Source organism: Streptomyces sp. NPDC016459, assembly GCF_040632845.1.
Taxonomy (GTDB): domain Bacteria; phylum Actinomycetota; class Actinomycetes; order Streptomycetales; family Streptomycetaceae; genus Streptomyces.
The window spans coordinates 1-115,343 of sequence record NZ_JBEYCR010000002.1 but is presented as its reverse complement, the minus strand read 5'-3'; the positions used below and the strand labels follow the sequence as shown (position 1 = coordinate 115,343).

Here is a 115,343-nt window from a genome sequence, read left to right as displayed (position 1 = left end):
CCGGCGAGGAGCTTCTGGACGGCCGGGTCGGTGAGGCCGAGGAGGACGGCGGGCCAGAGTCCGGCGAGGACGGTGAGGGCGACGAGCGGGGTCCAGGCGGCGAACTCGTACCCCTGGATGTCGGCGATCGGCGTCTCCCCGGCGGGTCGGGGGCCGCCCATGCAGACGCGGCGGACGACGAGGAGGAGGTACGCGGCGGTGAGGAGGGTGCCGAAGGCGCCGATCGCCATGAAGGTGAGGAAGGCGGGGCGGCTGAGACCCTCGGCCGGCTCGAAGGCGCCGAACAGGGCCAGCATCTCGCCCCAGAAGCCGGCCAGGCCCGGCAGGCCGAGGGAGGCGACGGCGGCGAAGGCGAGGAACGCGCCGAGGCGGGGGGCGCGGCCGTAGAGGGCGGCGCCCGTGGCGCCCGCGAGGGTGTCGAGGTCGGCGGTGCCGTACCGGTCCTTGACCGCGCCGACCAGGAAGAAGAGCAGGCCGGTGACGAGACCGTGGGCGACGTTGGCGAAGAGGGCGCCGTTGACCCCGGTGGGGGTCATGGTGGCGATGCCGAGGAGGACGAAGCCCATGTGGCCGACGGAGGAGTACGCGATGAGGCGCTTGAGGTCGCCCTTGTTGCCGGGCCTGGCGAGGGCGAGGCAGGCGAGCGATCCGTAGATGATCCCGGCGACGGCGAAGGCGCCGAGGTACGGGGCGAAGGTCCGCATCCCGTCGGGGGCGATCGGCAGCAGGATCCGGACGAAGCCGTAGGTGCCCATCTTGAGCAGGACACCGGCGAGGAGGACCGAGCCGACGGTCGGGGCGGCGGTGTGGGCGTCCGGGAGCCAACTGTGGAGCGGCCACATCGGGGTCTTCACCGCGAGTCCGATCCCGATCGCGAGAACGGCGATGACCTGCACGGACGTGGTCAGTCCCCGGCCGTTGTCAGTGGCGAGTGCCACCATGTCGAACGTGCCCGCCTTCACACCGATGAGGAGCAGGCCGAGCAGCATGACGACGGAGCCGAGCAGCGTGTAGAGGATGAACTTCCAGGCGGCGGCCTGCCTGCCCTCGCCGCCCCAGCGGGCGATGAGGAAGTACATCGGGATGAGGACCATCTCGAAGGCCAGGAAGAACAGGACGAGGTCGAGGACGGCGAAGGTGGCGAGGGTGCCGGACTCCAGCACGAGGAGGAGCGCGACGAAGCCCTTGGGGGACGTGCCCGGAGCCCGCGGCGTCAGCCGCTGATGTTGCTGCGTGAAGTAGCTGTACAGCGCGCAGAGGAAGCTCAGGAGCGCGGTCAGGACGAGGAGGGGGAGGGAAATGCCGTCGACACCGAGGTGGATGCGCACGTCGAGTGCCCTGATCCAGCTGATGTCCGTCGTGGCCTGCATCCTCGACGGCTGGTCGTGGTCGAACCCGAGGGTGAGGACGATCGCGGCGATGAGGATCACGCCGGTCACGGTCACGCCGTGGCGGAGCACGGCCTGGTCCGGGGACCTCCCCTTCAGCCCGGGCGGGGCCGGGAGGAGCGCGGCGGCCGCGCCGAGAAGCGGCCCGGCCACGATGAACGCGAGAAGGAACTGCATCACGGATTCGCTGATATCGATCACGGCTCACGCTCCGGCGGCGGCGTTGGCGAGGGCGACTGCGGCGATCACCAGGACGACGGAGCCGGCGAGCAGGGCGCTCAGATAGGTCTGGACGTTGCCGGTCTGGGCGCGGCGGACGAGCCAGCCGAGACCCTTGGCGGAGTCGCCCGCGGCCCGGACGTAGGTGTCGACGACCTCGCGGTCCAGGAAGCGGACCAGGGAGGCGGCGGCGAGGACGGGCCGGACGAACGCCGTCCGGTAGACGGCGTCCAGGTGGAAGCCGTCACCGGCGGGACCGTGCAACGGCCCGAGGAGTGCGCGGCCGGGGTCGGCCGGGTCCTCCGCCGGGTGCGGCAGGCGCAGCGCCTCGGACTCCACCAGGCCCGCGTCGGCGTCCGGGTGGGCGACGTGGGGCGCGGGGGCGGCGACCGGGGTCCTGGCGGCGAGGGTGCGCCAGACGGCGTAGGTGACGGCCGCTCCGGCGACGGCGAGGCCCGTGCCCACGACGGCGGTGGTGACGGTCGGGGTGAGGGCGTGGCCGTCGAACCAGTCGTCGAGGTACGTGACGGTCAGACCGAAGCCGAGGGAGGGGATCGCGAGGACCCACAGGACGGTGGTCATGGCGAGCGGCTGGCGGCCGTGGTCCGGGGCTTGGGCGCCCCGGCCGCGGAAGGTCCGCAGCCAGAGGCGGAGCGCGTACGCGGCGGTGAGCAGCGCGGTCAGCAGGCCCGCGACGAGGACGGTCCAGCCGGCCCCCGCGGGGGCGACGGTCCGGTCCCCCAGCGCGGTGTGCTCGGCGGCCACGAGGACGGCCTCCTTGGAGAAGAAGCCGGCGAAGGGCGGGATAGCGGCGAGCGCGAGGAGGGCGACGGTCATCGTCCAGTACGCGTCGGGGATGCGCTTGGCCAGGCCGCTCATGCGGGACATGGCGGTCAGCGAGTTCGTACCGGCGGCGTGGATGACGGCGCCGGCGGCGAGGAAGAGCAGCGCCTTGAACGCGGCGTGCGAGAGGAGGTGGAAGACGGCGGCCCCCCGGTCGCCGACGGCGAGGGCACCGGCCATGTAGCCGAGTTGGCCGATCGTCGAGTAGGCGAGGACCCGTTTGATGTCGTCCTGGGCGAGCGCGGCGAGCGCCGAGCCGACCATCGTGACCGCGGCCATCACGGCGAGCACGGTCATCGCGGCGGCGGAGGCGGCGAAGACGGGCAGCAGCCGGGCCGTGAAGTAGATACCGGCGGCGACCATCGTCGCCGCGTGGATGAGCGCGGAGACGGGGGTGGGGCCGGCCATGGCGTCGGGGAGCCAGGTGTGCAGGGGGAACTGCGCCGACTTGCCCGCCACACCGGCGAGCAGCAGCAGCGCGATGAGGGTGGGGTGGTCGAGGCCGCCGCTCGCGACGGCGCCGAGGACACCCGTGATCCGGAAGGTGCCCGCGTCGGCGGCGAGGGCGAAGAGACCGATGAGGAAGGGGACGTCACCGAGCTTGGTGACGAGGAAGGCCTTCAGGGAGGCGGCCCGCGCCTCGGGGGTCTCCCAGTAGTGACCGACGAGGAAGTACGAGCAGATGCCCATGATCTCCCAGCCGACCAGGAGCACCATCAGGTCGCCGGAGTAGACGACGAGCAGCATCGCGGAGGTGAAGAGGGAGACGAGCGCGGCGTACGAGGGGTAGCGGGGGTCCTCGCGGAGGTAGCCGGTCGAGTAGATCTGCACGCAGGTCGCGACGACGCCGACGAGGACGGCGACGAGGGCCGCGAAGCCGTCGATGTGCAGGGCCAGGTCGATGGGGACCGAGCCGGTGGGGGTGAGCTGGGTGGCGGCGTCGATCGCCTTGCCTCCGCCCTGCCGGGCGGCGACCCACACGGCCAGGACGGCGGCGGCGAGCGTCGGCAGCACGGCGAGCGGGCGGACGAGCCCGGGCGCGGTGCGGCCGATGAGGAGTCCGGCGACGGAGCCGAGGAACGGCAGGAGGGGGACGAGGACGGCGAGGGTCGTGGTGGTCACGCGGTGGCCTCGGCCTTCTCGCCGGCGGGCGTGTCGTCGGCGGACGTGTCCTCTGCGGGCATGTCTTCGGCGGACGGGACTTCCGCGGTGTCACGGAGGCGGTCGACGTCCGCGGTGCCCTTGTTGCGGTGGACCATCAGGACGATGGCGAGACCGATGCCGATCTCCGCCGCGGCGATCGCGATGGTGAAGAGGGTGAGGGCCTGGCCGGCGTGGAGGGTGTCGCGGAGCCAGACGTCGAACGCGACCAGGTTGAGGTTGACGGCGTTGAGCATCAGCTCGACGGACATCAGGACCAGGATCGCGTTGCGGCGGGCGAGGACGCCGTACACGCCGATGGCGAAGAGGAGGGCGGCGAGGACGGCCGGGTAGACGAGATGCATCAGCGCTCCTCCTCCTTTTTCTTCCGGGAGAGCACGATGGCGCCGACCAGGGCGGCCAGGAGGAGGACGGACAGCGCTTCGAACGGCAGCACCCAGTGCCGGAACAGGATCGCGCCGGTCACCTCGGTGGAGCCCTGCACGGCTCCGTCCAGGTCGATCCAGGTCGTACGGAACGCGTCGACGACGACCCAGACGAGCGCGGCCGCGGCGGATAGGGCGACCGCGAGGGCGACGGGCCGATTGCGGGAGTCGGCGTCCGGGGAGCGGCCGATGGGGGCCTTGGTGAGCATGAGGCCGAAGAGGAGGAGGACGACGACGGAGCCCACGTAGATCAGGACCTGGACCCAGGCGATGAACTCGGCGGTCAGGAGCAGGTACTCCACGGCGAGGCCGCCGAGCGCCACGACCAGCCAGAGCGCGGCGTGGACGAGCTGGCGGGTGGTGACCGTGACGAGGGCCGCGCCGAGGGTGACGAGGCCGACGAGGACGAAGGCGATCTCGACGCCGGTCGGGGAGAGGAAGCCGTGGGTCTGCTGTGCTGCGGCGGCGAGGGTCACTGCTGCTCCTCCTCGGCCTCGGCCTGGGCGGCTGCGGTGGCGGCGGCCTGGGCTTCGGCCTCGGCCTGGGCGGCCGCTGCTGCGGCTGCGGCCTTCTCGGCGGCCTTGCGGGCCGCCGCGATCTCCTTCGGTTCCTCGGCCGCCGGGTCGAGCGCGGGCGGTTCCGGGACCGTCCACATCCACTCGCGGAGCTTGTCGCGCTCGTGGGTGAGCTCGTGGATGTCGGTCTCCGCGTACTCGAACTCGGGCGACCAGAACAGCGCGTCGAACGGGCAGACCTCGATGCAGATGCCGCAGTACATGCAGAGCGAGAAGTCGATGGCGAAGCGGTCGAGGACGTTCCGGCTGCGCTCGCGGCCGCCGGGGGCGGCGGCCGGCACCGTCTCCTTGTGGGAGTCGATGTAGATGCACCAGTCGGGGCACTCGCGGGCGCAGAGCATGCAGACCGTGCAGTTCTCCTCGAACAGCCCGATGACCCCGCGGGTGCGGGGCGGCAGCTCGGGCTGGACGTCCGGGTACTGCGCGGTGACGGTCCTCTTCGTCATCGTGCGGAGGGTGACGGCGAGGCCCTTGGCGAGGCCGGAGCCGGGGATCGGAGCCATTTAGTTGATCGCCACCTTCACGATGCCGGTCAGCGCGATCTGCGCGAGGGCGAGCGGGACGAGCGTCGTCCAGGCCAGCTTCTGGAGCTGGTCCTCCCGCAGGCGCGGGTAGCTCACCCGCAGCCAGATCACGACGAACGCCAGGACGGCGGTCTTCAGGAGCGTCCAGACCCAGCCGAGACCGTCCGCGCCGAGGGGGCCGTGCCATCCGCCGAGGAACAGGACGGTGGTGAGACCGCAGAGCACGACGATGCCGGCGTACTCGGCGAGCAGGAAGAGGGCGAAGCGGAGGCCGGTGTACTCGGTGTACGCGCCGAAGATGATCTCCGAGTCGGCGACCGGCATGTCGAACGGGGGCCGCTGGAGCTCCGCGAGGCCCGCCACGAAGAAGACGAGGGCGCCGACGATCTGCCAGGGCACCCACCACCACGCGAAGGCGTCGAGGATGCCGGGGAGGGAGACGGTGCCGGCGGCCATGGCGACGGAGGCGGCGGCGAGGAGCATCGGGAGTTCGTACGCGAGGAGCTGCGCGGCGGTACGGAGGCCGCCGAGCAGCGAGAACTTGTTCGCGGACGCCCAGCCGGCCATCAGGCTGCCGAGGACGCCGACGCCCATCACGGCCAGCACGAAGAAGATGCCCGCGTCGACGACCTGGCCGACGGCCCCCTCGCTCGGGCCGATCGGGATCGCGACGAGGACGAGGAGGTACGGGAGGAGGGCGACGGCCGGCGCGAGCTGGAAGACCCGGCGGTCGGCGTCCTTCGGGACCACGTCCTCCTTCTGCGCGAACTTCACGCCGTCGGCGACGAGCTGGGCCCAGCCGTGGAAACCGCCGGCGTACATGGGGCCGAGGCGGCCCTGCATGTGGGCCATGACCTTGTGCTCGGTCTGACCGACGACGAGGGGCAGCACGAGGAAGACGGCGAAGACGACGAGCAGCCGGAGGGCGACGTCGAGTACGTCGTTCACGCGGGATCGCCTCCGGCGGGGGTGGTGGGGTCGGTGTCGTCGCCCCGCGGGGCGGGGCCGTGCGGGGCGGGGCCCTGCGGGGCGGGCGGGTCGTCGGACTTGGCGGGCTCGGCGGGCTCGGCGGGCTCGGCGGGCTCGGCGGGCTCGGGTGCCGGTTCCTTGGCCCGCGGGGCGGGGCCGGACTCGGACGGGGCCTCCGGGGTCGCCCGGGTATCCGGCTCGGCCGGGGCCTCCGGGGTCGGCCCAGCCGGGGTCTCCGGCGTCGGCGCGGCCGTCGGCTCCGGCGTCTGCTCCGGCGTCGGCGCGGCCGTCGGCTCCGGCGTCGGCCCCGGCGTCGTCGGCTCCTCGTCGAAAGCCGGCCGGGCGTGGTGCCAGGGGGCGTCCGAGCTGCGGGTACGCGAAGGGGCCGGACCGGCGGACGGCTCCGTAGCCGCGTCGGCAGCGGAGGGCGACTGGCTCGCCGATCCGTCGGACGCCGAGCGCGAGCGGCGGGGCCCGGGCGCCGGGGCCTCGGCGCCCGTCGTGCCCGCTTCCGCCGCCACATCGGCAGCGGCGGGCGGCGGGGACGCCAGGGCTTCAGCGCCCGTCGCGCCCCGCTCGGGGGCCGGTCGGCTCGTCGGGGCCCCGGCGCCCGGCGTGCCCGGTTCCGGGGCCGCCTCGGTGGTGGGCGGCTGGGTCGCCGAGCCCTCCGATACCGAGCGGGTGCGGCGGGTCGTCGGGGGTTCGGTGGGGGCGTCCGGTGCGGGGGGCACGGCGGGGGTCTGGCTCGCCGAGCCCTCTCCCACCGAGCGGGCACGGCGGACCGGGCGGTCGCCTGTCGCCGCTCGGGCCGGGCGGTCTCCCGTCGCTCGGGCCGGTCGGGCCGGGGCCGGGGGGAGCTGGCCCTTCAGGGGGCCCCACTCGTTGGGATCCGGGACGCCCGGGGGGAGCATCTGGCGGCGCTTCGGGCCGCCGCCGTCGTGCGACTCGCCCGGTTCCTTCGCGCCCGGCCACGCCTTGGCGACCCGGGCCGCCAGGACGAAGTCCTTGCGGAGCGGGTGGCCCTCGAAGTTCTCCGGGAGGAGGAGGGGGACGAGGTGCGGGTGGCCCGTGAAGTCCACGCCGAACATCTCGTGGGTCTCGCGCTCGTGCCACCCCGCGCCCGCGTACACCCCGATCGCCGTGGGGAGGGCGGGGGCGGAGTGCGGCACCGTCGTACGGAGGAGGAGGCGGCGCGGGCGGCCCTCCGTGAGCGACACGACGTGCGCGCAGACCCGGAAGCCCGTGCCCGGCTCGTCGACCGCGCTCAGCCAGTCGAAGTACGTGCAGCCCAGTGCGTCGCGGGCCGTCGTGAGCGCCGCGATCCAGGACGTCGGCGGGACGTCGACGGTCAGCAGGTCGTACGCCCGCTCGGCCGTCGCCTCCTCGCCGAAGACCTCCGTGACGGAGTCGGGGAGCGTGTCGTAGGCGGTCATGCCGTGCCCTCCGGCCGCGGGACCAGGGGGCTGGTCAGCTGGGAGACCGAGGCGGCCGTCGCGTACCGGTCCGCCAGGCTCTCCCGCGCGATCTTCTCCTGGAGCTTGAGGATGCCCTGGAGGAGCGCCTCGGGGCGGGGCGGGCAGCCCGGGACGTAGACGTCGACCGGGATGATCTGGTCGACGCCCTTGGTCACCGCGTACGAGTCCCAGTAGGGGCCGCCGCAGTTCGAGCAGGCGCCGAAGGAGATGACGTACTTCGGTTCCGGCATCTGCTCGTACAGGCGCTTCACCGCCGGCGCCATCTTGTCCGTCACCGTGCCCGAGACGATCATCAGGTCGGCCTGGCGGGGGCCCGGCGCGAAGGGGATGACGCCGAGGCGGATGAAGTCGTGCCGGGCCATCGACGCGGCGATGAACTCGATCGCGCAGCAGGCGAGCCCGAAGTTGAAGACCCAGAGGCTGTAGCGGCGGCCCCAGTTCAGGACCACCTTCATCGGCTCGGGGGCCAGGCGGGCGAGCGGCCCCAGCGTGGGAGCGGGCAGGGGTGTCACATCCATGCCAGGACGCCCTTCTTGTACGCGTAGAGCAGCCCCACGGCCAGGAAGCCGAGGAAGACGAACATCTCGACCAGGGTCGTGGCGCCGTAGCCGGGCGCCGCGAAGACCGTCGCCCAGGGGAAGAGGAAGATCGAGTCGACGGCGAAGACGACGTAGAGGAAGGCGTACACGTAGTAGCGGACCTGGGTGTGCGCCCAGCCCTCCCCCACGGGGTCGACGCCGCACTCGTACGTGAGGAGTTTCTCGGGCGTCGGCACGACGGGCCGCAGCAGCCGGCCCGCGCCGAACGCCACGGCGACGAAGAGCACGCCCACGACGGCGAGCAGGCCGACGACGGAGTACGTCTGGAAGTAGTCCGCCGCGTCGGCCGCGACAACGGTCGGTTCCCGCACGTCCGCCCCTCGGTCTCGGTGTCTCATGAGTCACTTCTGTACGGACGCGAGTCTAGGCCCTGCTAAAGGGACCGTAAGCAGTCGCGTGGGCGCTGCCGGTGGGGATATCCCCCCTGCCGCTCACCCACCTCCCCCATGGCGTCGCGCGGTGCCCGACCGGCAGTCTGGGGAGCATGACCGCTGATCTTGACTCCGCCGGTGCCTCCGGCTCCACCGTCGCCCCGCATCCGCCCCGGCGTACCGCCTACGGCAAGGAGACCTGGAAGGAGATCGCCTTCCTCCTCTCCAACCTGTTCACGGCCGTGGTCGGCTTCGTCTACGCGGTGGTGAGCGTGCTCCTCGGCGTGGGGCTCTCGGTCACCGTGATCGGTCTTCCGCTGCTCGCCCTCGGCCTCGGCGGCGCCCGCCTGATCGGCCGGTCGGAGCGGGCGCGGGCGCGCGGGCTGCTCGGGGTGGAGGTCGCGGAGCCGTCCCCGCTGCCGTCGCGGGGCGGCTTCTTCGGCTGGCTGTGGTCCAGGCTGAAGGACCCGGTGGCGTGGCGGACGCAGTTGTACGGGCTGATCCGGCTGCCCTGGGGGATCGTGACCTTCACGGTCGGCCTGGTCTCGCTGGTCCTCCTCTGGCCCGTTCTGCCCTTCATCTCCCGGCACCTGGCCGGCGCCGACCGGGGCATGGTGCGGGGCCTCCTGTCGCCCTCCGACGAGCTGGAGCGGCGGATCGCCGAGCTGGAGTCGGACCGGGGCGTGGTCGTGGACACCGCCGCGGCGGACCTGCGGCGCATCGAGCGGGACCTGCACGACGGGGCGCAGGCCCGGCTCGTCGCCCTGGCGATGGGGCTCGGCCTGGCGAAGGAGAAGCTCCTCGACGACCCGGACGCGGCCGCGGTCATGGTCGACGAGGCGCACGGCGAGGTGAAGCTCGCGCTCCAGGAGCTGCGGGACCTCGCGCGGGGCATCCATCCGGCGGTCCTCACCGACCGGGGGCTGAGTGCCGCGCTGTCCTCCGTCTCGGCGCGGTGCACGGTGCCGGTGAAGGTGACGGTGGACCTGACGGAGCGGCCGGCGGAGGCCATCGAGGGCATCGCGTACTTCACGGTGTCGGAGCTGCTCCAGAACGTCTCCAAGCACGCGCGTGCCCGGTCAGCTTCCGTGGAGGTGTGGCGGGCGAAGGACCGGCTGCTGCTCCAGGTACGGGACGACGGGGCGGGCGGGGCGCGCTTCGACGGCGGTACGGGGCTCGCGGGGCTCGCGGAGCGGCTCGGCTCGGTGGACGGGCTCCTCGTCCTGGACTCGCCGGAGGGCGGCCCGACGACGGTCACGGCGGAACTGCCGTGGCGGTCGCGACCGGAGCGGTGACGGCCGGGACGGTGCCCCCGTCGGCGCCGGTAGGGAAAACCCCCGGGCGTAGACGCCCACCCGCCTCATGGTCCGGCCGGTCCCGGAACGGAACCCTGGAACACGTACGCACCTCACTTACCGAAGGACCCCCGCCATGGCCTCCGCCCGACTTCCCGCCGCGATCCGCGCGCCGTTCGAGGCCCGCACCTGGCGCGCCCTCCTCCACGTGCTGGTCGGGCTGCCGCTGAGCGTCTGCTGGTTCGCGCTCTCCGTGGCCTTCGTCTCGGCCGGGGCCGGGCTGCTCATCACGTTCCTCGGCGTGCCGATCCTGGCCGGGGCGCTGGCGATGTGCCGGGGCTTCGGCGCGGTGGAGCGGGCGCGGGCGCGCGCGCTGCTCGATCTCGACGTGCGGACCCCCGAGCCGGTGCGGGGCAGGACCGGCGGGGCGTTCTCGTGGATGGGGGCCATGCTGAAGAGCGGGGCGTCGTGGCGGCACCTGCTGTACGCGGTGGTGCACATGCCGTGGGCGGTGTTCTCGTTCTCGGTAACGGTGGCGTTCTGGTCGTGGGGCTGGGGCCTCTTCACGTATCCGCTGTGGCGGTGGGTGTTCCCCGCGTACCTGGGGCAGGACGGGATCCAGCTGTACGGGGACGGTTCCCGCGACCTGTACCTCGACTCCCCCTTCGAGGTCGCCGTGACCAGCCTGGTCGGGCTGCTGTTCGTGCTGGTCGGGCCGTGGCTGCTGCGCGGGTTCGTCGCCGTCGACCGGCTCCTGGTCTCCGGGCTCCTCGGCCCCTCGCGGCTCGCGACCCGGGTGACGGAGCTGGAGTCGGACCGGGGCCTGGTCGTCGACACCGCCGCGGCCGACCTGCGGCGCATCGAGCGGGACCTGCACGACGGGGCGCAGGCGCGGCTGGCCGCGCTCGCCATGGACCTGGGTCTCGCGAAGGAGAAGCTGGCGGAGGACCCGCAGGCGGCGGCGGTGCTCGTCGGCGAGGCCCACGGCGAGGTGAAGCTCGCGCTGCAGGAGCTGCGGGACCTGGCCCGGGGCATCCACCCGGCGGTCCTCACCGACCGGGGGCTCGACGCGGCGCTCTCGGCGGTCGCCTCCCGGTGCGCGGTGCCGGTGTCGGTGGACGTGGACCTGCCGGCCAGGCCGGTCCCGGCGATCGAGGGCATCGCGTACTTCACGGTCTCGGAGCTGCTGCGGAACGTGACGGCGCACGCGAGGGCGCGGCGGGCGTGGGTGGACGTGTGGCGGACGGGCGACCGGCTGATGCTCCAGGTGCGGGACGACGGGGTGGGCGGGGCGGAGTCGGTGGCGGGGCGGAGTCTGGCGGGGCTCGCGGAGCGGGTGGGGGCGGTGGACGGGGTGCTCGCGGTGGACTCGCCGTCGGGGGGGCCGACGACGGTGACGGCGGAGCTGCCCTGGCGCTCGTGACGCACGGGTGGGAAGCGGAGGGGGACGTCCCGGTCGGGGCGTCCCCTCCGCGTGTCCCGGTCGGGGCGTCCCCTCCGGGCGTCCCGGTCGGGGCGTCCCCCTCCGGGCGTCCCGCCGGGGCGACCCACTCCGCGCGTCCCCGGTGGGAGCACTGCTCACCAGGCGTCCCGTCGGGGCATTGCTCACCGGTGGGGGCCGCGCAGTGCCATGCTGGGGGCCGCATTCGGCGATACGAAACATGGGGGCTGTGCGGCGTGGGTGGGCGAGACGGTGCGGTGCGGGTGGTCATCGCAGAGGATTCGGTGCTGCTCAGGGAGGGCCTGACCCGGCTCCTGACCGATCTGGGGCATGAGGTCGTCGCCGGGGTCGGGGACGGGGAGGCGCTCGTCAAGACGGTGGCGGAGCTGGCGGACGAGGGCGCGCTGCCGGACGTCGTCGTGGCGGACGTGCGGATGCCGCCGACGCACACGGACGAGGGCGTGCGCGCGGCGGTGCGGCTGCGCAAGGAGTATCCGGGGCTGGGGGTCCTGGTCCTCTCGCAGTACGTGGAGGAGCAGTACGCCACCGAACTCCTCGCCGGTTCGAGCCGGGGTGTGGGGTATCTGCTGAAGGACCGGGTCGCGGAGGTCCGCGAGTTCGTGGACGCGGTCGTGCGGGTCGCCGGGGGCGGTACGGCCCTGGATCCGGAGGTCGTGCAGCAGCTGCTGGGCCGGAGCCGTCAGCAGGACGTGCTGGCGAACCTGACGCCGCGCGAGCGGGAGGTCCTCGGTCTGATGGCGGAGGGCCGGACGAATTCGGCGATCGCGAAGGCGCTGGTGGTGAGCGACGGCGCGGTGGAGAAGCACATCAGCAACATTTTCCTGAAGCTGGGTCTTTCACCGAGTGACGGCGATCATCGACGGGTACTCGCAGTGTTGACGTATCTGCGATCCTGATGATCTGACACTCTGTCAGGTAACACTGTCCGGTACCACCGCCGGGTACCGCTCGAAGCCCCAGGCCCACGGGATGGGGCGGAATCCGACATTCCGGAACCTTCGAGTGGCGACAGAATGTGACGATCCAGGGCAAGAGGGCATCTCAAAAAGAGGTCCAGGATGCGAGAAGTCCCGGGAGGGCCCGCCCTGCCGTCGTAGGGTGGGCCACGGGGACGGGCGGTGATCGGCCGACCGTGCCCCGAGCTCTCTCCCGCCTCCGGCGGAGAGTCCCCTTGCCGCGAGGGAGGTCCAGTTCCGTGACCAGTCAGGTCGACAGCGAGGCCGGTGAGGCCCTGCTCGGGGAGCAGCGCAGCGCCCCGGCGAAGCCGCACCAGGGCGCCGAGAAGGAAGTGCGCCGTCTCGACCGTGTGATCATCCGTTTCGCGGGTGACTCCGGTGACGGTATGCAGCTGACGGGTGACCGCTTCACCTCGGAGACGGCGTCCTTCGGGAACGACCTCTCCACGCTGCCGAACTTCCCGGCCGAGATCCGGGCGCCCGCCGGCACCCTGCCGGGTGTCTCGTCCTTCCAGCTCCACTTCGCCGACCACGACATCCTGACCCCGGGCGACGCCCCGAACGTGCTGGTCGCGATGAACCCGGCCGCCCTCAAGGCCAACCTCGGGGACGTGCCGCGCGGCGGCGAGATCATCGTCAACACCGACGAGTTCGCGCCCCGGGCGATGAAGAAGATCGGCTGGGACGTCTCCCCCCTCGAAGACGGCTCCCTCGACGGCTACCGGGTCCATCCGGTGCCGCTGACCACCCTGACGGTGGAGGCCCTCAAGGAGTTCGGTCTCTCCCGGAAGGAGGCCGAGCGCTCCAAGAACATGTTCGCGCTCGGACTGCTGTCCTGGATGTACCACCGGCCGACCGAGGGCACCGAGGCCTTCCTGCGGACCAAGTTCGCGAAGAAGCCGCAGATCGCCGAGGCCAACGTGGCCGCCTTCCGGGCCGGCTGGAACTTCGGCGAGACCACCGAGGACTTCGCCGTCTCCTACGAGATCGCCCCCGCGACCACGGCCTTCCCCACCGGCACCTACCGGAACATCTCGGGGAACCTGGCCCTGTCGTACGGGCTGATCGCGGCGGGCCGCCAGGCGGACCTGCCGCTCTACCTGGGCTCGTACCCGATCACCCCCGCGTCGGACATCCTGCACGAGCTGAGCCGGCACAAGAACTTCGGTGTGCGCACCTTCCAGGCCGAGGACGAGATCGCGGGCATCGGCGCGGTGCTCGGCGCGGCCTTCGGCGGGGCGCTGGCGGTGACCACCACCTCCGGGCCCGGTGTGGCGCTCAAGTCCGAGACGATCGGGCTCGCGGTCTCCCTTGAGCTGCCGCTGCTGATCGTCGACATCCAGCGCGGCGGCCCGTCGACGGGTCTGCCGACCAAGACCGAGCAGGCCGACCTCCTGCAGGCCATGTACGGCCGCAACGGCGAGGCGCCGGTGCCGGTCGTCGCGCCGAGGACGCCCGCCGACTGTTTCGACGCGGCGATCGAGGCGGCCCGGATCGCGCTCACCTACCGCACGCCGGTCTTCCTGCTCTCCGACGGCTACCTCGCCAACGGCTCCGAGCCCTGGCGCGTCCCGCAGGTCGAGGAGCTGCCCGACCTGCGGACCCTGTTCGCCACCGGGCCGAACCACACGCTCGACGACGGCACCGAGGTCTTCTGGCCGTACAAGCGCGACCCGGAGACCCTCGCCCGCCCGTGGGCCGTGCCCGGCACGCCCGGTCTCGAGCACCGCATCGGCGGCATCGAGAAGCAGGACGGCACCGGCAACATCTCGTACGACCCCGCCAACCACGAGTTCATGGTCCGCACCCGGCAGGCCAAGATCGACGGCATCGACGTCCCCGACATCGAGGTCGACGACCCGGACGGCGACGCGAACACCCTGGTCCTCGGCTGGGGCTCCACCTACGGGCCGATCACGGCGGCCGTCCGCCGCATCCGCAGGGCGGGCGGTCACATCGCCCAGGCCCATCTGCGGCACCTCAACCCCTTCCCGAAGAACCTCGGCGAGGTCCTGGGGCGGTACGGGAAGGTCATCGTCCCCGAGATGAACCTCGGGCAGCTCTCCACCCTCGTCCGGGCGAAGTACCTCGTCGACGCCCGCAGCCACACCCAGGTCAACGGCATGCCGTTCAAGGCCGAGCAGCTCGCCGCCGTCCTCAAGGAGGCCATCGATGCCTGAGCACACGGAGACCCTGCTGAGCCTGGTGCCGAAGGCCGAGGGCCGGCAGTCCATGAAGGACTTCAAGTCCGACCAGGAGGTCCGCTGGTGTCCGGGCTGCGGTGACTACGCGGTCCTCGCCGCCGTCCAGGGCTTCATGCCCGACCTGGGCCTGGCGAAGGAGAACATCGTCTTCGTCTCCGGCATCGGCTGCTCCTCCCGCTTCCCGTACTACATGAACACCTACGGGATGCACTCCATCCACGGCCGCGCCCCGGCCATCGCCACCGGTCTCGCCACCTCCCGCCGCGACCTGTCGGTGTGGGTCGTCACGGGTGACGGCGACGCGCTCTCCATCGGCGGCAACCACCTCATCCACGCCCTGCGCCGGAACGTCAACCTGAAGATCCTGCTCTTCAACAACCGGATCTACGGGCTGACCAAGGGGCAGTACTCGCCCACCTCCGAGGTCGGCAAGATCACCAAGTCGACGCCGATGGGCTCGCTCGACGCGCCCTTCAACCCGGTGTCGCTGGCGCTCGGGGCGGAGGCCTCGTTCGTGGCCCGTACGGTCGACTCCGACCGCAAGCACCTCACCGAGGTACTGCGGCAGGCCGCCGACCACGACGGCACGGCGCTCGTCGAGATCTACCAGAACTGCAACATCTTCAACGACGGCGCCTTCGAGGTCCTCAAGGACAAGGACCAGGCCAAGGAGGCGGTCATCCGCCTCACGCACGGGCAGCCGATCCGCTTCGGCGCCGAGGACGAGAAGGGCGTCGTCCGCGACCCGGTGACCGGCGACCTCCAGGTCGTCACGGTCACCCCGGAGAACGCGTCGCGGATCCTCGTCCACGACGCCCACGCGGCCACCCCGACCACCGCCTTCGCGCTCTCCCGGCTCGCCGACCCGGACACCCTCCACCAGACCCCCATCGGGGTGTTCCGTTCGGTGGAGCGGCCGGTGTACGACACGCTGATGGCGGACCAGCTGGAGACGGCTGTCGAGCGGTACGGCAAGGGCGACCTCGGCCAGCTCCTCGCGGGGAACGACACCTGGACGGTCGTCGGCTGACGGCCGGACGGAAGGGGCCCGGTCCGCGCACCTCGGCGGACCGGGCCCCTTCCTCATGTCCCGGCGGCCGCCGCCTTGTCGAACTCACCCAGGAACCGGGGCACTCCGCCCTTCACCTGCCAGAGGAAGAGCCCGATGATCGCCGCGACGCTGCTGTCCCGGCTGGCGGCCGAGTACTGGCGGACGAGCCCCTGGTACGGGGTCTGGCGCAGGCTGTTCGCCACCCCGGCCGCCAGCGACTCCGCGTTGTTCGCGACCGCCGTGCCGAGGGCCTGGACCGTCCAGCCGACCGCGTCGTACACCTCCGTGGCGTACGGCTCCACCGGCGTCGTCCGGGCGAGCCCCCAGCGCTTCCGGTACGCGGCGGTGAAGTCCTTCGCGGCGGGGACGCCGTCGGGGTCGGCGAAGGCCGTGCCGAAGTACCAGCCCTCGGCCGCGGGCCCCGCGAGCCGGAGGAACTCCGGGTGGAGCGCGGCCTCGGTGCCGCCCCGGGGCCCCCCGTACCCCTGGTCGCGCAGCGCCTCGGCACAGAGCGCGGCCCGGCGCGGTGAGGTCCCCACGTACATCACGCCCTGCGGGTCGGTGGCGAGCGCGGCCCGTACGGCCGGACCGAAGTCCTCGCTGTCGGCCTCGACGGGATGGGAGGTCGCGACCCCGCCGAGGCTCCGCGCGGGCGGGGAGGCCTTGATGCTCCTGACCGCGAACCAGGTGTCCCGGCCGCCGTCGCGGTCCTCCACGAGCGCGGTCCTGACGGCCTCGTGCTCGGAGAGGTAGCGCATGAAGGGCACGATCAGGGAGTCGGGCGAGGCACGCGGTTCGAAGTAGGTGCGTCTCATGGTCTGCCCCGGCACCGTGGTGCCGGTCGGCACCGAGGCGAGGACGCTGATCAACGGGACCGAGCGGTCGACGAGTTCGGCCACGGCGGCGATGACGCTCTTCTCCGTCGTCGGGCCGAGGACACCGATCAGGTTCTCGTCCTTCAGCAGGGTGCGGGTGGCGGCCGTGGCACGGGCCGCGTCCCCGCCGTCGTCCGCGACGCGCAGGACGAGGTCGAAGGAACGGTCCCGGCGGGCGTTGTGCGTCTCCACCGCCACCCTGGCCCCCCGTTCCTGAGCCCGGCCGTAGACCTTCAGGGGGCCGCTGAGGTCGGTGAGCAGCCCGAGCGTGTACGCGGGGAGCGGCGCCCCCGTCCCGCCACCGGTCCCGCCGGGCGTGCCCACGCCCGTGCCCCCGGCCGTCCGGCTCATGAGCCAGGCGGTCAGGCCGCCCGCGCCGACCAGGGCGGCCGCAGAGCCGCCCACCAGGAACCCGCGCCGCGAGAGGTTCTTCGCCGGCGCGGGACGTACGAGCAGCGTCGGTTCGGGGACCGGCAGGTCGAGGACCCGTGCCGAGCGCTGGGCGATGAGCGCGGGCAGGCCCGACGGCAGCCAGTCGCCCGCCGGGGCGTCGGCCTCCCCCAGCGCGGCCCGCACCTGCGCCGCCGTGGGCCGGGCCGCGGGATCCTTCGCCAGACAGGCCCTGACCAGGGGCAGGATCGTGTCCGGTACCTCGGCGAGGTCGGGTTCCTCGTGGACGGTCCGGTAGACGACGGCGGCCACCCCGCCCGTACCGAAGGGGCGTTCCCCCGTGAGCGCGTACGCGAGGACGCAGCCGAGCGAGAACACGTCGCTGGCGGGGCCGACCTCGCCCGCCCCCGTGGCCCGCGCCTGCTCGGGGGCGAGGAAGCCGGGGGTGCCGATCATGGCGTCGGTGGCGGTCAGCGCGGTCGCCCCGGCGGAGCGGGCGATGCCGAAGTCGATGAGCCGGGGACCGTCGAGGGCGAGCAGGACGTTGCCGGGCTTGACGTCCCGGTGGACGAGCCCGGCCTCGTGCATGCCGGCGAGCGCGGACGCGAGCCGGGCGCCCAGGGCCCGGACGGTCGGCTCGGGCAGGGCTCCGTGCAGGGCGACGGCCTCGGCGAGGGAGGGCCCCGGCACGTACTCGGTCGCCAGCCACGGTTCCCGGGCCTCCGGGTCGGCGCCCAGGACACGGACGACCCAGCGGCCGGTGATCCGCTCGGCGGCGCGGGCCTCGCGGCGGAACCGCTCCCGGAATCCCGGGTCGGCCGCGTGCTCGACGCGGATGAGCTTCAGCGCGGCGAGGGCCCCGCCGCCGGACCGGGCGAGGTACACCACGCCCATGCCGCCGGCGCCGAGGCGGCCGAGGAGCCGGTAGCCCGCGATCGAGGAGGGGTCGCCCCTGCGCAGTGGCTGCACGTCGGGCCTACTGCTTCGTCTTGTTCGCGGGCAGGACGGGCGCGGGGCCGATCAGCCGGTAGGCGCCGTTCTGCACGGCGTGCACGAAGGTGCCGCCGTTGGTGAGGTCTCCGTTCTCGTCGAAGATGTACCCGCCCATGACTCCGGTGTACTTCTGCTTGCGCAGCGCCGCCCAGAGCCCCTTGCGGGCGGGTGGGCGGCCCGCTTTCGCGTTCCGCGCGAGCTGCTCCATGGCCATGGTGACGACGTCGTACGACTCCCCCGTGTAGTACGCGGGGGCCGCCCCGAACCGCTTGCGGTACGCGGCGACGAAGCCGGCGGCCTCCTTGCGGGCGACGGAGTCGAGGACGGGGGCACCGAAGAACCAGCCCTCCGCGTCGGCGCCCGCCTCCTTCAGGAACGCGGGCCCGAAGGCGTGCTGACCGGCGAACCGGGGCCCGGTGAAGCGGAGTTCGTTGAGGGCGCGGGCGGCGAGGACGGCGGTCTCGCGGACTCCGCAGTGGACGTAGGCGTCCATGCCTGCGTCGATCATCTCGCCGAGGACCGTGCGGTAGTCCCGCGCGGCCGCCGGGACGACCCGGTAGTGGGGTGTGAGCCCGGCCTGCCCGAAGGCGAACTGGGCGCCCCGGACGAGCAGCCAGCCGTACTGGTCGTCGGTGCGGTCCTGGAGGACCCCGGGTCTGCGGACGGCCGACAGGAGCGTGACGGCGTAGGCGAGGTGCATCCCGGCGTAGGGGTGGTGCGGGATAGCCCGCAGGACGGTCGTGTTCGGGGCGCTTCCCTCGTCCCGGACGGTGAGGAGGTTGAACCCGGCGGACACCGTGATCAGGGGGAGGCCGGACTCCTCGAAGGCGGGGAGGGCGGCCTGTGCGACGCCGTCGGACGTGGGGCCGAGGACGGCGAGGACACCGGGGTCGGTCGTGAGCCTGCGGGCCGACGCGAGGGCCGTCGCGCGGTCGCCTCGGTCGTCGGAGACCTTCAGTTCGAGCGTGTACGGCTTGTCCTTGCGGGCGTTGAACCGCTCGACGGCGAGGCGCGCGCCCCGCTCCTGGGCGAGGCCGATCTCCTTGTCGGGTCCCGAGAGGTCGGCGAGGACGCCGATCTTCCAGGTGGTGCGGGGCGGAACGGGCTTCTTGCCGTCGGTGCCGGTGCCGGTGTCGTCGTCCCCGAACCCCGCCCACGCGGCGACGGATCCGCCGCCGACGGCGAGGGCGGCGGCGCCGGAGGCCAGCAGCAGGAAGCCCCGGCGGCTGCGCTTCGGCTCCTCCGCCGTTCCCCCGCCCGCCCGGGTGGCGTCGATCTCGGGGAGGGCGAGCATCCGGGCGGAACGTTCGGCGATGGTACGGACGACGGGGTCGGGCAGCCAGTCGGCGGCGGTGGCGGGGGTGTCCTCGGTGAGCCGGACGCCGATCTCCGCGGCGGTGGGCCGGGCGGCCGGGTCCTTGGCGAGACAGCCGCGGACGAGGTCCAGGAGCCCCGCCGGTACGCCCGCCAGGTCGGGTTCGTCGTGGACGGTCCGGTACATCAGGGCGTCCACGGCGCCGGTGCCGAACGGCGGGCGGCCGGTCGCCGCGTACGCGAGGAGGCAGCCCAGCGAGAAGACGTCGGCGGGCGGGCCGATGGCGTCGGTGCGGGCCTCCGCCTGCTCGGGGGCCAGGAAGCCGGGGGTGCCGACGACCATGTCGGTGGCCGTGAGGGCGGTCTCACCGGTGACGCGGGCGATGCCGAAGTCGATGAGGCGGGGGCCGTCGACGGCGAGGAGGACGTTCCCGGGCTTGACGTCCCGGTGCACGAGTCCGGCCGCGTGGACGGCGGCGAGGGCGCGGGCGACGGCCCGGCCGATGAGGCGGACGCTCCGCTCGGGCAGCGGGCCGTGGGCGGCGACGGCCTCGCCGAGGGAGGGGCCGGGGACGAAGGCGGTGGCCATCCACGGTTCGGGGGCGTCGGGGTCGGCGCCGGTGACGGGGACGGCCCAGGGGCTGGACACCCGGCGGGCGGCCTCGACCTCACGGCGGAACCGGGCCCGGAAGTCGGGCTGGTCGGCCTGGTCGGCGTGGGTGACCTTGACGGCGGCGAGCTCGCCGTTCTCCGTACGGCCCAGGTAGACGACGCCCATCCCGCCGGCCCCGAGCCGCCCGAGCAACCGGTAGCCGGCGAGGGAGGACGGGTCGGAGGGCAGCAGCGCCTGGAGGTCACCGGGCCGGGCGGGGGGCCGGGGGTCGGGGTGGGGCCTGGGGTCGGGGTGGGACCCGGGGCCGGACGCGGGCGCGGAGGGCGCCGGCTCGGACGGGCGGCGGGGGTCGGAGTGGGGCTGGGAGCCGGGCTCGTGGTCCGGGCGGGGCGGCGTCGGCTCGCTCATGACTGGGCCTCCAGCTGGTCCTTGGCGCGTTCGATCATCGTGACGAGGGCCTGCACCTGGCCGGTGACCGTACTCACCGTGGTGCTGGTCTGCTCCTCGCTGTAGCCCGGTGCGCCCTTGACGACGGTGGCGACGGTGACCTGGCCGATCCGGGACTGGTACCAGCCGTAGAACTGATCCCCCTTCATGGCGTCGTTGTGGTAGATCCCGCGCTCACCGAGCGAGTCCGTGGCCGTGAAGTTGCCGCCGACACCGAAGGGGTTGCCGAGGGAGATGAGGCTGGAGATGCGTTCCCCGTCGCGGAGCTTCTGGTCGGGGCAGCGGAGCGCCTCCTCCAGGGTTCCGGCCATCTCCCAGTCCGCGTCCGCCTCGGTGCGGTGCACGGTGACGGTGGCGGCGACCCGGAGGTTGCCGCGGGCGCCGTCGGCGGGGATCTCGCTGTAGGCGGTGACGCTGTAGAGGACGGTGGAGGGTCTGGTGCCCGTGCCCCAGGAGCAGTCGGCGCCGAGGACGGGCCAGTAGGCGGGGTCGCTGAGGTGCGGGGTGCGCTTGACGTAGTCCGGGCCCCAGGCGTCGGGCCCCGCGACGACCGCGAGGGCGATGCGCTCGGCGTCGGCCTCGGTCTTCGGCGCACGCTTCGGGTCGGGGACGAAGTCGAGGGAGGTCGGCGCGGCGGTCGGGGTGGGGGCCGTCGTGGGCGGGGCGCCGGCCGAGGCGCTCGTACTCCCCTTGCCGCGGGGGCTCTTCCCGTCGTCGTCCCCGCCCGCGCATCCGGTTGTGATCAGCCCGCCCACCAGTACGGCGCAGCAGGCGCGCAGCAGTCTTCGGTCCCCGTACGCCACAGTTCCCCCACGGTCCCTCGCGGCCCCCGAACAGTGAGCAGATCGTACGGCTCGGCGCCGACAACTCGCCCCGGTTACCGCATCATTGGGACCGATCCGTGGCACGCTCGCGACGTTCGCCGTCGTACCGTGCGCGGGCCTCCTCCACCGCCCCGACCTGGCGCTCCGTCCAGCGGGCCAGCTCCCAGACCTGGCGGGCGGCCTCCACGCCCAGGCCGGTGAGGGTGTAGTCGACGCGGGGCGGGATGACGGGCTTGGCGTCGCGGTGGACGAAGCCGTCGCGCTCCAGGGTCCGGAGGGTCTGGGCGAGCATCTTCTCGCTGACGCCGCCGATGTGACGGCGGAGCTCGCTGAAGCGGTACGGGCGCTCCAGGAGGGCCGCGAGGATCAGGACGCCCCAGCGGCTGGTGACGTGCTCCAGGACGAGCCGTGAGGGGCACATCGGTTCGTTGACGTCGGCTTTCGCGGACTGCTCACTTACCTCCATGCCAGTACCTTACTTCAAAGTGGGTACTTTCGAAAGGTTAGCGCCTGTCGTACGGTGAGTGCCGGCGAGCCCCTCACCCACCGCACCGCCCGCCGCACCCCACGGAAGGAAGCACCATGAGCATCGTCGTCACCGGAGCCACCGGAGCGCTCGGCCGTCTCGTCATCGACGCCCTCCTCACCGGCACCCCCGCCGGCCCCGTCCCCGCCGAGTCCGTCGTCGCCGTCGTCCGGGACAAGCAGAAGGCCGCCGACCTCGCGGAGCGCGGTGTCGAGCTGCGGATCGCCGACTACAGCCGTCCCGAGACCCTCGCGGGCGCCTTCGAGGCCGGTGACCGGGTGCTCCTGATCTCGGGCAGCGAGGTCGGGCGGCGCGTCGCCCAGCATGCCGCCGTGATCGACGCGGCAAAGGCGGCGGGCGTGGCCCAGCTCGCGTACACCGGGGTCCTCGGCGGCGACGAGGCGGACTTCGACCTGGCCGCCGAGCACAAGGAGACCGAGCGGCTGATCCTCGCCTCCGGCCTGCCGTACACCCTCCTGCGCAACGGCTGGTACTCCGAGAACTACACCGCCAACCTCGCCCCCGTCCTGGCCCACGGCGCCGTCGTCTCCAACGCGGGCGGGGGCAGGGTCGCCTCCGCCGCCCGCGCCGACTACGCCGCCGCCGCGGCCGCCGTCCTGACCGGCCCGGCGGAGGAGCACCTGGGCAGGACGTACGAGCTGAGCGGCGACACGGCCTGGTCGTTCGCCGAGTACGCGGCCGAGGTCGCCGCGCGGTCCGGCCGGGAGGTCGCGTACGACAGCGTCCCCGCCGAGACCCACCTCGCGATCCTCACCGGCGCCGGGGTCCCGCGGCCCTTCGCCGAGATCCTGGTCGACGTCGACCGGGCCGTCGAGCGCGGCGCCCTCGCCCGGCGGACCGGCGACCTGGCCCGGCTGATCGGCCGCCCGACCACCCCGATCGGCGCCTCGATCGAGGAGGCCCTGGCCTCCACCTGAGCCGTCATGACCGTATTGCGGTACGGGCATGACAACCCGCCCCGTGCGGCGCTACCGTCGACGGGACAGCGCGGCGCGGGGCAGGAGGTCCGGTGAAGACCGAGAGCACGGAAAGCACGGAACGAGCAGGATTGCTCTACGGGATCGGCGCCTACGGCATGTGGGGGCTGGTTCCGCTCTTCTGGCCGCTCCTCAAGCCCGCCGGGGCGATCGAGATCCTCGCCCACCGGATGGTGTGGTCCCTGGCCTTCGTCGGCCTCGCCCTGCTCGCCCTGCGCCGCTGGGGCTGGATGCGCGAGCTCGTCCGCAGCCCGCGCAAACTCGGACTGATCACCCTCGCCGCCACCGTCATCACCGTGAACTGGGGCCTCTACATCTGGTCCGTCAACACCGGGCACGTCGTCGAGGCCTCCCTCGGCTACTTCATCAACCCGCTCGTCACCATCGCCCTCGGCGTCCTCGTCCTCCAGGAACGGCTGCGCCCCGCGCAGTGGACGGCGGTCGGCATCGGCTTCGCCGCCGTCCTCGTCCTCGCGATCGGGTACGGGCAGCCGCCCTGGATCTCCCTCACCCTCGCCTTCTCCTTCGCCCTCTACGGCCTCGTGAAGAAGAAGGTCAACATCGGCGGCCTCGAATCGCTCGCCGCCGAGACCGCCGTCCAATTCCTGCCCGCCCTCGCCTACCTCGTCTGGCTCGGCTCCCAGGACACCCTCGCCTTCGGCGGCCACGGCGTCGGCCACACGGCCCTGCTCGCCGCCACCGGCATCGTCACGGCGGTCCCTCTCGTCTGCTTCGGAGCGGCGGCGATCCGCGTACCCCTGTCGACGCTCGGCCTGCTCCAGTACCTGGCGCCGACCTTCCAGTTCCTGCTCGGGATCCTCTACTTCCACGAGGAGATGCCGCCCGAGCGGTGGGCCGGCTTCTCCCTCGTCTGGCTGGCCCTGACCCTCCTCACCTGGGACGCCCTGCGCTCGGCCCACCGCAGCCGGGCGGCGGTCGAGGCGGCGAAGGCGTCGGCCGAGGCGGGCGCGCCCGTCCCGCCCGTGGCCGGGCACGCCGACGGGGACACCGGGACCACCCCGCTTTCCACCCCTTCGGCGCAGTCGGGGCGCTGACCAGGAGCGGGCAGGGCCGGGCCGTAGTTACGTCGGGAGTCCAGGCCCCTCGCACGGACGGGGCCCTCCCGAGCGGAGTGATGGCTCCATGTCACAGCCCCTCGCCCTCTCGGTCGACTTCGGCAAGGGATTCACGGACGCCTGGTCCGCCGTCGCCGAGTTCGTACCGAAGTTCATCGGTTTCCTCGCGATCCTGCTCATCGGCTGGTTCGTCGCCAAGATGATCGCCAAGGTCGCCGACCGGCTGCTGCGCCGCGTCGGCTTCGAGCGCATGGCCGAGCGCAGCGGCGTCGCGAACGCCCTCAAGGGATCGAAGTACGACGCCACCGGCATCATCGCCAAGATCCTCTACTACGCGGTCCTGCTGATCGCCCTCCAGCTGGCCTTCGGGGTCTTCGGCCCGAACCCGGTCAGCGTCATGATCAACGGCATCGTCGCCTGGCTGCCGAAGGCGATCGTCGCCTGTGTCATCGTCGTCGTCGCCATGGCGATCGCCCGGGCGGTGCGGGACATCGTGGGCGGCGCGCTGAGCCAGACGTCCTACGGCAAGGTCCTCGCCACGGCGGCCTGGGCCTTCATCGTCGGCCTCGGCGTGATCGCCGCGCTGAGCCAGGCGGGCATCGCGACCTCGGTGACCGGGCCGGTGCTCACGGCCGTCCTCGCGACGATCGCGGGTGTCGTGATCGTCGGCGTCGGCGGCGGCCTCGTCACCCCGATGCGGGGGCGCTGGGAGCGCTGGCTCTCGGCGGCCGAGGAGGAGACCGGGCGGGCGAAGGACCAGGTCGCGGCCTACCAGAGGGGCCGCGAGGACGCCCGCGGCGGGATGCCTGCGGCGCAGGAGCGGATGGCGCGGGGCGAGGGCCGGCAGCGCATGCGGCGGGACGAGGGCCAGGAGCGCCGCCCGGGCCAGGAACCTCCGATGGACCCGATGTAGTCCGGTGCGGCCACGGGGCTCCGAGGGCCCCGACGCGGTCGCGGGCGGTCCGTGCCTCCGTTGGGCCCGACGCGGTCCGGTGCTCACACGCCCAGGAGGTCGTGTTCCCGGATCAGCCAGCAGACGGCTGTCAGGCGCAGGGTCGCGAAGTCGTGGCCGACGGGTTCGGTCCAGTCGACCTCGGTCAGCCAGTCGGTGAACCCGAGGACGTAGTCGGCGAGTTCCTCCCGCCGGACGGTCCGGCCCTCCGGTCCCCGCTGGGCGGGGATCAGCACGTCGCACACGGCGGCCGCGTGCTGGTCGACGGCGGCCACGAGCCCCGGCTCGAAGGTGAACTCCGAGAGCCGGGGCATGTACGTGGCCACCACATCGATCAGCGGGCAGCCGGGCGAAAAGTTCATCCCTCCACATTAGGGGCGGGCGCGGGCGTTCAGACCGTGACCTTCGTCGCAGCCCCGGGGGCGATCGGGACGCCCTCGACGGGGTCCTTCCGGCCCGGCGCCTGCGGTGATCCGCCGACCCCCTTCCGTACCCCCGTCGCCGTGATCACGGCTCCGAGGGCGACCATGACCAGCGGGACCACGAGCGCCGCCCGAAAGCCGTCGAGACCGCCGCCGGCGAGCCCGTACACCGCGGTCACCGCCGCGATGCCGACCGCCGAGCCGAACTGGGTGGCCGTCGTGAGCAGTCCGCCGGCGAGCCCCTGCTCCTCCTCCGCGACTCCGTCCGTACCGGCGATGGTGAGTGGCCCGTACGCCAGGGCGAACGCGAGGCCGGTCAGGAACAGCGTCGGGAGCATGGCCGCGTAGGACCAGTCCGGGCCGACCGGAAGGAACAGCGCGTACGAGACGACGGCGAGGACGAAGCCGCCGAGGATGACCTTGACGTTGCCGTACCGGGCCACGAGCCGTGGCGTCAGGGTCGGCGCGAGGACCGCGTCGATGCCCACGACCAGCAGGGCGAGCGCCGTCTGGAGGGACGACCAGCCGCGCAGCTCCTGGAGGTGGAGCGTGGCCATGAACTGGAAGCCGAAGAAGGAGCCGACGAAGAGCAGGGCCCCGAGGTCGGCGCGGACGAGCGCGGCCTGCCGGAGGATGCCGAGGCGGACGAGCGGGGTGGCGGCCCGGCGCTCGACGGCCACGAAGACGCCGGCGAGGAGGAGGCCGACGGCGAGCGCGGCGACCGTGAGCCGCCAGCCGTCGAAGCCGTGCTCCAGGCGCACGATGCCATACGCGAGGAGGAGCATCGCCCCGGCGGCGGTGAGTGCTCCGCCCAGGTCGAAGCCGCCCTTGACGCGGCCCGGGCGGGGCTCCTTCGGGATCAGGACGATCGCAGCGGCCAGGATCGCGGCGGCGAGTAGGACCGGGGCGAAGAAGACCCAGCGCCAGCCGAGTTGGGTGAGCAGCCCGCCGATGACGAGGCCGAGCGAGAAGCCGCCGGCGGCGGTGCCGGCGAAGACGAGGAGGGCCTTGTTGCGCTGAGGGCCCTCCTCGTAGGACGTGGTGATGATCGACAGGGCGGCCGGGGTCATGAAGGCGGCGGCGACGCCCGTCACGAAGCGGGCCAGGACGAGGGTCCAGCCCTGGTCGGCGAGGCCGCCGAGGCCGGAGAAGAGGAGGAAGACGGTGAGCCAGGTGAGGAGCATCCGGCGGCGTCCGAGGAGGTCGGCGGCGCGGCCGCCGAGGAGGGTGAAGCCGGCGTAGCCGAGGACGTACGCGGACATGACCCAGGCGGCGGTGCCGGTGCCGAGGCCGAGGTCGGCGCGGAGGGTGGGGACGGCGACGGCGAGCATGGCGACGTCGATGCCTTCGAGGAAGATCGTCCCGGAGAGGACGAGGAGCAGACTCCAGGCGCGTAGGGACACAACTGTCTCCAGGGCAGGGTGGGTTGGGGTGGCCGGTTACCGAGCCGGTTACCGAGCCGGGGGTCGGTTCCCTCTTGTAACCACCTGCATCCTGCGGGAGGATCGGGTGCCATGGAAGAAGGCACTTCGAAGGAACCGAGTCACTGCGCGGGAACCCATGGAACCGACGGGGACCCCGACCCCTTCCAGTGGGACACCCGGGAGGACTGCGAGGTGCGCCAGATCCTCGACCGGGTCGCCGACAAGTGGTCCCTCCTCGTCATCGCCCTCCTCGACCGCCGGGTCCTGCGCTTCACGGAGCTCAAGCGCGAGATCGACGGCGTCAGCCAGCGCATGCTGACCGTGACCCTGCGCCAGCTGGAGCGCGACGGCCTGGTGAAGCGCACGGTCCATCCGACGGTCCCGCCGCGCGTGGACTACGAACTCACGCCTCTGGGCGGCACCCTGCACACCACGATCCGTTCCCTGGTCACCTGGACCGAGCAGCACCAGAACGAGATCGCGGCGGCTCGGGAGACGTACGACGCGAAGGAGTCGGCGGCGCTCGCCTGACGTCCGCGATAACCGGTGGTCCTCGCCGGGGACTTCGCCCACCCTGGGGTCCATGGAAGAACCGAAGTACCGGATCCGTGCGCTCCACACCGCGCGCACGGTCACCGTCTACCAGGCGTACCCGCCCGCGATCGGTCTGCCCGCGGCGCGCGAGGGCCGCTTTCCGGCCGCCTGGAAGCGGGACCGGATGACCTGGATCAAGCCGTCGTTCCTCTGGATGATGTACCGCTCCGGCTGGGGGACGAAGGAGGGCCAGGAGACCGTCCTCGCCGTGGAGATCACCCGCGAGGGCTTCGAGTGGGCCCTGCGGAACGCCTGCCTCTCGCACTACGTCCGCGGCTTCCACGCCGACCGGGCGGCGTGGAAGAGGGAGTTGGGGCGGGCTCCCGCGCGCGTGCAGTGGGACCCGGAGCGGGATCCGGGGCTTCGGGCGCTCCCGTACCGCTCGCTCCAGCTCGGGCTCGCGGGCGAGGCGGCGCGGCGGTACGCGGACGAGTGGACCGTGTCCGTCAGCGACGTCACCCCGCTCGCGCACCGCGTCCGCGACCTCGTCCGGGCCGAGGGGCCGGAGGCCGCCCGCCGGCTGCTGCCCCGCGAGGAGCCGTACCCGGAGCCGGCCGGGCTCCTGGACCACCTGCGCGAGCGGACAGGACCGGCGTCGTCAGAACCGGACGGAAGCAGTCCCGAAAGCACTCGTCCGATGAGCGAACACACCTGACCGGTTTCCGCTCTTGACGTGAAGTCAAACTTGCATTGAACATTCAGCACGCACAACAGAACACCTGAACAACTGAACACCGCACACGCACTCGTACAGCTCCAGCGCCTCGTGGCACCCACGCCCGAGGCGTCTCGCACGTTCCGTCCCATCCCCGTTCGGAATCCGGAGCCCCCACAGATGAACATCTCCGTACCCAGACGCGTCACCGCGGCCGCCGCCCTCGCGGCGCTCGCCCTCGGCGGACTCACCGGCACCAGCGCCTCGGCGAGCCCGACCGCTGCCGCCGCCGCGCCCGACATCCCGCTCGCCAACGTCAAGCAGCACTTGACGGACCTCCAGTCGATCGCCACCGCCAACGGCGGCAACCGCGCCCACGGCCGTACCGGCTACAAGGCGTCCATCGACTTCGTGAAGGCCAAGCTGGACGCCGCCGGCTACACCACCACGCTCCAACAGTTCACCTCCAACAGCGCCGTCGGCTACAACCTGATAGCCGACTGGCCCGGCGGTGACCCGAACCAGGTCCTGATGGCCGGCGCGCACCTCGACTCGGTCTCCTCCGGCGCCGGCATCAACGACAACGGCTCCGGCTCCGCCGCGGTCCTGGAGACCGCCCTCGCCGTGGCCCGCGCCGGCTACCAGCCGTCCAAGCACCTGCGCTTCGGCTGGTGGGGCGCGGAGGAACTCGGCCTGGTCGGCTCGAAGTACTACGTGAGCCAGCTGCCCACGACGGAGCGCGCGAAGGTCTCCGGCTACCTGAACTTCGACATGATCGGTTCGCCCAACCCGGGCTACTTCGTCTACGACGACGACCCGGCGATCGAGACGACGTTCAAGAACTACTTCGCCGGTCTCGGCGTCCCCACGGAGATCGAGACGGAGGGCGACGGCCGCTCGGACCACGCCTCGTTCAAGAACGTCGGCATCCCCGTCGGCGGTCTCTTCACAGGCGCGAGCCGGGTCAAGACCAGTGCCCAGGTGTCCAAGTGGGGCGGTACGGCCACGGCCTTCGACCGCTGCTACCACTCGTCCTGCGACACGACGGCGAACATCAACGACACCGCCCTCGACCGCAACAGCGACGCGATCGCGCACGCGATCTGGACGCTGTCCGGCTCCACCACCCCGCCGCCCACCGGCAAAGTCTTCGAGAACACGGCCGACGTGGCCATCCCGGACAACGGCGTGGCGGTGACCTCGACGGTCAACGTGAGCGGCGTCGCGGGCAACGCGCCCGCCACGCTCAAGGTCGACGTGGACATCGTCCACACCTACCGCGGTGACCTCGTCGTCGACCTCGTCGCCCCCGACGGATCGGTCTACAGCCTGAGCAACCGCTCCGGCGGCAGTGCCGACAACATCAAGGCCACCTACACCGTGAACGCCTCCAGCGAGGTCGCCAACGGTGCCTGGAAGCTCCGCGCCCAGGACAGGGCCTCGGCCGACACCGGTTACATCAGCGGCTTCAAGCTGACGTTCCCGTAACCGCGCGAAGAACTCCCGGGTGGGTCGGTGACCATCGCCCCCGACCCGCCCGGGGTCCCAACCCGGCTGCTACTTACCGGCGTTCGCCGCGTCGACCAGCGCGTCCTTCGTGACCGCGCCGACGTAGACCTTGCCGTCGTCGGTGAGGAGCGCGTTCACCAGCTTCGTCGTGAAGAGGGTGCCCGAGCCGAACTTCCCGCTGACCTTGTCGCCGAGGGAGTCCAGGAGCCCCTGGAACTCCTTCGGCGCCTCGTCGGTCCTGGGCGCCGGCGCCCCGGTGTCGAGCTTCGCGATCGTCGTCCAGCCCTCGCCGATGACGTTGAAGCCCTCACCGAGGTCCCCGAAGCCCTTCTCCAGGTCGCCGATGCCCTTCTCGAACTCCTCGGGGAGCTTCTCCCCGCCCGCGCCCTTCTCGGCGTCGCCCTCCATCACCTTCGCGCCCGCCGGGGCCTTGAAGGTGAACTCCGAGGCGGCCGGCCTGGCGAAGTCGACCTTCGTGAAGCCCGCGTCGACGACCGGCTTGCCGCCCTCCACCGAGGCGAGGGTGAACTTCAGCGGGGTGCCGTTCGCCGCGTCCACGGCGATCTTCACCGACTCGACCGTCGAACCGGCCTGCTTCGGCTTGATCACCAGCTGGTACGCGTCCCGGCCGGCCACCTTGGCTGTACCGCCGACGGTGATCGACGTGGTGTCGCCCGCCGCCTTCAGGACCTCGTCCGCGAGTTCCTTGGGCGTGGTCGGGACGTCCTTGTCCTCCGGGGCTCCGGCGCCCTCGGGGGCCTTCTCGTGGAAGGCCTCGTTCGACTTGCTGTCGTACGCCCAGACGTCGGCGCCGTTGTGGATCAGGCTGTACTCGTCGGAGCCGTCGAGCAGGGTCAGCCGCTGGCGCTCGGGGCCGTCGGCCGCCACGCGCAGCGTGTGCGTGCCCGAGACGAGCTCGGTGAGCTTGGCCGAGGGGTCGGCGGACGAGCCGCCACCGCCGGCGCCGAGGCCGGGCATCAGGCTGCCGAAGGCCGGCAGCCCCAGGTCGGTGGAGATCCTGAACGTGCCGGACAGGGTCTGGGTGTCCGACGCGGCGATCTTCTCGATGAGCTGCTGGGCCGTGATCTCCGGCAGGTCGGGGTCTCCGGACGCCGCCAGCGCCGGGACGAGGCCGATGGTCGCCGCGGCCACTCCTGCCACCGCGACCGGGACGATGAACCGGCTCGCCTTACGGGTCTCTGCCATGGTCTCCGCTACCTCCGTGGTCGATGACTCCATCTCACCAAAGCGGCGGCACGGAAACGTCAGCCCCCGGGATCAACCTCACGTACTGCTTCGGGATGACCCGACCCTGAGAACCGCTCACCCGCGCGGTGGACCGGACCCGTCGCGGGCGCGGCCGACCGGGCGTCGGCCCGCGCGGCTGGACCCCCCACCGGGTGTCAGCCCGCGCGGTGGACCACCGCGTCGCACAGCTCCGCGAGGGCCGCCTTGGCGTACCCGTCGGGCAGCGGCGCGAGCAGGGCGCGGGCCTCCTCCGCGTACCGCACGGTGTCCCGGCGGGCCTGCTCCAGGGCGGGGTGGGCGCGCAGCCGGCGCAGGGTCTCGGCGTGCCGCCCGTCGTCGCTGAGGTCGCCGTCGACGAGGGCGACGAGCTCCAGGTCCTCCGGGCGCCCGTGGGCGGCCGCGGCGGCCCGCAGGTGGAGGACGGGCAGGGTGGGGACGCCCTCGCGGAGGTCGGTGCCGGGGGTCTTGCCGGACTCGTGGGAGTCGGAGGCGATGTCGAGGACGTCGTCGGCGAGCTGGAAGGCGACGCCGAGCCGCTCGCCGTACTGGGTGAGGGTGTCGACGACGCTCTGGTCGGCGCCGGCCATCATGGCGCCGAAGCGGCAGGAGACGGCGACGAGCGAGCCGGTCTTGCCGCCGAGGACGTCGAGGTAGTGGGCGACGGGGTCGCGGCCGTCGCCGGGGCCCGCGGTCTCCAGGATCTGCCCGGTCACGAGCCGTTCGAACGCCTCGGACTGGATCCGTACGGCCTCGGGGCCGAGGTCCGCGAGGGTGTGCGAGGCGCGGGCGAAGAGGAAGTCACCCGTGAGGACGGCGATCGAGTTGCCCCAGCGGGTGTTGGCGCTGGGGACCCCGCGCCGGACGTCGGCCGCGTCCATGACGTCGTCGTGGTACAGCGTGGCCAGGTGGGTCAGCTCGACGACGACGGCGGAGGGCACGACGCCCGGCGCGTAGGGGTCTCCGAACTGCGCGGCGAGCATCACGAGCAGGGGCCGGAAGCGCTTGCCGCCCGCGATGACGAGGTGCTGCGCGGCCTCCGTGATGAAGGGGACATCGCTCTTGGTGGCGTCCAGGAGGCCCGCCTCCACAGCCGCCAACCCGGTCTGGACATCGGCCTCAAGAGCCTGGTCCCGCACGCTAAGACCGAACGGCCCGACGACGGTCACGAGGAGGTCTCCTGTCTGCTGACGCCTGCTGACGATCACACGGACTGTTCCGGTGGACGGTTGAAGATCACACAGATTGTCGATGTGTCGCTGGATTCACTCAAGCCAGCGTATCCGGTCACCTTTCGATCACCGTGGGCGCCTTCCCGTCACCCCCGGTATGTTCGTGATCAGCTCATACGACCAGGAGTGGGCGCTTTGTCCCGAACAGCGATCGACAGCGACCCGAACGGCGAGCAGCCACCGCCGGAGGACGACCGAGGTGACCGAGATGAAGATCCGTACCGACTTCCCGTACGAGACCCGGCACGACGACGTCCGGATCCCGTTGCCGGACGGCACGCGGCTGTACGCGCGCGTGTGGCGCCCGCTCACCGACGAGCCCGTACCGGCCCTCCTGGAGTACCTGCCCCACCGCCTCACCGACTGGACAGCGCCCCGCGACCGGCAGCGCCACCCCTGGTACGCGGGCCACGGCTACGCCTCCGTACGCGTCGACGTCCGCGGCCACGGCAACAGCGAGGGCCTGCCCGGCGACGAGTACGACGCCGTGGAGCTGGCGGACGGCGTGGCCGTCGTGAACTGGCTCGCCGAGCAGCCCTGGTGCACCGGCCGGGTCGGCATGTTCGGCATCTCCTGGGGCGGCTGCAACTCGCTCCAGATCGCCGCCCTCGCCCCCGAACCGCTCAAGGCGATCGTCACCGTCTGCTCCACCGACGACCGCTACGACAACGACGTCCACTACATGGGCGGCTCCGTCCTCGCCGTCGACATGCACGCCTGGGCCGCCACCATGCTCGCCTTCGTCTGCCGCCCGCCCGACCCGCGTCACGTGGGCGAGGAGTGGCGCGGGATGTGGCTCAGACGCCTGGAGGCCGTGGAGCCGTTCCTCCACACCTGGCTGGCCCACCAGACCCGGGACGCCTACTGGAAGCACGGCAGCGTCTGCGAGGACTACTCCGCGATCAAGGCCGCCGTCCTCACCGTCGGCGGCTGGCACGACCCGTACCGGGACACCGTCCTGCGCCTCGCCCAGCACCTCCCCCCGGACCGGGTGCGCGGGATCATCGGCCCCTGGTCCCACCAGTACCCGGACCGCGGCCTGCCGCCCGGCCCCGCCATCGGCTTCCTCCAGGAGACCCTGCGCTGGTGGGACCACCACCTCAAGGGCGTCGAGAACGACGTCATGGCCGAGCCGCTGCTGCGCTCCTGGATCAGCGAGTCGCACCTCCCGGCCCCCGTGTACGAGGAGCTGCAGGGCCGCTGGGTCGCCGACCCCGCCTGGCCGTCCCCGCACGTCACCCCCGTCACGTACGCCTTCCAGGGCGCCCCCGTGGTGGTCGACTCGCCCCAGCAGACCGGGCTCGACGCGGGCCGCTTCCTCCCCTTCGGCAACGACGCCGACCTGCCGCCCGACCAGCGCGCCGAGGACGCCCACTCGGCCTGCTTCGACTTCGCCGTCCCCGAGGACGGCCCCGCGATCGAGATCCTCGGCCGGCCGGCCGTGACCCTCGCCGTGCGCGCGGCCGCCCCCACCGGTCAGGTCATCGCCCGGCTCTGCGACATCGCCCCCGACGGCTCCTCCACCCTCGTCACCCGGGGTGCGCTGAACTTCTCCGCCCGCTACGGCCGCGACCGGGCCGTGGAGGCAGAGATCGGCGAGACGGAAAGCCTCGTCGTCGAACTGAACGGCATCGGGCACAGCTTTCCGCCGGGCCACCGGGTCCGCGTCGCCGTCTCCTCCACGTACTGGCCGTGGATCTGGCCCCAGCCGGACGCGGCGGGCTTCACCCTCGACCCGGCGGGCTCCTCCCTCACCCTGCCGGTCCGCCGCCCCACCGAGGACGCGGTCACCTGGGAGGAGCCGGAGCAGTCCGAGCCGCCGGGCGTGGTCTTCCCCGCCACCCTGGAGGAGCCCCGCCCGGAGCGGCTGGTGGTCAGGGACGTGGCGAAGGGCGAATGGACCCTGGAGGTCGGCCCGAGGTACGGCGGTACGCGGGTCTACCCGGACGGCCTGGAGTTCACCGAGGACGCCGTGGAGACGTACACGATCGACGAGAGCGGCCCCCTGTCCGCCCGTACGCTCTCGGAGTGGGCGATCCGGCTGCACCGGCCGGAGGACGCCTGGGACGTCACCGTGGACACCCGCTCGGAGATCACCTGCGACGCGAGCGCCTTCCTCACCACGAACGAGGTGGTGTGCAAGGAGGGCGACGAGGTCGTCTTCCACCGGACGTGGGAGCAGCGGATCCCGCGCACGGCGGGCTGAGTACGCGAAGGGCGCCCGCACCGGGACCGGTACGGGCGCCCCTCACGTCCGCCTACGCGCTCGCCCCGGCCTTGCGGCGACGGGCGACGACCATCGCGCCGGCGCCGAGGGCGACGGCCGCGCCGGCCGCGAGGCCGAGCCGGGTGAGGTTCTCGTTCGCACCGGTGGCGGCGAGGGTGCCGGTCACCGGCGTCCGGGACGAGCCGCCCTGCTGGGTGGTGTTGCCGTTGCCACCGGTGGAGACGGTCGGTGCCGGGGTGGGCGTCGCGGTGGTCTGCGACGGGGTGGGCGTGGGCTTCGGCTTGTCGTCCTTGGCCGCGAGGATGTCGAAGTAGGTGTCCGTGTAGTCACCCATGCCGCACGAGCCGTCGTTGGTCTCGTACTCGGCGTAGGTGAAGACCGCGCCGTCACCGGCGGGGGCGTCGGCGGCGACCGTGAGGCGCAGCTTCACGTCGTAGCTGGCGCCCTTGGCGAGCTTGCCGACCTCGATGGAGTCGAACTGCTCGGTGAACGGCGTCCATTCGAGGACGTCCGCGGAGGACCACTCGACGGGGATGAGCCGATCGGTGAAGTCCGTCTCCTCGTCGATGACCTCACCGGGCTCGGGGGCGCGCATGGCGCCGGCGAAGGCGGTGACCGTGTTCAGGGGGCCGTCGGAGATGTTGGTGACCCGCAGCGAGAAGATGGCGGGCTGCCCCGCAGTGACCGTCTTCGGACCGGTCACCGCGAGCTCGACGGAGGAGTTCTCCTCGCACTCCTCGGGGAGCTCCTCGTAGAACTCCAGCTCCTCCTTGGCCTCGGCGAGCGTCTCGGCGGCGGCCTCCTTCACCTTCCTGGTGGGGGTGACGAGGCGGTCGGCGGCGGCGACGGCCTCGTTCAGGTCGCCCTCGGCCTCGGTGACCACGGTGGCGGCGGCTTCCGCGGCGGTCGCGGCGAGCCCGGCGGCCTCCTTCGCCTCGACGACCGCGGCGGCGGCGTCCGCCTTCTGCTGCTCGGTGGCCCCGGGGAGGAGAAGGAGGTCCTTCTCGGCCTGCACGGCCGCGGCGAGCGCCTCGTCGGCGGCGGTCTTCCCGGCGGCGGCGGTCTCGGCGGCGGCCTTCGCCTTGGTGACGGCCTTCCGGAGGGCGTGGTCGGGCTTGTCCAGCGCCTCACGCGCCTTCGTGGCCTGGTCGAACGCGACGACGGCCTCGTCGTACTCCTTCTGCGCCAGCGCGACGGCCGCCTTCAGCTCGTCGAGCGAGGGCTTCTCGAAGTCGTCCTCGTCGGACGACGGCTTCTGCGTCGACGCCGGCGACGGCTTGGTGTCGGCGAACGCGGGCGCGGCGGAGAGGAACAGGACCGGGGTGGTCACGGCGGCGGCCACGGCGGTCGCGAGAATGCGACGAATCTTCACAGTGCGGGACCTTTTTCCTGGTCAGGGAGAAGTGAGAACGTGCGGACGCGCGCCTGCGGCGACTTCACGCGGCGCGATACCACCGTGATCGTATGACCGCGGACACCCCCGCGGGAGCCCTGTTCCGGCGGCCCGGATGCGGGGGCGGTCCTGCCCGCGTACGCAATGCGCGCGAAGCCGGACAGTTGCCCACGGAGGCCGCACTTTCTGTGTGATCCATGTCATCCGCGCCCGGCGACCCGCCCCGTAACGTGTCCCCCACACACCTGGAAAGCGAGGCACGCACCGATGTCCGAGCACAGCCCGCTCGACCTGGCCGAGGGCGATCCCTTCGGCCCGCACAACCTCCCGTACGGCGTCTTCTCCACCGCGGACGAGCCCGAGCGGCGCCGTCTCGGTGTCCGGATCGGCGGGCACGTGCTGGACGCGGGTGCCGCGGCGCACGCGCTCGGCTCCCCGTACGCGGCGCTCCTCGCCCAGCCGAGCCTGAACCCGCTGCTCGCGGCGGGGCGGACCGCGTGGCGTGACGTGCGCCGGGCGCTGACGGCCTGGGTGACGGTGCCCGCGCACCGGGCGGACGTCGAGCCGCTGCTGTACCCGCTGGCCGAGGTGACGCTGCACCTGCCGTACGAGGTCGCGGACTACGTCGACTTCTACGCGAGTGAGCACCACGCGACGAACGTGGGCCGCATCTTCCGGCCCGACGGCGACGCGCTCACCCCCAACTGGAAGCACCTGCCGATCGGTTACCACGGCCGGGCGGGCACGGTCGTGGTCTCGGGGACCGATGTCGTCCGTCCTTCGGGGCAGCGCAAGGCGCCCACCGACGCGGCTCCGGTCTTCGGCCCCTCGGTCAAGCTGGACATCGAGGCGGAGGTCGGTTTCCTCGTCGGCACCCCGTCGGACCTCGGCCGTCCGGTGCCGCTGGCCGACTTCCGGGAGCACGTCTTCGGCCTGACGCTGCTCAACGACTGGTCGGCGCGGGACGTGCAGGCCTGGGAGTACGTGCCGCTCGGCCCGTTCCTGGGGAAGTCGTTCCAGACCTCGGTGTCGGCGTGGGTGACGCCCCTGGAGGCCCTGGACGCGGCCAGGACCGCGCCGCCCGCGCGGGACTTCCCGCTGCTGCCGTACCTGGACGACGCGGCCGAGGAGGAGCCGGGCGGCTTCGACCTGCGGATCACCGTGGAGATCAACGGCGAGGTGGTGGCGGAGCCGCCGTTCTCCACCATGTACTGGACGGCCGCGCAGCAGCTCGCGCACATGACGGTGAACGGCGCCTCGCTGCGCACGGGTGACCTGTACGGCTCCGGGACGGTGTCCGGGCCCGAGGTCGGTCAGCGCGGTTCGCTCCTCGAACTCACCTGGAACGGCCGGGACGCCCTCGAACTGGCCGGTGGCAAGCGCACGTTCCTGGAGGACGGCGACGAGGTCACCCTCACCGCCTGGGCCCCCGGCCCGGACGGCACGCGGGTGGCTCTCGGCGAGGTCCGCGGCCGGATCGTGCCCTCCGCCTGACCTTCGGGGAACGGGCGGCGGCGCTCTCCCCCCAATGGGCCACCCCGCGTGCGGCGCCCCCCTGGGGCGGCCGATGCTGCTGGAGGTGGCGGGATCAGGGGAGAGCCCGCCGACGTCCGGCGCCCCGCTCCGGGGCGCCCCCTCCCGAGGAGCAGACCCACATGTCCGCACGACCCCGCCCCTTCATAGCCGCGCTCGCTCTGGCCGCCGCCGGATCGCTGGCCCTGGGGGCCGCCCCGGCGGTCTCGGCCGCCCCCGTCGCGAAGCCGGTCACCGATTTCCCGCATCCGGACCTCAAGAAGACGTACGACGCCACGGTGAAGTACAGGTCGGAGCAGAAGGCCATCGCCGACGGCTTCCTGCGCACCGACGACTGCGTCGAGGACCCGGAGCTCGGCGGCATGGGCTACCACTACGTCAACCCGGCGAACCTCGGCTCCACCGACCCGACGAAGCCGGCCGCGGTGCTGTACGAGGAGGACCACAAGACCGGCAAGCGCGAGCTGGTCGCGGTCGAGTGGGTCGTCCCCGACCCGAACGAGAACCTGCCCAGGCCGCAGCTCTTCGGCCGGGCCTTCGACGGGCGGTTCGACTTCCCGCCCCTCGGACCCCACTACTCGCTCCACGCGTGGATCTTCAAGAAGAACCCGAAGGGCGTCTTCGCCCCGTACAACCCGCGGGTGCACTGCACCCCCTGCCCTGAGGACCACCCGAAGGCGTAGGCGTACGACGAAGGGCCCGGCCTCCGCGCACGGAGACCGGGCCCTCTGCCGTACCCCGCTACCGGACGAACACGCTCGCCTGGTTCGCCAGGTCCAGGAAGTACTGCGGTGCGACGCCGAGCACCAGCGTGACCGCGACGCCCGCCATGATCGCGACGGTCGTCAGGGCCGAGGGCACGGCGACCGTCGGACCGTCCGCCTTCGGCTCGCTGAAGAACATGAGCACGATCACCCGGATGTAGAAGAAGGCGGCGATCGCCGAGGAGATGACGCCGACCACGACGAGGGCGCCCGCGCCGCCGTCCGCCGCCGCCTTGAAGACCGCGAACTTGCCCGAGAACCCGGAGGTCAGCGGGATGCCGGCGAAGGCGAGCAGGAAGACCGCGAAGACCGCCGCGACGAGCGGCGAACGCCGCCCGAGACCCGCCCACTTGGAGAGGTGGGTGGCCTCGCCGCCCGCGTCCCTGACCAGGGTGACGACGGCGAAGGCGCCGATCGTCACGAAGGAGTACGCGCCGAGGTAGAACAGGACCGACGAGATCCCGCTCGGCGTGGCCGCGATGACACCGGCGAGCAGGAAGCCCGCGTGCGCGATGGACGAGTACGCGAGGAGCCGCTTGATGTCGGTCTGGGTGATGGCGATGATCGCACCGCCCAGCATGGTGACGACGGCGACGCCCCACATGACGGGCCGCCAGTCCCAGGTGAGGCCGGGCAGCACCACGTACAGCAGGCGGAGCAGCGCGCCGAACGCGGCGACCTTGGTCGCGGCGGCCATGAAGCCGGTGACCGGGGTCGGCGCGCCCTGGTAGACGTCCGGGGTCCACATGTGGAACGGCACGGCGCCGACCTTGAAGAGGAGCCCCATGAGGACCATGGCGAAGCCGATGAGCAGCAGTGCGTCGTTGCCCATGGTGTCGGCGAGCGCCGGGTTCACGGAGGCGACCGAGCCGTCGACGACGTCGGCGATGGTGGCGTACGAGACGGAGCCCGCGTAGCCGTAGAGCAGGGCGATGCCGAAGAGCAGGAAGGCCGAGGAGAAGGCGCCGAGCAGGAAGTACTTGAGGGCCGCCTCCTGGGACATCAGGCGCTTGCGGCGGGCGACGGCGCAGAGCAGGTACAGCGGGAGGGAGAAGACCTCCAGGGCGACGAAGAGCGTCAGGAGGTCGTTGGCGGCCGGGAAGACCAGCATGCCGGCGATGGCGAAGAGCGCCAGCGGGAAGACCTCGGTGGTGGTGAACCCCGCCTTGACGGCGGCCTTCTCGTGGTCGCTGCCGGGGACGGCGGCGGCCTCGGCCGCGAAGGAGTCGACCCTGTGGCCGTGGTCGGCCGGGTCGAGCCTGCGCTCGGCGAAGGTGAAGATCGCGACGACCGAGGCGAGGAGGATGGTGCCCTGGAGGAAGAGGGCGGGTCCGTCGACGGCGATGGCGCCCATGGCCGCGATCTGGGCCTTGGTGGAGCCGTAGCCGCCGGCCGCCAGGCCGACGATCGCGGCGAAGGCGGCGACGAGCGCCACCACGCTGAGGAACAGCTGGCTGTGGTAGCGGGCCCTGCGGGGCACGAAGGCCTCGACGAGGACGCTGAGGATCGCGGCGCCGATCACGATGAGTACGGGTGAGAGCTGGGTGTACTCGATGTGGGGCGCCGGGATCTTGTTCAGCGGTTCGGCGGCCGTCGTCCACAGGCTGTGGACGGAGGATGCGACGACGGAAGTGCTCACTTGGCCGCCTCCACGTTCTGGGGCGCAGAGGGCTGGGGGTCCTTCTGCTGTACGTCGGACATGGTGTGCCGCACCGCCGGGTTGACGACGTCCGTCAGCGGCTTCGGGAAGACCCCGAGGAAGATCAGGACGGCGATCAGCGGGACGACCACCGCCAGTTCACGCGGCCGCAGGTCGGGCAGCGTCCGCACCTCCTCCTTCACCGGCCCGGTCATCGTCCGCTGGTACAGGACGAGGGTGTAGAGCGCGGCGAGGACGATGCCGGTGGTGGCGATGACGCCGGCCACGGGGTAGCGGGCGTAGGTGCCGACCAGGACCAGGAACTCGCTGACGAACGGCGCGAGTCCGGGCAGCGACAGGGTCGCGAGGCCGCCGATGAGGAAGGTGCCGGCGAGCACCGGGGCGACCTTCTGCACCCCGCCGTAGTCGGCGATGAGCCGCGAGCCGCGCCGGGAGATCAGGAATCCGGCGACGAGCATCAGCGCGGCCGTCGAGATGCCGTGGTTGACCATGTAGAGCGTGGCACCGGACTGGCCCTGGCTGGTCATCGCGAAGATGCCCAGGATGATGAAGCCGAAGTGCGAGATCGACGCGTACGCCACCAGGCGCTTGATGTCCCGCTGGCCGACCGCGACCAACGCCCCGTACACGATGCTGATGAGGGCGAGGACGATGATCGCGGGGGTGGCCCACTTCGAGGCCTCGGGGAAGAGCCCGAGGCAGAAGCGGAGCATGGCGAAGGTGCCGACCTTGTCGACGACGGCGGTGATGAGGACGGCGACCGGGGCGGTCGCCTCCCCCATCGCGTTCGGCAGCCAGGTGTGCAGCGGCCAGAGCGGCGCCTTCACCGCGAAGGCGAAGAAGAAGCCGAGGAAGAGCAGCCGCTCGGTGTTGGTCGCCATCTCCAGGGAGCCGTCGGCGCGCGCCGCGGCGATCTCCGTGAGCGAGAAGTTCCCCGCGACCACGTAGAGCCCGATGACGGCGGCCAGCATGATCAGGCCGCCGACCAGGTTGTAGAGGAGGAACTTGACCGCCGCGTAGGAGCGCTGGGCCGCCGCGTTCTCGTCGGAGCCCGCGTGGGCGCGGTCGCCGAAGCCGCCGATGAGGAAGTACATCGGGATGAGCATGGCTTCGAACAGGATGTAGAAGAGGAAGACGTCGGTGGCCTCGAAGGAGAGGATCACCATCGCCTCGACCATGAGGATCAGGGCGAAGAAGCCCTGGGTCGGGCGCCAGCGGCTGTTCTTGGTCTCCAGGGGGTCGGCGTCGTGCCAGCCCGCGAGGATGATGAAGGGGATCAGCAGGGCGGTGAGCGCGATGAGCGCCACCCCGATGCCGTCGACGCCGAGCTCGTAGCGGACGCCGAAGTCCTTGATCCAGGCGTGGGATTCGGTCAGCTGGTAGCGCTCGCCACCGGGCTCGAACCGTACGAAGACGACGGCGGCGAGCACCAGCGTGGCGAGGGAGATCAGCAGCGCCAGCCATTTGGCGGCGGTGCGGCGGGCGGCGGGGACGGCGGCGGTGAGGATCGCACCGACCGCCGGAACCGCTGCCGTCACGGTAAGGAGCGGGAAGGACATATCAGTTACACCGCCCTCATCAGCAGGGTCGCGGCGATCAGCACCGCAGTACCTCCGAACATGGAGACCGCGTACGAGCGGGCGTAGCCGTTCTGGAGCTTGCGCAGCCGGCCGGAGAGCCCGCCGACGGAGGCCGCGGTGCCGTTGACCACGCCGTCGACGAGGCTGTGGTCGACGTAGACCAGGGAGCGCGTCAGGTGGGTGCCGCCGCGGACGAAGACGGCGTGGTTGAAGTCGTCCTGGAGCAGGTCGCGGCGGGCGGCCCGGGTGAGCAGCGAGCCGCGCGGGGCGACCACCGGAACGGGCCTGCGCCCGTACTGGAGGTAGGCGAGGCCGACGCCGATCACCATGACGGCGACGGTGGCGGAGGTGACGGCGGCGGCGCTGATCGGCGGGTGGCCGTGCGCGTAGCCGGTGACGGGCTCGAGCCAGTGCACGAACCGGTCGCCGACGCCGAAGATGCCGCCCGCGAAGACCGAGCCGAAGGCCAGCAGGATCATCGGGATCGTCATGGACTTCGGGGACTCGTGCGGGTGCGGCTCGTGTCCCTCGGCGTCGGGCTGCCAGCGCTTCTCGCCGAAGAAGGTCATGAGCATCACGCGGGTCATGTAGTACGCGGTGATGGCCGCGCCGAGCAGGGTGACCGAGCCGAGGATCCAGCCCTGGGTGCCGCCCTTGGCGAAGGCCGCCTCGATGATCATGTCCTTGGAGAAGAAGCCGGACAGGCCGGGGAAGCCGATGATCGCGAGGTAGCCGAGGCCGAAGGTGACGAAGGTGACCGGCATGTACCTCCGCAGGCCGCCGTACCTCCGCATGTCGACCTCGTCGTTCATGCCGTGCATGACCGATCCGGCGCCGAGGAACAGTCCGGCCTTGAAGAAGCCGTGGGTCACCAGGTGCATGATCGCGAAGACGTAGCCGATGGGGCCGAGTCCGGCCGCCAGGATCATGTAGCCGATCTGCGACATCGTCGAACCGGCGAGCGCCTTCTTGATGTCGTCCTTGGCGCAACCGACGATCGCACCGAAGAGGAGCGTGACGGCGCCGACCACGACGACCACCGTCTGGGCGTCCGGGGCCGCGTTGAAGATGTCCGCGGAGCGGACGATCAGATAGACGCCGGCGGTCACCATCGTGGCCGCGTGGATGAGGGCCGAGACCGGGGTCGGGCCCTCCATCGCGTCCCCGAGCCAGGACTGCAGCGGCACCTGGGCCGACTTGCCGCAGGCGGCGAGCAGCAGCATCAGACCGATCGCGGTCAGCGTGCCCTGGGACGTCTCGCCGGCCGCCCCGAGCACCGGCCCGAAGGCGAAGGTGCCGAAGGTGGTGAACATGATCATGATGGCGATGGAGAGGCCCATGTCGCCGACCCGGTTGACCAGGAAGGCCTTCTTCGCGGCGGTGGCCGCGCTGGGCTTGTGCTGCCAGAAGCCGATCAGGAGGTACGAGGCGAGGCCGACGCCCTCCCAGCCGAAGTACAGGAGCAGGTAGTTGTCGGCGAGGACGAGCAGCAGCATCGCCGCGACGAACAGGTTGAGATAGCCGAAGAAGCGGCGACGGCGCTCGTCGTGCTCCATGTAGCCGATGGAGTACACGTGGATGAGCGTGCCGACGCCGCTGATCAGCAGGACGAACGTCATCGACAGCTGGTCGAGCTGGAAGGCGATGTCCGCCTGGAAGCCCTCCACGGGGATCCAGGAGAAGAGCCGCTGGTGCAGGGCACGGTCCTCGGCGCCCTTGCCGAGCATGTCGGCGAAGAGGGTCAGGCCCAGGGCGAAGGAGACGGCCGCGAGCAGCGTGCCGATCCAGTGCCCGACCTTGTCGAGCCGCCGTCCGCCGCAGAGCAGGACGGCCGCGCCGAGCAGGGGTACCCCGACGAGCAGCGCGATGAGATTTTCCACGGTCAGCCCCTCACAGCTTCATCAGGCTTGCGTCGTCGACCGAGGCCGAGTGGCGGGCACGGAAGACGGACACGATGATCGCGAGCCCGACGACGACCTCCGCGGCGGCGACGACCATCGTGAAGAACGCGATGATCTGGCCGTCGAGGTTTCCGTGCATACGGGAGAAGGCGACGAACGCGAGGTTGCAGGCGTTGAGCATCAGCTCGACGCACATGAAGACCACGATCGCGTTGCGCCGGATCAGCACCCCGGCCGCACCGATGGTGAACAGCAGGGCGGCGAGGTACAGGTAGTTGACGGGATTCACCGGGTGGCCTCCTCTTCGTCCCGGTCCCGGCCGAGCCGCTCCTCGGAGCGCTGCTCCAGGGCCTTGAGGTCGGCGAGGGCCTCGGTGGACACGTCCCTGACCTGGCCCCGCTTGCGCAGGGTCTGCATGACGGTGAGCTCCGAGGGGGTGCCGTCGGGCAGCAGTCCGGCGATGTCCACCGCGTTGTGCCGGGCGTACACACCCGGAGCCGGGAGCGGCGGGAGGTGCTTGCCTTCCCGTACGCGCTGCTCGGCCAGCTCGCGCTGGGTGCGGGCCCGCTCGGTGCGCTCGCGGTGGGTGAGCACCATCGCGCCGACGGCGGCGGTGATGAGGAGCGCCCCGGTCATCTCGAAGGCGAAGACGTACTTGGTGAAGATGAGGGCGGCGAGGCCCTCGACGTTTCCGCCGTACGCGCCGTTGGCGGCGCCGAGGCCGGCGAACTCCGTCAGCGACGCGTTCCCGATGCCGGCGGCGAGCAGGATGCCGAAGCCGAGACCGCAGGCTGCCGCCCACCAGCGCTGGCCCTTGAGGGTCTCCTTCAGCGAGTCCGCGGCCGTGACACCGACCAGCATGACGACGAAGAGGAAGAGCATCATGATCGCGCCGGTGTAGACGACGATCTGGACGATGCCGAGGAAGTACGCCCCGTTGGCCAGGTAGAAGACCGCCAGGATGATCATGGTCCCGGCGAGGCAGAGCGCCGAGTGGACGGCCCGCCTCATCAGGATCGTGCACAGCGCGCCGATGACGGCGACGGTGCCGAGGACCCAGAACTGGAAGGCCTCACCCGAAGAGGTCGCGTACGCGGCGAGGTTCGCGCTCATGCGTCCACCCCCTCCTCCGCGCCCGTCTCTCCGTTGGACACCGCGACCTGACGGACCGTGTCGGGCGCGGCCTCGGTGACCAGCCCCCGGTAGTAGTCCTGCTCGGTCATGCCGGGGAAGATCGCGTGCGGGGTGTCGACCATGGTGTCCTCGAGTCCCGCGAGGAGCTGCTCCTTGGTGTAGATCAGGTTCGCGCGGGAGGAGTCGGCCAGCTCGAACTCGTTGGTCATCGTCAGCGCCCGCGTGGGGCAGGCCTCGATGCACAGCCCGCACAGGATGCAGCGGGCGTAGTTGATCTGGTAGACGCGGCCGTAGCGCTCGCCGGGCGAGTAGCGCTCCTCGTCCGTGTTCTCCGCGCCCTCCACGTAGATGGCGTCGGCGGGACAGGCCCAGGCGCACAGCTCGCAGCCGACGCACTTCTCCAGACCGTCGGGGTGACGGTTGAGCTGGTGCCGGCCGTGGAAGCGGGGCGCCGTCGTCTTCTGCTGCTCCGGGTACTGCTCGGTCAGCCGCTTCTTGAACATGGCCTTGAAGGTCACGCCGAAGCCGGCCACCGGATTCTGGAAGTCAGACACCGTCCGTCTCCTTTCCATCACTCGCAGTAGCAGTATCGGGGGCGCCACTGACAACGAGGTCCCGGTCCCGCCGCGGCCTGCGCCGGGGCACGGGCGCCAGGGACTGTCCGGGCTTCGGCGGTACGGGGAAGCCGCCGGCCATCGGGTCGAAGGCGGGCTCGTCCTCGGGCCCGGCCGCCGCCGCCTTCGCCTTCCGGTCACGGAAGACGTCGACGACGAAGGAGAGCAGCAGCAGTCCGAGGACGGCCCCCGCGACGTACAGGACGATGTTGGTGAAGGCGATGTTCTCGTTCCGCAGGGCCCTGACGGTGGCGACCAGCATGAGCCAGACCACGGAGACCGGGATGAGGACCTTCCAGCCGAGCTTCATCAGCTGGTCGTAGCGGACGCGGGGCAGGGTGCCGCGCAGCCAGATGAAGAAGAAGAGCAGCAGCTGCACCTTGAGGACGAACCAGAGCATGGGCCACCAGCCGTGGTTGGCGCCCTCCCAGAAGGTGGAGACCGGGTACGGGGCCCGCCAGCCGCCCAGGAAGAGGGTCACCGACACGGCCGAGACCGTCACCATGTTCACGTACTCGGCGAGCATGAACATCGCGAACTTGATGGACGAGTACTCGGTGTTGAAGCCGCCGACGAGGTCGCCCTCGGACTCCGGCATGTCGAAGGGGGCGCGGTTCGTCTCGCCGACCATCGTGACGATGTAGATGATGAACGACACCGGCAGCAGGATCACGAACCAGCGGTCCGCCTGTGCCTCGACGATCGCCGAGGTCGACATCGACCCGGAGTAGAGGAAGACGGAGGCGAAGGCCGCGCCCATGGCGATCTCGTACGAGATCATCTGCGCGCAGGAGCGGAGGCCGCCGAGCAGCGGGTACGTGGAGCCGGACGACCAGCCGGCGAGGACGATGCCGTAGATGCCGACGGAGGCGACCGCGAGGACGTACAGCATCGCGATCGGCAGGTCGGTGAGCTGCATCGCGGTGCGGTGGCCGAAGATCGACACCTCGTTGCCGGCCGGGCCGAAGGGGATGACGGCGATCGCCATGAACGCGGGGATCGCGGCGACGATCGGGGCGAGGACGTAGACGACCTTGTCGGCCTTCTTGACGATCACGTCCTCCTTGAGCATCAGCTTGATGCCGTCCGCGAGGGACTGGAGGAGGCCCCAGGGGCCGTGCCGGTTGGGGCCGACGCGCAGCTGCATCCAGGCGACGACCTTGCGCTCCCACACGATGGAGAAGAGCACGGTGACCATCAGGAAGGCGAAGCAGAAGACGGCCTTGATCAGGACGAGCCACCAGGGGTCCGTGCCGAACATGGACAGGTCTTCGGCGGCGAGGACGGTGTTCATGCCTGGACCTCCTTCGGGGTGACCGCGCCGATGCGGACCAGGTCGCCGGGCTGGGCGCCGGTGTCGGAGAGGACCCCGCGGCCCACCGAGTTCAGCGGGACCCAGACGACCCGGTCGGGCATCTCGGTGACCTGGAGCGGGAAGGCGACCGAGCCGGCGGGGCCGGTGACCTCCAGGACGTCGCCGTCCTTGACGCCGGTGTCGGCGGCGGTGGCGGCGGAGAGCCGGGCGACGGCCGCGTGCCGGGTCCCGGCGAGGGCGGTGTCGCCCTCCTGGAGCCGGCCCAGGTCGAGCAGGAGCCGGTGTCCGGCGAGGACGGCCTCGCCCTCGCCGGCGCGGGGCGCGGGCCGGCCGGGCTCGACGGGCTCGGACGCCCGCTGCCCGGTCCAGCCGCCGAGGCGGTCCAGCTCCCGTCGTACGGCCCTGAGGTCGGGCAGGGCCAGATGGACGTCGAGGGCGTCGGCGAGCATGTGGAGCACGCGCGCGTCGCCCGGCGCGACGGGCCGGGTCATCTGCTCGGGCTTGAGCGCGGCCTCGAAGAGCCGGGCCCTGCCCTCCCAGTTGAGGAAGGTGCCGGCCTTCTCGGCGACGGCGGCGACCGGGAGGACGACGTCCGCGCGGGAGGTGACCTCGCTGGGCCGCAGCTCCAGGGAGACCACGAAGGCCGCGTCGAGGGCCTCACGCGCGCGCGTCGGGTCCGGCAGGTCCGCGACCTCGACGCCGGCGACGAGCAGCGCGCCGAGCTCGCCGGTGGCGGCGGCCTCGATCATCTGGCCGGTGTCGCGTCCGTAGCGGTGCGGGAGTTCACGGACGCCCCAGGCGGCGGCGACCTCCTCACGCGCGCGGGGGTGGGTCGCGGGCCGTCCGCCGGGCAGCAGCGCCGGGAGCGCTCCGGCCTCGACGGCTCCGCGTTCGCCCGCGCGGCGCGGGATCCACACGAGCCGGGCGCCGGTGGCGGCCGAGGCGCGCAGGGCGGAGGTGAGGGCGCCGGGGACGGCCGCGAGCCGCTCGCCGACGACGATGACGGAACCCTCTTCGCGCAGGGCCTGGGCGGCGGCCAGGCCGTCGCCCTCCAGTCCGACCCGGGAGGTGAGCGCGTCGAGCCACTCGGTCTCGGTGCCGGGGGCGGCGGGCAGCAGCGTGCCGCCGGCCTTCTCCAGGCCCCGGGTCGCGAAGGCGGCGACGGCGTACGTCCGCTGCCCCTTCTTCCGCCAGGCCTTGCGCAGCCGCAGGAAGACGCCGGGGGCCTCCTCCTCGGACTCCAGGCCGGCGAGGAGGACGGCCGGGGCGGCTTCCAGCGAGGTGTAGGTGACGCCGCCGCCTCCCCCGAGGTCGCGGCTGCGTCCGGCGACGGCGGAGGCCAGGAAGTCGGCCTCCTCGCCGGAGTGGACCCGGGCCCGGAAGTCGATGTCGTTGGTGTCGAGGGCGACCCGGGCGAACTTGGCGTACGCGTAGGAGTCCTCGACGGTCAGCCTGCCTCCGGTGAGGACACCGGTGCGGCCGCGGACCAGGCCGTTGGCGGCGGCCTCCAGGGCCTCCGGCCAGGACGCGGCCTCCAGCTCACCGGTCCCGGGGTTCCGGACGAGGGGGGTGGTGAGCCGGTCGCGCTGCTGCGCGTACCGGAAGCCGAAGCGGCCCTTGTCGCAGATCCACTCCTCGTTGACCTCCGGGTCCTCGGCGGCGAGCCGCCGCATGACCTTGCCGCGCCGGTGGTCGGTGCGGGTGGCGCAGCCGCCGGCGCAGTGCTCGCACACCGACGGCGAGGACACCAGGTCGAAGGGGCGGGAGCGGAAGCGGTAGGCGGCCGAGGTGAGGGCGCCGACCGGGCAGATCTGGATGGTGTTGCCGGAGAAGTACGACTCGAAGGGGTCGCCGTCGCCGATGCCGACCTGCTGGAGCGCGCCGCGCTCGATCAGCTCGATCATCGGGTCGCCCGCGACCTGGTTGGAGAAGCGGGTGCAGCGGGCGCAGAGTACGCACCGCTCGCGGTCGAGCAGCACCTGGGTGGAGAGCGGGACCGGCTTCTCGTACGTCCGCTTGACGCCCTCGAAGCGGGACTCGGCCTGCCCGTGGGACATGGCCTGGTTCTGCAGGGGGCATTCGCCGCCCTTGTCGCAGACGGGGCAGTCCAGCGGGTGGTTGATGAGCAGCAGCTCCATCACGCCGTGCTGGGCCTTCTCGGCGACCGGGCTGGTCAGCTGCGACTTCACCACCATGCCGTCGGTGCAGGTGATGGTGCAGGAGGCCATCGGCTTGCGCTGGCCCTCGACCTCGACGATGCACTGGCGGCAGGCGCCCGCGGGGTCGAGGAGCGGGTGGTCGCAGAAGCGCGGGATCTCGATGCCGAGCTGTTCGGCGGCGCGGATGACCAGCGTCCCCTTGGGGACGGAGATCTCGGCGCCGTCGATGGTCAGCGTGACGAGATCCTCGGGGGGGAGGGCGGCTTCGCCGCCGGCCGGGTTGGACGTGGTCACCGTCATGCCGTCACCTCCTTGTGGTTGTCCGCCCATGCGGTCGACTTGGCGGGGTCGGAGGGGCAGCCCCGGCCGGTGATGTGGTGCTCGTACTCCGCGCGGAAGTACTTGAGCGAGGAGAAGATCGGCGAGGCGGCGCCGTCGCCGAGGGCGCAGAACGACTTGCCGTTGATGTTGTCGGCGATGTCGCCCAGCTTGTCGAGGTCGGACATCTGCCCGCGCCCGGCCTCGATGTCGCGGAGCAGCTGGACGAGCCAGTAGGTGCCCTCGCGGCAGGGGGTGCACTTGCCGCAGGACTCGTGGGCGTAGAACTCGGTCCAGCGGGTGACGGCCCGGACGACGCAGGTGGTCTCGTCGAAGCACTGGAGTGCCTTGGTGCCGAGCATGGATCCGGCGGCGCCGACGCCCTCGTAGTCGAGGGGCACGTCGAGGTGCTCGTCGGTGAACATGGGGGTGGAGGAGCCGCCGGGGGTCCAGAACTTGAGGCGGTGGCCGGGGCGCATGCCGCCGCTCATGTCGAGGAGCTGGCGCAGGGTGATCCCGAGGGGTGCCTCGTACTGGCCGGGCGAGGTGACGTGCCCGCTGAGCGAGTAGAGCGTGAAGCCCGGGGACTTCTCGCTTCCCATCGACGTGAACCATTCCTTGCCGCGCTGGAGGATCGCGGGAACGGACGCGATGGACTCGACGTTGTTCACGACGGTGGGGCAGGCGTACAGACCGGCGACCGCGGGGAAGGGCGGGCGCAGCCGGGGCTGGCCGCGGCGCCCTTCGAGCGAGTCGAGGAGCGCGGTCTCCTCACCGCAGATGTACGCGCCGGCGCCGGCGTGCACGGTGAGTTCGAGGTCGAGTCCGCTGCCGAGGACGTTCGTGCCGAGGTAGCCGGCCGCGTAGGCCTCCCGGACGGCCTCGTGGAGGCGGCGCAGGACGGGGACCACCTCGCCGCGCAGGTAGATGAAGGCGTGGTTCGACCGGATCGCGTAACAGGCGATCACGATGCCCTCGATGAGGGAGTGCGGGTTGGCGAAGAGGAGCGGGATGTCCTTGCAGGTGCCGGGCTCGGACTCGTCGGCGTTGACGACGAGGTAGTGCGGCTTGCCGTCGCCCTGCGGGATGAACTGCCACTTCATGCCGGTGGGGAAGCCGGCGCCGCCGCGGCCGCGGAGGCCGGATTCCTTGACGTACGCGATGAGGTCGTCGGGGCTCATCGCGAGGGCCCGCCTGAGGCCCTGGTACCCGTCGTGGCGTTCGTAGGTCTCCAGGGTCCAGGAGTCGGGCTGGTCCCAGAAGGCGGACAGGACGGGCGCGAGAAGCTTCTCGGGGCTGCTGTTGTTGATCTCGGCGGCCAAGGTCATCACTCCCCCTCCTGACCGGAGGACTCACCGCGCGGGTGGACGATTCGGTGGGACGGGTTCTCGCCCTTGGCCAGACGCAGGCCGACGAGGGAGGCGGGGCCCGCGCCGCCGGTGGCCTCGACGGCGCCGGGGCGCTCGTCGGGGAAGCCGGCCAGGATGCGGGCGGTTTCCTTGAAGGTGCAGAGCGGGGCGCCGCGGGTGGGTTCGACGGTCCGTCCGGCCCGCAGGTCGTCCACCATCTTCTTGGCGGACTCGGGGGTCTGGTTGTCGAAGAACTCCCAGTTGACCATCACGACGGGCGCGAAGTCGCAGGCGGCGTTGCACTCGATGTGCTCGAGGGTGATCTTGCCGTCCTCGGTCGTCTCGTTGTTGCCGACGGCCAGGTGCCGCTTGAGCTCCTCGAAGATGGCGTCGCCGCCCATGACCGCGCAGAGCGTGTTGGTGCAGACGCCGACCTGGTAGTCGCCGGAGGGCTTGCGCCGGTACATCGAGTAGAAGGTGGCGACGGCGGTGACCTCGGCGGTGGTGAGGCCGAGCGTGTCGGCGCAGAACTGCATGCCGGTACGGGTCACATGGCCCTCCTCCGACTGCACGAGGTGCAGCATCGGCAGGAGCGCGGAGCGGGAGTCCGGGTAGCGGGCGATGATCTCCCCCGCGTCCGCGGCCAGCCGGGCGTGGACCTCGGCGGGGTACGCGGGGGCGGGGAGCTGGGGCATGCCCAGGCTGATCTGGTCGGTCATCGGTCGACGCCTCCCATCACGGGGTCGATGGAGGCGACGGCGACGATGACGTCGGCGACCTGGCCGCCCTCGCACATCGCGGCCATGGCCTGGAGGTTGGTGAAGGACGGGTCGCGGTAGTGGACCCGGAAGGGGCGGGTGCCGCCGTCGGAGACGACGTGCACGCCGAGTTCGCCCTTGGGCGACTCGACGGCCGCGTAGGCCTGTCCGGCGGGGACCCGGAAGCCCTCGGTGACCAGCTTGAAGTGGTGGATCAGGGCCTCCATGGAGGTGCCCATGATCTTCGCGATGTGGTCGGTGGAGTTGCCGAGGCCGTCGGCGCCGAGCGCGAGCTGCGCGGGCCAGGCGATCTTCTTGTCGGCGACCATGACCGGGCCCGGCTCCAGGCGGTCGAGGCACTGTTCGACGATCCGCAGGGACTGCCGCATCTCCTCCAGGCGGACGAGGAACCGTCCGTAGGAGTCGCAGGTGTCGGCGGTCGGGACCTCGAAGTCGTAGTTCTCGTAGCCGCAGTACGGGTCGGTCTTGCGCAGGTCGTGCGGGAGGCCCGCCGAGCGCAGGATCGGGCCGGTGGCGCCGAGGGCCATGCAGCCGGTGAGGTCGAGGTAGCCGACGTCCTGCATGCGGGCCTTGAAGATGGGGTTGCCGGTGGCGAGCTTGTCGTACTCCGGCAGGTTCTTCTTCATGGTCTTCACGAACTCGCGCACGGCGTCGACGGCGCCGGGCGGGAGGTCCTGGGCGAGGCCGCCGGGGCGGATGAACGCGTGGTTCATGCGCAGGCCGGTGATCAGCTCGAACAGGTCCAGGATCATCTCGCGGTCCCGGAAGCCGTAGATCATGATCGTGGTGGCGCCGAGCTCCATGCCGCCGGTGGCGATGCACACCAGGTGGGAGGAGAGCCGGTTGAGCTCCATGAGCAGGACCCGGATGACGCTCGCCCGGTCCGGGATCCGGTCGGTGATGCCGAGCAGCTTCTCCACGCCCAGGCAGTACGCCGCCTCGTTGTAGAACGGGGTGAGGTAGTCCATGCGCGTGACGAAGGTGGTGCCCTGCGTCCAGGTCCGGTACTCGAGGTTCTTCTCGATGCCGGTGTGGAGGTAGCCGATTCCGCAGCGGGCCTCGGTGACGGTCTCGCCGTCGATCTCCAGGATGAGCCGGAGCACGCCGTGGGTGGAGGGGTGCTGGGGGCCCATGTTGACGATGATGCGTTCGTCGTCGGCCTTGGCGGCGGACTGGACGACCTCTTCCCAGTCGCCACCGGTCACCGTGTAGACGGTGCCTTCTGTCGTCTCTCGGGGAGACGCGTGGGAAGTGCTCACGAGTACGACCTCCGCTGGTCCGGAGCCGGGATCTGGGCGCCCTTGTACTCGACGGCGATGCCGCCGAGGGGGTAGTCCTTGCGCTGCGGGTGGCCCTGCCAGTCGTCCGGCATCATGATCCGGGTGAGGGCGGGGTGGCCGTCGAAGACGATGCCGAAGAAGTCGTACGCCTCGCGCTCGTGCCAGTCGTTCGTCGGGTAGACGGCGACGAGGGACGGGATCCGCGGGTCGGCGTCGGGGGCCGAGACCTCCAGGCGGATCAGCCGGCCGTGGGTGAGCGAGCGCAGGTGGTAGACGGCGTGCAGCTCGCGGCCCTTGTCCCCGGGGTAGTGGACGCCGGAGACGCCGGTGCAGAGCTCGAAGCGGAGCGCCGGGTCGTCGCGCAGGGTGCGGGCCACGCGGACGAGGTGCTCGCGCTCGATGTGGAAGGTGAGCTCGTCGCGGTCGACGACCGTCCTCTCGATGGCGTTGTCCGGGAGCAGGCCCTGCTCCTCGAGGGCGCCCTCGAGTTCGTCGGCGACCTCGTCGAACCAGCCGCCGTAGGGGCGGGTGGCCGGGCCGGGGAGCCGGATCGAGCGGACGAGGCCGCCGTAGCCGGAGGTGTCGGCGCCGCTCTGGGCGCCGAACATGCCCCGCTGGACCCGGACCTCCTCGCCGTGGTCCCCGCGCTGACCGGGCAGGTTCTGCTCGCTCAGCTCCTTGTCGGGGTTCGGGGTTTCGTCACCCTTCGGGGTTTCGTCGCTCACCGGAGCAGACCCTTCATCTCGATCGTCGGCAGCGCCTTGAGCGCCGCCTCCTCCGCCTCGCGAGCCGCCTCCTCGGCGTTCACGCCGAGCTTGGAGGTCTGGATCTTCTGGTGGAGTTTGAGGATCGCGTCGATCAGCATCTCCGGGCGCGGCGGGCAGCCGGGCAGGTAGATGTCGACCGGCACGATGTGGTCGACGCCCTGGACGATCGCGTAGTTGTTGAACATGCCGCCCGAGGAGGCGCAGACGCCCATGGAGATGACCCACTTGGGGTTGGGCATCTGGTCGTAGACCTGCCTCAGGACGGGCGCCATCTTCTGGCTCACCCGGCCGGCCACGATCATCAGGTCGGCCTGGCGCGGCGAGCCGCGGAAGACCTCCATGCCGAAGCGGGCCAGGTCGTACCGGCCGGCTCCGGTGGTCATCATCTCGATGGCGCAGCAGGCGAGGCCGAAGGTCGCGGGGAACACGGACGCCTTGCGCACCCAGCCCGCGGCCTGTTCGACCGTCGTCAGCAGAAAGCCGCTCGGGAGTTTCTCTTCGAGTCCCATAGGTGCCCCTCAGCCCCTCAGTCCCATTCCAGGCCGCCGCGACGCCACACGTAGGCGTAGGCGACGAAGACGGTGAGCACGAAGAGCAGCATCTCCACGAGCCCGAAAAGCCCCAGGGCGTCGAAGGTGACGGCCCAGGGGTAGAGGAAGACGATCTCGATGTCGAAGACGATGAAGAGCATCGCCGTCAGGTAGTACTTGATCGGGAAGCGGCCGCCTCCGGCGGGAGTGGGCGTCGGCTCGATGCCGCACTCGTACGCCTCAAGTTTTGCCCTGTTGTACCGCTTTGGGCCGATAAGCGTGGCCATGACCACGGAGAAGATCGCAAACCCCGCACCCAGGGCACCGAGCACGAGGACGGGCGCGTACGCATTCACGCTCCTCGCTCCTTCCAGTCGTCCTTGACCGTTGGACCGCACGGCCGGAGTGAAAGATCGCCCCCATGTGAGGCAGTTCACAAGCCCGGCTGCCCCGCATCTTATGCCTGCCCCTCTGTGATCTGCGACACGGGGTGCGCCAACGAGTTTGTGATCTCCACCACCTGACGAAGGATCATGAAGTCGGATGAGCGGTGATCTTGTTGCGCGAAGCGCCCAGGTGATCACCAGATGTGACATCCGAACCGGAAATCGCTGATCGGAGGGGGTGTCGCACTATCAAGCCGTGGCCCATACAAGCAAATTGGCGATGGACGCGTCGCGGTGGTAAAGCGAGCACCCGTCGCCCGGTCGGGGGGTGGCGTGGACGAGGGTGGACACGTGCGCGCTTTCACGAGCGTTCGTGAGACGCGGATGTGACCTGCACCACACGCGGAGAGCTCCGAAAAAGCGGGGCTTGGCCAAGGGTGTCAAGAGGTGGTAAGCGTCGGGCAATTCGGGCGTTTCAATGAAAACCCGTGATCAAGGCCCAGGTACGCCGTGCCCGTTTTGCCCGTTACGGCGTCAATAAGGGCCCCACGGAAGCGGATTCGAAGGTTCCGAACGTAACTGTGGCGCAACCCACCTTTCTTGAAGGGAACCGTGTAGCCCTGATAGCGGTTGTACCCATGTCCCACACCGCTCACATACCCAGCCACCGGAAGCCCCGCCGCAGCGCCTCGAAGCTCGCGCTGCGCGCCGGAGTCGCCGGTGGCGTCCTCGGCACCATCGCGGTGGCCGGTGCCGCCGGGCCGGCGAACGCCGAGCCGGTGACCGAGACCATCGAAATGCCCACCCTGGGCTCCCTGGAGACCGGCGCCGGCCTCGCCAGCGCCGTCGCCGCCTCCGCCGAGGCCTCCCACCAGGAGGCGCTCGACCAGAGCCTCCGGACGCAGGAGAACGCGGCGCTGCAGAAGGCCGCCAAGGAAGCCAAGCAGGCCAAGGCCGAGGCGGACCGCAAGGCCGCGGCCGAGCGCGCCGAGAAGGCCCGCCTCCAGGCCGAGCAGGAGCGCCAGGAAGCCGAGGCCCGCGCCTCCCGCGACCGTGCCCGCACCCAGCTCGCCACCACCTCCGCGAGCTCCTCCGACGACAACGGCTCCTCGTCGTCCTCCGACAGCGGCTCGTCGTCCTCGGACAGCGGCTCCTCGTCCGACTCCGGCGCCGGCGAGACGCAGGCCCCCTCCGGCTCCGCCGCCGCGATCGTGGCCTTCGCCCGCGCCCAGGTCGGCGACGCCTACGTCCGGGGCGGCACCGGCCCCAACTCCTGGGACTGCTCCGGCCTCGTCCAGGCCGCCTACCGCGAGGCCGGCATCGACCTACCCCGCATCTCCAGCGACCAGTCGAGCATGGGCACCTCCGTCTCCCTGAGCAACCTCCAGCCGGGCGACATCCTGTACTGGGGCAGCCGCAGCGGCTCGTACCACGTCGCCATCTACGTGGGCGGCGGCAACTACGTCGGCGCGCAGAACACGTCGACCGGTGTCGTCCAGCGCTCCCTCGACTGGGACACCCCGTCGGGCGCCGTGCGCATCCTCTGATCCACCCCGCCTTCACGGCGAAGGGCCGTCACTCCTCGGGGAAGGGACGGCCCTTCGGCGTGCGTACGGCCGGGGTCAGGACTTGGGCGCGACCTTGGACAGGCCGTTGATGATGCGGTCCATGGCGTCGCCGCCCGTCGGGTCGGTGAGGTTCGCCAGCATCTTCAGCGTGAACTTCATCAGGAGCGGGTGGGTCAGGCCGCGCTGGGCGGCGATCTTCATGATCTTCGGGTTGCCGATGAGCTTCACGAAGGCACGGCCGAGCGTGTAGTAGCCGCCGTAGGTGTCCTTGAGGACCTGCGGGTAGTTGCGCAGGGCCAGTTCGCGCTGGGCGGGGGTGGCGCGGGCGTGGGCCTGGACGATGACGTCGGCCGCGATCTGGCCGGACTCCATGGCGTACGCGATGCCCTCGCCGTTGAACGGGTTGACCAGGCCGCCCGCGTCGCCGACCAGGAGCAGGCCCTTGGTGTAGTGCGGCTGGCGGTTGAAGGCCATCGGGAGGGCCGCGCCGCGGATCGGGGTCGTCATGTTGTCCGGGGTGAAGCCCCAGTCCTCCGGCATGGAGGCGCACCAGGCCTTGAGCACCTCGCGCCAGTCCAGCTCCTTGAACGCCGACGACGAGTCGAGGATGCCGAGGCCGACGTTGGAGGTGCCGTCGCCCATGCCGAAGATCCAGCCGTAGCCGGGCAGGAGACGGTCCTGCGCGCCGCGCCGGTCCCACAGCTCCAGCCAGGACTCCAGGTAGTCGTCCTCGTGCCGCGGGGTGGTGAAGTAGGTGCGGACGGCGACGCCCATCGGCCGGTCCTCGCGCCGGTGCAGGCCCATGGCGAGGGAGAGCCGGGTGGAGTTGCCGTCGGCGGCGACGACGAGCGGGGCGTGGAAGGTGACCTCGCGCTTCTCCTCGCCGAGCTTGGCGTGGACGCCGGTGATCCGGCCCGTACGGTCGTCGACGACAGGGGCGCCGACGTTGCAGCGCTCGTACAGGCGGGCGCCGGCCTTCTGGGCCTGGCGGGCCAGCTGCTCGTCGAAGTCGTCGCGCTTGCGGACGAGTCCGTAGTCCGGGTACGAGGCGAGGTCCGGCCAGTCGAGCTCCAGGCGGACGCCGCCGCCGATGATCCGCAGGCCCTTGTTCCGCAGCCAGCCGGCCTCTTCGGAGATGTCGATGCCCATGGAGACGAGCTGCTTGGTGGCGCGGGGGGTGAGGCCGTCGCCGCAGACCTTCTCGCGGGGGAACGCGGTCTTCTCCAGGAGCAGGACGTCGAGTCCCGCCTTGGCCAGGTAGTACGCGGTGGTGGAACCGGCCGGGCCTGCCCCGACGACGATCACATCTGCGGTGTGCTCGGAGAGGGGCTGCTCGGTCACGGCGGAGTCTCCCGAAAGTTCGGCGATGAGGACGTATCGCAGTCTATGGGTGACGGCCGCGCCGGGACCGGAGGGCCACCCCCCGGGGGCACGAGCGACGGCCCGCCGGCTCCCCCCTCGGCGCACACCGGCGGCGGCTCCACGACCCTGATGACGGGGACCACGACGCACACCCCGCCCACCGACCTCGCGAACGGCGTCCTCGTGCACCGCGACGTCGCCGGCGCGGTGTGCACGGGCGTCGGCGGCCACGGCCTGTACGTCAGGTGACCGTCAGGCCTTGAAGCCGCGGTGGAGCGCGACGATCCCACCGGTCAGGTTCCGCCAGGCCACCTTCGACCAGCCGGCCTTCTGGAGCATGCCCGCCAGGGTCGGCTGGTCCGGCCAGGACTGGATGGACTCGGCGAGGTACACGTACGCGTCCGGGTTGGACGACACGGCACGGGCCACCGGCGGCAGCGCGCGCATCAGGTACTCCTCGTACACCGTGCGGAACGGCGCCCAGGTCGGGTGAGAGAACTCGGAGATGACGACCCGGCCGCCGGGCTTCGTCACCCGGAACAGCTCGCGCAGGGCCTGCTCGGTGTCCTGGATGTTGCGCAGCCCGAAGGAGATGGTGACGGCGTCGAAGACGTCGTCACGGAACGGCAGTTTCGTACCGTCGCCGGCCGTGAACGGCATCCACGGGTGCCGCTGCTTGCCGACGCGGAGCATGCCGATCGAGAAGTCGCAGGGCACGACGTACGCCCCCGCGCGGGCGAACGGCTGCGAGGACGTCGCCGTACCGGCGGCCAGGTCCAGGATCTTCTGCGCGGGGCGCGCGTCGACGGCCTTGGCGACCTCCTTGCGCCAGCGCCGGTCCTGGCCCAGGGAGAGCACGTCGTTGGTGAGGTCGTAGTTCGCCGCCACGTCGTCGAACATCGAGGCGACTTCGTGCGGCTGCTTGTCCAGGGTGGCGCGGGTCACTGGCGTTCGGCCTCGCAGAATCGGGGTACGGGCGGGCGCACCCATTGTCTCAGCACCCCTCCCGGCCCGGCCGTCAGGGCGCGCTCAGCGGGCGCGGTGGACCAGGCGGCCGCCGAGGACCGTGGCGACGCAGGTCGACGGACCCAGGCGGACCAGGGCCGCCCGGTCGGGCACGTCGAAGACGGCGAAACGCGCGGGGCCGCCCGGCACGAGGCGGGGCAGCAGCACCAGCGGCTCCGGGGAGAAGGACGGCGGTCCCGGGAGCCTCTCCGGGCGGCGGCCGACGGCGAGACCGACCCGGCGCACCGCGTCCACGGCGGCCCGGCCGCGCAGTTCACCGGCCACGGCGACCGTCCCGTGGGCGAGCAGCCGCTGCACCGCGCGGCGCGCGGAGGCACCGCGCCGGGAGGGGTCGGCCCGGAAGATCCGCTGCGCCCGCTCCCCGGTGATCGGCTCGGTGCCGAAGCCCGCGGCCTCCCGGGGGTCCGGGTGGTACATGCCCTCCAGGAGTTCGGGCGCGAACGGGTTGAGGAGCCCGGGAGTGAGGATGCCCGGCCACTCCCGCACCCGCGCCTCGGGGTGGGCGGCGGCCAGTTCCTCGTACGGCCCGACGGCGGCGACGAGGGCGCCGTCGACCAGGACGGCGGTCCCGGGCGTCGCCTCGGCGACGTGGAGGGTCAGCACCGGCGGGTCAGTTGGCGTCGAGGAGCTTCAGCTCCGGGTGGGCCGTGCCCCCCTCGATCGCGATGGACGAGATGTGCGAGACGACGCGCTCGTCGACCGGGTCGTTCGCCGGGTCGTCGTGGACGAGGAGGTGCTCGTACGTGGTCGCGCGCTGCGCCGGGACGCGGCCCGCCTTGCGGATCAGGTCGATGATCTCCATGCGGTTGGAGCGGTGCCTGGCACCGGCGGAGGAGACGACGTTCTCCTCCAGCATGATCGAGCCCAGGTCGTCGGCGCCGTAGTGCAGCGACAGCTGACCGGCCTCCTTGCCGACGGTCAGCCACGAGCCCTGGATGTGGGCGATGTTGTCCATGAAGAGCCGCGCGACCGCGATCATCCGCAGGTACTCGAAGATCGTCGCCTGCGTGCGGCCCTTGAGGTGGTTGTTCTCGGGCTGGTACGTGTACGGGATGAAGGCCCGGAAGCCGCCCGTCCGGTCCTGCACGTCCCGGATCATGCGCAGGTGCTCGATCCGCTCGGCGTTGGTCTCGCCGGTGCCCATCAGCATGGTGGAGGTCGACTCGACGCCCAGCCCGTGGGCGATCTCCATGATCTCCAGCCAGCGCTCGCCGCTCTCCTTGAGCGGGGCGATGGCCTTGCGCGGCCGTGCGGGCAGCAGCTCCGCGCCGGCGCCCGCGAAGGAGTCGAGCCCGGCGGCGTGGATGCGGGTGATCGCCTCCTCGACGGAGACACCGGAGATACGGGCCATGTGCTCGACCTCGGAGGCGCCGAGGGAGTGGATGACCAGCTGCGGGAAGGCCTGCTTGATGGCGGCGAAGTGCTTCTCGTAGTACTCGACGCCGTAGTCCGGGTGGTGGCCGCCCTGGAACATGATCTGGGTGCCGCCGAGCTCCACGGTCTCCGCGCAGCGGCGCAGGATGTCGTCGAGGTCGCGGGTCCAGCCCTTCTTGGTGTCCTTCGGCGCCGCGTAGAACGCGCAGAACTTGCACGCCGTCACGCAGACGTTCGTGTAGTTGATGTTCCGCTCGATGATGTACGTCGCGATGTGCTCGGTCCCCGCGTACCGGCGGCGGCGCACGGCGTCGGCGGCGGCGCCGAGGGCGTGCAGGGGCGCCGAGCGGTAGAGGTCGAGCGCCTCCTCGGGGGAGATCCGGCCACCCGCGGCAGCGCGGTCGAGAACAGACTGGTATTCGGCCTTCTCGGTCACCGGGTGTGTCCCTTTCGGAGGGGTTCTTGCAGACCGAACCAGCGTACGCCAGGGCTCCTCGCGGCTTCCGCTGGGTGGCGTACGGGGGGCACGACGCGGAGGCGGGCGCGCGGACCCGAATGCCGGATACCGGGCCCGGCCGACGGAGAGCGGATCCGAATGCCGGATAGCGGGCCCGAATGCCGGATGTACGCGGGGATTGCCGTGCGGCGACGCGGCGGCGAATTCCGTGAGGCCTAAAGGGAGGCCGGCGGAAGGAGTTCGACCGTGACGTCCGCGGGGAAGCCGGTCGTGGGGCCGGTGCGGCGGGCGAACTCACGGACTCCGGCGAGCTGATCGGGCCCGAAGCGGAAGTCGAGCGTGCGGAAGTACCGCTCCAGGAGTTCCGCGTCGAACGTCTCCCAGCGGGCGGCCTGCTCGGCGACCTTGGCGACCTCTTCGAGGGAGAGGTCGCGCGAGGCCAGGAACGCCTGGTGCACCTCGTGGACCGTCTCCGGTTCGCGCGCCAGGAAGTCCTTGCGCGCCGCCCACACGGCGAAGACGAACGGGAGGCCCGTCCACTCCTTCCACATGAGCCCGAGGTCGTGGACCCGGAGGCCGAGCCGGGGCGCGTCGTGCAGCGAGGCGCGGAGCGCGGCGTCGCCGATGAGGACGGCCGCCTCGGCCTCCTGCATCATCACGCCCAGGTCAGGGGGGCAGGTGTAGTAGTCCGGCGCCACCCCGTACCGCTCGGCGAGCAGCAGCTGGGCGAGGCGTACGGACGTACGGGAGGTCGAGCCGAGCGCGACCCGCGACCCGTCCAGGTCCTCCAGAGGCCGCTGCGAGACGATCACGCAGGACATGACGGGCCCGTCGCAGCCGACGGCGATGTCCGGGAGGGCCACGAGGTCCTCCGCGTTGCGCAGGTACTCGACGAGGGTGATGGGGCCGATATCGAGATCGCCCCGGACGAGCCGCTCACTGAGCTTCTCCGGGGTGTCCTTCGTCAGCTCCAGATCGAGGAGCGTTCCGGTTCTGGCCAGGCCCCAGTAGAGGGGGAGGCAGTTCAGGAACTGGATGTGCCCGACGCGGGGCCGGCTGCGCTGCTGCTCGTCGGTTGCCTTGTCCACATAGTGAGGCTAGACCCGTCTCGTACCGCGGGCCTCGGCGGGGCCCACGCGTCAGTGCGGGGAGCGAGATCAAACCCTGCGGGTGACGTGATCTTTCGCTCTTCCACCCCGAGCGTCCTGCGTGCTAGGCTCGTCGCAAGTTGCAGTTTGGTTTCCCTTGCAGTACAGAGCCTGCGGAGCATGTAACCCGCAGGCTTTTGTAGTTTTCAGACTTCTTTGCAGGTTCTGGAGCAGGGCAACCCTTTGGCCCAAGGAGGGCTTATGGCTACCGGAACCGTCAAGTGGTTCAACGCTGAAAAGGGCTTCGGCTTCATCGCCCAGGACGGCGGCGGCCCGGATGTCTTCGTCCACTACTCCGCGATCAACGCGAACGGCTTCCGTTCGCTCGAGGAGAACCAGCTCGTGACCTTCGACGTCACGCAGGGCCCCAAGGGCCCGCAGGCGGAGAACGTCTCCCCGGCCTAAGGTGCCTGGGTCGGCGGAAAAGCACGACTAGAGCAGTACCCAAGGAGCCCCGCTCCGTGCCTCCGGGCACGAGCGGGGCTCCTGCCCTTTGCGGGCGCTTCCTGGCCCAGTAGGCGTTGAGGTGGAAGTAGTACGTCTTCCAGCCGCCGTGCTCGATCACGATGTAGTTGCCGGCGCCGGACGGCTGGGAGTAGCGGTAGGCGGTGCCGGACGCCGAGGCGAGGACCGGGGCGCCCGCGGTCGTACCGCCGTCGGAGCGGACGAAGTCGAGGGCCTGGCGGACCTCCGCCGAGTGGTGGGGGGGTGATCCGGGCACGCATGCATCCTCCGGGTACCGAGACGGGACAAGAGTTGACGCGCGTTGAACGGACCACAGCGTGCCGGGAGATGGCGTGTCGCAGTAGACCGCGAGGACCCCACCCCGACGGGGCTGTTTACGTAGTCTGGACACATGACCGAACGGAAGCCGCCCGGAGTCAGCTTCGAGTCGTTCGTGGACAAGCAGATCCGCGAGGCCGCGGAACGGGGTGAGTTCAGCGGCCTGTCGGGCTTCGGCAAGCCGCTGCCCGACGACTCGGCCCCGTACGACGAGCTGTGGTGGATCAAGGGCAAGATGCACCGCGAGGGCGCGTCCGTGCTGCCACCCTCGCTGGCCCTGCGCAAGGAGGCCGAGGACGCGGAGGCGGCGGTGGCCGCGGCCGTCTCGGAGAGCCAGGTCCGGCGCCTGCTCGGCGAGATCAACACCAAGATCGCCGAAGCTCTCCTCCGCCCGCCGGCCGGGCCGCCGCTGAACCTGCGGCCGTTCGACGTGGAGGCGATGGTGGAGACCTGGCGGAAGAAGCGGGCGTAGCCCGGAGCACCGCCGGAACCGTCGGCCGAAGCCGCCGAGAAGCCGTCGAAGCCGTTGCCGTTGCCGTTGCCGTTGCCGGAAGGAGCCCCCATGAACAGCGCCGGTCTGCTCGTCGACTCGTTCGCCCGGGTCCGCGAGGCCGTCCACGAGGCCGTGGACGGCCTCACCGAGGACCAGCTCGCCGTACGGATCGATCCCGACGCCAACTCGATCGCCTGGCTCGTCTGGCACCTCACCCGCATCCAGGACGATCACCTCGCGGGCACCTTCGGCAGGGACCAGCTGTGGGACACGGACGGCTGGCGGGACCGCTTCGGGCTCCCGTTCCCCGCGGCGGCGACGGGCTACGGCCAGTCGCGCGCCCAGGCCGGGAAGGTCCGCGCCCCGGCCGAGCTGCTGCTCGGCTACCACGACGCCGTGCACGCCCGTACGGAGGAGCTCGTCGGCGCGGTCACGAACGCGGACCTGGAACGGGTCGTCGACACCACCTGGGACCCACCGGTCACCCTGGGCGTCCGCCTGGTGTCGGTGATCGCGGACGACCTGCAGCACGCGGGGCAGGCGGCGTACGTACGGGGCGTGGTGGAACGGCGGTGACGCCGGGCGGGGGCGGTTGATAGCCTCCGGCCGATCTTGACGAGAGGCGATGTTCCGGTTGGGGGGCACCACCGGCCGCCTCAGCCCCAGGGGGAGGCCCTTCCATGGACCATCGCGTTCGCATACCCGTTTCCCGTCGGCGTCTCCGTCTCGGCGCGGCGGCACTCGTCGCACTCGCCGTCACGGCCGGGACTCCGGGTCCGCCCGCCGTCGCCGCGCCGCCCACGAGCGTCACCGCCACCGCGGCCACCACCACCGCCGTGTACCCGCGCCAGGCGGATCTGTGGAGCCTGGGCACCACCGGCTTCCTCACCTGGCCGGCGGAGGGATTCGAACCGGCCCGCTGGACCCGGCTCTCGGACGGTGCCGTGACCACGTTCCCCGCCGGCCACACGGTCTTCGGCTCCCGCGACTCCGACATCGTGATCGACGAGGCGGACCGTACGGTCGCGCTCAGGGACATGGCTGCGGGCACGGAGCTGTTCCGGCTCGACCTGACGCAGTCCGGCCCGGACAGCCGGGTCGCGGGCGCCGTGCGCTCGACCCTCTTCGTCTCCGCCTCCAACGGGCTCGGCGGCGAGAGCCTCCGCCTGTACACCCCGGTCAACGGCCTGCCGTCGTCCCGGTCCGTGAGCGGGCTGCCCACGGACGCCACCGGACTGTGGGTCCGCGGCGTCGCCGGTGACAGCGCCCTGGTCTCCTACCGGACCGGCTCGGGCAGCCACTGGGCGCTCCTCGACCTCAAGACCGCCGCCGTGACCTCCCGCCAGGCGGCCCCGAACCTCCAGGACGCGTCCGTGTCCTCGACCTACGTCGCCTGGACCGAGCAGTCCAGCGGCGGGAGCGCCACCGTGGTGGCCCTGAACCGCGCCACCGGCAAGGTCCAGCGCATCCCGCTCGCCGCGCAGGACCGGGTGGTCCTCGGCCTGGTCGGGAACTGGGTGACGTACGGCCAGATCGACGGGCTGCGTGCCTACGAGCCCAGCCAGCTCCTCGCGCTCACCGCCCGCGACCTGAACACCGGCACGACCCGCAAGCTCCTCGACCACGTCGTCTCGGACATCGACGGGCCCGGCGGGACGAACGGCGTCCACGGCGGCACGTCCGCCCAGGGCCAGGGCCTGTACCGGATCGCCCCGGGGACGGGCGGAGTGCCGGTGGCCACGCTCCTCGCACCCAGCGGCGAACCGACCAAGGTCGAGCTGCTCGGGCACAGCATTCCGGCGACGATCGACCTGAGCCGCGGCCGGAGCTTCGACCTGAAGTGGCGGCTGTCGCGCATCAACGTCGAGATGACCCTCACCCTGCGCAACACCCGCACCGGCGACACCAAGGTCGAGACCATCCACCCGCTCTCGGAGCAGGCCACCGACTTCACCTACGCCCACTACCTGTGGCAGGGCGACGTCGGCTGGCCGGGCGAGCCGGACCGTTCCACGGGCGCGCCGGCCGGCCCGTACACCTGGCGGATCGACGCCAAGCCGCTCAACGGCATCGGCCCGACGCTGACGAAGACCGGCTCCTTCACGGCGGTCCGCGGCAAGCAGCAGCCGCACGACTTCGACAACGACGGCGCGCCGGACCTGCTCATGCGGGACACCACGGGCCGGCTGCTGCTCGCCGACACCTTCCGCAGCAGGGACTCGGGCAGCGGCTACGAGGTCTTCCAGGAGCACCACTGCAAGGTCGTCGGGCACGGCTTCGGGGTCTACGACAAGATCGAGGCCACCGGCGATCTCGGCGGCTCGGGCGTCGGCGACTTCGTCGCCCGCGACAGGTCCGGGGTGCTGTGGCTGTACAAGGGCCGCGGCGACCACACCTTCAGCACGCGCATCCGCGTCGGCGGCGGCTGGGGCACGTACCACCGGCTCACCGGCGGCAGCGACCTGACCGGCGACGGCCGCGCCGACCTCGTCGCCGCCGACAAGGCCGGGGTGCTGTGGCTGCACCGGGGCACCGGCCGGGACACCGCGCCGTTCGCCGCCCGGGTCCGGATCGGCGGCGGGTGGGGCGTGTACGACCAGCTCACCGCGGTAGGCAATTTCGCCGGAGGCCCGGCCGGGGACCTGGTCGCCCGGGACCGTGCCGGCGTCCTCTGGCTCTACCTCGGCAAGGGCGACGGCACCTTCGCGCCCCGGACCCGGATCGGCGGCGGCTGGGGCGGCTACGGCCGGCTGGTCGGGATCGGGGACGCCGACCGGGACGGACGCCCCGACCTGTACACCGAAGGGTCCCTCTACCGGGCGACGGGCGACTGGGCGGCGCCGCTGCGGCCTCGCGAGGAGACCTCGCCGTACCACTTCTGGACCTCGCCCGTCACGTACAACCACGTCATCTGACGCGACGTCGGGGCGGGTGGGACGCCGGGACGAGATCTGAGCACAACCCTCCGGCCCGATCAGGAGTCGAACGGAACGGCGCTCGCACTATCGGGCGTCGTTTCGATTCCCGTGGGGGGACCCTTGAACTCCGTACGTCGCACGACCCGTCGCCGTGTCTCCGCCGCGATCACCACCGTCCTCGCCGTCACGCTCGGCGCGGGCTCCCTGGCCCTGCCGGCCTCCGCCTCCGCCTCCACCTCCGCCGTGACGGCGGAGACGGAGCCCGGGGCCGCGGTGGGTACGGTCCTGCCGTTCCCCAGGGACGCGAGCCTCCTGGCGGCCGGCAGCACCGGCTTCCTGAGCGGTTCGTGGGAGAACGGGAAGGTGTGGACCCGGTACGCGGACGGGTCGACGACGGCACTCGGTACCGGGGTGGTCGACTCCACCGGGTCGGACGTGGTCGTCATCGGGGACGGGCAGTACATGCACGACTCCAAGGTCGTGCGGCTCCACGACATGGCCGCCGGCACGTCCGTCGCGATCGACCTCGCCGCGCTGGGGGCCACCTACATGCAGGCCGTGTCCCGGGACTCGGTCCTGGCCAAGGTGACGCGCGCGGACCGCACCGCGGAGGTGCGTCTCATCACCCGCACCGGCGCCGCCGTCACGCAGAAGACGGTCACCGGCCTCCCCGCCGGGGCCTGGGGCATCGACGCCACTCCCGCGCGTGACGGCTCCGTCCTCCTCGGCTACCACATGAGGAGCGAAGAAGGCGGTCCGGTCGAAGGCGCCTTCTCCGTGGTGGACCTCGCCACCGCCTCCGTGGTCTCCACCCACGCGACCACCGCGCCGTACACGTACATGAACAACGAGTTCAGTGCGTTCTCCGCCACGCATCTGGCCTGGTCGGAGTGGGAGGGCAACTCCGTGCAGAGAATCGTCACCGCGGACCGTGCCACCGGTACGGAGTCCCGGATCGACCTCGGCTACGGAGAGGCGCTCACGGCCGGTCTGCTGGGCTCGTGGGTGATGTACGCGACCCCGACGAACCTCGAAGGGAACGGGACCGGCGGCAGCCCGAGCAACGTCCCGTTCATGGCGAAGTCCCTGACGTCGGACGAGTCGGTCAAACTGCTCGACTACACCGAACGGGTCCAGCCCGGCCCCGACGGCACGCTGCTCGCGCGCGGTGGCACCGTCGAGAAGGGCGAGGGCGTGTACCGGATCTCGCTCGGCGCCGACGGCAAGCCGGTCGTCGAACTGGTCGCCTCCACCGGCGAGCCGACCCGGCTCGTCTACCTCGGCTCGCTGACCCCGCAAACGTTCGACCTGGACTCGCCCGGCTCCCGCCTGACGTGGAAGCTGTCCCGGATGAACGCCGACATCGACCTCACCGTCACCAACCTCCGCTCCGGCAGGTCCTTCTCGAGGAAGGCGTCGCTCTACACCGAGTCCGCCGGCAGCCCGTACCTCTGCGGGGACAACACCGTCTGCGTCTCCTGGGCGGAGATCGCCGCCGAATCCGAGATGGGCAAGGACGCCCACGTCGGCGCGTACGAATGGAAGTTCAAGGCCACCCCGCAGAACGGCGTCGGACCGGCCGTCGAGGCCTCCGGGAGCTTCACGGCCGTCAAGACGTCCGCCCCGCACGACATCAAGGACAACGGCACCCCGGACCTGCTGGCCCGGGACGCCCAGGGCGTGCTGTGGTGGACGGACACCGCGTACGACGCCGGCAGGAAGAGCCTCGTGGCCCGCGACGTGCGCGGCCGGGTCGGCGGCGGCTGGCAGGTCTACGACCGGATCGAGGCCGTCGGCGACATCGTCAGCCGTGGCTCCGCCGACTTCGTCGCCCGGGACCGGGACGGCGTGCTCTGGCTGTACACCGGGGCCGGTTTCGGACACGACAGGATCCTCGCGCCCCGTACGCGGATCGGCGGCGGCTGGAACACGTACTCCCGGTTCACCGGCGGCAGCGACCTCACCGGCGACGGCCGCCCCGACCTCGTCGCCACCGACAAGGCCGGTGACCTGTGGCTCCACAAGAGCACCGGCAGCGCCACCGCTCCCTTCGCCGCCCGGAAGAAGATCGGGTACGGCTGGGGGATCTACAACCAGATCACCGCCACCGGGAACATCGGCGGCAACCCGACCGGTGACCTCGTCGCCCGCGACAAGAACGGCGTCCTCTGGACGTACCTCGGCAAGGGCGACGGCACCTTCGCGCCGCGTACGAGGATCGGTGGCGGCTGGGGCGCGTACACCGACACCGTCGGCATCGGCGACGGCAACAAGGACGGCCGCCCCGACCTGTACGCGTACGGGCCGGGCGGCGCCGCCTACTTCTACCCCGGTACGGGTGACTACAAGGCGCCCTTCGGGAGCCGGGTGTCCAGTGGGGCCCTGCTCGGCGACGGCGTCTCGTACAACGGCACCTACTGACACCGCACGCCTGTACGGAAGTTCGGCCCCTTTCCGGTACAACCCCCCGCGCCCATCAAGAGTCTGATCGAACGGCGCACGCATGTTCGCGCGCCGTTCGCGGATCATGGGGGATCTCTTGAGCTCAGCACGCACCGCCCGGCGCCGTCTCGGCACCGCCGTCACCACCGTCCTCGCGGTCACCCTGGGCGCGGGGCTCCTCACCGCCCCGGCGACGGCGGCCCCCGCCGCGCCCGGGGCGTCCGCAGCGGTCGCGGCCGAGGCGGCGACCCCGATCACGGACCCGGGAGGCACCCTCCTCGGGGCCGGCCGGACCGGCTTCCTGACCCGGGACCACATCGGTCCCGACCGGTACGAACTGCGCTGGACGACCTACGCGGACGGCACGACGACGACGCTGCCCGCCACGGATCTGACGCGCTCCGAGGTCTTCTCCACGGAGACCTCGGACATCCTCATGACGTCCGAGGAGAGCCTGCACAACGGCCGGTCGCAGCACATCACGCTGCGGAACATGACCACGGGCACCGCCCCGGTCGACGTCGACTTCACCAAGCTCGGAGCCGACTACGGGTTCGCGGGCCTCGTCGGCTCCACGCTGCTCGCCACCGGGACCGGCACGGACGGCGCAGGGGAGCTGCTGCTCCTCGACGCGACCGGGGACACGCGGTCCGCCCGGAAGGTGACCGGCCTGCCCGAGCGCGCGATCATCCACTCCGTCGAGGCCACCCACGGCGGGACCGCGCTCCTCGGCTACGCCACGCGCTCCGACACGGTCATCGACCGGTACCGGACCACGGTCGACGTGGCCACCGCCGAGGCGGGTCCCGCGTTCGCGGTCCTGGAGGGCAACTCGACGAGCAGCACCTCCGCCCTCTCCCCCCAGCACGCCGCCTGGCCGGAGACCTACGACAGGAACGTGACGCTCGCGATCGCCGACCGCACCACCGAGACGGTGCGGCGCGTCGCCGTGGGCAAGGAGTTCGGGAAGACCCACGTCGGTCTGGTGGGCACGTGGGTCACGTACGGCACCCCGGTCGCCCTCGATCAGGGATTGGACTCCCCGCCGGTCGGCATGATCCAGGCGTTGACCGCCAGGTCCGCGACCTCCGACGAGACGGTCAAGCTCCTCGACCACATCAACACCGCCGTGCCCGCTCCCGACGGCACCCTCCTGGTCAGCGGCGGCCTCGTCGGCAAGGGCGAGGGCCTCTACCGGATCGCCCCCGGCGAGGACGGCCGGCCGGCCGCCGAGCTCGTCGCCTCCAGCGGAAGGCCGACCGAGCTGACGTACCTCGGGACCGACCTCCACCCGGTCGACCTCGACGCCGACCCTGCCGAGATCCACCTGAAGTGGCGGATGTCCCGGATCAACGCCGACGTCCACCTCAAGCTCACCCACCGCAGGTCCGGCGAGACCTTCTCGACCACCATGCGCATCTCCTCCGAGGCCCCCGGCGCCTACTTCTACGACGACCAGACCTTCGGACTCACCTGGGCGGAGATCGCCGAGAAGTCGAATCTGGGCAAGAACGCCTCCTACGGCACCTACGACTGGTCGTTCCGGGCCGTCCCGCAGAACGGCATCGGTCCCGACCTGGAGGTCTCCGGCGAGTTCCACGCCCACCACACCGGCGACGCCCACGACCTCGACGACGACCGGGCACCCGACCTGCTCGCCCGGGACGCCGAAGGCGTCCTGTGGTGGACCGACACCGCCTACGACGCGGCCGGGAAGACCCTGACAGCCGCCGGGGAGCGCAAGCGGGCCGGGTACAGCTGGCACGTCTACGACCGGATCGAGTCCGTCGGCAACCTGGGCGGCGTCGCCGGCGACTTCGTCGCCCGCGACAGGAGCGGCGTGCTCTGGCGGTACGACGGTGCCGGGCCCTCGTTCAACGTGGCGTTCCCGCCCCGGACGAGGATCGGCGGCGGCTGGAACACGTACACCGAGCTGACCGGCGGCAGCGACCTCAACGGTGACGGGAAGCCCGACCTCGTCGCCGTCGACAAGGCCGGCGACCTCTACCTGTACCCGTCGAGCGCCACCCGCCCCACGCTGTACAACGCCCGCAAGAAGACCGGCCACGGCTGGGGGATCTACAACCAGATCACCGCCACCGGCAACATCGGCGGGGGCTCGGCCGGTGACCTCGTCGCCCGCGACACGGCCGGGAAGCTGTGGCTGTACCTCGGCAAGGGCGACGGCACCTTCGCCGCGCGGACACCGATCGGCACCGGCTGGGGCCCGTACACCGACATCGTCGGGATCGGCGACGGCAACAAGGACGGCAAGCCCGACCTGTACGCCCGCGGCGCGGGGAACACCTCGTACTTCTACGCCGGTACCGGCAACTGGAAGTCCCCCTTCGCGGCGCGTACGGCCAGCCCGGTGCTCGGCGACGACGAGAGCACCGCCTACAACCAGGTCTTCTGACCGGATCGCGACGCCTGAGCACACCCCGGGTGCGCCCCCCACGGCGCGCCCGGGCCGTCCCTGGAGCTTCCTCCCTCCTCCACGAAGGTCCGAACGTGTCTCTCCTCCCCGTCCCCCCGCGGCGCCTCGGCGCCGCCGTCACCGTCGTCCTCGCCCTCACGGTGGGCGCGGCCGTGACCGTCACCCCGGCGACCGGGGGAACGACCTGTACGCCGTGAGCTCCGCGGGTTCCCCGCCTGTACTCCGGTACGGGCAGCGCGACGGCCCCGTTCGGCCCGGCCGTCCACACGTCCGTGAACTCGGACGCCTCCTTCTTCAACTCGGTTTTCTGACAGGCATGTCCACCGTCATCCACCGATCCCCTCCTCGGAAAGAGAACACGTGACCCGCATATCCGGCCGCCGGCTCGCCGCCGCCGTCCTCACCCTCGCGACCGTCACCGCGGTCACGGGGACCCTCGTCACCGCCCCGGCCTTCGCGGCGCCCGCGGCGCCCGTGGCGGCCACCCCGCTGGCCGCCACGGCCTCGGTGACGATCCCCGCCGACGCCGAGATCGTCAGCTCCGGCACCACCGGCTTCATGACCTCCCGGCCCGACGGGGCCGGCGGCACGACCCTCTCGTGGACGAACCTCGCCGACGGCACCGTCACCGGCCTTCCGGGCTCGGTCGGCCACAGCAACAATTCGGACACCGTCGTCACCAGCGACGGCGGCACGTACTACTTCACCGACATGAGCGGCTTGAGCGGCGCCGGCACCTTCATGCCGAGCATCAACCTGGCGCAGGCGCTCGGCCCGGAGGCCGTCTTCGTCGGCGCCTCCGGCAACATCCTGTTCGCCGCCAAGCCCTACTCCCCCGGCAAGCTGGAGCTGTACCGGGTCGCGTGGGTGAACGGCGTCCTGCAGAAGCAGGTCATCTCGTACGGCAACTGGAACACCGGCTTCAAGGTCGTCGGCTCCGCCGCGGGCGAGGCGTACATCCTCGGCAGCGACTTCGACGGCGCGCGCACCCGCTACTTCTCCACGACCTACAAGCTGGCCGGCGGCGGCCAGTTCGGCCTGTACGACTACACCAAGCCCGCGGGCCCCTGGACGGCGAAGACGACCGGCGCGATCTCCCCGGCGTACCAGGCCAGGACCGAGCGCGCGGACACCGCGACCGAGGCCGTCGTGTACACGCGCGCCACCCACACGACGACCAGGTATCCCCTGAGCCTCGACGAGAACCACGTCGTCGCGGGCCTCACCGGCGACTGGCTCCTCCACGGGCTGCCCGGCGGTGCCTCTGCGACCTCGCCGAACCCGGCGCACGCGCTGACCGCCCGCTCCCTCACCGGCACCGGGACGGTCAAGCTCCTCGACCACTTCACGTCCGCCGCCACCGCGCCCGACGGCAGCGTGCTCGTACGCGGCGGCTCCGCCACCGAGGGCGAGGGCCTGTACCGGATCAGCGACTCCGGCGGTACGCCGAGCGTGACCCAGGTGGCGAGTGCGGGCGTGTCCACCTCCGTCCAGGTGACCGGCAGCAGCGTCCCCACGGTCGTCGACCTCGACAAGAACGGCGGCAAGGTCGCCCTGGAGTGGAACCTGTCCCGCCCCAACGTCGACCTCACCCTGACCCTCACCCACGTGAAGACCGGCAAGACCCACACGGAGCGGGTGCTCTCGGGCTCCTCCACCACCGCCCGGATCACCTGGAGCGGCGTCCTGGAGAACTATTCGGCCAGCGCCCCCAACGGCGACTGGACGTGGTCGGTCGTCGCCGCTCCGGACAACGGCATCGGCAGCCCCGCACACGCCTCCGGCACCTTCAAGGTCGTCCGCCAGGCCAACGCCCACGACCTCAGCGACAACGGCTCGGCGGACATCGTCGCCCGTGACGCCTCGGGCGGGCTGTGGCGTGACGACACCTTCGACTGGCCCGTCGCGGGCCAGATCAAGACCTCCGGCCGCACGAAGATCGGCACCGGCTGGGGCATCTACAACCAGATCGAGGCCGCGGGGAACCTGGCCGGCGGTCCGGCCGGGGACTTCGTCGCCCGCGACACCGCCGGCGTCCTGTGGAGCTACCTCGGCACCGGAAACGGCACCCTCGCCGCCCGTACCAAGATCGGCACCGGCTGGGGCGTCTACAACAAGATCGCCGCGGGCTCCGACCTGACCGGCGACGGCCGCCCCGACCTCCTCGCCACCGACGCCGGCGGCGGCCTGTGGCTCTACAAGGCCACCGGCAACTGGCAGACCCCCTACGCGGCCCGCGTCAAGGCCGGCACCGGCTGGAACATCTACAACCAGATCACGGCCGTCGGCAACACGGCGGGCGCCTCGGCCGGCGACCTCCTCACCCGGGACACCTCCGGCGTGCTGTGGCTCCACCTCGGCAAGGGCGACGGCACGTTCGCGCCCCGCGTCAGGGTCGGCGCCGGCTGGGGCGGGTTCTCGCAGCTCGTCGGCGCGGGAGACCTGAACAACGACGGCCGCGCCGACCTGATCGGCTACGGCGCGGGCGGCACGTGGGCGTACCTCGGTACGGGGAACACGACCGCGCCGTTCACCCGGGTCACGACCGATCTGTACGCGGGCGAGGGGACGAAGTTCAACTCGGTCTCCTGACCCACCGACCTCCTTGAGATCGGCGTACAACCTTTCGAACTCTTCGTAGGTCATGCGGGCGTGGCGATCTCTCGCCACGCCCGCACCTCTTGAGAGAGAGCCCTGCCTTGGCCCACGCACGTATGCCCCGCCGACGACTCGCCCTCGCCGTCACCGCCGCCCTGGCCGTCACGGTGGGCACCCTGACGGCCGTCCCGGCCGTGGCGGTGACCGGGGCCGTCACGGCCGCGGAGCAGACGCAGACGCAGACGCAGACGCAGCAGGACGTGCTCACGCTGCTGCCGGGCTCCACGGTCGTCGGCAACGGCCCGTCGGGATTCCTGAGCCGCGGGAGCGAGGGCAGCCAGTACGTCCATCGGTGGACGCGGTACGCGGACGGCGCCACGACCACGCTTCCCACGGGCACGTACGCCGGCAGCGTGGGGTCGGACGTGATCGTGAAGTCGGAGGGGGCCGTCCACAGGCTGTACGACATGGCGACGGGCGCCGAGCCCGTCGTGATCGACACCGGCTCCCTCGGCGCCACCGCCACCTTGCACAGGGTGGCCGGCAGCACCCTGGTGATGTCGACCAAGAGAGCCAGCGGCGCCGACCTGCACCTCCTCAGCAAGCCGGCGGGCACGCTCGTGCAGCGCAAGGTTTCCGGCCTGCCCGCGGACGCCACCTTCCACTGGGTCAACATGACCTCGCCCGACACCGTCATCCTCCTGTACTCGGGGACGGTGGGCGGGGTGTCCGGCATCCGCGTGGCCCTGGTGGACACCGCCACCGCGACGGTCGTGGAGGACCGCGCCACGCCGAGGGCCCAGACCTACTCCGACGTCACCGTGACCGCCGCCCACCTCGCCTGGGCCGAACGGGACTCCTCGACGGGTGCCCTCACCCTGGCCGTGGCGCGACGCGGCGAGCCCGACGTCACACGGACTCCCCTCGGCTCCGGATCCGAGCCCGGGTCCCGGCTCGTGCTCGAGTCGGCGGGAGGCGAGTGGGTGACCTACGGCGTGACCGGTGCGGCCACGGCCTCCGGCCCCAACTCCCTCCACTCGCTCACCGCCCGCTCGCTGAAGGACGGCCGGACGGTCAAGCTCCTCGACACCGTCGACACCCTGCGCGGTGGCGCTCGCGGCGAACAGCTCGCGCAGGGCGGAACGCTCGAACACGGCGAGGGCGTCTTCCGGATCGCCCCCGGAGCCGACGGCACCCCGGCCGCCACTCTCGTGGCGACCACCGGCGTACCCCTCAGGCTCGACGTCGTGGAACAACAGGTTCCCTCGACCGTCGACTTCAGCAGCGGCGACGCGGACATGTGGTGGACGCTCAACCGCACCTCCCGCCTGACGTCGTACGTCGAACTGACCCACACCGCCTCCGGGAAGCGCTGGGCCTCGTACTCCGACGGGGAATCACGGCTCGCCTCAGCCACCTGGAAGGGCCTGTTCCGCGACTACACCGCCGCCTACAACGGCGCGTACACCTGGCGGCTGACCGTGAAAGCCACCAACGGCATCAGCCCCGACGTCGTGCGGACCGGCACACTCACGGTCGCGAGCAAGCCGCACCCGCACGACTTCTCCGACAGCGGCTCCCCGGACCTTCTGCTCCGGAGCGGCGGCAGCCTCCTCGCCGTCGACGGCCGCCGCGCCCTGCACTTCGGCCACTACTCGAACCCGTTGGAGAAGACGGTCATCGGCACCGGCTGGGACGCGTACGACCAGATCGTCACCCCCGGGAACGTCGCGGGTACCCGACACCCCGATGTCGTCGCCCGCGACAAGACCGGCGCCCTCTGGCTCCACACGGGCACCGGCAAGACGGCCTTCGCACCGCGCACCAAGATCGGCAGTGGCTGGCAGATCTACAACAAGCTCACCGGTGGCAGCGACCTCAACGGCGACGCCCGCCCCGACCTCGTCGCCACCGACAAGGCCGGCGACCTGTGGCTCTACAAGGGCACCGGCTCCGCCACCGCGCCCTTCGCACCGCGCGTCAAGATCGGCAACGGCTGGGGCATCTACAACAAGATCGTCGCCACCGGCAACATCGGCGGCGGCACGGCCGGCGACCTCGTCGCCCGCGACACCTCAGGCGACCTCTGGCTCTACCTCGGCACTGGTAACGGCACCTTCGCCCCGCGCACCAGGATCGGCGGCGGCTGGGACCGGTACGCCGAGATCGTCGGAATCGGTGACGCCAACCGCGACGGCCGCCCCGACCTGGTGGTCAACGGGCGCTCGGGCGGCACGTACGACAGCCTCGCCCTCTACGGGGGCACCGGCGACTGGAAGGTCCCGTTCACGGGCCGCGTGGGCGTCTACACCCCGTACGACCTGACCAGGATGCCGTTCACCCTCTTCTGACCGACGCCGTCGGGACGGTCGCCCAGACCGTCTTGCCGACGCACCGGTCCTTCACGCCCCACGCCGTCGCGAGGGCGGCCACGAGCAGCAGCCCGTAGCCGCCCTCGTCCGGCTCCCGTGCCGGTAACGGCCGGCGCTCGCCCCGCGCGTCGGACAGCTCGATGCGTACGTGGTCGTCGCCGCGCTCCATCCGTACCTCGAAGTCCCGCCCCGGCACCCGCCCGTGCAGGGCCGCGTTGTTGGCGAGCTCGGCGACGACCGACTCGGCCGCCTCGGCGGCGGAGCCGGTCACGCCCCAGTCATGGAGCTGCTGCACAGCGAGTAGCCGAGCCAGGCGTGCGCCCCGGCGCGTGGCCGAGAGCCGGAGTGTGAACTCACTGGTCGGGGTGGTGGTTTCGGACTTCATGCCCCAGAGACTGCTGGGTGCGACCTACCCTGAACAGCAGCGACGTGACGACGCTGAGTCACTGTACGGGTGCGCCAAGAAGGCGGTACGGATGTCGGGGAATGTGGAGGAGCGGCCGGAACGGCCCTCCGAGGTGGACGGTACGGCGCACCTGTTCCGTGCGCTCGGGAAGATCATCAAGGTGCTGCGGAAGAACGCGGGCCTGAGCCAGGCGGAACTGGCGGACGCCACCCATTGCAGCGAGGACCTCGTCTCCTCGGTCGAGCGGGGAGTACGCACTCCCCAACCGGACTTCCTGATCCGGGCGGACCCGGTGGTGGGGGCGGGGGGCGTGCTGATCGCGGCGGTGGACGACGTGAGGGAGGCGCTGGCGAAGGCGCGGGTGCGGCATCCGGATTGGTTCCGGAGCTTCGCCAAGGCGGAGGCCGAGGCCGTAGCACTGCACTACTACGCCGTGCAGGCGGTGCCGGGCATTCTGCAGACTCCCGCTTACGCGGAGGCGGTCTTCCGCTACCGCCGCCCGCTGTACGACGAGGAGACGATCGAGAAGCGGTTGGCCGACCGGCTGGCTCGCCAGGTCATCTTCGACAAGTGGCCGGGCCCGACGATGAGCTTCGTCATCGAGGAGGCCGTGCTACGCCGCCCGCTGGGTGGCCGGGAGGCCTTCCGGGAGCAGTTGCGGCGTATCGCCGAGGTCGCCCGGCTCAGGACCGTACACGTTCAGATCATGCCGACCGAGCGCGAGGAACACCCGGGCATGGAGGGCGCCTTCACGCTGCTCACACCCAAGGGGCGGCGGGAGGTCGCGTACACCGAGAGCTACGGGCACGCCCGGCTGATCACCGATCCGGAGGAGGTGCGCATGTACACGGAGCGCTATGGGATCATCCGGGCGCAGGCACTCACGCCCCATGAGTCCCTGGAGTTGACCGAGAAGATGCTGGGAGAGCTATGAGCACCGCAGATCTGGCCTGGTTCAAGAGCAGCTACAGCGGCGGTGAAGGCGGCGAGTGCGTCGAGGTAGCCGCCCACCCCACCGCCATCCACATCCGCGACTCCAAGAACCCCCACGGCCCGCAGCTCGCGGTCTCCCCGACGGCATGGGCCGCGTTCGTGGACGTAGCATCGGGCGCGTGACCAGCGGAAAGTTCGTTCTCTTCGACGTCGACGGCACCCTCATCGATGCCGGCGCCAACCAGCGGCGCGTCTGGCACGAGTGGGCCGCGCGGTACGGGCTCGACGGGCACGAGGTGTACGCCGTCGCGCTGCGGACGCGGCCCGTGGAGACCTTCGCGGCCGTCGTGCCGGGCGCGGACCCGGACGAGTGCCTCGCCCTCCTGCACGCGCTGGAGGACGACGATGTCCGTACGGGTACGTACGCGGCCTTCGAGGGAGCGGCCGAGCTGCTCACCGCCCTGCCCGCCGACCGGTGGGCGCTGGTCACGTCGAACTACGAGCACCGGGTCCGGGGCCGGTTCGAGCGGACCGGGCTTCCGATACCCGCGCTCGTCATCGACGCGGCCTCGGTGGCGGAGGGGAAGCCGTCCCCCGTCCCGTACCTGACCGCTGCCGAGAAGCTGGGTGCCGACCCGGCGGAGTGCCTGGTGATCGAGGACGCGCCGTCGGGGGTCCGTTCGGGCCTGGCGGCCGCGATGACCGTATGGACGGTCAACACCCCGGCCGCGCACCCCGACGCGCACCGCTCCTTCCCGACCCTGGCGGAGGCGGCGCCGCACATCCTGGCGGCGCTGGGCTAGGACGGGTCAGAGGATGGCGTCGTAGATCCCCCAGCCCCAGCCGATCTGCTTGCGGGTGGTCGGGATCGAGACGTCGTCGCGGTAGACGGTTTGGTAGAGCCAGAGGTAGCCGTTCCCGTCCCGGGCAAGAAGCTCGTCGTAGCTCTCGCCGCCGAGCTTCTGCGTCCAGGCAAGGGCGTTGTAGGCGTTCCAGCCGCCGCCCACCTTCACACGCGGCCCGTACGGCCCCCCGCTGGGCGCGTACCCGTACCCGTACGACCAGAGCACGCCGCTCGTGTCACGCGCCACGGCGTTGTAGCCGGCCCCCCGGCCCGTGATGGCGGTGTACGCGTTCCAGCCGCCGCCCACCATTCGGCGCGGGTAGAAGATCACGGAGTCGTTCCGGTAGGTCGGCGCGTACTGCCAGAGCACGCCGTCCTTGTCCCGGGCCACGACACCCCGGCCGCGCCCGGTGATCGCGGTGTACGTGTTCCAGCCGCCGCCGATCCTGACGCGCGGCTTGAACGGGGCGTCGGGATTTCCGGAGCCCTCGTAGTACCAGAGCACGCCGTCCTTGTCGCGGACGACGAGGTCGCCCTCGCCCGCCGCCGTCCGGTGGGTCAGGGTCGTGAGCGAGGTGTAGACGTTCCAGCCGCCGCCGATGCGCTTGCGTCCCCTGAGGGGCTTGTCGGCGTGGCCGGAGCTCGGGTACTGCCACAGCACGCCGGCCTTGTCACGGGCGAGGACCGTCGTCCGAAGGTACGCCTCCGGCGTGCCCTGTACGAACGTGAAGGACACGGGCCCGCGCGCGTGGACCACTCCCTCCTCGGAGAGCGCTTCGAGGGTGGCCGTGACAGTGCCGTACTTTCGCGCGGAGGAGCTGGCGTCGAGACGGATGTCGTAGGTGAGGTCGTTCACTGTCGTCGTCGTCGGCAGCACGGCCACCGATCCCCAGTCCCCGCTGCCCCACGGGCAGGGCTGGAAGGCGCCTCCGTTGACGGCGCAGGTCGCGGTGATGGTCGTGTCGAAGGAGTGGTCCTCGTCACCGGCGGCGTATTCGATGGACGGCAGGAGCAGACGTGCTTGCAGCCGTTCCGACGTGGCCCCGTACTGGGCGACCTTGACCCGGGTGGTCACCGGGCCTTCCTCCCCCGAGGGCACCACCAGCGGGCCGCCCTCCTGCACGACCGTGCCGGCCGAGGCCCCCGCCGCCCCGGTGACGTGGGTCGGCGCGGCGAGGGCCGTCGCCCCTCCCAGGGAGGCCGGGGCCACTCCGACAACCAGAGCCGTAGCGATCACCACGGCCATACGTATGCGTGTCATCAGTCTTCTTCGTCCTCAGGATGCGGTGGGTCGTGGTCGGTCGGTCGGGTCAGAGGATGGCGTCGTAGATGTCCCAGCCCCAGCCGATCTGCCTGCGGGTCGGCGACGGGACGAGGTTGCCGCTGCGGGTAAGGCCTTCGTAGAACCAGAGACGGCCTTCCTTGTCGCGGGCGAGGTAGTCGCCGTAGCGGGAGCCGGCGAGATTCCGGGCGTAGGCGATGCGGTCGTAGGCGTTCCAGCCACCGCCCAGGCGCTCCCTCGGCGGCAAGCCCGAGCCGTTCCGGGAGGTCTCGTGTGACCAGAGCACCCCGGCCATGTCACGGGCCACGACGCCGTATCCGGGGCTCTGGCCCTGGCCCACGATGGCGCTGTACACGTTCCAGCCGTCGGTGGCGAGCCGGGGCGGCTGGAGGGGGGCGGACGGGGAGCCGTCCCACGTCTGCGGGTAGTACCAGACGAGCCCCTCCCGGTCCCGGGCCATGAGACCCCCGCCCCGGGTCGCGATCGCCGTGTACGTGTTCCAGCCGCCGCCGACCCGCACGCGCGGCTTGAAGGGGGCGTCCGGGTTTCCGGAGCCCTGGTAGTGCCAGAGGACCCCGTCCCTGTCCCGGGCGACGATGCTGCCCTCGCCCGCCGCCGTCCGCGCTCCGAGGGGAGTGATCGACGTGTAGATGTTCCAGCCGCCGCCGATGCGCTCGCGCGCCTTGAGCGGCTTCTCGTGGAGGCCGGTGCTCTCGTACTGCCAGAGCACGCCCGCCTTGTCACGGGCGAGGACGGTCGTCCGCAGGTTGGCCGCCGGGGTGTTCCGGGCGAACTGGAAGACCACGGGCCCGCTCGCGAGGTCGGGGGCCCCGCCCGCGCCCACTTCGAGGGTGCCGTTGACGTCCCCGTGCCGGCGGGCGCCGATGCCCGACTCGATACGGATGTCGTAGGTGAGGGTGGTCGCGGCCTCGGTGACGGGCATCGTGGCCACGTACGGGCCCTGGTTGACCCCTTCGACCGGCTGCAGCCAGGGGCAGGGCTGGTAGGCACCGCCGTTGACCGAGCAGGTCGCCTTGATGTCGTCCTGGAAGTTCCACGCGTCGCCCGCGAACTCATAGGTGATCGGCAGGAGAAGCCGCGCCTTCACGGGGCCGCTCGCGTCCGCCGGGAGAGTGACGGTGACCCGAGTGGTCACCACCTCCTCGCCCGAGGGCACGACCAGCGGGCCGCCTTCCTGGACGACGGTGCCGGTCGTGCTCGCGGTCGCCGCCCCGGCGGTCAGCGGCACGGCAGCGGTCGCCGTGCCTCCCAGTACCGCAGGGGCCACGCCGACGGCCAGAACCGTCGCGATCGCCAGAGCCGCACGCGTATGTGCCACGAATCCCCCCAGGAATTCTTCCGAATTGGTTCGGTAGTTCGCGTCTTTGACCTTCGGAGGGGGCGAATGGTTGTGCGGAAGGTCTCCGAGGTGCGGAAGGTGGCGCAGCCGACGCGACCGCAGGGAGCGCCCTTGACGCGGTGGTGGAGGCCGCCACACTCGGAAAGAGGGCGGCCGCACCCGACACCCGCGTGGCCGCCCCACCCCCAGCACCTCGGAAACCCCAACCGCGATATTCGCAGCCGCACTTGGCCGCCATTCAGATCCCTCACCCCCTCCGCTACTGTGTCGGCCATGCAGGGGGAACCGGAAAACAATTCCAGTCTGGAAAGTCTGAGCGGCAGCGGGGCGATGCCGCTCGAGTCGGGTGACCCCCGGCAGATCGGTGCGTTCAGGCTGCTCGGGGTGCTCGGATCCGGCGGTATGGGGCGGGTCTATCTCGGCGCCGTGCCCGGGAAGTTCGCTGCGGTGAAGCGGGTGCTGCCCATGCTCGCCGAGGACGCCGACTTCCTGAGTCACTTCGGGCACGAGCTCGACAACCTCGCCCGGCTGCCCGGCGGGGCCAACACCAAGCTCCTCGCGAGCGACCGCACGGCCAAGCCGCCCTGGTTCGCCACCGAGTTCATACCGGGCATCACACTCAGCGAGGCCATCCGGCTGAACGGCGGCCCGCTGACCGGCGAGGCCCTGTGGCGGCTCCTGCGCGAGGCGGCGGCCGGGCTGCGCGTGGTGCACGGCGCCGACATGGTGCACCGTGACCTCAAGCCGTCCAACGTCATGCTGACCTCCTCCGGTCTCTCCCTCATCGACTTCGGCGTGGCCCGCGCCGCCGACCAGAGCCGTCTGACCAGGACCGGCATGGTCATCGGCACCCCCGCCTACATGGCCCCCGAACAGGCCGTCGCTGAGCGGCAACTGACCGGTGCCGCCGACGTCTTCGCCCTCGGCAGCCTGCTCCTCTACGCGGCGAACGGCCGGCCTCCGTTCGGCGACGGCTCCGGACCCGACCTCCTCTACCGGGTCGTCCACGGTGAGCCCGACTTCGGGCGCCTCACCGAGGCCGATCCCGAGCTCGCGGAGCTCGTACAGAAGTGTTTCGCCAAGGATCCCGCTGACCGTCCGACCGCCGACGAGCTGGTGGCACTCACCGAGGAGCGCGCGGCCGGGGCCGTCTGGCCGGCGGCCGTCACCGGGCGGATCGGCGAGCGGGCGGCGTTCGCGGCCGGGGCACCCACGGCCGAGCAGCTCGCCGAGCTGGAGAAGGCCGAGCCCGCGCAGGACGTGGCGACGGCCTCCCTCACCCCGCAGGCCGGCCGGGAGCCCGCGACCGCCTCGCCCGACCCCCTGGCCGTCACCGGTCAGGCGGCGCCCGGCAAGCGTGAAGGGAGGCGGAACCGTTTCGTCATGCTCGCCGTGCCCGTCGTCGTGGCGACCGGCACCACCCTGACCGTCGCCCTCGGCCCGTACGAGATCGGCCGGCTCGGCGCGGGTCCCAGCACCTCGGGATCGCCCTCCGCCGTCGCCTCGCAGCCGGCGAACGTACCGTCGTCTCCCGGCGCGTCCGGGTCGCCGTCCTCGCAGACCCCGGGCGGCTCCACGGCGCCGTCGTCCAAGCCGTCGGGCTCCTCCCCCGGCGCACCGCCTCCGCCCGCCGACGGCGGTGGCGCTGGTGGTGGCGCCGGCGGCACCGGCACCGTGCCCGGCGGCGCGGGCGGGTCCGGCAGCGACTCGGGGAGTGGTTCCGGCAGCGGGTCGGTCAGCGGCTCCGGCAGTGGCTCCGGTGGCGGTTCGACCACCACCGCCCCCTCCGGCGGTGGTCCGACGGCTCCTCCCGCGCCGCAGCGGACGACGCAGCGGCCCGCTCCCCCGCCGCCCACCTCCGGCGGCTCGGCGCCCTCGGGGACGTACTCCCTGCAGAACGTCTCCAACGGACACTGTCTGGCGGAGAACGACGCGGGCTACGCCGTCCTCGTCGACACGTACGAGTGCGGCTCCAAGCCAACCAACGGCGGCTACCTCGCCTACTCCTGGACCTACTCCCCCGCCGGGAACGGCATTTTCCGCCTCATCAGCAAGACCTCCGGGAAGTGCCTCCAGCCGTCGAGCTCCACCGTCACCGTCGCCGCCTGCAACGGCTCCGACGTCCAGTCCTGGAAGATCGGCACCTCGACGTCCTCCGGGCGGACCATCAAGAACGTGAACAGCGGCTACTGCCTGATCACCGGACCGCCGTTCGCGATGACGTACACCTGCAACTCCGCTGACCGCGCCCATCTGTGGCGGAACATCTCAGCCCTCTGACCGCAGACGGAAGACCGGGACCGTCACCTCGCCGGAAGGCGGCGTCCAGCTCCCTCCCGATCCTGGAGTCGTCCCCGCTCCGGCGGATCGGCGTACGTGACCGATTCGCAACCGAAACCCCTCCCGGTCGAGACCCACTGCGTGTACACGTCATTACGCTCAGCATTCATGGTCACCACCCCCCAGCAACCCTCCACCCACCCCGTGTACGTCATCGGCGCCGGTCCCGGCGGACTCGCCGTCGCCGCCGCCCTGCGCGCGCGTGGCGTCCACCGGGTCGTCGTCCTGGAGAAGTCCGACGCCGTCGGCGCCTCCTGGCGCACCCACTACGACCGGCTGCGGCTGCACACCACACGGCGGCTCTCCGCCCTGCCCGGGCTGCGGATACCCCGCTCCTTCGGGCGCTGGGTCGCCCGCGCCGACGTGGTGCGGTACCTGGAGAAGTACGCCGAGAAGCACGAGCTGGACGTCGTGACGGGCGTCGAGGTCCACCGCGTCGAGCGGGCGGGCACGGAGTGGGTCCTGCACGCGACCGGCGGGCGGCGGCTCGTCGCGAGCGCGGTCGTCGTGGCCACCGGCTACAACCACACCCCGCGCCTGCCCGACTGGCCGGGCCGCGACGCCTACCGGGGCGAGCTGAACCACGCCCGGTCCTACCGCAACCCGCAGCCGTACGCCGGGAAGGACGTCCTCGTCGTCGGCGTCGGCAACACCGGCGCCGAGATCGCCGCCGACCTCGCCGAAGGCGGCGCGAAGCGGGTCCGGCTCGCGGTGCGGACGGTCCCGCACATCGTGAGGCGGACGACGGCCGGCTGGCCCGCCCAGCGCTCCGGCATCCTGATCAGGCGGCTTCCTGCCCGTCTGGTGGACCGCCTCGGCGCGCTCCTCGCCAGGTTCGCGACGCCGGACCTGACGGCGTACGGGCTGCCCCGGCCGGACACGGGTCTCGCCACCCGCCAGCGCGAAGGCGCGGTCCCGGTGCAGGACGTGGGTCTCATCGACGCGGTGCGGGCCGGGAAGGTCGAGATCGTCGCCGCCGTCGAGGGCTTCGAGAGCGACGAGGTGCTCCTCGCGGACGGCACCCGCATCGCCCCGGAGGCCGTCATCGCCGCCACCGGATACCGGCGGGCCCTGGAACCGCTGCTCGGGCACCTGGACGGCGTGCTCGACGAGCACGGACTCCCGGTGACGCACGGCGCGCGCTGCCCGCGCGAGGCGCCCGGCCTGTACTTCACGGGGTTCACGAACCCGATCAGCGGGATGCTCCGGGAGCTGGCGATCGACGCGGAGAAGATCGCGTGGCGGGTGGCAAGGGCCGAACGAGCGGCGGCGAAATCGGCGGCGAAATCGGGGGCCGCGTCAGGGTCGGGCGTGAAGTCGAGCGCGAGATGACGACGGCGCCCCGCCCCCAGCGGAGTGGGGCGGGGCGCCTGCTGATCCCGGGGGGACGGGATCAGAACATGGAGAGGCCGTTCCAGCCCCAACCGATCTTCACGCGCGTCTTCAGACCACCCGTGCCGTCCCCGTCGTACCGCCACAGCACACCAGCGCTGTCGCGGGCGAGGACGTCGGAGATCCCGTCGCCGGTGAGGTCGCCGACGCCGGTCAGGGTGTAGCTCGACCAGCCCCAGCCGATCTTGTGGCGGCCACCCCGCTCGTAGCGGTAGAGGTCACCGTTCGGGGCCACGCCGAGGTAGTTCTGGTAGCCGGACGCCGTGAACGCCCCGACGCCCGTCAGGCGGTAGCCGTTGTAGCCGTAACCGGCCTTCTGGCGGGCCTCAAGGCCTCCGCGACCGTCGCCCGCGTACTGCCAGAGGTTGCCCGAGGGGTCGATGGCCAGGACGTCCGGGTAGCCGTCGCCCGTCAGGTCGCCGACGCCGGTGAGCTTGAGGTCCTTCCAGCCACCGGTACCGATCCTCACCTTGCTCTCGAAACCGAACGTGTACCCGTCGAGCCGCCAGAGGTCGCCTGCGGCGTCCTGGACGAGCGCGTCGGGCCAGCCGCCCCTGTAAGGGAAAGCGTCGCCGTTGAGGTCGCCGACGGCGGTGAAGGGGTATCCCTTCCATCCCCAGTCACGCCTGATGCCGGCCTCGAGGGTGCCCGTGCCGGTGCCCTTGTAGGTCAGGACGTCGCCGGCGCCGTTCATGGCGAGGAGGTCGGCCTTTCCGTCGCCGGTGTAGTCGTGGCGGAAGGTGCCGTGGGGGCTCCAGCCGAACGGATTGGCCCAGGAGACCTGGTGGGCGCGCGTGCCGGGCGAGAGGACCGCGGGGGTGCTTCCGGGCACGGTGGCGCTGATGACGCGGGCTTCGCCGAGAGTGCCGCCGGAGTACGCGAGCTGGGAGCCCTCAGGGGACCAGTCGAGGAACGTGGCGTTCCCCTCGGCCAGGGTCTGCTCGCTGCTGCCGTCCAGGGCGCGGACCTTGACCGAGTCGCCGCTGTCGCCGGAGGCCGCGAAAGCGATCCGGTCGCCCTTCGGTGAGAACGCCGGGTACTGGCCCCGGGTGACCGGCTTCGGGTCGCCGCCCACGCGCGGGTCCCAGATGTGGATGACGCCGTCGCGGACGAAGGCGACGCGCCCGTCCCAGGCCACGTCGGCCTGGCTGTCCCGGGCGCCGTCCGGCGCGGGGAAGGCGGGGGCGAGACCGGGACCGTCGAGCTTGAGCCGCATGATCCGCGTCTTGGAGCCCGACTCGTTCGCGAAGCCCAGGTAGAGGGCCCTGCCATCGGAAGCCCAGTCGAGCGCGTCGAGCTTGCCGTCGGGCAAGTCGACGTCCATGAAGACGGAGCGCGCTTCGCTGCCGTCGGCGTAGGCGATCCAGACGTCGCCGAAGCCGCCCTCGTTGTTGATGAAGGCCATGCGCGTGCCGTCGGGCGAGAGGGCGACGTCGCCGATGTCGGCCCTGGTCAGGCCCACGCCGACGGGCACGATCTCACGCCGGTCGGTGCCGCTGGGGTGGGCGCTGACGATGGTCCTCATGCCGACGCCGTCGACGTTCTTGGACTCGGTGAAGACCACGCGGGGCTTCGGCGCGCCCTCGGCCGCCTGGGCCGGTGCCGTCGTGACCGCGGTGAGCGCGGCGGAGGACGCGAGTACGGCGAGCGCGGTGGCGAGGGCGCGGCGGCGGTCACGCGAGCCGGTGGTGCGAGTGGTGCTGTTCAAGGGGCCTCCTCGGACGGGGTCACAGGACTCCGTCGATTCGTGTCGTCCGAGGGGTGGGACAACCGGATGACCCGAATGGTTGTACGGAGGTCCGACGGACCGGTGGGTCACCGGTCGGAGTCCCGGCGGGGCCACCGGACCCCGATCGACGCTTCCCGCTCCCCACCCGCTCCTGACTGACCGTCAGTTTAGTGATCTGGCTGGGCGTCAGCTGTATACGGCTGGGTGAAGGGCGGACGGAACACATGCTTGGATCGACTGATGGTGCTGCCGCGCGGGCAGGGTGCGGTGGCCCTGGACGCGCTGGCGGTCTGCCGACAGGAGCCCCTGTGGACGAGGTCCTGCACGCTGTTGAGAACGGCGTCTCCTGAATCACGCTCAACCGCCCCGAAACGATGAACGCGGTCACCTGGGACCAGCGGGAACGGATCATCGCCCTCCTCGCCGAGGCCTCCGCCGATCCCGGGGTCCGGGCGGTCGTCGTCACGGCCACCGGCCGGGGCTTCTGCGCGGGCGCGGACCTGCGGGGTGCGCCCGCGGCCGGTGCGGACCGGGTCGCGGGGGACGTGGCCCGGATGATCCGGCTGGGCGCGCAGCGGTTCGTCGGAGCGGTCATGGACTGCGAGAAGCCGGTGATCGCGGCGGTGAACGGGACGGCGGCGGGAATCGGGGCCCATCCTCGTCCCGGACGGGGGCGGGGCGTATCTGCTCCCCCGGCTGATCGGGCCGCAGCGGGCCAAGGAGCTGATGTTCTTCGGGGACGCGGTGTCGGCGGCGGAGGCGCGGGAACTGGGCCTGGTGAACCGGGTCGTTCCGGCGGAGGACCTGGAGAAGACGGCCCGCGAGTGGACCGGGCGCCTGGCCCGGGGCCCGACGCGGGCCCCGGCGCTCACGAAGCAGCTGGTGAACGCGTCCCTGGACGTGGACCGGGCGACCGCCTTCGCGGCGGAGGCGGTGGCCCAGGAGCTCAACATGACGACGCGGGACGCGCAGGAGGGGGTGGCGAGCTTCGTGGAGCGGCGGGAGGCACGGTACGAGGGTCGGTAGCGGGGGCCTGCTCACCTGGGCCTTATGGTGTGCAGCGCATATGTCTGCCACTGCCGCTCCGGGGGGAACGGAATGCCCAACTCCGCGCGCTCGCGCAAAAAATCCCGAAGATCCGGAAGATCCCTCCTTCTGGTTCCCGCCCTGCTGACGGCTCTGCTCAGCCCGCTGGTTCCGACGGGAACGGCGCTGGCGGCGACGCCGACGGTCCCGTCGAGTGCCGCACCGGAACCGGCACTCGCACCGGAGCCCGCACCGGAACCGGAACCGGAAGTCGCCGCGACCGAGCCCGAGCCCGAGCCCTCCGCCACGACGGACCCGACGCCGCAGCCGACGCCGACTCAGGACCCGACGCCGAACCCGACGCCGACGGCACCCACCGCCGCCCCCTGCCCCGCCCTGCCGCTCGCCCCGCTCGGCGGCCCCGGCGACGCGGTCGGACGCGTGGCGCTGGAGCCGAGCGGCACCGCCTGTTTCACGTTGACCGTGGAGAAGCCGGGCCTGCACCGGGTGCTCCTTGAAGGGCGACGCCCGTCCGTCACTCTCTCCTCCGGTGGGACGCCGGTCACGTGCGCCGTGGACTCCGGTCCCTGCGAGCTGGCCGCCGACACGTACACACTGCGCCTCACCCTCGCCTCCTATCTGGCCGGCGGTGAGGCACGTGTCGCCGTCGTCCCGCTGATGGCGGGCCCCGGCTGCTCGGAGCCCATCAGTACCGACTTCGGCACGGCCCCGGCGACGGGCACCTCCTCCGGCGAACTCGGCATCGTCTGCCACGCGTTCACGGCCGCGCCGGGCGAGCTGATCAACACGCGCCTCCGCCCGGGCGCGTCCGCCAACATCCACGCATGGGTCACCGACGACACGGGCAAGCACCTGTGCAGCGTCGACTTCGACTGCGTGCTGCCCCCCGGAGTAGGCGGCTACCGGGTCCTCGCGCACCTCAGCCCCTCGGGCGGCACCTACGCCGTCCCGTACACCCTGACGATCCGGCAGCTCTCCCACCCGGTGGGCTGCGCGGTCGTGGGAGTGAACGCCTACGGCACGGCGCCGACGCAGGTGTCGCCCCCGGCCGAGTGCAAGACGTTCACGCCCGCCACGACCGGCACGTACCAGGTGCAGGCCCTGACGGCGTCCGGCTCCGGGACCGCGCTCACGATGTACGCGCCGAGGGGACGGATCTGCGAGTACACGAACGGCTGCCCGCTGACCGCGGGCGTCACCTACACCCTGGTCACCGGCAGCACCGTACGGATCCTCGACCCGCGCTCGACGGACGGCTGCACGAACGACGTCGAGCTCGGGCGCGCCCACCGGGGCGGCTTCTCCGCCGCCGGCGAGGTCGACTGCCTGAACCTGCCGGTACCGCGCGGCGCTCACCTGGCCGTCCTGAACGGAGACGCGCCGGGCGGGCCCGACACGGACCCGGACGTCACGCTCCTCGACGCGACCGGCGCCTCCCAGTGCGCCGGGGCGTCGGAGTACGTCCTGAGCACCTGCGTCCTCGGCGGAACCGCCCCGTACCGCGCGATCGCCAGGAACAGCACCAGCGACCCCGCCACCGGGGCCTACGCCCTCGCCTTCCACCGCACGGACGCGGCGAGCGGCTGCCGCACCTTCCAGGCCGGTGACTTCACCGCCACCTCCGCCCGGATGAGCGTGACGACCGGTGCGGACGCCTTCTCGGACTGCCTGGCCATTCCGGCGGACGCGCACTCCGCGCGCGAACTGATCGACCTGCGGAACGTCTCCGGCGGCCCGGCGGGCTCGCTCAGCCTCTTCGACCAGAACGGCGCGCGGACCTGCTTCGACCCCGACGCCCCCGCCGACGTGCCCCAGGACGCCTGCGCCCTGACGCCCGGACTCACGTACACGGCCCTCGTCCACGGCGTGGACGCCCCCGCCGAATTCAGCCTCACGCGGCGGGACGTCACGGCCACCGCGCGTGGTTGCGTCGAGACCCCTGCCACGGCCGTCGGCCGTCCGTCCGCCGCCGGAGTCGCGGCGGCGCCCGGCACCTTCGTGTGCCACCGGGTGACCACCCTCGACGCCCGGGACACCCTGCACCTGGACTTCCGCGACGCCTCGTACCTCTCGGCCTGGCCGGTCGGCGTGTACAGGGCGAACGGCTCGAAGGGCTGCGGCGACCTGTTCCCCGGCTGCGCGATCACCGGATCCACTCACTACCAGGCCGTCGTCGAGGTCCGGGAGGGCACGAGCGCCGCGCCCGCCTACCGTGTCGACGCCCTGCGCATCGCCACGGCCGCCGGGCCCGCGCCCGAGTGCGTCAAGGTCGCGAACGTCAGCTACGGCTTCGGGCCTCTCGTCGCCACGCTGTCCGAGCAGAAGACCGCGGTCTGCGCCGCGCTCCCCACCGGCAACTTCGACCGCTTCGTGATGAGCCAGACTCCCGCCACGACCCTTCCGCAGACGCCGACTCCCCGGCTGTACGACCTGGCGAACCGCCAGGACGGCTGCGCCCGGCGGAGCAGCTCGTACTACGAGTGCGAGGTACCGCGGCGCGAGGACGACTGGTACCTGACGGCCCGGCCGACGGTCCTCGTGATCGGGATGCCTTCGGCGCCGACGCAGTCCGCCGTGGCGCTGCAGGCGTCGTTCTCCTGCCGGCTGTCACTGTGCGGTACCGAGAAGCAGACCGTCGGCACCGTCACCCCCGGCACCGTCGGCGCCGGAAAGATCACGATGAAGGTCACCGGCACCGCACTGCACGAGAAGACCGCGGTCGAGGTCGTCGGCGGCACCTACCGTGCCCGGTCGACGACGGTCTCCGTCACGCCCGACCGCCGGAGCATGGACGTCTCGCTCGACCTGACGAGCGCGCCGCGCACCGCGCTGAGCCTGACCGTGATCACGCACGACGGCACGAAGTACGCGCGCGGCACCGTCACCGTCGTCGCCGCCCTCCGCGCCACCGTCGCCCCGTCCGTCACCGGCACCGCCGTCGTCGGCGGCACGGTGACGGCGACGGCGGGGACCTGGACGCCGGTGCCGGACTCGTACGCGTACCAGTGGCGGGCGAACGGTGTCGCCATCGCCGGGGCCACGGCCGCCGCGTACACGGTCCCTGCCGCGCTGCAGGGCAAGCAGCTGTCGGTGGCCGTGACCGCGCGGAAGGCCGGACACCCGGTCGTCACCGCGGCGACGGTCGCCGTGGTGGTGAAGGGCGTCGCGCCCAAGCCGACCAAGGCGCCCTACTTCACCGGCGCCACCCGCGTCGGCGGCAAGCTGACGGCGGTGGTCGGCACCTGGTCGCCCTCGCCGACCTCGTACGCCTACCAGTGGCGGGCGAACGGCGTGGCGATCTCGGGCGCGACGGGGGCCACGTACGTCCCCGTCGCCGCGGTTCTCGGCAAGAAGCTGACGGTGACCGTGACGGCTCACCGCACCGGGCACCTGAGCGGGGCGTACACGACCGCCGGGTACACCGTCGCCACGGGCCTCGCGCCGAAGGCGACGGCGGCGCCGTACGTCACGGGCACGGTCCGGGTGGGGTGGACGCTGACCCTGAACCGGGGGACGTGGACGCCGGCGCCGACCTCGTACACGTACCAGTGGTACGCGAACGGGCGGGCGATCACCGGGGCGACGAGGACCACGTTCACGCCGACGAGCGCGCAGCGCGGTCTGCGGATCACCGTGAAGGTGACGGCCCAGCGGACCGGTCACTACTCCGGGGTCGCGTGGACGCCGTCCACGGTGGCGGTCGCCGGCTGACCCAGCGTTTCACGGCAGCCCCCGGGACGGCGGTTCACAGACCGCCCCGGGGGCTTCCTGTCTGACGACCAGTCAACTTCGATATCTGACGTGATGGGACACGCGGGGATGGCGGCCACCGCCGTCCGACACCTGAGAGCGGCCGGTTCGCCGACGGCCGCGGAACCACTGCCCCGGCCGGTACTGCGCGCGGTACGGGAGGACGAGCGACCACCCGTCGATCGGCCGCGTTCCGGCGCGCCCTCGGCCACTTCGCGAGCGGCGTCACGATCGTGACCGCCCTCGACGCGACCGGCCCGACGGGCTTCGCCTGCCAGTCCTTCGCCTCGCTCTCCCTCGACCCGCCCCTGGTGGCCTTCATGGTCGCCCGCACGTCGACGACGTGGCCGCGGATCGCGGACGCGGGCGCCTTCTGCGTCAACATCCTCGGGGCCGGACAGGGCGAACTGTGCCGGTCGTTCGCGGTGAGCGGCGCGGACAAGTTCGCGGGCGTGGACTGGACCCCGACCCCGGAGAGCGGCTCCCCCCGCCTGCCGGGCGCGCCCGCCTGGACCGACTGCACGATCACCACCGTCCACACGGGCGGCGACCACCTGATCGTGGTGGGGCGGGTCGAATTCCTCGGCGCGACGGAGGACAGTGATCCGCTGCTCTTCCACCGGGGGCGGTTCGGGCGGTTCGGCTCCTAGCTTCCGGTCAGGGAGAGCCCCTGCGTCCGGGGGCGCCTGATCACCAGGGACATCAGGGCCGCCGCCGCGCACAGGGCGCCCGAGGCGTACCAGACGACGTCGTACGAGCCGAAGACGTCCCGGGCCGCGCCGCCCGCGAAGGCGACCACCGCCGCGCCCACCTGGTGGGAGGCGAGGACCCAGCCGAAGACGATCGCCGAGTCCTCGCCGTAGTGCTCGCGGCACAGGGCGATCGTGGGCGGGACGGTGGCCACCCAGTCCAGGCCGTAGAAGACGATGAAGAACAGCATCGGGGGGTGCACCGAGGGGGCCAGCAGCATCGGCAGGAAGAGGAGGGAGATGCCGCGGAGCGCGTAGTAGACCGCGAGCAGCCGGCGCGCCTCGAAGCGGTCCGTGAACCAGCCGGAGGCGATCGTGCCGACGACATCGAAGACGCCGATCACCGCGAGGAGCCCGGCCGCCGCCGTGACCGGCATCCCGTGGTCGTGGGCGGCGGGTACGAAATGCGTCTTGACCAGGCCGTTCGTCGACGCGCCGCAGATCGCGAACGTGCCCGCGAGGAGCCAGAACGGGCCGGTGCGGGCCGCCTTGAACAGGACGGTGACCGCGCGGCGGGCCGCGCCCGTCACCGGGGCGGGCTTGTCGGCGTACTCACCGCCGTACGGGGCGAGCCCGACGTCCGCCGGGTGGTCCCGGAGCAGCAGCCACACGAAGGGCACGACCGCGAGGGCGGCGAGCGAGACGGTGACGGCCGCCGGGCGCCAGCCGTGGTGTTCGACCAGCCAGGAGAGGAGGGGGAGGAAGACCAGCTGGCCTGACGCGCCGGCCGCGGTGAGGATGCCGGTCACCAGGCCCCTGCGGGCCACGAACCAGCGGTTGGTGACGGTGGCGGCGAAGGCGAGCGCCATGGAACCGCTGCCCAGGCCGACGAGGACGCCCCAGAAGAGGACCAGCTGCCAGGCCGCCGTCATCCACACGGTGAGGACCGAGCCGAGGGCGATCACCGTCAGGGCCGCCGCGACGATCCGGCGGATGCCGAACCGGTCCATGAGGGCGGCCGCGAAGGGGGCGGTCAGGCCGTAGAGGGCCAAGTTCACCGAGACGGCGAAGCCGATGGTGCCCCGCGACCAGTCGAACTCCTCGTGCAGCGGCTCGATCAGCAGGCCCGGCAGGGACGCGAAGGCCGCGGCGCCGATGATCGTGACGAAGGTGACCGCCGCGACGAACCAGGCGCGGTGGATACGCGGGGTGCGGGGCGTGCGGGGGTGCGGGGGCGCCTGGCCGCCGGGCGGGCCGGCGGGCTTCTCGGTTGTCTGGGCCATGCCACCGAGCCTCGCGCGTGGGGGTCGGCGCGACGACTGGCCCGGATGACAGGTTTGCAAAGGATCGGGCCATCGAGGATCGAGCCTACGGCGACCGGGCCACGACGCCCGGGCCACCGGCCCCTACAGCCTCGGCAGCGTCCTGATCGGGCGTACCGCGAGCAGCGCGCCCACCACGAGCACCGCGATCCCCGCGCCCACCGTCAGCACCGCCTCCGTGCCGACCGCCGCCGCCACCGGCCCCGACAGGGTGCGGCCGACGCCCATCATCAGGAGCGAGCCGGCCACGTCGTACGCGTGCATCCGGTTCAGGGCCTCCTGCGGTACGTGCGTCTGGACGGCCGTCGACCACATCACCAGCCAGAACGCGAAGGCCGCCCCGCCGATGAACTGGCCCGCGCCGAGCAGGGCCACCGGTGCGCCGAGACCCAGCAGGGCGAGGTTCACGGGGAGGCCGAGGAGCGCGACGGCGCCCGCCGCGAGGGGTGTGCGGGGGCGCAGCCGGAGGGCGAGCAGGCCTCCGGCGGCGCTGCCGGCGCCGTTGACGGCCATGAGCACGCCGTACGTGGCCGAGCCGTGGTCCTCGGTGACCAGGCTCGCGGTGAGCGGCACCATGGGTCCGGCGACGGTCAGTCCGTACACCGTCCAGATGCAGATGACCCCCCAGAGCCAGCTTCGGGCCTTGAACTCACGCCAGCCACCGCGGAGTTCGGCTCTGAGCGTGTCGCGCCGCAGGGAGTCGGAGGGGAGGCGCGGGATGCGCATGAGGGTGAGGCAGAGGGCGCTGACCGCGAACGTGACGCCGTTGACGGCGAAGGCGGCGCCCGCGTTCCACACGGCGACGAGCAGTCCGGCGGCGGCCGGGCCCCCCATGGTCATGAGGGCTTCGACGACCCGCAGGACGGCGTTGGCGCGCTGCACGTCGGGGGCGATGCGGGGGACGGTGGAGGCTACTCCCGGCTGGAAGAGGGCGGCGCCCGTGCCGGCGGCGACGGAGAGCACGTACACCGCCCACAGCGGCGGGCTGCCGAGGGTGAAGGAGACGGCGAGGACGGCGGCGCCCGGCAGGCGCAGCAGATCGGCGAGGATCATCATGCGGCGGGCGGTGAACCGGTCGGCGAGGACGCCGCCGAAGAGCACGAAGAGCGCGAACGCGGCCGTCCAGCCGCCGAGCGCGTAGCCGACGGTGGAGCCGGGGTGGCCGGCACCGAGGAGTCCTGCGGCGAAGGCGACGGGCACCATGCCCTCACCGAAGACGGCGACGCCCCGTGCGACGAAGAAGAGCCGGAACTCACGGTTCCAGAGGGCGGGGGGCGCGGTGCGCGGCTCCACCGGGGCGGGAATCCGTTCGGGGGCCTCAGACTTGTACGTGTCGTCCGTCACGGACAGCTGGCCTATCACCCGCGTGGTCTGGACCACCAGTGAATTTCCGGAGGGAGCACCGTCCGTGCCCACGCCCCACCGCGTCGTCGTTCTCGCGCTGCCCGGTCTCCTGCCCTTCGAGCTGGGCATCCCGCACCGCATCTTCGGCCGCGCCCGCGACTCCGAGGGCCGGTTGCTGTACGAGACCGTCACCTGCGCGCCGGTCGCCGGGCCCGTGCGGACCGACGCCGACTTCTCGGTGTACGTCGAGCACGGCCCGGAGGCGCTCGGCACCGCCGACACCATCGTCGTGCCCGCCTCGTACGAACTCGGCCCCGTCTACGACGAGGGCAGGCTCACCGACGAGCTGGCGGCCGCGCTCGGCCACGTACGGCCCGGGACCCGGCTCGTCTCCATCTGCACCGGCGCGTACGTGCTCGCCGCCGCCGGTCTCCTCGACGGGCGTCCGGCCACCACCCACTGGTCCTCCGCCGATCACTTCCAGCGCCTCTTCCCGCGGGTACGGGTCGACGCGGACGTCCTGTTCGTCGACGACGGCGACGTCCTGACCTCGGCGGGCGTGGCCGCCGGGATCGACCTGTGCCTGCACATCGTGCGGCGCGACCACGGCACGGCCGTCGCCAACGACGTCGCCCGCAGGACGGTCGTGCCGCCGCACCGGGACGGCGGCCAGGCCCAGTACATCGAGCGGCCCCTGCCGGAGCCCGGCACCCACACCACGACGGCCGCGCGCGCGTGGGCGCTCGCCCACCTCCACGAGCCGATCCAGCTGCGGGACCTGGCCGGGAAGGAGGCGATGAGCGTACGGACGTTCACCCGCCGCTTCCGTGACGAGGTCGGCATCAGCCCCGGCCAGTGGCTCACCCAGCAGCGGGTCGAGCGCGCCCGGTACCTGCTGGAGTCCACCGGCCTGCCCGTCGACCGGGTCGCGCGGGACGCGGGCTTCGGCACGGCCCAGTCCCTGCGGACGCACCTGATGAGCGCGATCGGGGTGACCCCGACGTCCTACCGGCGCACCTTCCGCCCCGGCGCGACCACGTCCTGACCGGTGGAGGCGGTGGCGCGGGTCATCCGCCGTTCCCCCACCGCTCCGATCGCCGTGAGCAGCACGGTGAGGCCGACCCCGTAGAGGATCGCCGTCGACGGTGCGACCACCTTGAGCAGGCCGCCCGCGAGGGTGCCGCTGGCGGCGTAACCCGCGCCGACCGCCGCGTACATGACGGAGTACCCGGCGGCGAGCATGGACGGCGGGAGGATCTCCCGCAGGGCCAGGTTCCGGCTGAGCATGGCGGGGGCCATGAGGAGGCCGGACGCGGCGAGGGTGATCGCGATGCCGGCCGTCCAGGGCAGGACGGCGACGAGGGCGACCCCGGTGGACACGCCGAGGACCAGGACGACGGCCTGGACCGGCAGCGGTCCGGGCCAGCGGCCGCCCCGCAGACCGTACACGAACGCGCCGACGGCCGATCCGATCGAGAACCCGGCGAGCAGGGGCCCCGCCCAGCCGATGCCGATCCCGCGCTGTTCCAGCAGGGCGGGCAGGATCAGTTCGGCGAGTGCGAGCAGGGTCAGGGCGCCGGCCCCGAGGACGTAGACGGGCCAGGCCCGCAGCAGCGCCCGCCGCGACGCGGCCCCCTTCTCCTGCGGCTCGGCCGCCCAGCCGACGGGCAGCAGCCACAGACCGGCCACCGAGAGGCCCATCAGGACTCCCTGGACGAGCAGCGGTACGGCGGGGTCGACGCCGAGCGCAAGCCCGGTGGCGAGCGCGGGCGCGGCCGCCCAGATCGCGAACACCAGCACCGACTCCATGCTCATGGCCTGGGTGACGGCCCGTTCCGGGACGAGGCTGGTGAGCAGGGCGCGCAGCCCGCCGGGCACGGCGCCGGGTCCGGCGCCCGCGAGCAGCGCGAGGGCGGCGAGGACGACCGGGTGGGCGCCGGGCAGGAGGCCGAGCCCGGCGAACCCGACGGCGCCCACCGCGAGTCCGGCGGCGAGCTGGGGCCGGGCCCGCTCGGCGTTCATGCGCATGCCGAGGACAGGGGCGGCGATGATCTCGCCGAGCACGTACGCGGCGGCGAGCGCGGCCCCGAGCGAGTAGCCGCCTGGTCTTTCCCGGACGAGGAACACGAGCGCGAGCGGTGCCATCGCGACCGGCAGCCGGCCGGCGACGGTGACGACGGACCACACGAGGACGGGACGGATGGCGAGCTCGCGGTAGGACATGCCAGGACCGTAACGGCCCTACACCCCTGGGGCCCAGCCCGTTTCCGCGCCTGGGGCCAGAACGGGAATCCGGAATCTCTGTCCACAGCCTGTGCACAAGAACGGCGGTGCGCGTCCTGGTCTCCGCGACGCCCGAGCCGTTCGTCGGCGCCCCGGGCACACCGGTGGCTCCGGTCGCCGTCCTCTGACGCCGAGACGCGAGGACGTCAGGAGACTGACGTGAGGACGCGAGGACGCGAGGACCCGGGCATGAGGACGCGAGGACACGGACGTTCACGGGCGGCGGCGCGCTCGCGCGCGCCCCGAGCACGGCACGGCCGCCGCCACCGGGGCACGACCCGCACACGCCGAGGGCGCACGGCCCTCGGCTCCCCTCGCCACGAATCGCTCACCCCAGGGTGGGCAAAACGTCATGAAACGTCAACAGTGCACCCGACCGCGGGATACGGAGCCGCCCGGAGCCGACGTCACGCCGGGGCCAGCGTCCCGCCCGGAGTCACGACATCCCCCGGAGTCACCGTCACCCCTGGAGTCACCACACCCCCCGGAGTCACCTTCACCACCGGCGCCGGCACGTGCGAAGGCGCGGCCGGAGCCGGGTCGACCTCGCACCAGATGCTCTTGCCGGCCCCCTCGGGCTGCCAGCCCCACCGGTCCGCGAGGCCGTCCACCAGCTCCAGGCCGCGCCCGTTGGTGGCGTCGCCCTCCGCGTGCCGGGGCCGTGGCGGGCGTTCACTCGCGTCGGCCACCTCGACCCGCACCCCGCCCTCCGCCGCGAACAGCATCCGCAGCACGGCCGGGCAGCCCGTGTGCACCACGGCGTTGGTCACGAGCTCGGAGATGATCAGTACCAGCGTCTCGGCCAGCGGCTCGTCATCCCGTATGCCCGAGCCGGCGAGCCGCGACCGGGCCCACCTCCGGGCTCGCCCCACCTCTGCCGGGTCCGGCCCGACCTCCAACTGCACCTGAAGCACCTGCACCGCTCACACCATCCGAACCGGCGGACACACCTTCACGGAACGTGATTCCCTTACGGCACAGCATGGTTGACGTACAGTCACCGCAACAAGCGCTTCGGGCATATTCCAGCGCGAAGGAGTACGCATGGTCCATACTGTGCGACGCACTCTGCGGGTAGTCGAACGCCCGGCGCGAGCGGCGGGCATTCCCGGAGCCGGAGTCACCTCGGGGGCGACACCGGGACGTTCCGGGCCGACGAGCACGCGCATCCCACGGAGCGTACCGGAGCCGGAGGCCGACTCCGGGCCGTGACGGACCCGCCGGAGGACACAACCCGATATCGACGTTCCGTGACCCGACGGGCGCGCAACGCTACGGGGCGGCGGCCCGCCGGGCGCGGCCCCGCTGACCCTCCCGGCGGTGACGGCCCTGCGGGAGGCGGGCCTCCCCGTCCACAAGCCGCCGGAACAGCTGGAGGTCCTCGACGCGCTCCCCCGCGACGAGACTCCGCCGAAGGTGCTCACGTAACGAACTCAGGGAGAGATGCGGTCCGTCGCGATGAGGTCCGCCCTGGTGACGCTCACCGCGCCGGTGTCCGCCTCGTCGCCGCCCGGCCCCGCGAGCGGGCCGTCCACGGGCACGGGGTCCGTGCCGGTGAGCGCCGCCGCCCCGTCCTCGTACACCTCGAAGAGGCGGCGGACGCCGAGCGCGGCGAGCACCCGGCCGACGTGACCCTCCCGGTCCTCGGGCAGGACGAGCCGGAGCCGGCCCCCGCACGAACGCAGCAGCCGACGGGCCGCGATCAGCATGCCCACGCCGCTGGAGTCGCAGAACCGGACGGCGGACAGGTCGAGCACCAGGTCGTGACGGCCACCCGCGACCACGTCGTGGACGCGGCGACGTATGCGGGGGGAGGTGATCAGGTCCAGTTCGCCCCGGACGCGGAACAGCGTCCAGGAGCCGTGCTCGTCCTCGTCGACCTCGATCGTCGTCACGGGCGTCGCCTGCCCCACCCCCCACCTCCGAAACCACCGCGTCGAAGGATGACGCGTTCCTTACCACCCGGATCCCCGTCAAGGGCGCACTTGCGGCAAACAGAGGCGCGTTGTCGGTACGGCGCACTACGTTGGAGGGGAACCGGGGGCGCCGGAGGGAGCCGGGAGGGGCGGAGGGTCGGATGGCGATGGACACACCACCTCGCTGGGACCGCAGGATGCAGCAGCGGCTGGCGCGCGGGGAGGCCGCCGCGCTCGGCGAGCTGTACGACCGGTTCGCCTCGCTCGTGCACAGCCTCGCCCACCGGGTCCTCGACGACGACGAGGCCGCCGACCAGATCACCCGCGAGGTCTTCGGCTACATCTGGGAGAACCCCGACGCGTACGACCCGAAGCAGGGCAGCATGCGCGGCTGGATCGCGAGGCTGACGCAGTCTCAGGCCGTGCACCGGCTGCGGCAGGCCGAGGCGACGGCGTACGCGGAGACGGGCCGAGGCTCGGTGGAGGAGCTGGAGCAGAAGGTGCGGCGGGCCTCGGTCGCGGCCCGCGCCGACTACATCGTGACGTCCATGCCGACGCCGCTCAGGGCCGCGCTCGAACTGGCGTACTTCCAGCGGCGGGACTACCGCCAGACCGCCGCCGACCTCGGCGTCACCGAGGACGAGGCGCGGCGACGCCTCCGCCTCGGGCTCCAGCTGCTGTCCTCGGCGAACACCCGGCACCCCGAGAGCGGCGGACCGCCCGGCTACGGACGGGCCCGGTGACCGGGGCGAACGGCGACGCGGACGGCGTCGCACGCGCCCCGTGGGTGCCGGGGCCGCGCCGGGCGGCGGACGACCACGCGGACCTGACGGCGGACGTGTACGGCACGGAGCCCGGGGAGGACCCGGAGCCCGAGCCGGAGGTGCCGGTCCTCACCCACCGCGTGCTGGAGTCCCTGCTCGGGGCGTGGGCGCTCTCGGCGTGTTCGGCCGGGGAGACGCGGGCCGTCGAGGACCACCTCACGGCCTGCGCGCCGTGCGCGGACGAGGCCCTGCGGCTGCGTGACGCGGTGGCGCTGCTGCACGAGGACCGGGACCTGGACCTCGACCCGCTGCTGCGGTCCCGGGTCCTGGAGAGCTGCCTCGGCCGTCGCCCGGCCCGCATCCCGGTCCCCGGCTGGGTCACCCCGTACGACGCGGAGACGGCACGGCTCGACGCGCTGCTCCGGGACATCGGCGAGTCGGAGTGGCACGCGCCCGTACGGCTCAAGTGGTACGAGGAGGACCGGATCGTACGGCGGAAGGCGACGGTCGCCGGCGTCATCGGACACCTCCTCGCGGTGGACGGCCTGGTGTCGGCGGCGCTCGGCCTCGACGACCCGCTGGGCGCGGACACGCCCGAACTGTCACCGGCCGAGCGGACGCAGGCGTTCTGGGCGGGCCTCGACCGGCCGGCGAACCGGACGCTGCGGGGACCCTGGCGGGAGCAGAGCCACACCCTGATCCGTACGGTCTCGTTCGCGGGGCGCGGGGTGGCGGACCTCACGGTCACCTACAAGGACTTCGCGCTGCCGCTGCGGGACTCGCTCCTGGAGAGGGCGTTCGAGTGCTGGGTGCACGCGGAGGACATCGCGCAGGCGGTGGCGTACCCGTACGCGCCGCCGAGCGGCGCGCACCTCCACGACATGATCGACCTGGCGGCCCGGCTGCTCCCCGGGGCCCTGGCGAACCGGCGCCGCGCGGGCCTCGCGTCCCCGGCCCGTCATCTGGTGGCGGCGGGCGCACCGGGCCGCTCGCTCCACCTGGAGGTGGAGGGCGCGGGCGGAGGCCACTGGTACATCGCGCTGGACTCCCCGGCCGCCGTCGGCTCGGCGGACCACACGGTGGCGCAGGTGGCGATGGACGGGGTGGAGTTCTGCCAGCTGGTGGCGGGCCACGTGCCCCCGGAGGAAGCGGCGGCGGGCCAGGACGGCGACCGGGAGGCCATCAGAGACGTCCTCTCCGCGGCGGCGTCCTTGAGCCGCTTGTAGCGCCTGCTGCGGGCTTACTCGTTCTCGGGCATGGGCAGCGGCTGTCTCCGGCGGTAGGCCTCCCATGCCCGTCCCGCTGCCACGGCACGCTCACGGTACTGACGCAGCTCGGGAACACCCTGCCCTGCGCGTTGGGCCCAGTAGGTGGTGATCGAGGACGCGAACGCGGTGATCGCGTTGCCGGGTGCGTCGCGGTAGGCCGGGATCCGAGTTGCGTGCTTCTCGGCGTTCTCGGAGGTGTGCCCGGCAAGGATGAGTTGCGGGACGAGGAGCGCCACGTCGAGCCAGGCCGCGCCCCGATGCACGAGTGCCCAGTCGACGAGGCGGACGTCCTTGGAGACGAGGAGGTTGTCGGCGCGGATGTCGCAGTGCAGGAGCGTGTCGCCCTTCATCGCCCCGTGGTACTCCGCAGCCTGTGCGACGACAGGGTGATCGGTGAGCTCCGGTGCGTCCGGGTACGGGCACGGGGTGAGCGGTGCGTGGAGCGCGGCGACGGCGTCCAGGACGAGCCCCAGGTCCGGCGAGCCGGGCGACAGGTCCGGGTGGCGGCCCTCGATGTGCTCGAAGACCAGGACGAACCAGCCGTGCTCGTCGACTTCGGCGAGCAGTCTCGGGCCCGCCCCCGGGGGCAGGGCGCGATTGGTCGCTCCCTCGGTGCGGTACATGGCGACCAGCGGGTCCCCGATGGGGATGGCCTTCACGAAGGCCGCGCGGTCGTCTTCCTGCGGCACCCGGACGCGGACGCCCGGGGTGAAGCCGCCGGCCACGGGCACGGCCGGGCCGGTGGCGCTGAGCTGGTCGGTGAGCCGCTCACGGAGCGCGAGCGGGAGGTCGTCCCAGGTGCGGGGGGTCACGTCGCTCTCCGTGTGATCATGTCGTGGTGGATGTGGACCTGGCCATCGTGGGCCAGGTGGGCAAACCCCCGGCGCAGGACCGCGTGCAGGTGGGGCTCGTGCCGGTACCCGAGGAAGTGTTTCTCCGTCAGGCCCTCCGCTGACGACAATAGGGCTCTCAAGGCCGTCACGAGAGTGAGCCTTCCGGCACCCGTGATCCGTAGGGCCAGGAGCGCGCAGCCGCGTTCGGCGGCGGCCACGTGGCGGCGGTAGGTCTGGATGTCGCCGGTGAGGAAGACGTGCGGGCTCGTCAGGGCGTTGAGGACGAGCCGAAGCTTGAATGCCGGCGAGTTCAGCGTCGCGGAGTCACCGACGGGTGTGGCGTAGGCGGTGATGCCGTCGAAGCCGCCGAGGTGAGCCGCGTGCTCGATCTCCCGTGTGGTGGCGTAGAGCTTGGAGGTGAAGCTGACCTCCTCGTCGAGGGACAGCCCGTGGTCGCCGTGGAGCTGCTTGACACCGTCGATGAGGCGGGCGAGCCGGGCCTCGGGCAGGGGCTCGCTGCCGGTGTAGAGGAGATCGAGGTCGGATGTCGGCCGGGGGCGGGTCGCGTGGGAGCCGTACGCGAGCGCGTAGCCGTCGGCGGCCGGGTGCAGGGCGGCAGCCGCCGTGAACAGGCCGGTGTTCAACTCTGCTCCAGGGCGTGGCCGAGGCCGGTGACGTAGGCGAGGGCGTCACGCATGTGGCTCTCGCTGATGCGCCCGTTGTTGCCCATGAAGCGCAGCGGGTTGAGCGTGGCGCCCTGTTGGATACGCCCGGTGTCGTCGGGGAGGGAGAACTGGTGGAAGTGCCAGCGGCCCTCTTCCAGGATGCGGGCGTGGATGGCCTTGCTGATGCTGTTGATCCGCGCGACGTCCGGACGGGCCGGGTCGTGGCCGGTGGGCAGGTACATGAACACCACGGCGGTCATGTCGGGCTCGTTCAGGCGCAGCAGGCGGGGGTTCTCGTCGACGAGTCCGGTGAAGGTGCGGGTGGCGATCAGGCGGCGTCGCATGAGGTCGGCGAGCCCTCGGCGCCCATGGGCTCGCATCATCGCCCACAGCTTCACCGAGGACCACTCCTTGGTGCCGATGAACGGGGTGACCTGTCCGAACGCGAAGTCCTCCTGCATGATCAGGTCCGAGTATGAGGAGACGAGTCGCAGCGACGCGGGCTCGCGGACCAGGAGCGCGGACATCGCGTAGGGGATGTCCATGACCTTGTGCGGATCGACGGTGACCGAGTCGAAGTCCTCGATCCCGGCCAGCTTGGGCGCGAGTTCGGGCGTGAACGTGCACATCAGGCCCCAGCAGGCGTCCGCGTGGAGCCAGGTCCGGGGGTCGATGGCGCGGGTGATGTCGTGGACCGCGCGGAGGTTCTCCACGGTGTGGGTGCGACTGTCGCCGGTGTAGGCGATCACGGCCATGACTTCGCCGTGCCGTTGCCTCAGGGTGCGTTCCAGGGCGGTCAGGTCGTAGCGGTAGCCGCGGGTGGGAACCTCGATGATCCGGCCGCCGCAGCCGATCCACTCCAGTGCGCTCTTCACGCTGTAGTGACCGATGCCGGCCGGGACGACGATGTGCATGCGGGTGGCGTCCGTAATGCCCTCGTGCATGGTGCCTGGGGCGACGTTCTCGCGGGCCAGCATCATGGCCGTGGTGTTGGAGCCGGTGCCGCCGTAGGTGGTGACGCCGCCGACGTCCCAGACCGTCTGCACGTCGGCGACGGACGGGTTGCTGTAGCCGATCAGGTCGCGGAGCCAGCGGATGACGGCGATGTCGGTGAACGTCGCGGAGGGGGCGGCGAAGGACTGGTTGATGAGGTTCTGCTGGGCGAACAGGGCGAGTAGGCCGCCGGCGAGCGCGGCGACGTCGGCGCCGGTGTGTCCGAAGCCGAGGAACCGAGGGCTGGCTTCGTTGTTGCACATCGGCAGGACCGTGTCCACGAGCTCTTGGACGACCGACGGGAGGCAGGTCGGCCCCTCCGGCAGATCGGTGACGAGGAGGTCGCGGATCTCAGCGGGGGCGAGGCGCTTGCGGGTCACCCGGTCGTCGAGCTTGAAGTCGACGCCGACGGTGACGATCTGGTTCAGGAGGGCGATGGCACCGTTGCGGTCCATTTCGTTCAGCAGAGGCATGCAGGGCTCCTTCTCGAACTCGGTAAAGGTGTCCCGGCCCTCCCATGAGAGAAGGCCGGGACATGCGAAGGGGGAAACCGGGGTGGGAGCGCTTCTCAGGGACCCGGTATGGGGTCGGGCAGTGCTGCGAGGGTGCGGTCGAGCGCACCGTGCAGGCCGTCCACGAGCCGGGCCCGGGACTGCGCGCGCTTCAACGTGTCGGCGACGCGGATCGTGGGCGCCCGAAACCCTCGGGCTGCTTCGGCGAGCGTGATCCCGGTCCGCGTGTGTAGGTCCGCGGGCAGTCCCGGGCGCGCCAATGCCGTACGGATCTCGCGGACCAGGAGCTCGGCGGGGTCGGGGTCGCACGCGTACAGAGCGACCACAGTCGTCTTGCGGCGCGCGTCGGCGGGCGGGGTTGGACGGATGTCGGGCACGGATTCGCCTCCCGAAGGCGGTGTGTCGGCGTCTCGCTCCAGACAACCGCGTCAAGAGTCACGAGGTGCATAGCGAAGTCGTCCTCGTTGCCCGCGACTTGTGTAGCGGATTGACCATTCCTTGACCTTCGCGGCGATGCCGGCCCCTCTACCGTGGAGGGATGGCCCATGTGCGGAACGAGGTGTTCATCACCTGGATGGCGGCGAACGGCTGGACGGCACTCGAACTCGCCAAAGCCCTGAACACGGTCATCCGTGATGTCACGCAGAAGACCTCGGCACGCGGCGAGCTGTCCGAGGTGACGGTACGTAAGTGGCGTGCGGGCGAGACGACGTGGCCGCAGGCGAAGGCTCGAATGGCACTGGAGCAGGTCAGCGACCGCCCCGCAGTGGACTTGGGTTTCGTACCGCCCGACCGTCGCAAGAACCGCGTCGTCGCCCGGGAGGGCCCGTTGCACCGCCGTACCTTCTTCACCGTCGCGTCCGCCGTCGGCGCGGCCGCCCTGTCCGGCGCCGCTTCCTCCGTCGGCGGCGCCGATGTGCTGCGTCTGCGCCAACAGCTCGACACCGTCAACGCTCTCGAGGACCGACGCGGCGGCCACGACCGGGTGGAGAAGGCCGCGCTCGCCGGAGCGGCGGAAGCCGTGTCGCTCCAGGCTCGGGCCGCCACCCAGCGCACCCGGCAGCGGCTGTTCGCGCTCGCGGCCGACTTCACCGCCACCGCCGCCTGGTCGTGCGTCGACGCCCACGAGCGCGCCCGCGCCCGCCGGCACCTGGACCGGGCCCTGTACCTGGCCGGACTCGCACAGGATCCGGCGCTGACCCTGCGAGTGTGGAACTCGGTGTCGATGCTCGCACACCAGCAGAACGACCATGCCGAGGCCTTCGCCGCGGGCCAGGCCGCGAAGGCGACCGCTGTCACCCGGCGCGATCCGCTGTACGCAAGCCTCGCCCACGCTCGTACCGCGATCGCCCATGCGCACCTGGACGAGGGCCGCCCTGCCCTGCGCGCGCTCGACCTCGCCGCGGCCGCGCTCGACAAGGCGGAGCTGGACAGGCCCCGACCGAGCTGGATCGCGTTCTACGGGGCGGCCGAACTCTTCGCGCTCACCGCGATCGTCCGTGACCGGCTGGGCGACGCGGCCGAAGCCGAGGCCGCCTCCTTCCAGGCCCTGGCCGTGCTGCCGGACACGTTCCGACGCAACCGGGCCCTCACCACCGCCCGCCTGGCTCTCGCCCAGCTCCACCAGGGCGACGTCGAGCAGGCCACCGCCACCACCGCGCGGGTCTTCGACGAGATGTGCGGAGCCCCGCTGCCCGGTCGCATGCGCTCACTCCTGGGCGACTTCCACCGCGACCTGATCACCCTCGCCCCCGGCTCGGCCATCGCCCTGGACTGGGCCGACCGCTACCGCACCGAATGGAGCCGCCCATGAAACCGGCCTACACCCTCCGCCGCTACGGACAGACCGCCGCGACCGAGATCAGGCAGATACTCCTCGATGTCCACGCGGACGCCTACGCCACCGAGACGGGCGACCGTTTCCACGACCAGGAGCGGTTCGCCTGGTTCGTCGACCACTGGAGCGGCCTGCCCGGCTTCGACTGTGTCATCGCCTACGACGGCGATGAGCCCGCCGGCTACGCCTACGGCGCCCCCGCCGTCGCAGGCCGTGAGTGGTGGCGTGAGTACCTCTCCCCCGGCCCCGCCGACCCCGCGACGTTCTCTCTTTCGGAGCTGATGGTCCGCCCAAAGTGGCGCGCGACCGGCCTTTCGGCCCAGCTGCACACCGAGCTCGTCGGCCCGCGTCCCGAACCCCTGGCCGTACTCCTCGTCGACACGGCTCACCCTCGCGTCCAAGCCCTCTACGAGCGCTGGGGCTACCGCAAGATCGGCGAACGCAGACCCTTCGCGGACTCCCCGCTGTATGCCGTGATGCTCCGCGGCCTCGCCGAGGCGTAGTGCCCCCGGCCCGGCCCAGCAGGGTGTCCGAGGGCCGCCCGGCGTTACGCGAAGACGACCGTGCGGCGGCCGTTCAGGAGGATCCGGTGTTCCGCGTGCCATTTGACCGCGCGGGCCAGCGCCTGGCATTCGACGTCGCGGCCGACCGCGACCAGCTGGTCCGGTGTCACCTCGTGGCCGACGCGCTCGACCTCCTGCTCGATGATCGGGCCCTCGTCGAGGTCGGCCGTCACGTAGTGGGCCGTCGCGCCGATCAGCTTCACGCCCCGGGTGTGCGCCTGGTGGTAGGGCTTGGCGCCCTTGAAGCTGGGGAGGAAGGAGTGGTGGATGTTGATGATCCGGCCGGAGAGCTGCTTGCAGAGGTCGTCGGAGAGGACCTGCATGTAGCGGGCGAGGACGACCAGCTCGACGTTCTCCTCCCGGACCAGGTCCAGGAGTTCCGCTTCCGCCGCCGCCTTCGTGTCCTTCGTCACCGGGATGTGCCGGAAGGGGATCCCGTAGGAGCCGACGAGCTCCTCGAAGTCGGTGTGGTTGGAGACGACCGCCGCGATCTCGACCGGCAGCGCGCCGATGCGCGAGCGGAACAGCAGGTCGTTCAAACAGTGGCCGAATTTCGACACCATGAGGACGACCCGCATGCGCTCTTCGGCGCGGTTGATGTGCCACTCCATCGTGTAGGCGTCGCCGACCGCGGCGAAGCTGGCCCGCAGTTTCTCGACGTCCACCGGGGCCTCGGCCGAGAAGTGGACCCGCATGAAGAAGAGACCGGTGTCCCGGTCTCCGAACTGCTGACTGTCCTCGATGTTGCACCCCGTGATGAAGAGGTAGCTCGACACGGCGTGCACGATGCCCTGCTTGTCGGGGCACGAGAGGGTGAGGACGTACTGGTCGGTCATCCTGTCAGCCTGCCATAAACGGGCGGGCGGGGTGACCCGCCGTCCGTCTGACGGAACGCTTCAGGAGCGGATCGGGACGGGCTCACGACCGCGTCATGAGGCGCAGCACGTCCAGGGAGCGCGGAGGCGTGTCGGGGTCCTCGCCGTCGGCCCGCGCGAGCCGTACGTGCGCCTCGCGGGCGGCCCGTACGGCCTCGGGCCAGCCGGGGTGCTCCAGGTACGCGGAGACGGCGGCGTCGGGCCCCACCTGGTGCATGATGCGGAGCACCCGGAGGACGGCGACGTCGACGAGGGCGGCCTCGCCGGTGTCCCGGAAGATCGAGCCGACGTACTTCTCGGCGGACCAGTTGTCGAGCCAGGTGTCCTCGACGAGGCGGTAGACGGCGTCGGTGACGTCGCCGTACCCGTCCAGGCCCGCGAGCCAGGTCGTCTCGTGGAACCCGGGATCGGAGAGCATGTGCAGCGCCGAGCGCACGTTGCTGCGCCAGCGCCACCACGGCATGTCGTTGAGCGGCATGCCGCCCATGGTGGAGGAGCGACGGCCGCGACGGGAAGAGTTCACCGAACCGGAGACTGGACTGGACACGTTTCGATCGTACGTTCCCTTGTCCGGTAACCGGAGTCCGCCCCTCGCGACTCCGGTAATTCACCTTCAGGTCACCCACCGTTGAACCATGCTCACTCCCGCGTTACCCATGAGGCGGAAATGTGCATGACCATGACCGGTAGGCGACTGACCTCACTCCTCGCGTACGTCACGACCGCGGCGACGGGAGCTTCGTTGCTCACCGGGTGCGGCGTGTTCCCTGGGGCCACGGGGGGCTCCAGGGAGCCCGTCACGGTGATGACGTGGGCCCCCGACCAGACCCGGGCGACCAACATGCCCGGAATGCCCGCCATGGCGCAGGCCTACGCCCGGTGGATCAACTCCCAGGGCGGTATCGACGGCCACGAACTGCGCGTCCTCACCTGTAACGAACACAACACCAGCGCGGGCGCCGCGGCCTGCGCCCGCCGGGCCGTCCGCGAGAAGGCGGTCGCCGTCGTCGGCTCGTACAGCCAGAACGGGCGCGCCTTCATGGCCCCCCTGGAGGCCGCCGGCATCCCGTACATCGGCGGCTACGGCATCTCGGAGGACGAGTTCACCAGCCCGCTCTCCTATCCCGTCAACGGCGGGCTCGCCTCCCTCATCGCCGGCCACGGCATGCAGCTCGCCGCGTCCTGCCGCACCGTCTCCCTCGTCCGGCCGGACACGCTCGCCGGCGACAAGCTTCCCGAGCTCCTCAACTCCGGTCTGCGCAAGGCCAGTCATCGCAACGCCGTCGACATCCCGGCCGTCGAGGACGCGGCCGAGTACACCGCGCAGGCCGACCGGGCCCGTGAGAAGGCCGGCGACGAGGACGGCTGCGTCACAGCCGTGCTCGGCGAGCGCACCCAGACGTTCTTCGACTCCTTCCGCCGCCTCCCGCAGACCGACGCCGGCGAGGGCGAGCACGGCGACGGCGACTCGGGCGGGAAGCGGGACGCCGTACGGATCTCGTCCGTCCTCGGCAGCGTCGGCCAGCCCGTGATCGACCGCACCGGCGGCGCCCGCAGCCCCTTCGAGGGCGCGTTCGTCACCGGCTGGTACCCGGAGGCGTCCGACAAGAGTTGGGCGCCGATGCGCAAGGTCATCCAGGAGCACGCGTTCGCCGACAACCGGGTCGACCCGGCCGACGCGGGCGTCCAGACCACCTGGATCGCCTACACGGTCCTCAAGGAGGTCGTCGAGGCCCTCGACGCCGACCGGGTCACGGCCACGCAGATCGCCCACGCGCTCGACCGGGGCGAGCGGATCGACACCGGGGGCCTGACCCCCGCCCTGCGCTGGAAGTACGAGGACCTGCTCGGCGCCCCCGGCTTCCCCCGGATCGTCAACCGCGAGGTGACGTTCCAGGTGGTCCGCCAGGGGCGGCTCGTGGCGCAGAAGCCCGGCTTCGTCGACGTCGGCGAGACCGTCCTCAGCGCCCCGTAGCCCCTGCTACAGCTGGGTGGGCTCGCGCTTCTCCAGTCCGTACTTCTCGGCGGTCGGGTTCCACAGATCGGCCGCCGTGCGCTTGGCCCGGGTCGCCTCGCCGCTCTTCGCGTTCGCCGCGGAGAGCTGGTTGGTCGAGCGGGCCTTGCCGTCCTTGCACGCCTTCTTGGCCTTCATCTGGACGGCCCAGGCCGCGTAGTGGTCGTCGGCGGACGCCGAGGCCTGCCAGGCCTTGGTGAGCGCCGCCGTCAGGGCGGCGTTGTCCGGGACCTTGTCGACCGACAGCGTCCGGAGCTTGGCGACCAGGCCCCGGCGCTGGTCGGCGGCGCCGCGCAGGTCGGCGGCCGCCTTGTCGAGGTTCTTGCACTGCTTGATGGACTCGACCGAGCTGATGACCGTGTCACGGCTGCTGCTGCTGGTCGCGAGGAGCTTGCTCAGCTCCCGCGCCTGCGGCTCCGCCGGGTCGGCCGGCTTCTCGGTGGGGGCATCGCTCGTGGGCGGCGCGGAGGAGCTCGCCGCCACGTTCTGCCCGTCCGCCTTGGGGTCCTTCTCCTCGTCCCCGCCGCTGAGGAACGCACCGGCGCCGAGACCGACGACCGCGCAGCCGACGACGACGGCGGCGATCAGCGCGACCGGCGACTTGCGGCGCGGCGGCTCGGGCTCGCCGCCGTCGTAGTAGGCGTCCTGGTAGGCGTACTGCTGCGGGGGCGGCGGCTGGTGGTGCTGCTGGGGCTGCTGGTACGGGGCAGGGGTGGGCTGCTGGTACGCCTGCGTGTGCGGCTGCGGCTGCTGCGGCGCCCGGGGCGCCTCCGTACGGAAGAGGCTGTCGAACTCGGGGGGCGGCTGCCGCTCCCCGGGCTCCTGAGCCGGTACGGGGGCGATGTACTGGGTCGCGTCCGATGCGCCCGCCGGCCCGGAGCCGTGCTGGCCCTGCTGCCCGTGGCCGTGCTGGCCCTGCTGCCCGTGCCGGCCCTGCTGCCCCTGTGCCTGGAGCGGCCCCGTGCCCAGGAACTGCGTGTGGGAGCCCCCGCCCTGCTGCGGCGGCACCGGCGCGATGTGCTGCGTGGCCTGCATGTCCCCGGCGGCCGGGGGCGGATACCCGTACCCCGGCTGCGGCGCCCCCACCGGCGGCGGGTACCCGTACCCCGGCTGCGGAGCCGAACCGGGCGGCATCGCGCCCTGCGCCGGGTAGCCGTAGCCGGGCTGCGGCGGGGCGCCCTGCGGCGCGACCGGCGGCAGGTACTGGGTGGACTGCATGTCGGCGGCGCCGCCCGGCGTCGCCTCGGGGGGCAGCGGCTGCGCGGGCGGCAGCGGCTGTCCGCCCGGCGAGGCGCCGGCCGGACCCCAGGTGCCGCCCCACGGCTGTGCTCCCCCTTGGGCGTCCTGCGCGGGGGGCACCGCCGGGTACTGCGGCTCCGGACCCTGTCCGTTCTGCGTCACCGGGACTCCTACTGATGGACCTACGGAATCGACGGCCCACGCTACCGGGTACGCGCCGGGCTCCGCACACACGTGTGAGCCCGATTACACCCCCTTCTCCCGCGGTACGGCTCCCACCTGGCACTACGCCGCGTACAGCTCCATCCGCGCCCCGAACTCCCGTACCGCCGCCTCCCCCGCGTACGGCTCCAGGCGCTCCCTCAGGTCCTCCAGGTACTCGGTGCCCCGCGACGACCGCAGTGTGCTGAGGAGTTCGAGCGCCCGCGTCCCCGTGCGGCAGGCCTGCTCGACCTCCCGTTGCTGGACCTGCGCGGAGGCCAGCAGGGCGAACCCGATCGCCCGCCGCCTCGCCCGCGTCGCCGGATGCCCGGCGATCGACTCCTCCGCCGCCCGCGCCGCCGCCTCCGCCTGCCCCAGGTCCCGGTAGCAGTGCGCCAGTTCGTCCGCCAGGTACGCCTGGTCGAAGTGGGCGATCCACGCCGGGTCGTCGCCCGCCTCCGGATCCGCCCGCTCCAGGGCCCCCACGGCCCGCCCCGCCGCCTCCTCGAAGGCGCGGACGTCACCGAGGAGCGCATGCCCACGGGCCTCCGCCGCGAAGAACATCGCCTCCGCCCGCGGCGGCACCTTCCCCCGCGCCCCTTCCTGCGCGGCCCGCGCCAACTGGGCGATCTCCCGCGGGTTTCCGAGCTGCGCGGCGAGATGGCTCATCGAGGCCGCGAGCACGTATCCGCCGTAGCCCCGGTCACCGGCGGCCTGCGCGAGCCTCAGCGCCTGGATGTAGTACCGCTGGGCCAGCCCCGGTTCACCGGTGTCCACCGCCATGTACCCGGCGAGTTCGGTGAGTCGCGCGACCGCCCCGAACAGCTGTCTGCCGATCGCCTCCCGGTAGGAGCCGGACAGCATGCCCGAGACGACGCTGTTGAGGTAGTGGACGACCACCGGGCGTACGTGCCCGCTGCCGAACCGCCGGTCGAGGTCGACGAGCGCGGCCGTCATCTCCCGTACGGCCGCCACGTCCGCCACACCGACGCGGGCCCCCGCCATCCGCGCCACGTGCGCGTCCGGGCCGGTGATCAGCCAGTCCCTGCTGGGCTCGACGAGCGCGGAGGCGGCGACCGTGGACCCGTTGAGGAAGTCGCGGCGGCCGACGTCGCTGCGCCACAGCTCGCAGACCTGCTCGATCGCCCCGGGCACGGTCGGCGCGAACTGGAGCCCCACCCCGGCGGCGAGGTTGCGGCCGTTGGCCATGCCGACCTCGTCGATCGTGACCGTGCGGCCCAGCTTGCGGCCGAGCGCCTCGGCGATAATTCCCGGGGCGCGCCCGCGCGGCTGCTGCCCGCGCAGCCAGCGCGCCACCGAGGTCTTGTCGTACCGCAGGTCGAGGCCGCGCTCCGCGCCGACCATGTTGACCCTGCGGGCGAGGCCGGCGTTGGAACAGGCCGCCTCCTGAATGAGCGCCTGGAGCCGTTCGTTGAGCTGGCGCGGAACGAGTGGCCTGGCTGCCATGAGTACCCCCTGAGGCCGTGCGGTGGTCACGAGAAGTGATCACTGCCCGGTGAATATCCGGTCAATGCCGATGTGAACACGAGAAACCGGACACGTCGGCCGCGACCTCGCACCGGCGCCCCCCTCTGTGCGTACCCACCCCCGCACCCCGGCCCCCCGCGCGCCCCCGCCCGTGCACCGATGCGCCCCGCGTGCAGGATCGATGCCTCACACCGCGCGGCGCCCCGCCCGTAACCCCGGGTGACGGGGGAAGTTGTGTTCACCGTGGAAGAGACCATCGGAGTCACGGAAGCCGCACAGATCCCCAAGCAGCGGGGCGAGCAGCTGCTGGACAGCGCCGTGCGGTACGCGGAAGAGCGGCACTGGGACGTGTTTCCCGGGACCTGGCTGGAGGCCGTCGAGGGCAGGGAGCGCTGCTCCTGCGGCGCGGACGCGTGCGCCGTGCCCGGTGCCCACGCGGTCAGGCCCGACTGGTCGACCCAGGCGACCGGCAGCGGGGTCGGGGCGCGCCGCATGTGGACGAAGCAGCCGAAGGCCTCGATCCTGCTGCCGACGGGCCGCACGTTCGACGCGATCGAGGTGCCCGAGTCGGCCGGATTCCTGGCACTCGCCCGGATGGAGCGCATGGAGCTGACGCTCGGCCCGGTCACCTGCACCCCGGACCGCCGCATGTACTTCTTCGTGCTGCCCGGCGCCGCGGCCAAGGTGCCGGACCTCGTCCGCAAGCTGGGCTGGGTCCCCGCCGCCATCGACCTCGTCACCCGCGGCGAGGGCCACTACGTGGCGGCGCCGCCCACCCGGATCGGCGGCTGCGGTGCGGTGCAGTGGGCCCGGCGCCCCACCCCGGCGAACCGCTGGCTGCCCGACGCGGAGGAGCTGATCAGCGCCCTCGCGTACGCGTGCGGCCGGGAGGCTGCGGAGGCGCGAATCCGCAAGGAGTGACCCCGGAGCCCCTGCGGGCTCCCCCTTAGGGTGGGGCCCGTACACACGGGGACGACCTAGGGGATGACCGACCATGCCTGACCAGGCATTTGACAGAGAGTTCGACAAGGCGGGCGCCGCACCGGCGGACGGTGCGGCGCCCGCCGTGCGCGTAGAGGGCCTGTGGAAACGATTCGGCGGGCAGATCGCGGTGAACGGGATCGATCTGGTCCTGCCCGCGGGCCGGTTCATCGGGCTCGTCGGGCCCAACGGCGCCGGCAAGACCACCACCCTCTCGATGATCACCGGACTGCTCCGCCCCGACCAGGGCCGCATCCACGTCGCCGGGCACGACGTGTGGGCCGACCCGGAGTCGGTGGCCCAGGTCAAGGCCCGCATCGGCATCCTGCCGGAAGGCCTGCGACTCTTCGAGCGTCTCTCGGGCCGTGAACTCCTCGCGTACAGCGGCCGGCTGCGGGGGCTTCCGGGCGACGAGGTCGACAAGCGGGCCGCGCAGCTCCTCGACGTCCTGGACCTGACCGGCTCGCAGAACAAGCTGGTCGTGGACTACTCGACCGGTATGCGGAAGAAGATCGGGCTCGCGGCGGCGCTGCTCCACAACCCCGAGGTCCTCTTCCTCGACGAGCCCTTCGAGGGCGTCGACCCGGTCTCGGCGCAGACCATCCGCGGGGTCCTGGAGCGGTACACCGCGTCCGGCGCCACCGTCGTCTTCTCCAGCCACGTCATGGAGCTGGTCGAGTCGCTCTGCGACTGGGTCGCCGTGATGGCGGCGGGCCGGATCCGGGCGCAGGGGCCGCTCGCCGAGGTGCGGGGCGAGGCGCCCTCGCTCCAGGCCGCGTTCCTCGAACTGGTCGGGGCGAACGGGCGCGAGGCCGCCGGGGACTCGCTGGACTGGCTGGGCGGCGGGGCACAGCGATGAGCGCCGTGACGACCACTCCCGCGACCGCCGCCACCTCCCCCGTACCGTCCCTCACGTCCGTCTTCGTACGGCTCAAGCTGTCGCTGCTGCGCAACGGCCTGAGGCAGTCGGGCGGGCGGACCGCCGCGTACATCGTCTCGATCGTCTTCGGGGTGGTCCTCGCCGCGGGGACGGTGCTGTCCTTCGTCCTGCTGCGGGGCAGCGCCGACGCCGGCACCATCGCGGTCCTGATGACGGGGGTGACCGCGCTGTCGTGGGCGGTGATGCCGCTGTTCGTGCCCGGCGGCGACGAGACCCTCGACCCGTCGCGGCTCGTGATGCTGCCGCTGCGGCCCCGGCCGCTGATCCGGGCCCTGTTCGTGGCGTCCCTGGTGGGCGTCGGGCCCGTGCTCACCCTGTTCCTGGCGTTCGGCGCGGCCCTGTCCGTCGCGCACGGCGCCGCCGCCACGGTCGCCGCCGTCGTCGCCGTCCCGCTGACGGTCGCCGTGTGCGTGGCCCTGTCCCGGGCGGTGGCCGCGGCCAACATCCGGCTCCTCACCTCCCGCAAGGGCCGTGACCTGGCGCTGCTCAGCGGCCTCGTCATCGCGGTCGGCATCCAGGTCGTGAACTTCGGCGCGCAGCGCCTCAGCCGGCCCGGCGGTCTGACCGCGCTCGAACCGGCGGAGGCCGTCGTCGACTGGCTGCCGCCCGCCGCCGCGATCGGCGCGGTCGACGCGGCGAGCAGGGGCGACCACGTGACGGCGGCGGCCCGGCTGCTGCTCACCGCGGGCGTGCTCATGGTGCTCGTGTACTGGTGGCGGCGGAGCCTGGAGCGGCTGATGGTCGAGCCGGACGGTTCGACGATCGGTGCGGCGTCCGACGCGGGCGGCCGTGAGAAGTCCAGCGGTACGGGGTGGCTCGCCCGCGTGCTGCCGGACGGGCGGGACGGCGCCGTCATGGAGCGCAGCCTGCGCTACATGTGGCGCGACCCGAAGACGAAGGCCTCCTGGGTGACCTCGCTCGCCCTCGGCCTGATCGTGCCCCTGTTCAACGCCCTCCAGGGCACGGGCTCGATCTACTGGGCCTGCTTCGCGTCCGGCATGCTCGGGATGCTGATGTACAACCAGTTCGGGCAGGACACCTCGGCGTTCTGGATGGTCGCCCAGACCCTCTCGACGACCGCCGACGCGTACGCCGAACTCCGCGCGCGTGCCCTGGCGCTGCTCGCCGTCACCCTGCCGTACGCGACGCTCGTCACGGTTCTCACGACGGCCGTCCTCGGTGACTGGTCGCGGCTCGCGGAGGCCCTGGGTCTGGCGTTCGCCCTGCTCGGCGCGATGCTGGCGACGGGCGCCGTGGCCTCGGCCTTCTTCCCGTACTCGATCCCGCAGGACAGCGGCTACAAGAACGTGGCGCCCGGCCAGGCGGGTCTCGCCTGGATCTCGATCCTGGGCGGCATGCTCACGGCCCCGCTGCTGTGCGCCCCGCTCATCGGCGGGACGGTGTACCTGCATCTCTCCGACCAGCAGTCGCAGCTCTGGCTGCTGTTCCCGGCCGGGACGCTCTACGGCGCGCTCCTGGTGTGGGCGGGTCTGAAGCTGGCGGCTCCGCGTACGGCGGGGCGGCTGCCGGAGATCCTGGCGGCGGTGAGCAAGGGGTAGGCGGTGGGCGGCGGCGGTACGCACGCGCGTGCGTACCGCCGTGCCTCAGCCGGTGAACGGCTCGGGGCCGAAGCGGCCCCACACCACGAAGCCGATCAGGACGATGTAGCGATGTCCAGTCCCATGAGCTTCAGCTCACCGCGCCCCGGACCCGGGTGATCGCCGCCCCCACCATGAGGAGCAGCAGCCCGAGGTGGGGGCGGACGGGGACGGTCGTCAGCCGAACTGGCCGGGCTGGTAGTCGCCGCCGGGCATCTGGATCATGGCGTTGCCCCGGTTGAAGGCGTTGATGACGGCGATCGCGGCGACGAGGGCGGCGAGCTGCTCCTCGTCGTAGTGCTTGGCGGCGTTCGCCCAGGCCTCGTCCGTGACCCGGCCGCCGTCGGCGAGGCGGGTCCCCTGCTCGGTCAGTTCGAGGGCCGCCCGCTCGGCGTCGGTGAAGACGGTGGCCTCGCGCCAGGCCGCGACCATGTGGAGGCGCAGCTGGCTCTCACCGGCGGCGGTGGCGTCCTTGACGTGCATGTCGAGGCAGAAGCCGCAACCGTTGATCTGGCTCGCGCGGATCTTCACGAGCTCCTGTGTCGCGGCGGGCAGCGACGAGCCTTCGAGGGCCCTGCCGGCCGCGATGATGTGCTTCCAGACCTTGCCGGCGATCGGGTTCTCGAACATGTTCAGGCGGGCGCTCATTGCGGGCTCCTCCGTCGTGAGTGGCTTACACACACAGGACGGAACGGGCCGACGCGATGTGACACGGGGGGATGTGACGTACGTCGCACGGGCGGGAGGCGGGCGTCGCGCGCGTCGAGGGCGTCACTGCGGGCGGGGTGTGACGGAAGCCGGCGGGGGGTGAGGGGGCGCCGGGAACTACTGTCGCGGTCATGGTCGACCACGACACCCTCCGTGCCACCCGCGAGGCCTACGACGCCGCCGCTCCCACATACGCCCGGATGTTCAGCGACACGCTGCGGAACAGGCCCCTGGACCGGGCGATCCTGGGCGCCTTCACCGAACTCGTACGCGCGGGTGGGGGCGGCGACGGGCCGGTCGCGGATCTGGGGTGCGGGCCCGGTCACATCACGGCCCATCTGCACGAGTCGGGGCTCGCGGCGTTCGGCGTCGACGCCTCCCCCGCGATGATCGCGCTCGCCAGAGAGGCGTATCCGGACCTGCGGTTCGACGTGGGCTCGATGGCCGCGCTGGACATCGGCGACGGCGAGCTGGCCGGCGTACTCTCCCGCTGGTCCGTCATCCACACACCACCGCCCGAACTGCCCGCCGTTCTCGCCGAGTTCGGTCGCGTCCTCGCGCCCGGCGGCCATCTGTTGATCGGCTTCTCGGCGAGTGACGGCCCGGCCCATCCGACGCAGAGCTTCGACCATGCCGTCGCCACGGCCTACCGATGGGCGCCCGACCACCTGGCCGCACTGCTGCGCGAGTCCGGCCTCGTCGAGGTGGCCCGCCTGATCCGTGAGCCCGAACCCACCGACCACCGACAGTTCCAGGAGGTCCAGCTGCTCGCGCGCAGGGCGGAGGCCCCGCTTGAGGGTCCGAACGACGGGAGCTAGAGCGTGTCCCTTTGATCAGTTGGTCAGTTGATCGGATGTGGCTGTCCGCTTAGTAATCACCGATGCGATGTGGGACCGGATCGAGCCGCTGATGCCGGCCGATCCGGTCCGCGGTCGGCGGTGGGCCGACCACCGG

The 115,343-nt window shown here is 72.0% G+C and carries 94 protein-coding genes and 7 pseudogenes (1 of these 101 running past the window's edge); 45 read left to right on the top strand and 56 right to left on the bottom strand.

Annotated elements, in window-relative coordinates; genetic code table 11:
• The 9 genes in view from ABZ567_RS05995 to ABZ567_RS05955 are tightly spaced (at most 27 nt apart) and all read right to left on the bottom strand, a layout consistent with a single transcriptional unit that may run on beyond the window.
• Window positions 1-1,565: the 5' portion of an NADH-quinone oxidoreductase subunit M gene (locus ABZ567_RS05995; protein WP_360786479.1), read on the bottom strand. 13 nt of this gene lie to the left of the window's left edge; only the first 1,565 of its 1,578 coding nucleotides appear in the window; it begins with the start codon at window positions 1,563-1,565; its stop codon lies off the left edge, out of view.
• A gap of 27 nt (window positions 1,566-1,592) precedes the next feature.
• On the bottom strand, window positions 1,593-3,572 hold the full coding sequence (locus tag ABZ567_RS05990; protein WP_360785233.1) for an NADH-quinone oxidoreductase subunit L: 1,980 nt from the start codon (window positions 3,570-3,572) through the stop codon (window positions 1,593-1,595).
• Entirely contained in the window at window positions 3,569-3,955 is a 387-nt protein-coding gene (nuoK, locus tag ABZ567_RS05985) for an NADH-quinone oxidoreductase subunit NuoK (protein ID WP_360785231.1), read from the bottom strand. The genes ABZ567_RS05990 and nuoK (ABZ567_RS05985) overlap by 4 nt, the downstream gene beginning before the upstream one ends.
• Window positions 3,955-4,512 carry an NADH-quinone oxidoreductase subunit J gene (locus ABZ567_RS05980; RefSeq protein WP_360785229.1) on the bottom strand — a complete coding sequence of 186 codons (558 nt, stop codon included), beginning with the start codon at window positions 4,510-4,512 and terminating at the stop codon, window positions 3,955-3,957. The genes nuoK (ABZ567_RS05985) and ABZ567_RS05980 overlap by 1 nt, the downstream gene beginning before the upstream one ends.
• Entirely contained in the window at window positions 4,509-5,114 is a 606-nt protein-coding gene (locus ABZ567_RS05975; RefSeq protein ID WP_360785227.1) for an NADH-quinone oxidoreductase subunit I, read from the bottom strand. The genes ABZ567_RS05980 and ABZ567_RS05975 overlap by 4 nt, the downstream gene beginning before the upstream one ends.
• Complete coding sequence (locus tag ABZ567_RS05970) at window positions 5,115-6,083, bottom strand: complex I subunit 1 family protein (protein WP_360785225.1); 969 nt, start codon at window positions 6,081-6,083, stop codon at window positions 5,115-5,117. It abuts the gene before it with no gap.
• On the bottom strand, window positions 6,080-7,537 hold the full coding sequence (locus ABZ567_RS05965; protein WP_360785224.1) for an NADH-quinone oxidoreductase subunit C: 1,458 nt from the start codon (window positions 7,535-7,537) through the stop codon (window positions 6,080-6,082). The genes ABZ567_RS05970 and ABZ567_RS05965 overlap by 4 nt, the downstream gene beginning before the upstream one ends.
• Window positions 7,534-8,097: an NADH-quinone oxidoreductase subunit B family protein gene (locus tag ABZ567_RS05960; protein ID WP_360785222.1), complete on the bottom strand. Its 564-nt coding sequence runs from the start codon at window positions 8,095-8,097 to the stop codon at window positions 7,534-7,536. The genes ABZ567_RS05965 and ABZ567_RS05960 overlap by 4 nt, the downstream gene beginning before the upstream one ends.
• A complete protein-coding gene (locus ABZ567_RS05955; protein WP_360785220.1) occupies window positions 8,088-8,516 on the bottom strand; it encodes an NADH-quinone oxidoreductase subunit A in 429 nt (142 codons plus the stop codon). Before ABZ567_RS05955 ends, ABZ567_RS05960 begins: the two co-directional genes overlap by 10 nt.
• A gap of 146 nt (window positions 8,517-8,662) precedes the next feature.
• Between ABZ567_RS05955 and ABZ567_RS05950 the strand changes: the two genes are divergently transcribed.
• The 5 genes from ABZ567_RS05950 (at window position 8,663) to ABZ567_RS05930 (ending at window position 15,496) form a co-directional block, all read left to right on the top strand.
• Window positions 8,663-9,844, top strand: coding sequence for a sensor domain-containing protein (locus ABZ567_RS05950; protein WP_360785218.1), 1,182 nt, complete (start codon window positions 8,663-8,665; stop codon window positions 9,842-9,844).
• 136 nt (window positions 9,845-9,980) lie between these two features.
• Window positions 9,981-11,267 (top strand): sensor domain-containing protein, encoded by a 1,287-nt coding sequence (locus tag ABZ567_RS05945; protein WP_360785216.1) that lies wholly within the window; start codon window positions 9,981-9,983, stop codon window positions 11,265-11,267.
• A 275-nt stretch (window positions 11,268-11,542) separates the two neighbouring features.
• Window positions 11,543-12,202: a response regulator transcription factor gene (locus tag ABZ567_RS05940; protein WP_360786477.1), complete on the top strand. Its 660-nt coding sequence runs from the start codon at window positions 11,543-11,545 to the stop codon at window positions 12,200-12,202.
• A gap of 299 nt (window positions 12,203-12,501) precedes the next feature.
• Complete coding sequence (locus ABZ567_RS05935) at window positions 12,502-14,442, top strand: 2-oxoacid:acceptor oxidoreductase subunit alpha (RefSeq protein WP_360785214.1); 1,941 nt, start codon at window positions 12,502-12,504, stop codon at window positions 14,440-14,442.
• Entirely contained in the window at window positions 14,435-15,496 is a 1,062-nt protein-coding gene (locus tag ABZ567_RS05930) for a 2-oxoacid:ferredoxin oxidoreductase subunit beta (protein WP_360785212.1), read from the top strand. Before ABZ567_RS05935 ends, ABZ567_RS05930 begins: the two co-directional genes overlap by 8 nt.
• A gap of 53 nt (window positions 15,497-15,549) precedes the next feature.
• On the opposite strand, the gene ABZ567_RS05925 is transcribed toward ABZ567_RS05930, so the two are convergent.
• The 4 genes from ABZ567_RS05925 to ABZ567_RS05910 all read right to left on the bottom strand — a co-directional run bounded on the left by ABZ567_RS05925 (window position 15,550) and on the right by ABZ567_RS05910 (window position 21,439).
• Window positions 15,550-17,751, bottom strand: coding sequence for a bifunctional serine/threonine-protein kinase/ABC transporter substrate-binding protein (locus tag ABZ567_RS05925; protein ID WP_360785210.1), 2,202 nt, complete (start codon window positions 17,749-17,751; stop codon window positions 15,550-15,552).
• Between the two features lie 7 nt (window positions 17,752-17,758).
• Window positions 17,759-20,110: a bifunctional serine/threonine-protein kinase/ABC transporter substrate-binding protein gene (locus ABZ567_RS05920; RefSeq protein WP_360785208.1), complete on the bottom strand. Its 2,352-nt coding sequence runs from the start codon at window positions 20,108-20,110 to the stop codon at window positions 17,759-17,761.
• Entirely contained in the window at window positions 20,107-20,952 is an 846-nt protein-coding gene (locus ABZ567_RS05915) for a hypothetical protein (protein WP_360785206.1), read from the bottom strand. The genes ABZ567_RS05920 and ABZ567_RS05915 overlap by 4 nt, the downstream gene beginning before the upstream one ends.
• A gap of 82 nt (window positions 20,953-21,034) precedes the next feature.
• The gene (locus tag ABZ567_RS05910; RefSeq protein ID WP_360785204.1) at window positions 21,035-21,439 is read right to left on the bottom strand and encodes a helix-turn-helix domain-containing protein; all 405 of its coding nucleotides are present in this window, start codon (window positions 21,437-21,439) and stop codon (window positions 21,035-21,037) included.
• 116 nt (window positions 21,440-21,555) lie between these two features.
• Here ABZ567_RS05910 and ABZ567_RS05905 point away from each other — a divergent pair, with 116 nt between their 5' ends.
• The 3 genes from ABZ567_RS05905 (at window position 21,556) to ABZ567_RS05895 (ending at window position 24,486) form a co-directional block, all read left to right on the top strand.
• The gene (locus ABZ567_RS05905) at window positions 21,556-22,437 is read left to right on the top strand and encodes an NmrA family NAD(P)-binding protein (protein WP_360785202.1); all 882 of its coding nucleotides are present in this window, start codon (window positions 21,556-21,558) and stop codon (window positions 22,435-22,437) included.
• A gap of 92 nt (window positions 22,438-22,529) precedes the next feature.
• On the top strand, window positions 22,530-23,552 hold the full coding sequence (gene rarD, locus ABZ567_RS05900; protein WP_360785200.1) for an EamA family transporter RarD: 1,023 nt from the start codon (window positions 22,530-22,532) through the stop codon (window positions 23,550-23,552).
• An 88-nt stretch (window positions 23,553-23,640) separates the two neighbouring features.
• Window positions 23,641-24,486: a hypothetical protein gene (locus ABZ567_RS05895; protein WP_360785198.1), complete on the top strand. Its 846-nt coding sequence runs from the start codon at window positions 23,641-23,643 to the stop codon at window positions 24,484-24,486.
• A gap of 83 nt (window positions 24,487-24,569) precedes the next feature.
• Here ABZ567_RS05895 and ABZ567_RS05890 read toward each other — a convergent pair whose 3' ends face one another.
• Together ABZ567_RS05890 and ABZ567_RS05885 are read right to left on the bottom strand one after the other, a co-directional pair.
• Window positions 24,570-24,887 carry a DUF6401 family natural product biosynthesis protein gene (locus ABZ567_RS05890; RefSeq protein ID WP_360785196.1) on the bottom strand — a complete coding sequence of 106 codons (318 nt, stop codon included), beginning with the start codon at window positions 24,885-24,887 and terminating at the stop codon, window positions 24,570-24,572.
• Between the two features lie 29 nt (window positions 24,888-24,916).
• Window positions 24,917-26,350, bottom strand: a complete 1,434-nt coding sequence (locus tag ABZ567_RS05885) for an MFS transporter (RefSeq protein WP_360785194.1) — start codon at window positions 26,348-26,350, stop codon at window positions 24,917-24,919.
• Window positions 26,351-26,461: 111 nt separating this feature from the next.
• Here ABZ567_RS05885 and ABZ567_RS05880 point away from each other — a divergent pair, with 111 nt between their 5' ends.
• From ABZ567_RS05880 to ABZ567_RS05870, 3 genes are all read left to right on the top strand, one after another.
• The gene (locus ABZ567_RS05880; RefSeq protein WP_360785192.1) at window positions 26,462-26,902 is read left to right on the top strand and encodes a helix-turn-helix domain-containing protein; all 441 of its coding nucleotides are present in this window, start codon (window positions 26,462-26,464) and stop codon (window positions 26,900-26,902) included.
• 52 nt (window positions 26,903-26,954) lie between these two features.
• Window positions 26,955-27,620, top strand: coding sequence for a DUF4291 domain-containing protein (locus ABZ567_RS05875; RefSeq protein ID WP_360785190.1), 666 nt, complete (start codon window positions 26,955-26,957; stop codon window positions 27,618-27,620).
• Window positions 27,621-27,800: 180 nt separating this feature from the next.
• Window positions 27,801-29,108: a M28 family peptidase gene (locus ABZ567_RS05870; RefSeq protein WP_360785189.1), complete on the top strand. Its 1,308-nt coding sequence runs from the start codon at window positions 27,801-27,803 to the stop codon at window positions 29,106-29,108.
• Between the two features lie 69 nt (window positions 29,109-29,177).
• Here ABZ567_RS05870 and ABZ567_RS05865 read toward each other — a convergent pair whose 3' ends face one another.
• Both ABZ567_RS05865 and ABZ567_RS05860 read right to left on the bottom strand, forming a co-directional pair.
• The gene (locus ABZ567_RS05865; protein ID WP_360785187.1) at window positions 29,178-30,335 is read right to left on the bottom strand and encodes a DUF2092 domain-containing protein; all 1,158 of its coding nucleotides are present in this window, start codon (window positions 30,333-30,335) and stop codon (window positions 29,178-29,180) included.
• A 197-nt stretch (window positions 30,336-30,532) separates the two neighbouring features.
• Window positions 30,533-31,543, bottom strand: coding sequence for a polyprenyl synthetase family protein (locus tag ABZ567_RS05860; RefSeq protein ID WP_360785185.1), 1,011 nt, complete (start codon window positions 31,541-31,543; stop codon window positions 30,533-30,535).
• 271 nt (window positions 31,544-31,814) lie between these two features.
• Between ABZ567_RS05860 and ABZ567_RS05855 the strand changes: the two genes are divergently transcribed.
• Window positions 31,815-33,812: a CocE/NonD family hydrolase gene (locus tag ABZ567_RS05855; protein WP_360786475.1), complete on the top strand. Its 1,998-nt coding sequence runs from the start codon at window positions 31,815-31,817 to the stop codon at window positions 33,810-33,812.
• Window positions 33,813-33,864: 52 nt separating this feature from the next.
• Here the strand turns inward: ABZ567_RS05855 and ABZ567_RS05850 are convergent, their stop codons facing one another.
• Complete coding sequence (locus ABZ567_RS05850; RefSeq protein WP_360785183.1) at window positions 33,865-35,205, bottom strand: peptidase; 1,341 nt, start codon at window positions 35,203-35,205, stop codon at window positions 33,865-33,867.
• Window positions 35,206-35,493: 288 nt separating this feature from the next.
• Between ABZ567_RS05850 and fahA the strand changes: the two genes are divergently transcribed.
• Complete coding sequence (gene fahA / locus ABZ567_RS05845) at window positions 35,494-36,720, top strand: fumarylacetoacetase (protein WP_360785181.1); 1,227 nt, start codon at window positions 35,494-35,496, stop codon at window positions 36,718-36,720.
• Between the two features lie 161 nt (window positions 36,721-36,881).
• A complete protein-coding gene (locus ABZ567_RS05840; RefSeq protein WP_360785179.1) occupies window positions 36,882-37,442 on the top strand; it encodes a hypothetical protein in 561 nt (186 codons plus the stop codon).
• A gap of 58 nt (window positions 37,443-37,500) precedes the next feature.
• Here the strand turns inward: ABZ567_RS05840 and nuoN are convergent, their stop codons facing one another.
• From nuoN to ABZ567_RS05770, 14 genes are read right to left on the bottom strand one after another with little or no spacing between them, the layout of a single operon-like run.
• Window positions 37,501-39,162, bottom strand: a complete 1,662-nt coding sequence (nuoN, locus tag ABZ567_RS05835) for an NADH-quinone oxidoreductase subunit NuoN (RefSeq protein ID WP_360785176.1) — start codon at window positions 39,160-39,162, stop codon at window positions 37,501-37,503.
• Entirely contained in the window at window positions 39,159-40,742 is a 1,584-nt protein-coding gene (locus ABZ567_RS05830) for an NADH-quinone oxidoreductase subunit M (protein WP_360785174.1), read from the bottom strand. The genes nuoN and ABZ567_RS05830 overlap by 4 nt, the downstream gene beginning before the upstream one ends.
• 5 nt (window positions 40,743-40,747) lie before the next feature.
• Window positions 40,748-42,643, bottom strand: coding sequence for an NADH-quinone oxidoreductase subunit L (gene nuoL, locus ABZ567_RS05825; protein WP_360785172.1), 1,896 nt, complete (start codon window positions 42,641-42,643; stop codon window positions 40,748-40,750).
• A gap of 10 nt (window positions 42,644-42,653) precedes the next feature.
• Window positions 42,654-42,953 carry an NADH-quinone oxidoreductase subunit NuoK gene (gene nuoK, locus ABZ567_RS05820; RefSeq protein ID WP_030214504.1) on the bottom strand — a complete coding sequence of 100 codons (300 nt, stop codon included), beginning with the start codon at window positions 42,951-42,953 and terminating at the stop codon, window positions 42,654-42,656.
• A complete protein-coding gene (locus ABZ567_RS05815; protein WP_360785169.1) occupies window positions 42,950-43,777 on the bottom strand; it encodes an NADH-quinone oxidoreductase subunit J in 828 nt (275 codons plus the stop codon). The genes nuoK (ABZ567_RS05820) and ABZ567_RS05815 overlap by 4 nt, the downstream gene beginning before the upstream one ends.
• Window positions 43,774-44,370: an NADH-quinone oxidoreductase subunit NuoI gene (gene nuoI, locus ABZ567_RS05810; RefSeq protein ID WP_360785168.1), complete on the bottom strand. Its 597-nt coding sequence runs from the start codon at window positions 44,368-44,370 to the stop codon at window positions 43,774-43,776. Before nuoI ends, ABZ567_RS05815 begins: the two co-directional genes overlap by 4 nt.
• On the bottom strand, window positions 44,345-45,706 hold the full coding sequence (gene nuoH / locus ABZ567_RS05805; RefSeq protein ID WP_360785166.1) for an NADH-quinone oxidoreductase subunit NuoH: 1,362 nt from the start codon (window positions 45,704-45,706) through the stop codon (window positions 44,345-44,347). Before nuoH ends, nuoI begins: the two co-directional genes overlap by 26 nt.
• Window positions 45,703-48,186 (bottom strand): NADH-quinone oxidoreductase subunit G, encoded by a 2,484-nt coding sequence (locus ABZ567_RS05800; RefSeq protein WP_360785164.1) that lies wholly within the window; start codon window positions 48,184-48,186, stop codon window positions 45,703-45,705. Before ABZ567_RS05800 ends, nuoH begins: the two co-directional genes overlap by 4 nt.
• Window positions 48,183-49,532, bottom strand: coding sequence for an NADH-quinone oxidoreductase subunit NuoF (gene nuoF, locus ABZ567_RS05795; protein WP_360785162.1), 1,350 nt, complete (start codon window positions 49,530-49,532; stop codon window positions 48,183-48,185). The genes ABZ567_RS05800 and nuoF overlap by 4 nt, the downstream gene beginning before the upstream one ends.
• A complete protein-coding gene (gene nuoE / locus ABZ567_RS05790) occupies window positions 49,532-50,272 on the bottom strand; it encodes an NADH-quinone oxidoreductase subunit NuoE (protein ID WP_360785160.1) in 741 nt (246 codons plus the stop codon). Before nuoE ends, nuoF begins: the two co-directional genes overlap by 1 nt.
• Complete coding sequence (locus ABZ567_RS05785; RefSeq protein ID WP_360785158.1) at window positions 50,269-51,591, bottom strand: NADH-quinone oxidoreductase subunit D; 1,323 nt, start codon at window positions 51,589-51,591, stop codon at window positions 50,269-50,271. Before ABZ567_RS05785 ends, nuoE begins: the two co-directional genes overlap by 4 nt.
• On the bottom strand, window positions 51,588-52,337 hold the full coding sequence (locus ABZ567_RS05780; RefSeq protein ID WP_360785156.1) for an NADH-quinone oxidoreductase subunit C: 750 nt from the start codon (window positions 52,335-52,337) through the stop codon (window positions 51,588-51,590). Before ABZ567_RS05780 ends, ABZ567_RS05785 begins: the two co-directional genes overlap by 4 nt.
• Complete coding sequence (locus tag ABZ567_RS05775) at window positions 52,334-52,888, bottom strand: NADH-quinone oxidoreductase subunit B (protein WP_053743379.1); 555 nt, start codon at window positions 52,886-52,888, stop codon at window positions 52,334-52,336. Before ABZ567_RS05775 ends, ABZ567_RS05780 begins: the two co-directional genes overlap by 4 nt.
• A 17-nt stretch (window positions 52,889-52,905) precedes the next feature.
• Window positions 52,906-53,265 (bottom strand): NADH-quinone oxidoreductase subunit A, encoded by a 360-nt coding sequence (locus tag ABZ567_RS05770; protein WP_019888619.1) that lies wholly within the window; start codon window positions 53,263-53,265, stop codon window positions 52,906-52,908.
• Window positions 53,266-53,933: 668 nt separating this feature from the next.
• Between ABZ567_RS05770 and ABZ567_RS05765 the strand changes: the two genes are divergently transcribed.
• Window positions 53,934-54,842, top strand: a complete 909-nt coding sequence (locus tag ABZ567_RS05765; protein ID WP_360785153.1) for a C40 family peptidase — start codon at window positions 53,934-53,936, stop codon at window positions 54,840-54,842.
• Window positions 54,843-54,917: 75 nt separating this feature from the next.
• On the opposite strand, the gene ABZ567_RS05760 is transcribed toward ABZ567_RS05765, so the two are convergent.
• The 5 genes from ABZ567_RS05760 to ABZ567_RS05740 all read right to left on the bottom strand — a co-directional run bounded on the left by ABZ567_RS05760 (window position 54,918) and on the right by ABZ567_RS05740 (window position 60,170).
• The gene (locus ABZ567_RS05760; protein ID WP_360785151.1) at window positions 54,918-56,204 is read right to left on the bottom strand and encodes a geranylgeranyl reductase family protein; all 1,287 of its coding nucleotides are present in this window, start codon (window positions 56,202-56,204) and stop codon (window positions 54,918-54,920) included.
• A 273-nt stretch (window positions 56,205-56,477) separates the two neighbouring features.
• The gene (locus ABZ567_RS05755; protein WP_360785149.1) at window positions 56,478-57,170 is read right to left on the bottom strand and encodes a demethylmenaquinone methyltransferase; all 693 of its coding nucleotides are present in this window, start codon (window positions 57,168-57,170) and stop codon (window positions 56,478-56,480) included.
• 84 nt (window positions 57,171-57,254) lie between these two features.
• Window positions 57,255-57,854, bottom strand: a complete 600-nt coding sequence (locus tag ABZ567_RS05750) for a hypothetical protein (RefSeq protein WP_360785148.1) — start codon at window positions 57,852-57,854, stop codon at window positions 57,255-57,257.
• Between the two features lie 7 nt (window positions 57,855-57,861).
• Window positions 57,862-59,061: a cyclic dehypoxanthinyl futalosine synthase gene (mqnC, locus tag ABZ567_RS05745; protein ID WP_360785146.1), complete on the bottom strand. Its 1,200-nt coding sequence runs from the start codon at window positions 59,059-59,061 to the stop codon at window positions 57,862-57,864.
• Between the two features lie 236 nt (window positions 59,062-59,297).
• On the bottom strand, window positions 59,298-60,170 hold the full coding sequence (locus ABZ567_RS05740; RefSeq protein WP_360785145.1) for a menaquinone biosynthesis protein: 873 nt from the start codon (window positions 60,168-60,170) through the stop codon (window positions 59,298-59,300).
• A 261-nt stretch (window positions 60,171-60,431) separates the two neighbouring features.
• Here ABZ567_RS05740 and ABZ567_RS05735 point away from each other — a divergent pair, with 261 nt between their 5' ends.
• A complete protein-coding gene (locus ABZ567_RS05735) occupies window positions 60,432-60,635 on the top strand; it encodes a cold-shock protein (protein ID WP_015035453.1) in 204 nt (67 codons plus the stop codon).
• A 109-nt stretch (window positions 60,636-60,744) separates the two neighbouring features.
• On the opposite strand, the pseudogene ABZ567_RS05730 reads toward ABZ567_RS05735, so the two are convergent.
• Window positions 60,745-60,933: pseudogene (locus tag ABZ567_RS05730) on the bottom strand (M23 family metallopeptidase); the annotation flags it as partial.
• 153 nt (window positions 60,934-61,086) lie between these two features.
• On the opposite strand from ABZ567_RS05730, the gene ABZ567_RS05725 reads away from it, so the two are divergent.
• From ABZ567_RS05725 to ABZ567_RS05690, 8 genes are all read left to right on the top strand, one after another.
• Window positions 61,087-61,485, top strand: coding sequence for a DUF1992 domain-containing protein (locus tag ABZ567_RS05725; RefSeq protein WP_360785142.1), 399 nt, complete (start codon window positions 61,087-61,089; stop codon window positions 61,483-61,485).
• 90 nt (window positions 61,486-61,575) lie between these two features.
• Window positions 61,576-62,082, top strand: a complete 507-nt coding sequence (locus tag ABZ567_RS05720; protein ID WP_360785140.1) for a DinB family protein — start codon at window positions 61,576-61,578, stop codon at window positions 62,080-62,082.
• Between the two features lie 104 nt (window positions 62,083-62,186).
• The gene (locus ABZ567_RS05715) at window positions 62,187-64,421 is read left to right on the top strand and encodes a VCBS repeat-containing protein (RefSeq protein WP_360785139.1); all 2,235 of its coding nucleotides are present in this window, start codon (window positions 62,187-62,189) and stop codon (window positions 64,419-64,421) included.
• A 123-nt stretch (window positions 64,422-64,544) separates the two neighbouring features.
• Window positions 64,545-66,845, top strand: coding sequence for a VCBS repeat-containing protein (locus ABZ567_RS05710; RefSeq protein WP_360785137.1), 2,301 nt, complete (start codon window positions 64,545-64,547; stop codon window positions 66,843-66,845).
• 118 nt (window positions 66,846-66,963) lie between these two features.
• On the top strand, window positions 66,964-69,282 hold the full coding sequence (locus ABZ567_RS05705; protein WP_360785136.1) for an FG-GAP-like repeat-containing protein: 2,319 nt from the start codon (window positions 66,964-66,966) through the stop codon (window positions 69,280-69,282).
• Between the two features lie 95 nt (window positions 69,283-69,377).
• Complete coding sequence (locus ABZ567_RS05700; protein ID WP_360785134.1) at window positions 69,378-69,500, top strand: hypothetical protein; 123 nt, start codon at window positions 69,378-69,380, stop codon at window positions 69,498-69,500.
• A 163-nt stretch (window positions 69,501-69,663) separates the two neighbouring features.
• The gene (locus tag ABZ567_RS05695) at window positions 69,664-71,895 is read left to right on the top strand and encodes a VCBS repeat-containing protein (protein ID WP_360785133.1); all 2,232 of its coding nucleotides are present in this window, start codon (window positions 69,664-69,666) and stop codon (window positions 71,893-71,895) included.
• Window positions 71,896-72,002: 107 nt separating this feature from the next.
• Window positions 72,003-74,252, top strand: a complete 2,250-nt coding sequence (locus ABZ567_RS05690; RefSeq protein WP_360785131.1) for a VCBS repeat-containing protein — start codon at window positions 72,003-72,005, stop codon at window positions 74,250-74,252.
• On the opposite strand, the gene ABZ567_RS05685 is transcribed toward ABZ567_RS05690, so the two are convergent.
• Window positions 74,239-74,658: an ATP-binding protein gene (locus ABZ567_RS05685; protein WP_360785130.1), complete on the bottom strand. Its 420-nt coding sequence runs from the start codon at window positions 74,656-74,658 to the stop codon at window positions 74,239-74,241. The genes ABZ567_RS05690 and ABZ567_RS05685 overlap by 14 nt on opposite strands.
• A 91-nt stretch (window positions 74,659-74,749) precedes the next feature.
• Between ABZ567_RS05685 and ABZ567_RS05680 the strand changes: the two genes are divergently transcribed.
• Genes ABZ567_RS05680 through ABZ567_RS05670 form a run of 3 tightly spaced genes read left to right on the top strand, consistent with a single transcriptional unit; the run spans window position 74,750 to window position 76,415 of the window.
• The gene (locus tag ABZ567_RS05680) at window positions 74,750-75,613 is read left to right on the top strand and encodes a helix-turn-helix transcriptional regulator (RefSeq protein WP_360785128.1); all 864 of its coding nucleotides are present in this window, start codon (window positions 74,750-74,752) and stop codon (window positions 75,611-75,613) included.
• The gene (locus tag ABZ567_RS05675; protein ID WP_360785126.1) at window positions 75,610-75,795 is read left to right on the top strand and encodes a DUF397 domain-containing protein; all 186 of its coding nucleotides are present in this window, start codon (window positions 75,610-75,612) and stop codon (window positions 75,793-75,795) included. Before ABZ567_RS05680 ends, ABZ567_RS05675 begins: the two co-directional genes overlap by 4 nt.
• The gene (locus ABZ567_RS05670; protein ID WP_360785124.1) at window positions 75,759-76,415 is read left to right on the top strand and encodes an HAD-IA family hydrolase; all 657 of its coding nucleotides are present in this window, start codon (window positions 75,759-75,761) and stop codon (window positions 76,413-76,415) included. Before ABZ567_RS05675 ends, ABZ567_RS05670 begins: the two co-directional genes overlap by 37 nt.
• Before the next feature lie 6 nt (window positions 76,416-76,421).
• Here ABZ567_RS05670 and ABZ567_RS05665 read toward each other — a convergent pair whose 3' ends face one another.
• Complete coding sequence (locus tag ABZ567_RS05665) at window positions 76,422-77,717, bottom strand: hypothetical protein (RefSeq protein WP_360785122.1); 1,296 nt, start codon at window positions 77,715-77,717, stop codon at window positions 76,422-76,424.
• Between the two features lie 49 nt (window positions 77,718-77,766).
• Window positions 77,767-79,077 (bottom strand): hypothetical protein, encoded by a 1,311-nt coding sequence (locus tag ABZ567_RS05660; RefSeq protein WP_360785120.1) that lies wholly within the window; start codon window positions 79,075-79,077, stop codon window positions 77,767-77,769.
• A 294-nt stretch (window positions 79,078-79,371) separates the two neighbouring features.
• On the opposite strand from ABZ567_RS05660, the gene ABZ567_RS05655 reads away from it, so the two are divergent.
• Window positions 79,372-81,378 (top strand): protein kinase, encoded by a 2,007-nt coding sequence (locus ABZ567_RS05655; protein WP_360785118.1) that lies wholly within the window; start codon window positions 79,372-79,374, stop codon window positions 81,376-81,378.
• 168 nt (window positions 81,379-81,546) lie between these two features.
• On the top strand, window positions 81,547-82,770 hold the full coding sequence (locus ABZ567_RS05650) for an NAD(P)/FAD-dependent oxidoreductase (protein ID WP_360785116.1): 1,224 nt from the start codon (window positions 81,547-81,549) through the stop codon (window positions 82,768-82,770).
• A gap of 61 nt (window positions 82,771-82,831) precedes the next feature.
• On the opposite strand, the gene ABZ567_RS05645 is transcribed toward ABZ567_RS05650, so the two are convergent.
• On the bottom strand, window positions 82,832-84,538 hold the full coding sequence (locus ABZ567_RS05645; protein ID WP_360785114.1) for a hypothetical protein: 1,707 nt from the start codon (window positions 84,536-84,538) through the stop codon (window positions 82,832-82,834).
• 395 nt (window positions 84,539-84,933) lie between these two features.
• Here ABZ567_RS05645 and ABZ567_RS05640 point away from each other — a divergent pair.
• The 3 genes and pseudogenes from ABZ567_RS05640 (at window position 84,934) to ABZ567_RS05630 (ending at window position 90,006) form a co-directional block, all read left to right on the top strand.
• Window positions 84,934-85,585: pseudogene (locus ABZ567_RS05640) on the top strand (enoyl-CoA hydratase-related protein).
• A 72-nt stretch (window positions 85,586-85,657) separates the two neighbouring features.
• Entirely contained in the window at window positions 85,658-89,317 is a 3,660-nt protein-coding gene (locus ABZ567_RS05635) for a hypothetical protein (RefSeq protein WP_360785112.1), read from the top strand.
• A 108-nt stretch (window positions 89,318-89,425) separates the two neighbouring features.
• Window positions 89,426-90,006 (top strand): annotated as a pseudogene (locus tag ABZ567_RS05630) (flavin reductase family protein).
• Here the strand turns inward: ABZ567_RS05630 and ABZ567_RS05625 are convergent.
• Together ABZ567_RS05625 and ABZ567_RS05620 are read right to left on the bottom strand one after the other, a co-directional pair.
• Entirely contained in the window at window positions 90,003-91,328 is a 1,326-nt protein-coding gene (locus tag ABZ567_RS05625) for an MFS transporter (RefSeq protein ID WP_360785110.1), read from the bottom strand. The pseudogene ABZ567_RS05630 and the gene ABZ567_RS05625 overlap by 4 nt on opposite strands.
• Before the next feature lie 123 nt (window positions 91,329-91,451).
• The gene (locus ABZ567_RS05620; RefSeq protein ID WP_360786473.1) at window positions 91,452-92,672 is read right to left on the bottom strand and encodes an MFS transporter; all 1,221 of its coding nucleotides are present in this window, start codon (window positions 92,670-92,672) and stop codon (window positions 91,452-91,454) included.
• A 103-nt stretch (window positions 92,673-92,775) separates the two neighbouring features.
• Here ABZ567_RS05620 and ABZ567_RS05615 point away from each other — a divergent pair, with 103 nt between their 5' ends.
• Window positions 92,776-93,756 (top strand): helix-turn-helix domain-containing protein, encoded by a 981-nt coding sequence (locus tag ABZ567_RS05615; protein WP_360785108.1) that lies wholly within the window; start codon window positions 92,776-92,778, stop codon window positions 93,754-93,756.
• On the opposite strand, the gene ABZ567_RS05610 is transcribed toward ABZ567_RS05615, so the two are convergent.
• A complete protein-coding gene (locus tag ABZ567_RS05610) occupies window positions 93,717-94,934 on the bottom strand; it encodes an MFS transporter (protein WP_360785106.1) in 1,218 nt (405 codons plus the stop codon). The genes ABZ567_RS05615 and ABZ567_RS05610 overlap by 40 nt on opposite strands.
• Before the next feature lie 54 nt (window positions 94,935-94,988).
• Here ABZ567_RS05610 and ABZ567_RS05605 point away from each other — a divergent pair.
• Window positions 94,989-95,122: pseudogene (locus ABZ567_RS05605) on the top strand (cyclase family protein); the annotation flags it as partial.
• A gap of 279 nt (window positions 95,123-95,401) precedes the next feature.
• Here ABZ567_RS05605 and ABZ567_RS05600 read toward each other — a convergent pair.
• Window positions 95,402-95,914 carry an ATP-binding protein gene (locus ABZ567_RS05600; protein ID WP_360785105.1) on the bottom strand — a complete coding sequence of 171 codons (513 nt, stop codon included), beginning with the start codon at window positions 95,912-95,914 and terminating at the stop codon, window positions 95,402-95,404.
• A gap of 367 nt (window positions 95,915-96,281) precedes the next feature.
• Here ABZ567_RS05600 and ABZ567_RS05595 point away from each other — a divergent pair.
• Window positions 96,282-96,456 (top strand): annotated as a pseudogene (locus ABZ567_RS05595) (cyclohexanecarboxylate-CoA ligase); the annotation flags it as partial.
• Between the two features lie 94 nt (window positions 96,457-96,550).
• Here the strand turns inward: ABZ567_RS05595 and ABZ567_RS05590 are convergent.
• Window positions 96,551-96,889 (bottom strand): annotated as a pseudogene (locus ABZ567_RS05590) (STAS domain-containing protein); the annotation flags it as partial.
• A 182-nt stretch (window positions 96,890-97,071) separates the two neighbouring features.
• Between ABZ567_RS05590 and ABZ567_RS05585 the strand changes: the two are divergent.
• Window positions 97,072-97,653 (top strand): sigma-70 family RNA polymerase sigma factor, encoded by a 582-nt coding sequence (locus tag ABZ567_RS05585; protein WP_360785103.1) that lies wholly within the window; start codon window positions 97,072-97,074, stop codon window positions 97,651-97,653.
• The gene (locus ABZ567_RS05580) at window positions 97,650-98,900 is read left to right on the top strand and encodes a zf-HC2 domain-containing protein (protein WP_360785102.1); all 1,251 of its coding nucleotides are present in this window, start codon (window positions 97,650-97,652) and stop codon (window positions 98,898-98,900) included. The genes ABZ567_RS05585 and ABZ567_RS05580 overlap by 4 nt, the downstream gene beginning before the upstream one ends.
• Before the next feature lie 14 nt (window positions 98,901-98,914).
• On the opposite strand, the gene ABZ567_RS05575 is transcribed toward ABZ567_RS05580, so the two are convergent.
• From ABZ567_RS05575 to ABZ567_RS05560, 4 genes are all read right to left on the bottom strand, one after another.
• Window positions 98,915-99,754, bottom strand: a complete 840-nt coding sequence (locus ABZ567_RS05575) for a hypothetical protein (protein ID WP_360785100.1) — start codon at window positions 99,752-99,754, stop codon at window positions 98,915-98,917.
• The gene (locus tag ABZ567_RS05570) at window positions 99,751-100,419 is read right to left on the bottom strand and encodes a nucleotidyltransferase domain-containing protein (RefSeq protein ID WP_360785098.1); all 669 of its coding nucleotides are present in this window, start codon (window positions 100,417-100,419) and stop codon (window positions 99,751-99,753) included. Before ABZ567_RS05570 ends, ABZ567_RS05575 begins: the two co-directional genes overlap by 4 nt.
• On the bottom strand, window positions 100,416-101,906 hold the full coding sequence (locus tag ABZ567_RS05565; RefSeq protein WP_360785097.1) for a pyridoxal-dependent decarboxylase: 1,491 nt from the start codon (window positions 101,904-101,906) through the stop codon (window positions 100,416-100,418). The genes ABZ567_RS05570 and ABZ567_RS05565 overlap by 4 nt, the downstream gene beginning before the upstream one ends.
• Window positions 101,907-102,001: 95 nt before the next feature.
• Window positions 102,002-102,322, bottom strand: coding sequence for a hypothetical protein (locus ABZ567_RS05560; RefSeq protein ID WP_360785095.1), 321 nt, complete (start codon window positions 102,320-102,322; stop codon window positions 102,002-102,004).
• A gap of 161 nt (window positions 102,323-102,483) precedes the next feature.
• Between ABZ567_RS05560 and ABZ567_RS05555 the strand changes: the two genes are divergently transcribed.
• Both ABZ567_RS05555 and ABZ567_RS05550 read left to right on the top strand, forming a co-directional pair.
• A complete protein-coding gene (locus ABZ567_RS05555) occupies window positions 102,484-103,758 on the top strand; it encodes an XRE family transcriptional regulator (RefSeq protein WP_360785093.1) in 1,275 nt (424 codons plus the stop codon).
• On the top strand, window positions 103,755-104,285 hold the full coding sequence (locus ABZ567_RS05550; RefSeq protein ID WP_360785091.1) for a GNAT family N-acetyltransferase: 531 nt from the start codon (window positions 103,755-103,757) through the stop codon (window positions 104,283-104,285). The genes ABZ567_RS05555 and ABZ567_RS05550 overlap by 4 nt, the downstream gene beginning before the upstream one ends.
• Before the next feature lie 44 nt (window positions 104,286-104,329).
• Here ABZ567_RS05550 and purU read toward each other — a convergent pair whose 3' ends face one another.
• Together purU and ABZ567_RS05540 are read right to left on the bottom strand one after the other, a co-directional pair.
• A complete protein-coding gene (purU, locus tag ABZ567_RS05545) occupies window positions 104,330-105,181 on the bottom strand; it encodes a formyltetrahydrofolate deformylase (RefSeq protein WP_360785089.1) in 852 nt (283 codons plus the stop codon).
• 82 nt (window positions 105,182-105,263) lie between these two features.
• The gene (locus tag ABZ567_RS05540) at window positions 105,264-105,707 is read right to left on the bottom strand and encodes a hypothetical protein (protein ID WP_360786471.1); all 444 of its coding nucleotides are present in this window, start codon (window positions 105,705-105,707) and stop codon (window positions 105,264-105,266) included.
• 180 nt (window positions 105,708-105,887) lie between these two features.
• On the opposite strand from ABZ567_RS05540, the gene ABZ567_RS05535 reads away from it, so the two are divergent.
• Complete coding sequence (locus ABZ567_RS05535) at window positions 105,888-107,195, top strand: ABC transporter substrate-binding protein (RefSeq protein WP_360785087.1); 1,308 nt, start codon at window positions 105,888-105,890, stop codon at window positions 107,193-107,195.
• Window positions 107,196-107,201: 6 nt separating this feature from the next.
• Here the strand turns inward: ABZ567_RS05535 and ABZ567_RS05530 are convergent, their stop codons facing one another.
• On the bottom strand, window positions 107,202-108,635 hold the full coding sequence (locus ABZ567_RS05530; RefSeq protein WP_360785085.1) for a hypothetical protein: 1,434 nt from the start codon (window positions 108,633-108,635) through the stop codon (window positions 107,202-107,204).
• A 123-nt stretch (window positions 108,636-108,758) separates the two neighbouring features.
• Entirely contained in the window at window positions 108,759-110,141 is a 1,383-nt protein-coding gene (locus tag ABZ567_RS05525; RefSeq protein WP_360785083.1) for a transcriptional regulator, read from the bottom strand.
• Between the two features lie 255 nt (window positions 110,142-110,396).
• On the opposite strand from ABZ567_RS05525, the gene ABZ567_RS05520 reads away from it, so the two are divergent.
• From ABZ567_RS05520 to ABZ567_RS05510, 3 genes are all read left to right on the top strand, one after another.
• Window positions 110,397-111,083, top strand: coding sequence for a bifunctional DNA primase/polymerase (locus tag ABZ567_RS05520; protein ID WP_360785079.1), 687 nt, complete (start codon window positions 110,397-110,399; stop codon window positions 111,081-111,083).
• 73 nt (window positions 111,084-111,156) lie between these two features.
• Entirely contained in the window at window positions 111,157-112,002 is an 846-nt protein-coding gene (locus ABZ567_RS05515; RefSeq protein WP_360785078.1) for an ABC transporter ATP-binding protein, read from the top strand.
• Window positions 111,999-113,642: a transporter gene (locus ABZ567_RS05510; protein WP_360785076.1), complete on the top strand. Its 1,644-nt coding sequence runs from the start codon at window positions 111,999-112,001 to the stop codon at window positions 113,640-113,642. The genes ABZ567_RS05515 and ABZ567_RS05510 overlap by 4 nt, the downstream gene beginning before the upstream one ends.
• A gap of 216 nt (window positions 113,643-113,858) precedes the next feature.
• On the opposite strand, the gene ABZ567_RS05505 is transcribed toward ABZ567_RS05510, so the two are convergent.
• Entirely contained in the window at window positions 113,859-114,329 is a 471-nt protein-coding gene (locus ABZ567_RS05505; protein WP_360785074.1) for a carboxymuconolactone decarboxylase family protein, read from the bottom strand.
• A gap of 191 nt (window positions 114,330-114,520) precedes the next feature.
• Here ABZ567_RS05505 and ABZ567_RS05500 point away from each other — a divergent pair, with 191 nt between their 5' ends.
• Together ABZ567_RS05500 and ABZ567_RS05495 are read left to right on the top strand one after the other, a co-directional pair.
• Window positions 114,521-115,207 carry a class I SAM-dependent methyltransferase gene (locus ABZ567_RS05500; protein ID WP_360785072.1) on the top strand — a complete coding sequence of 229 codons (687 nt, stop codon included), beginning with the start codon at window positions 114,521-114,523 and terminating at the stop codon, window positions 115,205-115,207.
• Window positions 115,208-115,244: 37 nt separating this feature from the next.
• Window positions 115,245-115,343 (top strand): annotated as a pseudogene (locus ABZ567_RS05495) (IS5/IS1182 family transposase); the annotation flags it as partial.

Coding starts and splice junctions, on each gene's coding strand:
- ABZ567_RS05965 (WP_360785224.1), bottom strand. CDS start 7,537: ATGACCGCCTACGACACGCTCCCCGACTCCGTCACGGAGGTCTTCGGC.
- nuoH (WP_360785166.1), bottom strand. CDS start 45,706: ATGAACACCGTCCTCGCCGCCGAAGACCTGTCCATGTTCGGCACGGAC.
- ABZ567_RS05555 (WP_360785093.1), top strand. CDS start 102,484: ATGGCCCATGTGCGGAACGAGGTGTTCATCACCTGGATGGCGGCGAAC.
- ABZ567_RS05905 (WP_360785202.1), top strand. CDS start 21,556: ATGAGCATCGTCGTCACCGGAGCCACCGGAGCGCTCGGCCGTCTCGTC.
- ABZ567_RS05610 (WP_360785106.1), bottom strand. CDS start 94,934: ATGTCCTACCGCGAGCTCGCCATCCGTCCCGTCCTCGTGTGGTCCGTC.
- fahA (WP_360785181.1), top strand. CDS start 35,494: ATGTCCGAGCACAGCCCGCTCGACCTGGCCGAGGGCGATCCCTTCGGC.
- ABZ567_RS05565 (WP_360785097.1), bottom strand. CDS start 101,906: ATGCCTCTGCTGAACGAAATGGACCGCAACGGTGCCATCGCCCTCCTG.
- ABZ567_RS05535 (WP_360785087.1), top strand. CDS start 105,888: ATGTGCATGACCATGACCGGTAGGCGACTGACCTCACTCCTCGCGTAC.
- ABZ567_RS05675 (WP_360785126.1), top strand. CDS start 75,610: ATGAGCACCGCAGATCTGGCCTGGTTCAAGAGCAGCTACAGCGGCGGT.
- ABZ567_RS05525 (WP_360785083.1), bottom strand. CDS start 110,141: ATGGCAGCCAGGCCACTCGTTCCGCGCCAGCTCAACGAACGGCTCCAG.
- ABZ567_RS05500 (WP_360785072.1), top strand. CDS start 114,521: ATGGTCGACCACGACACCCTCCGTGCCACCCGCGAGGCCTACGACGCC.
- ABZ567_RS05505 (WP_360785074.1), bottom strand. CDS start 114,329: ATGAGCGCCCGCCTGAACATGTTCGAGAACCCGATCGCCGGCAAGGTC.
- ABZ567_RS05875 (WP_360785190.1), top strand. CDS start 26,955: ATGGAAGAACCGAAGTACCGGATCCGTGCGCTCCACACCGCGCGCACG.
- ABZ567_RS05855 (WP_360786475.1), top strand. CDS start 31,815: ATGAAGATCCGTACCGACTTCCCGTACGAGACCCGGCACGACGACGTC.
- ABZ567_RS05625 (WP_360785110.1), bottom strand. CDS start 91,328: ATGGCCCAGACAACCGAGAAGCCCGCCGGCCCGCCCGGCGGCCAGGCG.
- ABZ567_RS05910 (WP_360785204.1), bottom strand. CDS start 21,439: ATGGAGGTAAGTGAGCAGTCCGCGAAAGCCGACGTCAACGAACCGATG.
- ABZ567_RS05655 (WP_360785118.1), top strand. CDS start 79,372: ATGCAGGGGGAACCGGAAAACAATTCCAGTCTGGAAAGTCTGAGCGGC.
- ABZ567_RS05650 (WP_360785116.1), top strand. CDS start 81,547: ATGGTCACCACCCCCCAGCAACCCTCCACCCACCCCGTGTACGTCATC.
- ABZ567_RS05800 (WP_360785164.1), bottom strand. CDS start 48,186: ATGACGGTGACCACGTCCAACCCGGCCGGCGGCGAAGCCGCCCTCCCC.
- nuoK (WP_360785231.1), bottom strand. CDS start 3,955: ATGCATCTCGTCTACCCGGCCGTCCTCGCCGCCCTCCTCTTCGCCATC.
- ABZ567_RS05930 (WP_360785212.1), top strand. CDS start 14,435: ATGCCTGAGCACACGGAGACCCTGCTGAGCCTGGTGCCGAAGGCCGAG.
- purU (WP_360785089.1), bottom strand. CDS start 105,181: ATGACCGACCAGTACGTCCTCACCCTCTCGTGCCCCGACAAGCAGGGC.
- ABZ567_RS05540 (WP_360786471.1), bottom strand. CDS start 105,707: ATGGGCGGCATGCCGCTCAACGACATGCCGTGGTGGCGCTGGCGCAGC.
- ABZ567_RS05510 (WP_360785076.1), top strand. CDS start 111,999: ATGAGCGCCGTGACGACCACTCCCGCGACCGCCGCCACCTCCCCCGTA.
- ABZ567_RS05735 (WP_015035453.1), top strand. CDS start 60,432: ATGGCTACCGGAACCGTCAAGTGGTTCAACGCTGAAAAGGGCTTCGGC.
- ABZ567_RS05725 (WP_360785142.1), top strand. CDS start 61,087: ATGACCGAACGGAAGCCGCCCGGAGTCAGCTTCGAGTCGTTCGTGGAC.
- ABZ567_RS05955 (WP_360785220.1), bottom strand. CDS start 8,516: ATGAGACACCGAGACCGAGGGGCGGACGTGCGGGAACCGACCGTTGTC.
- ABZ567_RS05815 (WP_360785169.1), bottom strand. CDS start 43,777: ATGAGCGCGAACCTCGCCGCGTACGCGACCTCTTCGGGTGAGGCCTTC.
- ABZ567_RS05515 (WP_360785078.1), top strand. CDS start 111,157: ATGCCTGACCAGGCATTTGACAGAGAGTTCGACAAGGCGGGCGCCGCA.
- ABZ567_RS05665 (WP_360785122.1), bottom strand. CDS start 77,717: ATGACACGCATACGTATGGCCGTGGTGATCGCTACGGCTCTGGTTGTC.
- ABZ567_RS05975 (WP_360785227.1), bottom strand. CDS start 5,114: ATGGCTCCGATCCCCGGCTCCGGCCTCGCCAAGGGCCTCGCCGTCACC.
- ABZ567_RS05920 (WP_360785208.1), bottom strand. CDS start 20,110: ATGAGCGAGCCGACGCCGCCCCGCCCGGACCACGAGCCCGGCTCCCAG.
- ABZ567_RS05670 (WP_360785124.1), top strand. CDS start 75,759: ATGGGCCGCGTTCGTGGACGTAGCATCGGGCGCGTGACCAGCGGAAAG.
- nuoF (WP_360785162.1), bottom strand. CDS start 49,532: ATGACCTTGGCCGCCGAGATCAACAACAGCAGCCCCGAGAAGCTTCTC.
- ABZ567_RS05775 (WP_053743379.1), bottom strand. CDS start 52,888: ATGGGACTCGAAGAGAAACTCCCGAGCGGCTTTCTGCTGACGACGGTC.
- ABZ567_RS05865 (WP_360785187.1), bottom strand. CDS start 30,335: ATGGCAGAGACCCGTAAGGCGAGCCGGTTCATCGTCCCGGTCGCGGTG.
- ABZ567_RS05870 (WP_360785189.1), top strand. CDS start 27,801: ATGAACATCTCCGTACCCAGACGCGTCACCGCGGCCGCCGCCCTCGCG.
- ABZ567_RS05680 (WP_360785128.1), top strand. CDS start 74,750: ATGTCGGGGAATGTGGAGGAGCGGCCGGAACGGCCCTCCGAGGTGGAC.
- ABZ567_RS05960 (WP_360785222.1), bottom strand. CDS start 8,097: ATGGATGTGACACCCCTGCCCGCTCCCACGCTGGGGCCGCTCGCCCGC.
- nuoI (WP_360785168.1), bottom strand. CDS start 44,370: ATGGAAAGGAGACGGACGGTGTCTGACTTCCAGAATCCGGTGGCCGGC.
- ABZ567_RS05830 (WP_360785174.1), bottom strand. CDS start 40,742: ATGTCCTTCCCGCTCCTTACCGTGACGGCAGCGGTTCCGGCGGTCGGT.
- ABZ567_RS05840 (WP_360785179.1), top strand. CDS start 36,882: ATGTCCGCACGACCCCGCCCCTTCATAGCCGCGCTCGCTCTGGCCGCC.
- ABZ567_RS05585 (WP_360785103.1), top strand. CDS start 97,072: ATGGCGATGGACACACCACCTCGCTGGGACCGCAGGATGCAGCAGCGG.
- nuoE (WP_360785160.1), bottom strand. CDS start 50,272: ATGACCGACCAGATCAGCCTGGGCATGCCCCAGCTCCCCGCCCCCGCG.
- ABZ567_RS05765 (WP_360785153.1), top strand. CDS start 53,934: ATGTCCCACACCGCTCACATACCCAGCCACCGGAAGCCCCGCCGCAGC.
- ABZ567_RS05945 (WP_360785216.1), top strand. CDS start 9,981: ATGGCCTCCGCCCGACTTCCCGCCGCGATCCGCGCGCCGTTCGAGGCC.
- ABZ567_RS05880 (WP_360785192.1), top strand. CDS start 26,462: ATGGAAGAAGGCACTTCGAAGGAACCGAGTCACTGCGCGGGAACCCAT.
- ABZ567_RS05950 (WP_360785218.1), top strand. CDS start 8,663: ATGACCGCTGATCTTGACTCCGCCGGTGCCTCCGGCTCCACCGTCGCC.
- ABZ567_RS05550 (WP_360785091.1), top strand. CDS start 103,755: ATGAAACCGGCCTACACCCTCCGCCGCTACGGACAGACCGCCGCGACC.
- ABZ567_RS05720 (WP_360785140.1), top strand. CDS start 61,576: ATGAACAGCGCCGGTCTGCTCGTCGACTCGTTCGCCCGGGTCCGCGAG.
- ABZ567_RS05895 (WP_360785198.1), top strand. CDS start 23,641: ATGTCACAGCCCCTCGCCCTCTCGGTCGACTTCGGCAAGGGATTCACG.
- ABZ567_RS05890 (WP_360785196.1), bottom strand. CDS start 24,887: ATGAACTTTTCGCCCGGCTGCCCGCTGATCGATGTGGTGGCCACGTAC.
- ABZ567_RS05715 (WP_360785139.1), top strand. CDS start 62,187: ATGGACCATCGCGTTCGCATACCCGTTTCCCGTCGGCGTCTCCGTCTC.
- ABZ567_RS05685 (WP_360785130.1), bottom strand. CDS start 74,658: ATGAAGTCCGAAACCACCACCCCGACCAGTGAGTTCACACTCCGGCTC.
- ABZ567_RS05635 (WP_360785112.1), top strand. CDS start 85,658: ATGCCCAACTCCGCGCGCTCGCGCAAAAAATCCCGAAGATCCGGAAGA.